Annotated in this window: 102 protein-coding genes, 7 tRNA genes and 1 pseudogene (2 of these 110 cut by a window edge); 86 read left to right on the top strand and 24 right to left on the bottom strand. The window is 70.8% G+C overall.

The genetic code is table 11. The features are described from left to right. The 4 genes from cbiE to ACZ7M2_RS35485 form a co-directional block, all read left to right on the top strand. A protein-coding gene (gene cbiE, locus ACZ7M2_RS35500) for a precorrin-6y C5,15-methyltransferase (decarboxylating) subunit CbiE (RefSeq protein ID WP_099923739.1) crosses the window boundary here: on the top strand, positions 1 to 46 show its 3' portion. The gene continues 1166 nt to the left of window position 1, outside the view; 46 of the gene's 1212 nt are visible here — the last part of the coding sequence; its start codon lies beyond the left edge, outside the window; its stop codon occupies positions 44 to 46. A 345-nt stretch (positions 47 to 391) separates the two neighbouring features. Next, positions 392 to 4195 carry a nicotinate-nucleotide--dimethylbenzimidazole phosphoribosyltransferase gene (gene cobT / locus ACZ7M2_RS35495; protein WP_471598772.1) on the top strand — a complete coding sequence of 1268 codons (3804 nt, stop codon included), beginning with the start codon at positions 392 to 394 and terminating at the stop codon, positions 4193 to 4195. A 210-nt stretch (positions 4196 to 4405) separates the two neighbouring features. After that, positions 4406 to 5650, top strand: a complete 1245-nt coding sequence (gene cobA, locus ACZ7M2_RS35490; RefSeq protein WP_471598771.1) for a uroporphyrinogen-III C-methyltransferase — start codon at positions 4406 to 4408, stop codon at positions 5648 to 5650. Positions 5651 to 5714: 64 nt separating this feature from the next. Next, entirely contained in the window at positions 5715 to 6533 is an 819-nt protein-coding gene (locus ACZ7M2_RS35485) for a TrmH family RNA methyltransferase (protein WP_060902351.1), read from the top strand. A 64-nt stretch (positions 6534 to 6597) separates the two neighbouring features. Here the strand turns inward: ACZ7M2_RS35485 and ACZ7M2_RS35480 are convergent, their stop codons facing one another. Beyond that, entirely contained in the window at positions 6598 to 7917 is a 1320-nt protein-coding gene (locus ACZ7M2_RS35480; protein WP_352048017.1) for a serine/threonine-protein kinase, read from the bottom strand. Between the two features lie 196 nt (positions 7918 to 8113). On the opposite strand from ACZ7M2_RS35480, the gene ACZ7M2_RS35475 reads away from it, so the two are divergent. The 4 genes from ACZ7M2_RS35475 (at position 8114) to ACZ7M2_RS35460 (ending at position 10589) form a co-directional block, all read left to right on the top strand. Further along, positions 8114 to 8389 (top strand): hypothetical protein, encoded by a 276-nt coding sequence (locus ACZ7M2_RS35475; RefSeq protein ID WP_060902353.1) that lies wholly within the window; start codon positions 8114 to 8116, stop codon positions 8387 to 8389. Between the two features lie 199 nt (positions 8390 to 8588). Then, positions 8589 to 8795, top strand: a complete 207-nt coding sequence (locus ACZ7M2_RS35470; protein WP_471598770.1) for a hypothetical protein — start codon at positions 8589 to 8591, stop codon at positions 8793 to 8795. A gap of 481 nt (positions 8796 to 9276) precedes the next feature. Continuing rightward, on the top strand, positions 9277 to 10215 hold the full coding sequence (locus ACZ7M2_RS35465; RefSeq protein WP_471598769.1) for an aminoglycoside phosphotransferase family protein: 939 nt from the start codon (positions 9277 to 9279) through the stop codon (positions 10213 to 10215). A 74-nt stretch (positions 10216 to 10289) separates the two neighbouring features. Continuing rightward, positions 10290 to 10589, top strand: a complete 300-nt coding sequence (locus ACZ7M2_RS35460; RefSeq protein ID WP_352047935.1) for a TFIIB-type zinc ribbon-containing protein — start codon at positions 10290 to 10292, stop codon at positions 10587 to 10589. A gap of 67 nt (positions 10590 to 10656) precedes the next feature. Here ACZ7M2_RS35460 and ACZ7M2_RS35455 read toward each other — a convergent pair. From ACZ7M2_RS35455 to ACZ7M2_RS35435, 5 genes are all read right to left on the bottom strand, one after another. Continuing rightward, positions 10657 to 10731: transfer RNA gene (locus ACZ7M2_RS35455), tRNA-Val, on the bottom strand. A 38-nt stretch (positions 10732 to 10769) separates the two neighbouring features. Further along, positions 10770 to 10841 (bottom strand) — tRNA-Val (locus ACZ7M2_RS35450). A gap of 34 nt (positions 10842 to 10875) precedes the next feature. Beyond that, a tRNA-Val gene (locus ACZ7M2_RS35445) sits at positions 10876 to 10947 on the bottom strand. Position 10948: 1 nt separating this feature from the next. Further along, positions 10949 to 11022: transfer RNA gene (locus tag ACZ7M2_RS35440), tRNA-Cys, on the bottom strand. A 39-nt stretch (positions 11023 to 11061) separates the two neighbouring features. After that, positions 11062 to 11134 (bottom strand) — tRNA-Gly (locus ACZ7M2_RS35435). A gap of 156 nt (positions 11135 to 11290) precedes the next feature. On the opposite strand from ACZ7M2_RS35435, the gene ACZ7M2_RS35430 reads away from it, so the two are divergent. The 3 genes from ACZ7M2_RS35430 (at position 11291) to ACZ7M2_RS35420 (ending at position 14089) form a co-directional block, all read left to right on the top strand. Then, entirely contained in the window at positions 11291 to 12340 is a 1050-nt protein-coding gene (locus ACZ7M2_RS35430; RefSeq protein ID WP_471598768.1) for a chorismate-binding protein, read from the top strand. A 1-nt stretch (position 12341) separates the two neighbouring features. Next, positions 12342 to 13163 carry an aminotransferase class IV gene (locus ACZ7M2_RS35425; RefSeq protein ID WP_471598767.1) on the top strand — a complete coding sequence of 274 codons (822 nt, stop codon included), beginning with the start codon at positions 12342 to 12344 and terminating at the stop codon, positions 13161 to 13163. A gap of 101 nt (positions 13164 to 13264) precedes the next feature. Next, positions 13265 to 14089 carry a GNAT family N-acetyltransferase gene (locus ACZ7M2_RS35420; RefSeq protein WP_471598766.1) on the top strand — a complete coding sequence of 275 codons (825 nt, stop codon included), beginning with the start codon at positions 13265 to 13267 and terminating at the stop codon, positions 14087 to 14089. 47 nt (positions 14090 to 14136) lie between these two features. On the opposite strand, the gene ACZ7M2_RS35415 is transcribed toward ACZ7M2_RS35420, so the two are convergent. Next, on the bottom strand, positions 14137 to 14655 hold the full coding sequence (locus tag ACZ7M2_RS35415; protein WP_471598765.1) for a DsbA family protein: 519 nt from the start codon (positions 14653 to 14655) through the stop codon (positions 14137 to 14139). Between the two features lie 171 nt (positions 14656 to 14826). Between ACZ7M2_RS35415 and ACZ7M2_RS35410 the strand changes: the two genes are divergently transcribed. Together ACZ7M2_RS35410 and ACZ7M2_RS35405 are read left to right on the top strand one after the other, a co-directional pair. Next, complete coding sequence (locus ACZ7M2_RS35410) at positions 14827 to 15273, top strand: hypothetical protein (protein WP_097283920.1); 447 nt, start codon at positions 14827 to 14829, stop codon at positions 15271 to 15273. 144 nt (positions 15274 to 15417) lie between these two features. After that, on the top strand, positions 15418 to 15570 hold the full coding sequence (locus tag ACZ7M2_RS35405) for a hypothetical protein (RefSeq protein WP_168490065.1): 153 nt from the start codon (positions 15418 to 15420) through the stop codon (positions 15568 to 15570). Between the two features lie 67 nt (positions 15571 to 15637). Here ACZ7M2_RS35405 and ACZ7M2_RS35400 read toward each other — a convergent pair whose 3' ends face one another. Both ACZ7M2_RS35400 and ACZ7M2_RS35395 read right to left on the bottom strand, forming a co-directional pair. Beyond that, positions 15638 to 16195 (bottom strand): CGNR zinc finger domain-containing protein, encoded by a 558-nt coding sequence (locus ACZ7M2_RS35400; RefSeq protein WP_352047930.1) that lies wholly within the window; start codon positions 16193 to 16195, stop codon positions 15638 to 15640. Between the two features lie 567 nt (positions 16196 to 16762). Then, positions 16763 to 17176 carry an SsgA family sporulation/cell division regulator gene (locus tag ACZ7M2_RS35395; protein WP_003959770.1) on the bottom strand — a complete coding sequence of 138 codons (414 nt, stop codon included), beginning with the start codon at positions 17174 to 17176 and terminating at the stop codon, positions 16763 to 16765. Between the two features lie 191 nt (positions 17177 to 17367). Here ACZ7M2_RS35395 and ACZ7M2_RS35390 point away from each other — a divergent pair, with 191 nt between their 5' ends. The 7 genes from ACZ7M2_RS35390 (at position 17368) to ACZ7M2_RS35360 (ending at position 25962) form a co-directional block, all read left to right on the top strand. Continuing rightward, complete coding sequence (locus ACZ7M2_RS35390) at positions 17368 to 17802, top strand: TIGR02611 family protein (RefSeq protein ID WP_099923748.1); 435 nt, start codon at positions 17368 to 17370, stop codon at positions 17800 to 17802. Positions 17803 to 17883: 81 nt separating this feature from the next. Continuing rightward, positions 17884 to 17958, top strand: a tRNA-Val gene (locus tag ACZ7M2_RS35385). Between the two features lie 1434 nt (positions 17959 to 19392). Next, positions 19393 to 20682, top strand: coding sequence for an ABC transporter substrate-binding protein (locus ACZ7M2_RS35380; protein WP_471598764.1), 1290 nt, complete (start codon positions 19393 to 19395; stop codon positions 20680 to 20682). 11 nt (positions 20683 to 20693) lie between these two features. Continuing rightward, the gene (locus tag ACZ7M2_RS35375) at positions 20694 to 21650 is read left to right on the top strand and encodes a carbohydrate ABC transporter permease (RefSeq protein WP_470051236.1); all 957 of its coding nucleotides are present in this window, start codon (positions 20694 to 20696) and stop codon (positions 21648 to 21650) included. Then, entirely contained in the window at positions 21647 to 22519 is an 873-nt protein-coding gene (locus ACZ7M2_RS35370) for a carbohydrate ABC transporter permease (RefSeq protein ID WP_075027582.1), read from the top strand. Before ACZ7M2_RS35375 ends, ACZ7M2_RS35370 begins: the two co-directional genes overlap by 4 nt. A 1-nt stretch (position 22520) precedes the next feature. Beyond that, on the top strand, positions 22521 to 23150 hold the full coding sequence (locus ACZ7M2_RS35365; protein WP_471598763.1) for a hypothetical protein: 630 nt from the start codon (positions 22521 to 22523) through the stop codon (positions 23148 to 23150). A gap of 79 nt (positions 23151 to 23229) precedes the next feature. Beyond that, on the top strand, positions 23230 to 25962 hold the full coding sequence (locus ACZ7M2_RS35360; RefSeq protein WP_471598762.1) for an exo-rhamnogalacturonan lyase family protein: 2733 nt from the start codon (positions 23230 to 23232) through the stop codon (positions 25960 to 25962). A 10-nt stretch (positions 25963 to 25972) separates the two neighbouring features. Here ACZ7M2_RS35360 and ACZ7M2_RS35355 read toward each other — a convergent pair whose 3' ends face one another. Further along, positions 25973 to 28363: an SCO7613 C-terminal domain-containing membrane protein gene (locus ACZ7M2_RS35355; protein ID WP_471598761.1), complete on the bottom strand. Its 2391-nt coding sequence runs from the start codon at positions 28361 to 28363 to the stop codon at positions 25973 to 25975. A gap of 90 nt (positions 28364 to 28453) precedes the next feature. Between ACZ7M2_RS35355 and ACZ7M2_RS35350 the strand changes: the two genes are divergently transcribed. Continuing rightward, entirely contained in the window at positions 28454 to 28900 is a 447-nt protein-coding gene (locus ACZ7M2_RS35350; protein ID WP_382176056.1) for an SRPBCC family protein, read from the top strand. Positions 28901 to 28962: 62 nt separating this feature from the next. Continuing rightward, positions 28963 to 29034: transfer RNA gene (locus ACZ7M2_RS35345), tRNA-Val, on the top strand. Between the two features lie 56 nt (positions 29035 to 29090). Here ACZ7M2_RS35345 and ACZ7M2_RS35340 read toward each other — a convergent pair. Then, complete coding sequence (locus ACZ7M2_RS35340) at positions 29091 to 29816, bottom strand: exonuclease domain-containing protein (protein ID WP_471598760.1); 726 nt, start codon at positions 29814 to 29816, stop codon at positions 29091 to 29093. 170 nt (positions 29817 to 29986) lie between these two features. Here ACZ7M2_RS35340 and ACZ7M2_RS35335 point away from each other — a divergent pair, with 170 nt between their 5' ends. From ACZ7M2_RS35335 to thrS, 3 genes are all read left to right on the top strand, one after another. Next, a complete protein-coding gene (locus tag ACZ7M2_RS35335) occupies positions 29987 to 30553 on the top strand; it encodes a DUF4365 domain-containing protein (RefSeq protein WP_054233932.1) in 567 nt (188 codons plus the stop codon). After that, positions 30550 to 31776 carry a hypothetical protein gene (locus ACZ7M2_RS35330; protein ID WP_095855761.1) on the top strand — a complete coding sequence of 409 codons (1227 nt, stop codon included), beginning with the start codon at positions 30550 to 30552 and terminating at the stop codon, positions 31774 to 31776. The genes ACZ7M2_RS35335 and ACZ7M2_RS35330 overlap by 4 nt, the downstream gene beginning before the upstream one ends. A 126-nt stretch (positions 31777 to 31902) precedes the next feature. Next, positions 31903 to 33879, top strand: a complete 1977-nt coding sequence (gene thrS / locus ACZ7M2_RS35325; RefSeq protein WP_471598759.1) for a threonine--tRNA ligase — start codon at positions 31903 to 31905, stop codon at positions 33877 to 33879. Positions 33880 to 33942: 63 nt separating this feature from the next. Here the strand turns inward: thrS and ACZ7M2_RS35320 are convergent, their stop codons facing one another. Next, positions 33943 to 34629 carry a potassium channel family protein gene (locus ACZ7M2_RS35320; RefSeq protein WP_403694839.1) on the bottom strand — a complete coding sequence of 229 codons (687 nt, stop codon included), beginning with the start codon at positions 34627 to 34629 and terminating at the stop codon, positions 33943 to 33945. 67 nt (positions 34630 to 34696) lie between these two features. Between ACZ7M2_RS35320 and ACZ7M2_RS35315 the strand changes: the two genes are divergently transcribed. After that, positions 34697 to 35257 carry an HIT family protein gene (locus ACZ7M2_RS35315; protein ID WP_261686295.1) on the top strand — a complete coding sequence of 187 codons (561 nt, stop codon included), beginning with the start codon at positions 34697 to 34699 and terminating at the stop codon, positions 35255 to 35257. A gap of 131 nt (positions 35258 to 35388) precedes the next feature. On the opposite strand, the gene ACZ7M2_RS35310 is transcribed toward ACZ7M2_RS35315, so the two are convergent. Continuing rightward, positions 35389 to 37062, bottom strand: a complete 1674-nt coding sequence (locus ACZ7M2_RS35310) for a hypothetical protein (protein WP_352047921.1) — start codon at positions 37060 to 37062, stop codon at positions 35389 to 35391. Positions 37063 to 37219: 157 nt separating this feature from the next. Beyond that, complete coding sequence (locus ACZ7M2_RS35305) at positions 37220 to 39415, bottom strand: elongation factor G-like protein EF-G2 (RefSeq protein ID WP_471598758.1); 2196 nt, start codon at positions 39413 to 39415, stop codon at positions 37220 to 37222. Between the two features lie 218 nt (positions 39416 to 39633). Here ACZ7M2_RS35305 and pgsA point away from each other — a divergent pair, with 218 nt between their 5' ends. From pgsA to ACZ7M2_RS35225, 16 genes and pseudogenes are all read left to right on the top strand, one after another. Further along, entirely contained in the window at positions 39634 to 40356 is a 723-nt protein-coding gene (gene pgsA, locus ACZ7M2_RS35300) for a phosphatidylinositol phosphate synthase (protein WP_075027572.1), read from the top strand. Next, positions 40353 to 41342: a phosphatidylinositol mannoside acyltransferase gene (locus tag ACZ7M2_RS35295; protein ID WP_471598757.1), complete on the top strand. Its 990-nt coding sequence runs from the start codon at positions 40353 to 40355 to the stop codon at positions 41340 to 41342. The genes pgsA and ACZ7M2_RS35295 overlap by 4 nt, the downstream gene beginning before the upstream one ends. After that, on the top strand, positions 41339 to 42499 hold the full coding sequence (locus ACZ7M2_RS35290; RefSeq protein ID WP_471598756.1) for a glycosyltransferase family 4 protein: 1161 nt from the start codon (positions 41339 to 41341) through the stop codon (positions 42497 to 42499). The genes ACZ7M2_RS35295 and ACZ7M2_RS35290 overlap by 4 nt, the downstream gene beginning before the upstream one ends. 194 nt (positions 42500 to 42693) lie before the next feature. After that, positions 42694 to 43471, top strand: a pseudogene (locus ACZ7M2_RS35285) (formylglycine-generating enzyme family protein). Positions 43472 to 43496: 25 nt separating this feature from the next. Further along, positions 43497 to 44042 carry a LemA family protein gene (locus ACZ7M2_RS35280; protein WP_054233941.1) on the top strand — a complete coding sequence of 182 codons (546 nt, stop codon included), beginning with the start codon at positions 43497 to 43499 and terminating at the stop codon, positions 44040 to 44042. A 334-nt stretch (positions 44043 to 44376) separates the two neighbouring features. Further along, a complete protein-coding gene (gene pdxS / locus ACZ7M2_RS35275; protein WP_471598755.1) occupies positions 44377 to 45300 on the top strand; it encodes a pyridoxal 5'-phosphate synthase lyase subunit PdxS in 924 nt (307 codons plus the stop codon). A gap of 39 nt (positions 45301 to 45339) precedes the next feature. Beyond that, positions 45340 to 45948: a pyridoxal 5'-phosphate synthase glutaminase subunit PdxT gene (pdxT, locus tag ACZ7M2_RS35270; protein ID WP_471598754.1), complete on the top strand. Its 609-nt coding sequence runs from the start codon at positions 45340 to 45342 to the stop codon at positions 45946 to 45948. 74 nt (positions 45949 to 46022) lie between these two features. Further along, positions 46023 to 46775 (top strand): YebC/PmpR family DNA-binding transcriptional regulator, encoded by a 753-nt coding sequence (locus tag ACZ7M2_RS35265; protein ID WP_471598753.1) that lies wholly within the window; start codon positions 46023 to 46025, stop codon positions 46773 to 46775. Positions 46776 to 46985: 210 nt separating this feature from the next. After that, positions 46986 to 47567, top strand: coding sequence for a crossover junction endodeoxyribonuclease RuvC (ruvC, locus tag ACZ7M2_RS35260; protein WP_471598752.1), 582 nt, complete (start codon positions 46986 to 46988; stop codon positions 47565 to 47567). Next, a complete protein-coding gene (gene ruvA, locus ACZ7M2_RS35255; RefSeq protein WP_351308624.1) occupies positions 47564 to 48172 on the top strand; it encodes a Holliday junction branch migration protein RuvA in 609 nt (202 codons plus the stop codon). Before ruvC ends, ruvA begins: the two co-directional genes overlap by 4 nt. A gap of 120 nt (positions 48173 to 48292) precedes the next feature. Then, a complete protein-coding gene (ruvB, locus tag ACZ7M2_RS35250; protein ID WP_351308621.1) occupies positions 48293 to 49363 on the top strand; it encodes a Holliday junction branch migration DNA helicase RuvB in 1071 nt (356 codons plus the stop codon). A gap of 163 nt (positions 49364 to 49526) precedes the next feature. Then, positions 49527 to 50039, top strand: coding sequence for a preprotein translocase subunit YajC (yajC, locus tag ACZ7M2_RS35245; RefSeq protein WP_471598751.1), 513 nt, complete (start codon positions 49527 to 49529; stop codon positions 50037 to 50039). Between the two features lie 136 nt (positions 50040 to 50175). Further along, on the top strand, positions 50176 to 51957 hold the full coding sequence (gene secD, locus ACZ7M2_RS35240) for a protein translocase subunit SecD (RefSeq protein ID WP_471598750.1): 1782 nt from the start codon (positions 50176 to 50178) through the stop codon (positions 51955 to 51957). A 1-nt stretch (position 51958) separates the two neighbouring features. Then, on the top strand, positions 51959 to 53074 hold the full coding sequence (secF, locus tag ACZ7M2_RS35235) for a protein translocase subunit SecF (protein ID WP_352047914.1): 1116 nt from the start codon (positions 51959 to 51961) through the stop codon (positions 53072 to 53074). After that, positions 53071 to 53619: an adenine phosphoribosyltransferase gene (locus tag ACZ7M2_RS35230; protein WP_352047913.1), complete on the top strand. Its 549-nt coding sequence runs from the start codon at positions 53071 to 53073 to the stop codon at positions 53617 to 53619. The genes secF and ACZ7M2_RS35230 overlap by 4 nt, the downstream gene beginning before the upstream one ends. Before the next feature lie 229 nt (positions 53620 to 53848). Continuing rightward, positions 53849 to 56386, top strand: coding sequence for a RelA/SpoT family protein (locus tag ACZ7M2_RS35225; protein WP_403694859.1), 2538 nt, complete (start codon positions 53849 to 53851; stop codon positions 56384 to 56386). Positions 56387 to 56496: 110 nt separating this feature from the next. Here ACZ7M2_RS35225 and ACZ7M2_RS35220 read toward each other — a convergent pair whose 3' ends face one another. Both ACZ7M2_RS35220 and ACZ7M2_RS35215 read right to left on the bottom strand, forming a co-directional pair. Then, on the bottom strand, positions 56497 to 57726 hold the full coding sequence (locus ACZ7M2_RS35220) for a DUF349 domain-containing protein (RefSeq protein ID WP_471598749.1): 1230 nt from the start codon (positions 57724 to 57726) through the stop codon (positions 56497 to 56499). A 135-nt stretch (positions 57727 to 57861) separates the two neighbouring features. Then, complete coding sequence (locus ACZ7M2_RS35215; protein ID WP_352047910.1) at positions 57862 to 58683, bottom strand: peptidylprolyl isomerase; 822 nt, start codon at positions 58681 to 58683, stop codon at positions 57862 to 57864. Positions 58684 to 58863: 180 nt separating this feature from the next. On the opposite strand from ACZ7M2_RS35215, the gene ACZ7M2_RS35210 reads away from it, so the two are divergent. Further along, positions 58864 to 59589 carry an MBL fold metallo-hydrolase gene (locus tag ACZ7M2_RS35210; protein ID WP_352047909.1) on the top strand — a complete coding sequence of 242 codons (726 nt, stop codon included), beginning with the start codon at positions 58864 to 58866 and terminating at the stop codon, positions 59587 to 59589. Between the two features lie 12 nt (positions 59590 to 59601). Further along, entirely contained in the window at positions 59602 to 60864 is a 1263-nt protein-coding gene (gene hisS, locus ACZ7M2_RS35205) for a histidine--tRNA ligase (protein WP_470051194.1), read from the top strand. A gap of 100 nt (positions 60865 to 60964) precedes the next feature. Here hisS and ACZ7M2_RS35200 read toward each other — a convergent pair whose 3' ends face one another. From ACZ7M2_RS35200 to ACZ7M2_RS35185, 4 genes are read right to left on the bottom strand one after another with little or no spacing between them, the layout of a single operon-like run. After that, positions 60965 to 61588: a response regulator gene (locus ACZ7M2_RS35200; protein ID WP_471598748.1), complete on the bottom strand. Its 624-nt coding sequence runs from the start codon at positions 61586 to 61588 to the stop codon at positions 60965 to 60967. Then, on the bottom strand, positions 61585 to 62790 hold the full coding sequence (locus ACZ7M2_RS35195) for a sensor histidine kinase (protein WP_471598747.1): 1206 nt from the start codon (positions 62788 to 62790) through the stop codon (positions 61585 to 61587). The genes ACZ7M2_RS35200 and ACZ7M2_RS35195 overlap by 4 nt, the downstream gene beginning before the upstream one ends. Further along, positions 62787 to 63632 (bottom strand): ABC transporter permease, encoded by an 846-nt coding sequence (locus ACZ7M2_RS35190; RefSeq protein ID WP_471598746.1) that lies wholly within the window; start codon positions 63630 to 63632, stop codon positions 62787 to 62789. The genes ACZ7M2_RS35195 and ACZ7M2_RS35190 overlap by 4 nt, the downstream gene beginning before the upstream one ends. Beyond that, positions 63629 to 64495 (bottom strand): ABC transporter ATP-binding protein, encoded by an 867-nt coding sequence (locus tag ACZ7M2_RS35185; RefSeq protein WP_471598745.1) that lies wholly within the window; start codon positions 64493 to 64495, stop codon positions 63629 to 63631. The genes ACZ7M2_RS35190 and ACZ7M2_RS35185 overlap by 4 nt, the downstream gene beginning before the upstream one ends. Positions 64496 to 64634: 139 nt before the next feature. Between ACZ7M2_RS35185 and ACZ7M2_RS35180 the strand changes: the two genes are divergently transcribed. The 3 genes from ACZ7M2_RS35180 to rpsD all read left to right on the top strand — a co-directional run bounded on the left by ACZ7M2_RS35180 (position 64635) and on the right by rpsD (position 67600). Then, positions 64635 to 65270 carry a vitamin K epoxide reductase family protein gene (locus tag ACZ7M2_RS35180; protein WP_471598744.1) on the top strand — a complete coding sequence of 212 codons (636 nt, stop codon included), beginning with the start codon at positions 64635 to 64637 and terminating at the stop codon, positions 65268 to 65270. A 44-nt stretch (positions 65271 to 65314) separates the two neighbouring features. Then, entirely contained in the window at positions 65315 to 66670 is a 1356-nt protein-coding gene (locus tag ACZ7M2_RS35175) for a replication-associated recombination protein A (protein ID WP_471598743.1), read from the top strand. 315 nt (positions 66671 to 66985) lie between these two features. Continuing rightward, positions 66986 to 67600, top strand: coding sequence for a 30S ribosomal protein S4 (rpsD, locus tag ACZ7M2_RS35170; RefSeq protein WP_054233962.1), 615 nt, complete (start codon positions 66986 to 66988; stop codon positions 67598 to 67600). A 33-nt stretch (positions 67601 to 67633) separates the two neighbouring features. Here rpsD and ACZ7M2_RS35165 read toward each other — a convergent pair whose 3' ends face one another. Next, positions 67634 to 69793, bottom strand: a complete 2160-nt coding sequence (locus ACZ7M2_RS35165; RefSeq protein ID WP_471598742.1) for an ATP-binding protein — start codon at positions 69791 to 69793, stop codon at positions 67634 to 67636. A 203-nt stretch (positions 69794 to 69996) separates the two neighbouring features. Here ACZ7M2_RS35165 and ACZ7M2_RS35160 point away from each other — a divergent pair, with 203 nt between their 5' ends. The 13 genes from ACZ7M2_RS35160 (at position 69997) to nusB (ending at position 83185) form a co-directional block, all read left to right on the top strand. Then, a complete protein-coding gene (locus ACZ7M2_RS35160) occupies positions 69997 to 70440 on the top strand; it encodes a DUF948 domain-containing protein (protein ID WP_471598741.1) in 444 nt (147 codons plus the stop codon). 7 nt (positions 70441 to 70447) lie between these two features. After that, the gene (locus tag ACZ7M2_RS35155; RefSeq protein WP_352047901.1) at positions 70448 to 70792 is read left to right on the top strand and encodes a DUF6167 family protein; all 345 of its coding nucleotides are present in this window, start codon (positions 70448 to 70450) and stop codon (positions 70790 to 70792) included. Beyond that, a complete protein-coding gene (alaS, locus tag ACZ7M2_RS35150; protein WP_352047900.1) occupies positions 70792 to 73464 on the top strand; it encodes an alanine--tRNA ligase in 2673 nt (890 codons plus the stop codon). The genes ACZ7M2_RS35155 and alaS overlap by 1 nt, the downstream gene beginning before the upstream one ends. 38 nt (positions 73465 to 73502) lie before the next feature. Next, positions 73503 to 73967, top strand: coding sequence for a Holliday junction resolvase RuvX (ruvX, locus tag ACZ7M2_RS35145; protein ID WP_352048015.1), 465 nt, complete (start codon positions 73503 to 73505; stop codon positions 73965 to 73967). Between the two features lie 122 nt (positions 73968 to 74089). Then, positions 74090 to 75886, top strand: coding sequence for an endolytic transglycosylase MltG (gene mltG / locus ACZ7M2_RS35140; protein ID WP_471598740.1), 1797 nt, complete (start codon positions 74090 to 74092; stop codon positions 75884 to 75886). Beyond that, entirely contained in the window at positions 75867 to 76706 is an 840-nt protein-coding gene (locus ACZ7M2_RS35135; RefSeq protein ID WP_471598739.1) for a shikimate dehydrogenase, read from the top strand. Before mltG ends, ACZ7M2_RS35135 begins: the two co-directional genes overlap by 20 nt. Before the next feature lie 178 nt (positions 76707 to 76884). Then, entirely contained in the window at positions 76885 to 78069 is a 1185-nt protein-coding gene (gene aroC, locus ACZ7M2_RS35130) for a chorismate synthase (RefSeq protein WP_352047897.1), read from the top strand. Further along, a complete protein-coding gene (locus ACZ7M2_RS35125) occupies positions 78066 to 78584 on the top strand; it encodes a shikimate kinase (RefSeq protein WP_471598738.1) in 519 nt (172 codons plus the stop codon). Before aroC ends, ACZ7M2_RS35125 begins: the two co-directional genes overlap by 4 nt. Continuing rightward, complete coding sequence (gene aroB, locus ACZ7M2_RS35120; protein ID WP_471598737.1) at positions 78581 to 79672, top strand: 3-dehydroquinate synthase; 1092 nt, start codon at positions 78581 to 78583, stop codon at positions 79670 to 79672. The genes ACZ7M2_RS35125 and aroB overlap by 4 nt, the downstream gene beginning before the upstream one ends. Before the next feature lie 220 nt (positions 79673 to 79892). Further along, complete coding sequence (locus tag ACZ7M2_RS35115; RefSeq protein ID WP_352047894.1) at positions 79893 to 80762, top strand: Pro-rich N-terminal domain-containing protein; 870 nt, start codon at positions 79893 to 79895, stop codon at positions 80760 to 80762. 254 nt (positions 80763 to 81016) lie between these two features. After that, positions 81017 to 82123, top strand: coding sequence for a M24 family metallopeptidase (locus ACZ7M2_RS35110; RefSeq protein ID WP_471598736.1), 1107 nt, complete (start codon positions 81017 to 81019; stop codon positions 82121 to 82123). Between the two features lie 58 nt (positions 82124 to 82181). After that, complete coding sequence (efp, locus tag ACZ7M2_RS35105) at positions 82182 to 82748, top strand: elongation factor P (RefSeq protein ID WP_010988257.1); 567 nt, start codon at positions 82182 to 82184, stop codon at positions 82746 to 82748. 2 nt (positions 82749 to 82750) lie between these two features. Next, complete coding sequence (nusB, locus tag ACZ7M2_RS35100) at positions 82751 to 83185, top strand: transcription antitermination factor NusB (protein ID WP_352047892.1); 435 nt, start codon at positions 82751 to 82753, stop codon at positions 83183 to 83185. Between the two features lie 326 nt (positions 83186 to 83511). On the opposite strand, the gene bldD is transcribed toward nusB, so the two are convergent. After that, positions 83512 to 84012 (bottom strand): transcriptional regulator BldD, encoded by a 501-nt coding sequence (bldD, locus tag ACZ7M2_RS35095; protein ID WP_067366005.1) that lies wholly within the window; start codon positions 84010 to 84012, stop codon positions 83512 to 83514. Positions 84013 to 84265: 253 nt separating this feature from the next. Here bldD and pyrR point away from each other — a divergent pair, with 253 nt between their 5' ends. From pyrR to ACZ7M2_RS35025, 14 genes are all read left to right on the top strand, one after another. Then, on the top strand, positions 84266 to 84856 hold the full coding sequence (gene pyrR, locus ACZ7M2_RS35090; RefSeq protein ID WP_352049288.1) for a bifunctional pyr operon transcriptional regulator/uracil phosphoribosyltransferase PyrR: 591 nt from the start codon (positions 84266 to 84268) through the stop codon (positions 84854 to 84856). Between the two features lie 94 nt (positions 84857 to 84950). Then, the gene (locus ACZ7M2_RS35085) at positions 84951 to 85928 is read left to right on the top strand and encodes an aspartate carbamoyltransferase catalytic subunit (RefSeq protein ID WP_352049287.1); all 978 of its coding nucleotides are present in this window, start codon (positions 84951 to 84953) and stop codon (positions 85926 to 85928) included. A 4-nt stretch (positions 85929 to 85932) separates the two neighbouring features. Further along, positions 85933 to 87219, top strand: a complete 1287-nt coding sequence (locus ACZ7M2_RS35080) for a dihydroorotase (RefSeq protein ID WP_352049286.1) — start codon at positions 85933 to 85935, stop codon at positions 87217 to 87219. A gap of 14 nt (positions 87220 to 87233) precedes the next feature. Further along, positions 87234 to 87797, top strand: coding sequence for a PH-like domain-containing protein (locus ACZ7M2_RS35075; protein WP_471598827.1), 564 nt, complete (start codon positions 87234 to 87236; stop codon positions 87795 to 87797). Next, positions 87794 to 88951, top strand: a complete 1158-nt coding sequence (carA, locus tag ACZ7M2_RS35070) for a glutamine-hydrolyzing carbamoyl-phosphate synthase small subunit (protein WP_382178080.1) — start codon at positions 87794 to 87796, stop codon at positions 88949 to 88951. Before ACZ7M2_RS35075 ends, carA begins: the two co-directional genes overlap by 4 nt. Then, a complete protein-coding gene (carB, locus tag ACZ7M2_RS35065; protein WP_471598735.1) occupies positions 88944 to 92252 on the top strand; it encodes a carbamoyl-phosphate synthase large subunit in 3309 nt (1102 codons plus the stop codon). The genes carA and carB overlap by 8 nt, the downstream gene beginning before the upstream one ends. Before the next feature lie 108 nt (positions 92253 to 92360). Continuing rightward, positions 92361 to 93467, top strand: coding sequence for a quinone-dependent dihydroorotate dehydrogenase (locus ACZ7M2_RS35060; RefSeq protein WP_471598734.1), 1107 nt, complete (start codon positions 92361 to 92363; stop codon positions 93465 to 93467). Next, entirely contained in the window at positions 93464 to 94306 is an 843-nt protein-coding gene (gene pyrF / locus ACZ7M2_RS35055; protein ID WP_352049281.1) for an orotidine-5'-phosphate decarboxylase, read from the top strand. The genes ACZ7M2_RS35060 and pyrF overlap by 4 nt, the downstream gene beginning before the upstream one ends. A 278-nt stretch (positions 94307 to 94584) precedes the next feature. Continuing rightward, positions 94585 to 94908, top strand: coding sequence for an integration host factor (locus ACZ7M2_RS35050; protein ID WP_016638838.1), 324 nt, complete (start codon positions 94585 to 94587; stop codon positions 94906 to 94908). A 37-nt stretch (positions 94909 to 94945) separates the two neighbouring features. Further along, on the top strand, positions 94946 to 95503 hold the full coding sequence (gene gmk / locus ACZ7M2_RS35045; protein WP_054233983.1) for a guanylate kinase: 558 nt from the start codon (positions 94946 to 94948) through the stop codon (positions 95501 to 95503). A gap of 47 nt (positions 95504 to 95550) precedes the next feature. After that, positions 95551 to 95823 carry a DNA-directed RNA polymerase subunit omega gene (gene rpoZ / locus ACZ7M2_RS35040; protein WP_003982715.1) on the top strand — a complete coding sequence of 91 codons (273 nt, stop codon included), beginning with the start codon at positions 95551 to 95553 and terminating at the stop codon, positions 95821 to 95823. A gap of 91 nt (positions 95824 to 95914) precedes the next feature. Next, positions 95915 to 97117, top strand: coding sequence for a bifunctional phosphopantothenoylcysteine decarboxylase/phosphopantothenate--cysteine ligase CoaBC (gene coaBC / locus ACZ7M2_RS35035; RefSeq protein ID WP_471598733.1), 1203 nt, complete (start codon positions 95915 to 95917; stop codon positions 97115 to 97117). Positions 97118 to 97357: 240 nt separating this feature from the next. Then, positions 97358 to 98566 carry a methionine adenosyltransferase gene (gene metK, locus ACZ7M2_RS35030; protein WP_471598732.1) on the top strand — a complete coding sequence of 403 codons (1209 nt, stop codon included), beginning with the start codon at positions 97358 to 97360 and terminating at the stop codon, positions 98564 to 98566. A 434-nt stretch (positions 98567 to 99000) separates the two neighbouring features. Continuing rightward, positions 99001 to 101148 carry a primosomal protein N' gene (locus tag ACZ7M2_RS35025; protein WP_471598731.1) on the top strand — a complete coding sequence of 716 codons (2148 nt, stop codon included), beginning with the start codon at positions 99001 to 99003 and terminating at the stop codon, positions 101146 to 101148. A gap of 85 nt (positions 101149 to 101233) precedes the next feature. Here the strand turns inward: ACZ7M2_RS35025 and ACZ7M2_RS35020 are convergent, their stop codons facing one another. Beyond that, on the bottom strand, positions 101234 to 101776 hold the full coding sequence (locus tag ACZ7M2_RS35020) for a hypothetical protein (protein WP_352049278.1): 543 nt from the start codon (positions 101774 to 101776) through the stop codon (positions 101234 to 101236). Positions 101777 to 102134: 358 nt separating this feature from the next. Here ACZ7M2_RS35020 and fmt point away from each other — a divergent pair, with 358 nt between their 5' ends. From fmt to ACZ7M2_RS34960, 12 genes are all read left to right on the top strand, one after another. Then, a complete protein-coding gene (gene fmt, locus ACZ7M2_RS35015) occupies positions 102135 to 103067 on the top strand; it encodes a methionyl-tRNA formyltransferase (protein WP_352049277.1) in 933 nt (310 codons plus the stop codon). 430 nt (positions 103068 to 103497) lie between these two features. Further along, positions 103498 to 103767, top strand: coding sequence for a hypothetical protein (locus tag ACZ7M2_RS35010; protein WP_471598730.1), 270 nt, complete (start codon positions 103498 to 103500; stop codon positions 103765 to 103767). After that, entirely contained in the window at positions 103761 to 105449 is a 1689-nt protein-coding gene (locus tag ACZ7M2_RS35005) for a transcription antitermination factor NusB (protein WP_471598729.1), read from the top strand. The genes ACZ7M2_RS35010 and ACZ7M2_RS35005 overlap by 7 nt, the downstream gene beginning before the upstream one ends. A 161-nt stretch (positions 105450 to 105610) precedes the next feature. Next, a complete protein-coding gene (locus tag ACZ7M2_RS35000; RefSeq protein WP_471598728.1) occupies positions 105611 to 107116 on the top strand; it encodes a dihydrolipoyl dehydrogenase family protein in 1506 nt (501 codons plus the stop codon). Positions 107117 to 107186: 70 nt separating this feature from the next. Next, entirely contained in the window at positions 107187 to 108014 is an 828-nt protein-coding gene (locus tag ACZ7M2_RS34995; RefSeq protein ID WP_471598727.1) for an alpha/beta fold hydrolase, read from the top strand. Positions 108015 to 108193: 179 nt separating this feature from the next. Beyond that, a complete protein-coding gene (rpe, locus tag ACZ7M2_RS34990) occupies positions 108194 to 108880 on the top strand; it encodes a ribulose-phosphate 3-epimerase (protein WP_471598726.1) in 687 nt (228 codons plus the stop codon). 78 nt (positions 108881 to 108958) lie between these two features. After that, positions 108959 to 110002, top strand: coding sequence for a sugar-binding transcriptional regulator (locus tag ACZ7M2_RS34985; RefSeq protein WP_471598725.1), 1044 nt, complete (start codon positions 108959 to 108961; stop codon positions 110000 to 110002). 69 nt (positions 110003 to 110071) lie between these two features. Continuing rightward, entirely contained in the window at positions 110072 to 110503 is a 432-nt protein-coding gene (locus ACZ7M2_RS34980) for a guanyl-specific ribonuclease (protein WP_471598826.1), read from the top strand. Next, positions 110500 to 110886, top strand: coding sequence for a barstar family protein (locus ACZ7M2_RS34975; protein ID WP_470051142.1), 387 nt, complete (start codon positions 110500 to 110502; stop codon positions 110884 to 110886). Before ACZ7M2_RS34980 ends, ACZ7M2_RS34975 begins: the two co-directional genes overlap by 4 nt. Positions 110887 to 110993: 107 nt before the next feature. Then, entirely contained in the window at positions 110994 to 112436 is a 1443-nt protein-coding gene (locus ACZ7M2_RS34970; RefSeq protein ID WP_471598825.1) for a GuaB1 family IMP dehydrogenase-related protein, read from the top strand. 306 nt (positions 112437 to 112742) lie between these two features. Next, entirely contained in the window at positions 112743 to 114209 is a 1467-nt protein-coding gene (locus ACZ7M2_RS34965; RefSeq protein WP_471598724.1) for an amino acid permease, read from the top strand. Positions 114210 to 114219: 10 nt separating this feature from the next. Beyond that, a complete protein-coding gene (locus ACZ7M2_RS34960) occupies positions 114220 to 114672 on the top strand; it encodes an Lrp/AsnC family transcriptional regulator (RefSeq protein WP_015661832.1) in 453 nt (150 codons plus the stop codon). Positions 114673 to 114780: 108 nt separating this feature from the next. On the opposite strand, the gene ACZ7M2_RS34955 is transcribed toward ACZ7M2_RS34960, so the two are convergent. Further along, on the bottom strand, positions 114781 to 115343 hold the 3' portion of the coding sequence (locus ACZ7M2_RS34955; RefSeq protein ID WP_352049258.1) for a GntR family transcriptional regulator. The gene runs 178 nt beyond the window's last position; the window shows 563 of its 741 coding nt (coding positions 179–741); the start codon falls outside the window, past its right edge; its stop codon occupies positions 114781 to 114783.

The raw sequence follows: 115343 nt of genomic DNA, 5'->3' as shown, positions 1-115343 counted from the left end.
CGTCGCGTTCCTGCTCACAGGCCGTCTGCCCGATCGCAACCCGTGATCCTGTTGTCGTACTGCGCGCGGTAGGCTGGCCGATCGTTGTACCGCTCCAGGGCGATCGGCCTTTCGTAGGCCAATGTCCGGAAAACGCGCCCGTTTTGAGGCGTGTGTGGTACGGCAGAACCTGAGGACGCGCAACGTGGCGCAGTCCACAGCGGGCCGTCGCGGATCAAGCTGTCGCGAGGGTCGGACGACCGGGACAATGCCTGCTAATGGCTTTGTCGTCTTTGTTGGCCGGTCGTTCGTGCCGCTGGGCACGCACGCTCGTTCTTCACTGCGGGGCGGTCGGTGCGCCGTTCCGGGCGAGCAGGACTTGGAAGCACTAACCGATGGGCGAGGGGTACGCATGACCGACACCGGCCAGGTCCCGGGCGAGGGACTGCCGGAGAACGCAGGCATGGTGGAGCAGCCGGGCGTCCTCGCCCCGGGCGCGTACACCTTCCTCGACCCCTCCGAGAACCCCGCCGAGGACGACGACCTGCTTCTCATGCCGGGCGCACAGGGAGCGTGGGGCAACGAGGTGGCCCCGCCGCCCCCGCAGCCCCTCGTCGAGGAGCAGCCTCTCGTCCATGAGCCGGGGCCGCACGAGACGGCCGGCCGGGACAGCGGTTCGCTCGACCTCAGTGGCGTCCGCGTACCCGGCTCCGCGCCCGCCCCGCAGCCGACGGCGCCGCGCCGTCCGCTGCACCTCGGGCCGCCGACTCCGGACGGCTCCGCGAGCCCGGTGCGTTCGCTCGCCGACCGCGGCCCCGCCGCCGCGCCCATGGCCACCCCGATGAATCCCATGACTCCCCCAACTCCGGTACGGCACGCGGGTCCCCCGACGACCGGTCCCGAGTACCTCGACGTATCGCAGCTCTCCGAGATCCCGCCGCAGGGCGCGGTGCCGTGGGGAGCGCCGCCGGTGGGTCCCGAGGGGGCGGCTGCAGAAACGGTCGTCCCGTCGGCCGTCCAGGGCCCCGCGGCCGGAGTGGTCGCCGAGGCGCTGACGGTGCCGGAGGCGGCGCCGGCCGCTGAGGCCGCCGAGCCCGCGGAATTCGCCCCGGTTCCGCAGACCGCGGAAGCGGTCGAGGCGGTCGAGGCTGAGGGATTCGCGCAGGTGCCCCAGGCTCCGGAGGCCGCCCACACGCCCGAGGTGGCGGAGGGTCACTTCGTCCAGCAGGCCGTGGAGGCCGCGCCGAGCCCCGAGACCGGGCCGAGCCTTGAGGCCGAGCAGACCTTCGAGATGGCGCCGAGCCCCGAGAGCGGGCCGAGCTTCGAGGCCGAGCAGAGCTTCGAGATGGCGGCGGGCCCTGAGGCCGCGCCCGCGCCGGACGGCTTCCCGGCCCCCGAGGTCCCGGAGGCGGCTCCCGCTGCGACGCCCTTCCCGGTGGCCCAGGACCTCCCGCACCTGGCCCCGACCGCGGACGACACCGCCGGTCACCTTGCCGACACCCCGGCACAGGTTTCCGAGGCGGGAGAGCCCTTGGTGACCGAGCAGGTGCTCCAGCCCGCGCCGGACCCGCAGTCGACGCCCGCGGACGACCCGAGGCCCACCGAACAGGCCACCCACCTCGCCGAGCCCGTGGCTCAGGCGGTGGACCAAGAGCCCCGGTTCCCGGCTCAGGACGCCCGGTTCCCGGAAGCAGGTGTCCACACCCCGGAACCCGTGGTCCAGTCGGCGGACAACGGCGTGGAGCCCGCGTCCCACGCGGAGGCCGCGCAGCCCGAGTTCGCCCCGGAGCCCCTCGTGGTGTCCGCCGCCCACGCCGCCGCCGAGGCCCAGGCGCAGGTGGCGCACGCCGCGGACGACTCGTACGGACACGCACTCCCCGGCGTCGAGGCCTTCCCGGTCCAGGCCGCGCAGTTCGCGGTCCCCGCCGCGGCCCACGCCGCGTTCGCCGAGGCCGGTGCCGGTGTACCGGTCGGCGTGGCCGCCCACGCTCAGGCGCCGCACGCGGCCACGAACCAGTCGCACGGCGAGCACCGCCCCGGCGACACGGCAGGCGCACCCGGATTCCAGGGCGCCCCCCTGGACTCCGCCGCGGACCAGTCCCTCGGCCGGTTCGTGCCCGTCGAGGGCACGGTGCCGACGACCCCGCACCTGGCCCCGACTCCGCCGCACGCCATGACCGTGCCGCCGCTGCCCACGGAGGAGCGGCCCCCGGTCGAAGAGCCCCCGGCGATGGCGGAAGCGGTGGAGAGCCAGGAGGCTCCCCTCGCCCCTCTCGCCGAGGCGGAGCCCGCCATCGAGGCGGAGCCCGTCGTTCCGGTTCCCGCGCCCCGCGCGGCCGAAGCCGAGACGCCCCCCGTACCGGAGCCGTTCGAGGCGGACCCGGAGCCCGTAGTAGTCGCACAGCAAGCGGACGACCTGGACACCCAGGTCGCCGACCAGGAAGAGAGCACGGCCGCAGTGGAAGACGCACGAGAGTCCACCGGCCCCGCGGCCCCCGGCTACGACGACGCCGAGCGCGAGGCCGTGCTGCGCGTGATGCGCGAGCGCCGCGACATCCGCAACGGCTTCCGCAGTGACCCGATCCCGCACGACGTGCTGCTGCGGGTCCTTGAGGCCGCGCACACCGCGCCGTCCGTCGGCCACTCCCAGCCCTGGGACTTCGTCGTCATCCGCTCCGCCGAGACCCGGCGCACGATGCACGAACTGGCCGCCCGTCAGCGCGAGGCGTACGCCAAGTCGCTGCCCAAGGGGCGCGCGAAGCAGTTCAAGGAACTGAAGATCGAGGCCATCCTCGACACCCCGGTGAACATCGTCGTCACCGCCGACCCGACCCGCGGCGGCCGTCACACCCTGGGCCGTCACACCCAGCCCCAGATGGCCCCGTACTCCTCCGCGCTCGCGGTCCAGAACCTGTGGCTCGCGGCCCGCGCCGAGGGCCTCGGCGTCGGCTGGGTCAGCTTCTTCGACGAGCGTGAGATGGTCCGCGCCCTCGGCCTGCCCGAGCACCTGGACGTGGTGGCCTACCTCTGCGTCGGCTACGTCGACGAGTTCCCCGAGGAGCCCGAGCTGATGCAGGCCGGCTGGTCCAAGCGCCGCCCGCTGTCCTGGGTCGTGCACGAGGAGACGTACGGCCGCCGCGCGCTGCCCGGTGAGGAGCCGCACGACCTGCTCGCCGAGACGGTCTCCAACATCCGCCCGCTGGACGCCAAGGCGCTCGGTGAGGCGTGGGAGCGCCAGAAGCGGATGACCAAGCCCGCGGGCGCGCTCGGCATGCTGGAGATCATCTCCGCGCAGCTGTCCGGCCTGTCCCGGATGTGCCCGCCGCCGATCCCGGAGCCCGCCGCCGTCGCGATCTTCGCGGGCGACCACGGCGTGCACGCCCAGGGCGTCACTCCCTGGCCGCAGGAGGTCACCGGCCAGATGGTGGCCAACTTCCTGGGCGGCGGCGCGGTCTGCAACGCCTTCGCCAACCAGGTGGGTGCCGAGGTCTGCGTCATCGACGTGGGCGTCGCCTCCGACCTCCCCGCGACCCCGGGTCTCCTCCCGCGCAAGGTCCGCGCGGGCACCGCCGACATGACGACCGGCCCCGCGATGACCCGCGAAGAGGTCACGGCCGCCATCGAAGTGGGCATCGAGACGGCCCGCGACCTCGTGGCGGCCGGCAACAAGGCCCTGCTGACCGGCGAGATGGGCATCGCCAACACCACCGCGTCGGCGGCCCTGATCTCCGTCTTCACGGACACCGACCCGTCCGAGGTGACGGGCCGGGGCACCGGCATCAACGACGAGACCCTCGCCCGCAAGACCGAGGTCGTGCGCCGCGCCATCGAACTCCACCAGCCGGACCCGGCCGACCCCATCGGTGTCCTCGCCGCGATCGGCGGCCTCGAACACGCCGCCATGGTCGGCCTGCTCCTCGGTGGCGCCTCCCTGCGTACGCCGGTGATCCTGGACGGGGTCAGCGCCGGCGCCGCCGCCCTCGTGGCCCGCGCCATCGCCCCCGAGGTCCTCGCGGCCTGCATCGCGGGTCACCGCAGCGCCGAGCCCGGCCACGTCGCCGCCCTGAACAAGCTGGGCCTGCGCCCCCTGGTCGACCTGGATCTGCGCCTCGGCGAGGGCACGGGCGCCCTGCTGGCGCTGCCGGTGGTCCAGAGCGCGGCGCGGGCGATGCACGAGGTGGCGACGTTCGACTCCGCAGGGGTCACCGAGAAGTAGACCGACGACGCACCCGCTCGTGCGGGGGGTCGGGGGCGCAGCCCCCACGCGGCGGAGCCGCACAGTGTCACTGCCGGGACGGGGCGGGACGGGGCGGGCTCAGGGAAGGAGCCCCTCCCGCCCCCGCCGTATCGTGGACCCGCATCCAAAACAGCACGTCAAGGCCGCTCCAGCCGAGCGCAGCGGCCCCGTACGAGGAGCCGCACCGCCATGGCCGAAAACCCCGCCTACCCCGTAGGCCTCCGCCTCACCGGTCGCCGCGTAGTCGTCCTCGGCGGTGGCCAGGTCGCCCAGCGCCGCCTCCCGGCGCTCATCGCGGCGGGCGCGGACATTCACCTCGTGTCGCCCGAGGCCACCCCCTCCGTCGAGGCGATGGCGGACGCGGGCGAGATCACCTGGACGAGGCGCCCGTACGAGGACGGCGATCTCGCCGACGCCTGGTACGCCCTGATCGCGACCAGTGACCGGCAGGCGAACACGGACGCCTCCGCCGAGGCGGAGCGCCACCGCGTCTGGTGCGTCCGCTCCGACGACGCCGACGCGGCGACCGCCTGGACCCCGGCCACCGGTCACAGCGAAGGCGTCACGGTCGCCGTCCTCACCACGAACGCCAAGGGCCGCGACCCCCGCCACACCGCCGCGATCCGCGACGCGGTGGTCGAGGGGCTGCGCGACGGGACCCTCGTGGCGCCCCACCACCGCACCCGCACCCCGGGTGTCGCCCTGGTCGGCGGCGGCCCCGGCGACCCCGACCTGATCACGGTCCGCGGCCGGCGACTGCTCGCCGAGGCCGACGTGGTCATCGCCGACCGCCTGGGCCCGCGCGACCTGCTCGCCGAACTCCCGCCGCACGTCGAGGTGATCGACGCGGCGAAGATCCCCTACGGCCGGTACATGGCCCAGGAGGCCATCAACAACGCGCTCATCGAGCACGCGAAGCAGGGCAAGTCGGTCGTCCGGCTCAAGGGCGGCGATCCGTTCGTCTTCGGCCGCGGCATGGAGGAGGCCCAGGCGCTCGCCGAGGCGGGCATCGCCTGCACGGTCGTCCCCGGCATCTCCAGTTCGATCTCGGTGCCGGGTGCGGCCGGTATCCCGGTCACCCACCGGGGTGTCGCACATGAGTTCACCGTGGTCAGCGGCCATGTCGCCCCGGACGACGAGCGATCCCTCGTCGACTGGCCGGCCCTCGCCCGGCTGCGCGGCACGCTCGTCGTCCTCATGGGCGTCGACAAGATCGGCAGGATCGCCGAGACCCTGATCGCGCACGGCAAGCCGGCCGACACCCCGGTCGCCCTCGTCCAGGAGGGCACGACCGCCGCCCAGCGCCGCGTCGACGCGACCCTGGCCACGGTCGCCGGGACCGTACGCGCCGAGGACGTGAAGCCCCCGGCGGTGATCGTCATCGGCGAGGTCGTGAACGTGGGTGTGCTCAGCCCGCTGAACGCCTCCGAGTAACCACCGGTAACCCAACCCGTGCCCAGCCGTTGGCACCGCACCCAGGACAAGGCAGTATCACCCTGTGGCCGATCTCATCACCGTTGAGAACCCTGACGACCCGCGTCTGCGTGACTACACGGGCCTGACCGACGTGGAGCTGCGCCGTAAGCGCGAACCCGTCGAGGGCCTGTTCATCGCCGAGGGCGAGAAGGTCATCAGACGCGCCAAGGACGCCGGGTACGAGATGCGCTCGATGCTCCTGTCCGCCAAGTGGGTCGACGTCATGCGCGATGTCATCGACGAGCTCCCGGCCCCGGTGTACGCGGTCAGCCCGGAGCTCGCCGAGCAGGTGACCGGCTACCACGTGCACCGGGGCGCGCTCGCGTCCATGCAGCGCAAGCCGCTGCCGACGGCCGAGGAACTCCTGCGGTCCGCGCGCCGGGTGGTGGTGATGGAGGCGGTCAACGACCACACCAACATCGGTGCGATCTTCCGCTCCGCGGCCGCCCTCGGCATGGACGCGGTCCTGCTCTCCCCGGACTGTGCGGACCCGCTCTACCGCCGCTCCGTGAAGGTCTCGATGGGCGCGGTCTTCTCGGTCCCGTACGCCCGTCTCGAGACCTGGCCCAAGGGCCTGGAGACGGTCCGCGACGCGGGCTTCAACCTGCTCGCCCTCACCCCGGACGAGAAGGCGAGGTCCCTGGACGAGGCGGCCCCGCACCGGATGGACCGGGTCGCGCTGATGCTGGGCGCGGAGGGCGACGGCCTGTCCACGAAGGCCCTGATGGCGGCGGACGAATGGGTCCGCATCCCGATGGCCCACGGCGTCGACTCACTCAACGTCGGCGCGGCGGCCGCGGTCGCCTTCTACGCGGTCGCGACGGGCCGCCCCCAGCTCTAGGTGCATTGATCACGAGTGTCAACAACGCTCGTGATCAATACACCCAGACCCAGTCGTCAAGAACCTAGGGCCTGTCCAGTCGGCTCCGGTACTGCTTGGCCATCAGATCGCCGGGCGGTGGCGCGTACGACGACTGTCCCTGTCGTACGTCCTTGCGCGTGCCTCCGTCGTCCAGCCCGCGTGCCGGCCCCTGGCAGCCCTGCGCCGCCGCGATGCCCAGCGCGACGAGCAGCGTCACCACGACGAATACGAAGAGCCGCTGACGCAGCAGTCGCGGATTGGCCGGCCGCCGCCCGGTCCCCGTGGTCCGGGGCGCGGGACGTCCGGCGCCGCTGCGAGGCACGGGCCTGCTGCCGGAGCGTCCGGTACCCCGGGCGGGCGCGGGTCGCGCACCCGACTGCGGCGGCCGTGAGCCCCCGTTGGTGCCGCCCGTGCGCGGCGGCGGTGTGCCCTGCGGGCGGCGCTGGGTGGGCTGCTCGGCGTACTGCTCGGCCAGGCGCCCCGTCGGCCGGTCGGGATCACTGCGCTGCGCGGGCGGGCGAACGTCCGCCATGCCCTGCGCCTCGCGGGCCGCGATCTCCTTGAGTCGCAGGGAGAGTTGGAGCGTGCTGGGACGCTCCTCGGGGTCCTTGGCCAGACACGCGCGGACGAGCGGAGCCAGCGCGTCCGGAACACCGTGCAGCTGCGGTTGCTCGTGCACCACTCGGTACAGCATCACCTCGGAACTGCCGTGTCCGAAGGGCGAGTCGTTGGTCGCCGCGTACGCCAGCGTGGCGCCGAGCGCGAACACGTCGGTGGCCGGGGTGACGGCGGCGCCGCGCACCTGCTCGGGCGCGAGGAACCCGGGCGAGCCGACCGCCGTACCGACGTGCGTCAGCGTGCTCGCGCCCGTGGCCCAGGCGATGCCGAAGTCGATGATCCGCGGCCCCTTCGGGGACAGCAGGATGTTGGACGGCTTGAGGTCCCGGTGCACGACACCGGCCTCGTGCACGGCGACGAGCCCCTCGGAGAGCGCGGCCCCGACGGCGGCCACGTCGGCGGCCGACATCGGGCCCTCCTCGGCGACCTTGTCGTGCAGCGAGGGCCCCGGCACGTACTGCGTGGCGAACCACGGCCGGTCCGCCTCGAGATCGGCGGCCACGAGCCGCGCCGTGCAGCCGCCCCTGATCCGCCGGGCCGCCGAGACCTCGCGGGCGAACCGTGACCGGAACTCCTGATCCTCCGCCAGATCCGGTCGGATCACCTTCAGCGCGACCCGCTGGCCACGGCGGTCGGAGCCCAGGTAGACCACGCCCATTCCACCCGCGCCGAGCCGCCTGTGAAGCCTGAACGAGCCGACGACACGCGGGTCCTCGCGCCTCAGGCGCATCATCGCCATGTCCATCCCCGCTGCCCGGTCCGTTTGACGAGCCACAGCTTACGTTTCCGCGGCCGGGTGCGCGCAGAGGCCGCGCCCTCACGGCCCGATCGATTGTCAGTGCCGGGTGGGAAACTTGAAAGACGGTCAGGGGATGCGAGATCACGGCTGCTTTGGGCTGCCCGTGATCCCAACCGTCCATCGCAGAAGGGGGATTGAACCTGTGAAGGGTGATCGCGTGGAGATAGTCGTGGACGCCGGGGACACGACGCGTACGTACGAAGTGGTGGCGAGCAGAGCGGGTCGCAGAGTGGAGACCGCGGTGCGTCGGGGGGTGGTGGAAGTGAGCGAAGTCACCCGAAGCGGATCAGTGGTGCGCACCGCCCGCTTCATGGCGACTCGAGTGCTGGCGCTGGTCGAGCAGCCGGTGCCGAGGGAGGACAGCTCGGAACAGTCCGGGCACACCGGACGCCCCCTCCGGGAAGACCCTGAGACCTAGGTCCTCATCTCCACCCAGGGGAGTACACCGCAGGTCATCGCTCATCCTCCGGGAGGCCCGGCAATCGGTACGAGGGCATGACGACCGATCGCCGCCGCACCCATAGATTTGAGGTCAAGCGGCGGGTGCAGCACTCGTCCCCCGAGGTCAGACACCCGCCGCTGCCAAACCACATAGATGCTCGGTCAGGAGAGGGACCATGGCCCACACGGCACCGCGGACGGCGATCCGCACAGGACGCAAGGCGTACAGCGCCGCGTTCCGCCCGCGTAGTCAGGGTCAGCGCCACCCTTTGGTGGCGACAGCGATGGTCCTTCCTCTGGCGGCCCTGCTCGTAGTCGTCTTCGGCGGCTGGGACGCGGTGGTCACACAAGCGTCGTCCGTGGGCGTGATGCTGGGGCGCTGAGCGGCGCCCCAGGCCCGGAAGAGCGGTCCGGGCGGGGACATCCGGCCATGAAACCCCGTGGGGACGGGGGTGCGGCGGACGGCACAAATGCCCGCGCAGCTGGGGAGCTGCGCGGGCATTGTTTTGCCCTGACGCGGGGGCGGGCCACACAGATCCCCGCGCCCTTGAAGGGGCGCCGCGCGCGTCTTTCGGCCGGTCCGGCGTTCACGGGTGAGCCGGGAGGCCGTTGCCCCACCCACCCCGGCCCGCATCTTCAACCTGTCCGGCGTTTGAGGACGAGGCCGTCCCCGGCCGACGGGGGCCGGGGACGCAGCCCCACGGCCCAGGGGCGCGGGGAACTGCGCGACCGGCCCCCGCCCACCCGCACCCGACGAACCCACCCGGGGTCTGGGGCGGAGCCCCCAGGGATGGGACGGCTAGGGGCCCCGGGGACGGAGAACGTACGCTCGCGAGGTACCGACCGCACACCCCAGGGGGCCCCGTGACCGCAGACGTGCTTCCCGCCCTGACCGCCGGGGCGCGCACCGCGGCCCACCCCGCCGGCACCCCCTGCACACACCACGACTCCGTCCTCGCCGACCGCCACGACGGCACCGTCGTCCGCCACGGCGACACCGTGGCCAAGGCCCACACCCCCGGCACGGACCACGCCGAACTCTCCCGCCGTCTCGAGCTCGCCGCGCACCCCGCCCTCACCGGCATCCTCCTTGCCCCGCTCCGCCCGAAGCCCGTCGACCTCCACGGCCGCCCGGTCACCTTCTGGCCGTACGGCACCCCGGTCGACCCGCAGACCCCCGAGGCCGCTCCCTGGGAGGCCGCCGCGATCCTGCTGGCCCGCCTCCACCGGACCTCCGCGCCGGACGGCCTGCCGCCCATGCGGGGCCCCGCCAAGGCGGCCCGGGCGATCGCCCGGCTGCGGACGGCGGGCCCGCACCCGGCCGCCGCCCCGGTGCTGCGCGCCTGGGTGGCCCTGCCCGCGTGGGCCCGCGCCGAGGCCCCCATGCCGCCCGCGGGGATCCTCTGCCACGGAGATCTGCACCTCGGCCAGCTCGTCCGCCACCCCGCGCCGGCCGGCCCCTGGCTCCTCATCGATGTGGACGACCTCGGCGTGGGCGTGCCGACCTGGGACCTGGCCCGCCCGGCCGCCTGGTACGCCTGCGGTCTGCTCCCGCCCGACGAGTGGACCCGCTTCCTGACCGCCTACCGACGGGCCGGCGGCCCGGCCGTACCCGCCGACGGCGATCCCTGGCCCGCCCTGGACGTGGCGGCCCGCGCCCTCACCGTGCAGACCGCGGCCCTGGCGATCGCCAAGTCCGTGGGGGAGGAGCGCCCCTTGGACGAGGTGCAGCAGGCCGTGATCGACGCCTGTGACCGAATGGGAGCCGTCCCGCCCGAGTTGGCGCAGGCCCCGACCGCGTAGGGTGCAACCGTTCGAGGCCGGACAGTGTCTGTCCTGGTGGAAGCGGTACCGAACGGCGAGGAGTTGAGCCGAGCATGCAGTGTCCGAAGTGCCATGCGCCGATGCACACGTACAACCGCAATGGCGTCCAGATCGAGCAGTGCAGCGGCTGCCGCGGGATATTTCTCGACTACGGCGAGCTGGAGGCGCTGACGCGCGTGGAGGCCCAGTGGTCGCAGCCCGCGCCGCCCCCGCCCGCCCCGCAGGCCTACCCCTCGGCGCCCGCGCCCGCGTGGGGTGCCCCGCAGCACGGCGGACACGGAGGCCACGGCGGCGGTCACTACGGCGGGCACCAGCGCCACAAGAGCTTCGGCCACATGCTCTTCTCCTCCTGAGCACGACCGGAGGAACGACCTGACACGACGAAGCCCCCGACCGTACGAGACGGTCGGGGGCTTCGGCTGGTGCGCGATACTGGGATTGAACCAGTGACCTCTTCCGTGTCAGGGAAGCGCTCTCCCGCTGAGCTAATCGCGCAGGTGACCCTGCAGAGGGTGCGGGTGGTGCGTACTGCGTGCGCGATACTGGGATTGAACCAGTGACCTCTTCCGTGTCAGGGAAGCGCTCTCCCGCTGAGCTAATCGCGCGGGGATCCAGATGGATCGGGTCCTTGCGGACCAGTGGACGATACTGGGATTGAACCAGTGACCTCTTCCGTGTCAGGGAAGCGCTCTCCCGCTGAGCTAATCGTCCTTGGAGGTGGAGACGGGATTTGAACCCGTGTAGACGGCTTTGCAGGCCGTTGCCTCGCCTCTCGGCCACTCCACCAGGAGTGTGGGGGTTCGGGATGATCCCCCTCTTCCTGCGAGCGGACGACCAGGTTCGAACTGGCGACCTCAACCTTGGCAAGGTTGCGCTCTACCAACTGAGCTACGTCCGCGCGTCGTTTCCGTTCGGCTTGCGCGTCCCGGCGACGTGTTGAACTCTAGCGGATTCCCGGGCCAGCACAAAAACGCGTTTGCGCAGCGTGCTGCGGTCTGTCCGGCAAAGGACACGGTCAGGGCACCCGCAGGTCACCCGACCTAGACTCGACTGCGTGCTCGACCTCCCTCCTCTCGCCCGTTTCGGTGGCCTCGTCGCGACCGGTCTCCTCGACGTCACCAGCGACCCCGCGGCCCTGGACTCGGCCGGTTTCTGGGCCGTCGCGGCCGACTTCGAGGGCGGCCTGGTCTGCGCCCGCTTCTCCGACGTACGCACCGAACCCGTGCCCGCCCCCGTCCCCGGGCAGTGGCAGGGACCCACCTCCGGTGACTGGACGTCCTCCCTCGACCACGCCACGTACACCGCCGGCGTACGCCGCATCCGCGCCCACATAGCCGCCGGCGAGGTCTACCAGGCCAACCTCTGCCGCGTCCTGTCCGCACCCCTCGCCCCCGACGCCGACATCGAGGCCCTCACCGCGCTGCTGGCCCGCGGCAACCCGGCCCCCTACGCGGGAACGATCCGCCTGCCCCGCCACGGCGTAGAGATCGCCACCGCCTCCCCCGAACTCTTCCTGCGCCGCACCGGCCCCGTCATCGAATCCGGCCCCATCAAGGGCACCGGACGCACCGAGGCCGACCTCCTCGACAAGGACCACGCCGAGAACGTCATGATCGTGGACCTCGTGCGCAACGACCTCGGCCGCGTCTGTGCCACCGGCACCGTCACCGTCCCCGATCTGTGCGTCGTCGAAAAACACCCAGGACTGGTCCACCTCGTCTCCACCGTCCGCGGCCTCCTGCGCGCCGGCACCGGCTGGCCCGAACTGCTGGCCGCCGTGTTCCCGCCCGGCTCCGTCACCGGAGCCCCCAAAACCAGCGCCCTGACCATCATCGAGGCCCTGGAGACCGCACCCCGCGGCCCCTACTGCGGCGGCATCGGCTGGGTCGACGCCGACCGCGCCACCGCACAGCTCGCCGTCGGCATCCGCACCTTCTGGACCGACCGCGCCGAAGGCGTCCTGCGTTTCGGCACCGGCGCCGGCATCACCTGGGGCTCCGACCCCGAAAGGGAATGGCAGGAGACCGAGCTGAAGGCCGCGAGACTGCTCGCGGTAGCGTCGGGACAGTACGGAGACGCGTACGAAAGTGGAAGGACTCTCTGACGTGAAGATCTGGCTCGACGGCGGTCTGCAGGACATGGAGTCCGCCCGCGTCTCCGCCTTCGATCACGGGCTGACCGTGGGTGACGGCATCTTCGAGACCGTGAAGGCGGTGGAGGGGCGGCCGTTCGCGCTGACCCGCCACCTCGACCGCCTGGTCCGCTCGGCGCGCGGCCTGGGGCTGCCCGCACCCGACCTCGACGAGGTGCGCCGCGCCTGCGCCGCCGTTCTGGACGCCAACCCGATGCCGCTCGGCCGACTGCGGATCACCTACACCGGTGGCTACGGCCCGCTCGGCTCCGACCGCGGCGAACACGGTCCGACCCTGCTCGTCGCCCTCGGCGAGTCCACCCGCCGCCCCGACTCCACCGCCGTGATCACGGTGCCCTGGACCCGTAACGAGCGCGGTGCCCTCACCGGCCTCAAGACCACCTCGTACGCCGAGAACGTCGTCGCCCTGGCCCGCGCGCGCGAACAGGGCGCGAGCGAGGCGCTGTTCGCCAACACGGTCGGGCAGCTGTGCGAGGGCACGGGGTCGAACGTCTTCGTCGTCCTCGACGGCGAGATCCACACCCCGCCCGTCGCCTCCGGCTGTCTCGCCGGCATCACGCGTGCGCTCGCCGTCGAGTGGGCCGGCGCCAGGGAGACCGATCTTCCGCTGGATGTCCTGGAGCGTGCGGACGAGGTCTTCCTGACGTCCACGCTGCGGGACGTGCAGGGTGTGCACCGGGTCGACGGGCGCCAACTCCCGGGCGCGCCGGGCCCGGTGACCGCCAAGGCCATGCGCGTCTTCGAGGAGCGGGCCGGAAGTGACCTCGACCCGTAGGGGTCGGGCGTGGCACGTCAGCGCGCAAGTAGGACGACGGCAAAACAGGATGACGGCAAAACAGGATGACGACGGGGCACGGGACGGGTAGAACACCCCTGATGACCACCACCCTGCGGCCGACCGAGCCGCTTCAGCGCGGAGGTGACGGGGCGCTGTCCCGCCGCTACAAGGTGTGCGTGAACAGTCGTCCCGTGGGCGGGATCCACCTCTCCACGCATCCGGAGTACGGCCCCACCGTGGCCCGAGTCGCAGAGCTGTACGTCGAGGAACCCGACCGTGGGCGGGGCCGGGGCACGGTGGCCGTGCTCGCGGCCGAGGAGGTGGCCCGCGGCTGGGGCTGCAAACGCGTCGAGACGTCGGTGCCCGGGGACGCGGACGGTGTGCTCCGGCTCGCCACGACGCTCGGGTACGTCCTGAGCAACCGCGTCATGACCAAGCCCTTGGACGGCCCCGGCCCCGCACTGCCGGTCGGCAGTGTCGCCCGGCCCATGACCGAGGCCGAGTACGTGCCCTGGCTGGCGAAGGAGCGCGAGGAGTTCGCCCGCTCGCAGATGGAGCGGGGCGTGGCCCAGGCCGAGGCGTACCGCAAGACGGACCAGGGGCTCGCCCGGTTCCTGCCGGACGGACTGGCCAGCGAGAACACGGTGCTCAGCGTCCTGGAACACGAGGGGACCCCGGTCGGCACGCTGTGGCTGGGCCTGTGGCCCGACGCGGCGTTCGTGCTCGGCGTCGAGACCGACCCGGAGCACCGGGGCCGCGGCCATGGGCGCACCCTGATGCTGCTGGCCGAGGCCCGGGCGGTGGTCGGCGGGCGGGACCGCATCGGCCTCAACGTGTTCGCGGGGAACACCCCGGCGGAGAAGCTGTACGAGTCACTCGGCTATACGACGAGCGAGTACTACCTCTACAAGAACCTGCTCTGAACCACTGCTACAAGAACCTGCTCTGCATCACTGCGCGAGAACGAGGACTACGCGTCCTCGGCCAGCAGGCGGTCGGCGATCTCCTCGATGCGCTCGCGCAGGCCCTCCTGACTCTTGCCGCCGTCGAGCCGCTCGCCGCCGATGACGTACGTCGGGGTGCCGGTCACGCCGATGGCCTTGCCCTCGGCCTGGTCGGCGTCGACGATCAGGATGTGCCGGCCGTCGATCAGGGCGGTGTCGAACTCCTCGGCGTCCAGACCGAGTTCGCGGGCCACCTCGATCAGGAAGGGCTCGCCCTTGCGGTCCAGTTCCTCGACACGGTCGAGGACCGCCTCGACGTACGGCCAGGACCGGCCCTGCTCCGCGGCCTCCTCGGCGGCCTGCGCGGCGGCGAAGGCGTGCCTGTGCTTCTCCAGCGGGAAGTGCCGCAGCCGCAGCTCCAGACGGTCGCCGTAGCGGGCGCGCAGCGCGCGCAGGTCGGCGAGGGCGCTGCGGCAGTCGGGGCACTGGAGTTCGCACCAGACGTCCAGGACGGTGGTGGCGCGGGCTGCGGAGGAGTCGTTCATGGCACCCAGTCTCCCAGCCCTGCCGACGGCGCCCCAACCGGGACCTGGGGAGGACCCCGACCCGGAGATGTCCCTGAGGTCCGCCCGGAGCATGGCATATCGGGCGCCGGGCGGTGCAGGATGGAAGGGACGAACCGACCCGCTCTGCCGAGCCCTGCCCTGGAGGACCGGATGATTGCCGAGACTGTCTGTTCCGCCGTCTCCGCGGCCGGCCTCGGCATCGCCGCGGTCACGGCCTACCGCAAGCGGTTCCTCTCCGCCGCCCGCATCGCCGCCTACTCGCTGGTGCCGGTCGGCCTGGTGATGACCGGAGTCGTCGGCTGGCTGGCCGACACCGCCTTCAGCCCCACCGCGTGGGCGGGCTTCGGTGTGCTGGGCGTGGCCTGGCTGCTGTTCATGACCACGCGGGCGGTGGAGCGGCGTGGCGGCGGGACCCGTAAGGAACGCAAGGCGGCCGCCCGGGCCGCCCAGCGGGAGGCGGTGGCCCCCGCGGCCTCGGCGCCCTCGCTGAGCCAGGGCTCCCGTCCGGCCGCCCGGCCCGCGACGACGCCCCGGGCCACGGGTTCCGACGACGACTTCAGCGACATCGAGGCCATCTTGAAGAAGCGCGGCATATGACGGACTGAAACGACACAGAGGATCATGGGAGAGCGCGGAAACGATCACGTTCGTGCCTGCTCATCGCGGATATTGGCGAACTCCCGGTCATTCCGGGCGTGTTGATCGCGGAGCGGGTGGTGGCTGCGTCATCATCGCCGCGAGATGCTGGACACAACACAGAGCGACACCGCCGCCCCTCCCGAGGAGCCGCGGGGTTGTCTCTACGCGCTTTCCCAGCCACCGCTGATGATCTTCCTTGCGGTGATCGGCTGTCTGCTGCTCATGGCTTCGCTGCACGACCTGCTGCTGCTCTGAGCCGTACACGGAGCCCCTGGCGTCACCCGCCGAGGGCTCCGTCAGCCCGCCGCGCGTCCAGCGTCCGTCAGCCCGCCGCTTCCTTGCGGCGCGCCCGGTACGCCGCCACGTGGAGCCGGTTTCCGCAGGTCCGGCTGTCGCAGTAGCGGCGCGAGCGGTTCCGGGAGAGATCCACGAAGGCGTGCCGGCAGTCCGGGGCCTCGCAGCGCCGCAGCCGGTCCTGCTCTCCGGCGACCACGAAGAACGCCAGCGCCATCCCGCAGTCGGCCGCGAGGTGGTCGGCGACGGAGGCACCCGGCGCGAAGTAGTGCACGTGCCAGTCGTAGCCGTCGTGGTCGGTGAGCCGGGGCGTGGTGCCCGCGACGGCGACCAGCTCGTTGATGAGGCCCGCGGCGGTACGGGGGTCGTCGGCGGCGAAGACTCCGGCGAACCGGCCGCGGACCGCGCGTACGGCCGCGAGGTCCTGCTCCGACAGCACGCCGACATCACTGATCCCGTGCTTTCGTACGAAATTGTCGAGGGACGCGACGTCCGCGAGCCCGTCCGGCGTGTCATTCTCCGCCGCGGTGTTCACCAGGTCCACCACGGCGTCGAGAGAGCGCCGGGTGTCGTGGGTGATCAGCACGTTTCGCTCCCTGGCCTGGGGGTCGGGCGGGCGCCCTCCGATGCTGGCCGATCGTAGTGGCTTCCTGGGGTGGGGGAGCGGGGGCGGTCGATCTGCACACGGTCCGCCACGACTCCGGGCCGGATCACGGGCCGGTCATGGGCCGGTTCACGGGCCGCGAACGGCACCTTGAACCCGCCCGAGAACAGCCTCAGCCCCGTGCGGGCCGGCGCTGAGCCTGGTGGGCCGCGTGAGTCCGCCGGGCGTGCACCGCCCGGCCTTGTCGGCCCGAGCCGGCCCGGCGCCTGCCCCGTGCCCCGGGCAGCGCCCGCGTCGGCTCTCAGCGGCTCTTGGCGGCCCACGTCGGCCTCCCCGCCCCGGCAGGGCAGGAAGGCCCGCCCCGGCCCCGCGCACCGGCGCTGGGGCCGTCGAGGCCTGCCGGCGGCCACGCGCACCGGCGCCGCCCCCGCGGGAGTCCGCGGCGACGGCGCCGGTGTTCGTGCCCTTTGCGGTGGTGCCCATTGCAGATGTTTAGGCCCGAGCCGTCTCCCCGAGTGGACGGCGCCGGGCGGCTCTATGGGGGTCTCGTCAGCTCTCGGCCAGGATGTGTGAGAGCTCCGTGTCGAGATCGAAATGCCGGTGTTCCGTGCCGGGGGGCACGGCGGCGTCTGTCCGCTTCAGGAACGATTCCAGGGCCCGCGCCGGGGCTTCCAGGAGGGCTTCGCCCTCCGGGGAGCTCAGGGCGATGCATACGACGCCCTGGCCATGGCTCCGGGACGGCCAGACTCGGACGTCGCCGGTACCGGTGGGCCGATGCAGGCCCTCGGCGAGGAGGTCGCGGGCGAACACCCACTCGACGGTTTCCTCGGCTCCGGTGTGGAAGGTGGCGTGCACGGCGTAGGGATCGGCCGTGTCATACCGCAGTCCTGCGGGTACAGGCAGTGAGGACTCGCTCGACACAACGAGGCGCAGGTGCAGCTCGCAGCTGACCGTGGTGTTCATAAGCGCCAGGGCCTTTCGCTCAGTGTGCGCTCGGGGATTCGCACGTCGGCGAAATCGACATGCCACCTACGGTGCCGTTGTAAACCCCTCTGAGTGTTTTGCGTGTCTTTACGTAACTCTTCCGGCCGAGAGCAGGTTCGCCGGATAGGGCCATTCCGGTGACTGGTTTCTCTCCGGTAGGGTTTGGCCGTATGAATACGGGGAGTGACGAGCCGGGCGAGGTCGCCACGGCCGATGGTGAGACGAAGATCGAGGGGCCCCTCGGATCGCGGGCGCCGGAATTCATCAAGGCCCGCCGTGCGCTGCATCTGAGCTGGCAGGTGGGTGTTTTCGTCGTGGGGCTCGCGGTGGTCGGCGCGGGCGTGATCATGCTTCCGCTGCCGGGCCCCGGCTGGCTGGTGATCTTCGGCGGCATGGCGATCTGGGCGACCGAGTTCGTCTGGGCGCAGCTGGTGCTCCGCTGGACGAAGCGCAAAGTCACCGAGGCGACACAGCGGGCACTCGACCCGAAGGTGCGGCGCCGCAACATCATTCTCACGAGTGTCGGTGTCGTCATCGTCGCGGCGCTCGGTGGCGTCTACCTCTGGAAGTTCGGCGTCCAGATGCCGTGGAACATCCAGGAATGACCGACGGGGGAAGGTCCCTCCTGGAGGCTCCTTGGCTGGTCGGAGCCACCCCTGGCATGGGGTAATGTTCTCCCTGCGCCCGGGCGATTAGCTCAGCGGGAGAGCGCTTCGTTCACACCGAAGAGGTCACTGGTTCGATCCCAGTATCGCCCACCAGCACGACAGGCGACCCAGTTCCACGCATCATGTGGGCAGGGTCGCCTTCGTCATTTCCGCACCACCCCGCAGGGGCGGGAGGGTGCGCCGACGGCACCGACGGACCCTACTCCGCGGCGGTGTCAGAACCGGTGGCGGTCCCCGCGCGGGCGCCGGATTCAGGGCCGGAGTCACGGTCGCAGCCGCCATCGGAATCGGCGCCCCGCTCGGACCCAGCCCCGCCCACGCTCCCGACCACCCTCCGCACACGGACGCCGCGGGAGCGGTAAACCTCTCTCAAGCCGCTGACCTCAGTAGATGCCCGTCCCTCCAGGGGGCGCCCGGCCGGACCTCCGCCCTACACCGGTGGTGTCCCGTCATGTGGTCCAGCCACGCGGCTCCGCTCGCCCATCCGGCACCGGGCGTCGGCCGGACCGCCGCGCAGCTGTCCACGCTGCTCGCGGGCATCGCCGCCGGGATGCGGTGCGACGTCGGGCGCGTTGCGGGGAGTGACCTGGGGAGCCTTGAGCCACGCGTAGCTACTCCGCACAGCTCCTCCGCATCGCGGCCGGCGCCCCCGCACCGACCCGCCGACCAGGGCGAACGCCGGACCGACGCGAGCAGGCCGCCGTCGGGGCGCGCATCGAGCGGTCCGCGTCGCGGGGCGCCCCACGCAGACCCGCCGACCAGGGCGTCGGCCGGACCGACGCGAGCGAGCCGCCGTTCGCGCCAGCTGTCCCGCATCGCGGCCCGCGCCTCCTGTACCGACCCGCCGACCAGGGCGAACGCCGGACCGACGCGAGCGAGCCGCCGTTCGCGCCAGCTGTCCCGCATCGCGGCCCGCGCCCCGGCACCGACCCGCCGACCAGGGCGAACACCCGACCAACCCGAGCAAGCCGCCGTCGGGACGCCCGCCAACCGCCCCCGTCGGCGCGACCCGCCCAGGCCTGTGTCCAGACACCTACCAGGGCCCCGTCCAGACCCACCAGGGCCCCATCCGGGCCCCCCGAGCCCCCGAAGCCCACCCCCTGCCCACCTCTCCGCCCTCTCCGCCCTCTCCGTCCCCATCAACCCCATCCACACGTACGTCAGTTCGAACATCACCCCCTCGCGAAGACCCACCCCCAACCCCCTCACTCTCGGTCCGCCCACCCCTCCTCCGCCCCCGCCCCGCCCCGCATCCCCACCCGCACGGCACTTGTTTTCGGCCCGGCCCCTCGCTCGCCCGACCCACCGTTTCCCGTTCGAAACTCCGACCGCACGCCCCGGACCTGCGCATTCAGGCGCCCCCGCGGGAGCGGCACCCCCAACACTCGTCGCCACGCGGCCGAACCGCGTCACATCAATTCCTGTCCGAATCATTGACGCGCCTGGAAGCCCTCCGTACCTTGTGCCAGCAAGCGCTTACTTGAAACGATTCATGCAGGTGGCAACGACGTCGCGGGAGGCCCGACTGTGGGTAACAACGGGAGTGTTGAGAGGCGTACGGTCCTCAAGGCGGCCGGAGCTTCACTGGCCACGCTGGGGCTGGCCGCGACGACGGGCTGCGGCGGGGACAGCGGCAGTTCCGGGGACGGGACGGTCACGATCCGGTACGCCTGGTGGGGTGCCGACGAGCGGGCGAAGAGGATCAACCAGTCCATCGCGCTCTTCGAGAAGAAGTACCCGAAGATCAAGGTGAAGACCGACTTCCAGGATTACGTGGCCTTTTGGGAGAAGTTCCAGACCCAGGCCGCCGGTGGAAATCCCCCGGACGTATTCCAGAACGCGGTCGGATTCCTGCGGAAGTACGACAAGAGAGGCATCCTGCTCGACCTCAAGCCTCAGATAGACGCGGGAAATCTGAGCCTCGACAACTTCCGCGCCGGAGTCGAGAAGGTCGGTCAGGTCGACGGAAAGCAGCTCGGTATTCCGGTCGGATCCAACACCATGTCACTTGTCATCGACGAGAAGGTGTTTGAGAAGGCGGGCGTCAAGCCGAAGCAGGGATGGACCTGGGACGAGTACTTCGCTGCCCTGAAGAAGATCCACGACACCCAGAAGCTGCCCGGCGACACCGGCTACTTCAGCATCATGTACCTGTACGACCTCTACCTCCGCCAGAACGGCAAGGCGTTCTTCACCAAGGACGGACTCGGCTTCGACGAGGCCGACCTGACGGAGTGGTGGACGGACGGCTACAACCGCGTCAAGGCGGGCATCGTCACCGACCCCAAGCGGGTCGAGCAGGACAAGCCCAAGTCCTCGCTCTCGGCGGCCCATGGCGCCTCCGAGTTCACCTGGGACAACTTCACGGTCCGCTACACCGCCGAGGGCACCAGCACCTACGGCCTCGCGCCGATCCCGACCACCGACGGCAAGCAGACCGGTCAGTACCTCGCCTCCCTGATGCTGAGCGCCTCCGCCCGCACCAAGCACCCCAAGGAGGTCGCCCAGTTCATCAACTTCATGGTCCACGACCCCGAGGTCGGCAAGATCATGGGCTACGACCGGGGCATCCTCGCCACCACCGAGCAGTTCGACGCGTACAAGCCGTCTGACGCGCCCAACCAGGCGATCGCGAAGTACGAGACGGATGTCGCCGCGGCCGGAGTGCTCGGCACCATCACCCCGCACCCGGCGGGCGCCGACACCTGCGAGTCCGCCTTCCTGCGCATCGGCGGTGACATGTCGCAGGGCACGACGAAGGTCGCCGACGCGGTCAAGCAGTTCTTCTCCGAGGCGAAGACCGCCCTCGCCGCCTGATGGGAACCGCCGTGACGCTCGTCAAGGACTCTCCGCCCGACGCCCCGGAGATACGCCCCGAGGCCCCCGCCGCCAAAAAGCGGCGGGGGCGCCGGGAAAACCTCGCCGGCTATCTCTTCATGTCCCCGTGGATCGCGGGCTTCCTGCTGCTGACCGCGGGCCCGATGGCCGCCTCCCTCTACTTCGCGTTCACCGACTACAACCTCTTCAATTCGCCGAAGTGGATCGGCTTCGACAACTTCACCAAGATGTTCCACGATCCGCGGTGGCAGAAGTCGGTCGAGGTGACGGCCAAGTACGTCGTCATCGGCACCCCGCTCAAGCTGCTGCTCGCGCTCGGAGTGGCCCTGCTGCTCGCGCAGAGCCGACGGGGGCAGGCCTTCTACCGGGCCGCCTTCTACGCGCCTTCGCTCATCGGCGCGAGCGTCTCCGTCGGATTCGTGTGGCGCGCGCTCTTCTCCGACGACGCCATCGTGGACCGCACGCAGACGTTCCTCGGCTTCCACACGGGAGGCTGGGTCGGCGACCCGAACTGGGTGCTCTACAGCCTGGTCGCGCTCACCGTCTGGCAGTTCGGCGCCCCCATGGTGATCTTCCTCGCCGGACTCAAGCAGGTGCCGAGGGAACTGTACGAGGCCGCGGAGGTGGACGGCGCCGGACCGTTCCGCAGGTTCTGGAACATCACCCTGCCGATGATCTCGCCGGTGCTCTTCTTCAACGTGCTCCTGGAGACCATCCACTCCTTCCAGATCTTCGGCTCCGCCTACGTGGTCTCCAACACCCAGTGCGGACCGGCGGACGCCACGCTCGTCTACACCTGCTACCTGTACCAGAAGGGATTCAAGGAGTCCCAGATGGGCTTCGCGTCCGCCATGGCCTGGATGCTGCTGCTCGCCGTTGCGCTGGTGACGGCCGTCCTCTTCTGGTCCCAGAAGCGGTGGGTGCACTACGAGGAGGACGCCCGATGAGCACCACCCTGCGCAAGCCACTGGAGGTCGGTGGCCGCAAGCGTGCCGGCTCGCTGGTCTGGCACATCGGCGCGCTGCTGATCCTCGCGGTCGTCCTCTATCCCGTCATCTGGGTCATCGGCGCCTCGTTCAAGCCCAGCCGGGACATCATCGGCAGCCTGAACCTGTTCCCGACCAGCCCCGTCCTCGGCAACTTCAAGGGCCTGGCCGACGGCATCGCGGACATCTCGATCGCGACCTTCTTCCAGAACTCCCTCTTCTACGCGCTCGGTTCCGTCGTCGGCATCCTCATCTCCTGCTCGCTGACGGCCTACGCCTTCGCCAAGATCCGGTTCGCCGGGCGGAACCTGCTGTTCTCGCTCATGATCGGCACGCTCCTGCTTCCGTATCACGTGCTGCTCATCCCGCAGTACGTGATGTTCCAGAAGATGGAACTGGTCAACACCTACGTTCCGCTGCTGATCGGCAAGTACCTGGCCACCGAGGCGTTCTTCGTCTTCCTCATGGTCCAGTTCATGCGGAACCTGCCGCGCGAACTGGACGAGGCGGCCCGGCTCGACGGCTGTGGCCATCTGCGGATCTACTGGTCGATCGTGCTGCCGCTGTGCCGCCCCGCCCTCATCACGAGCGCGATCTTCACCTTCATCAATGCCTGGAACGACTTCATGGGCCCGCTGATCTACCTCAACGAGCCCAGCAAGTACACGGTCTCGCTCGGCATGATGATGTTCCGCGACCAGGAGGGCGTCGCCAACTACGGCGGCATGATCGCGATGTCCCTGGTCGCCCTGCTGCCCGTGCTCCTCTTCTTCCTCGCCTTCCAGCGCTACCTGATCGACGGTATGGCGACCTCCGGATTGAAGGGCTGAGATGGCTACCAGCCAGCTACGGGCGCGGGCGGAGCGGAAAAGGCGTGCGAAGGCGCGCAAGGCACCCCGCGAATCCGTCCTCGCCGAGCACTTCGCGGTGTTCGCGGAGTGTCTGCTCACCGGGGTGTGGATCGCGGTGGCCTCGCTGCCGCTGGTCACCTACCCCGCCGCGTTCGCGGCCGGTGCACGGCATCTTCGGCGGCGCACCTCCCACGAGGCGGGCGGTCTGCGGGAGTTCGTCGCCGACTTCCGGGCCGCCGTCCGGGGCGGCTGGATCGCCGGGGCCGCCGGCTGGGCCGCGGCCGCCGCGGTCTGGGTGGACGTCCAGGCCGTGCGCGCCGGTATCCCCGGCGGCCCGCTCGTCGGGGCCGTCGGTCTCTTCGCCCTGATCGGCCTCGCCGTGGCCGGGCTGCGCGCGGCGGCCGTCTGGGAGCCCGGCGCCTCCTGGCGGGCGCTGCTCGCGGAGGCAGGACGCCGTACGGTCCTCGATCCGGCCGGCTCGTTCCTGCTGGTGGGCGGACTGGCCGTCGTGGCCGCTTCCGCCCTGTTCATCGCGCCGCTTGCGGTCCCCGTCCTGGGGGCCGTCGCGGCGGCGGCCGTCGCCGTCGAGGCGCGCCACCGCCGCCGCTGAGCTCCTCGCAGGTCGGCGCCCCTGGCGCCGTACCTCGCTCTGTCATGCCCCTGACTTCCCCGCACGGAAAGGAAAGGCCATGTCTCCCATCCCCCGCAGGTCCCTGCTGAAGGCGGCCGCAGTCGCTGGAGCCGCCGCACAGTTCAGCTGGGCCCTGGGAAGCACGAACGCGCAGGCCGCCGCCAGATCCGAGGCCGCCGACACCGACCCCGTGACCCTGGACTGGCTGGAGGACGGCGCCCTCGGTGCCGCCCCCGGTTCCACCGTCGGCGTGCCCTGGCCCAAGGGCGCGTACCAGCAGGACCAGACCTTCGCGCTCACCGACGCCTCGGGCAAGGACGTGCCGGTGCAGTCCTGGCCGATCGCGTACTGGCCGGACGGCTCTCTCAAGTGGACGGCGCACGCCGTCAGTTCCGGCTCCGGGAAGCTCACGCTCGCCGCCGGTGCGCCCGCCGCCCCCGACAAGAAGGTGACCGTCGACAAGAGCGGCGGCACCATCGACATCTCGACCGGCGTCATCACCGCGAAGATCGGCAAGAGCGGCTCCACCCTCGTCAAATCGGTGAAGCGCGGCTCCACCGAGATCGCCAAGGACGGCCGACTGGTGCTGATCCGCCAGCCCGAGATCGAGGACGACGACCAGGGCGCCGAGAAGTACGAGCGGTTCGAGAGCGTCATCGCCGAGGTCACGGTCGAGCAGGAGGGCCCGGTCCGTGCCGTCGTCCGCATCGACGGCAAGCACCGCAAGGGCAGCCGCAGCTGGTTGCCGTTCTCGATCCGGCTGTACTTCTACGCCGGCGCCGACTCCTTCCGGATGGTGCACACCATCACCTTCGACGGGAAGCAGGAGCCGGGGAAGACGAGCGGCGACTTCATCCGCGGCCTCGGCGTCCGCTTCAACGTGCCGATGCGCGACGCGGCGTACGACCGGCACATCCGCATCGGCGGCGACGGCTCCGGTCTTCTGCGGGAGGCCGTGCAGGGCATCACCGGGCTGCGCCGCGACCCGGGCGCGGCCGTGCAGGCGGCTCAGTTCGCGGGCGAGAAGCTGCCCGACCCGTCCACCTGGGACCAGCGGGTGACGACCCGCCTCCAGTACATCCCCGAGTGGGGGGACTACACCCTCTCCCAGCTCTCCGCCGACGGCTTCACCCTGCGCAAGCGCACCAAGAAGGGCCACGGCTGGATCGGCGCGGGCGGTGGACACCGGGCGAGCGGGTTCGGCTACGTCGGCGGGGCGAGCGGCGGTCTCTCCTTCGGCCTCAGGGACTTCTGGGAGAAGTACCCGGCGCAGCTCGACATCCGCGACGCGGCGACCGACGAGGCCGAGGTCACCCTCTGGCTCTGGTCGCCCGAGGCGCAGCCCATGGACCTGCGCTTCTACCACGACGGCATGGGCCAGGACACCTACGCCGAGCAGCTCGAAGGCCTCAACATCACCTACGAGGACTACGAACCCGAGTTCGGCACCCCCTACGGCATCGCCCGTACCTCCGAACTCCTCTTCTGGGCCAACGAGTCGACTCCCACGCCCGAGACGCTCGCCGAACAGGTCGCGGCCGTACGTGTGTTGCCGCAGCTCGCCGCCCCGCCCAAGCAGCTCATCAAGTCCAAGGTCTTCGGCGGCCTCTTCTCCGAGCCGGACCGCTCCACCGCCGCCAAGGCGAAGATCGAGGACCACCTCGACTTCCTCTTCACCTATTACAAGGACCAGGTGGAGATGCGCCGTTGGTACGGCTTCTGGGACTACGGCGACTTCATGCACTCGTACGACACCGTGCGCCACCAGTGGCGCTACGACGTCGGCGGCTACGCCTGGGACAACTCCGAGCTGTCGCCCGACATCTGGCTCTGGATGGCCTATCTCCGCTCGGGCCGCTCGGACATCTTCCGTTTCGCCGAGGCGCTCACCCGGCACACCGGCGAGGTCGACGTCTACCACCTCGGCCAGTGGGCGGGCCTCGGCACCCGGCACGGTGTGCAGCACTACGCCGACAGCGCCAAACAGCAGCGCATCGCCAACACCACATACCGCCGCTATTACTACTACCTCACCGCCGACGAGCGCGTCGGCGACCTCATGCACGCCAACGTCGACTCCGACGAGACGTTCCTCGTCCTCGACCCGATCCGCAAGATCCGCACCGAGCCCTACACCCCCGACCGGCACGCCCTGTCCATCGGCTTCGGCACCGACTGGAGCGGTCTGGTCTCGGCCTGGCTCACGGAGTGGGAGCGCAAGGGCCCGAAGTGGGAAAAGGCCAAGGCGCGCGTGCTGTCGACGATGGAGACGATCGCCGCCCAGCCCAACGGCTTCGTCCAGGGCAGCGGGCTGTACGACCTCGACACCGGCAGGTTCGCCATCGCCTCCGCGCCGGTCGTCTCGGTCTCGCACCTCTCCGCCGTCTTCGGCCTCAACGAACTGTGCGCCGAGCTGATCGACCTGGTCGACGTGCCCAAGTTCAAGGAGGTCTACCTCGACTACTGCCGCTACTTCAACGCCACCAAGACCGAACAGGCGGCGCGCTACGGCTCCAACTTCGGCTCCCTGCTGCTGTTCCAGGGCCACTCGCGGCTCGACGCGTACGCCGCCGTCCAGACCGGCGACGCGACGCTCGCCAAGCGCGCGTGGACGAAGTTCTACAGCTCCGACGGCTACATGGAGTCCTCGCCCTGGAAGACCGAGCCGCTGAGCGGCCCGGTCACGCTGGTTCCCGGCAGCGAGGCCAGCTGGGTCAGCTCGAACGACAGCGCCCTGTACGGCCTCGCCGCCATCGAGAACCTGGCACTGCTCGGCGACAAGATGCCGTAGCCCCAGTCGGCTAGCGCATCCTCCCCAGTACCTCCCGCACGCGTCGCGCGTCCCGGATCCGCTGCTCGTACGTCGCACCGAGTGCGAGCAGCACCAGACCGGCGAGTGCGGGAGGCACCCAACGCGGCAGCGCCCCCGCCATCTGCACGAGGTACGGGGCGAGTTCGTGCAGGGCGTCCAGCGCGAGCACGCCAGCCCCGAGGACGAGCGGGGCCCGCAGCCGGTGCCGGGCACCGACGAGGGTGACCGCGAGGGCCGCGACTCCGAGCAGCAGGGGGCGCGGCCAGTCCGGGTCGATCCACGCCGTCAGGAGACTCGGCACGAGCGTGACGGACAGCCCCGCTCCGTACGCCGTCCAGGACGAGGTCAGCGGATCCTTGCGGCGCCCGAGCGCCCCCACCAGCAGCGCCGGGACGGTCACCGGCAGGGTGTACGCCTCGACGGAGCCGACGCCCCAGCACGCCAGCCGGACCCAGGCGGCCAGCACGAACAGGGCGGTGGCCGCGTAACCGACGGGCCGCCGGTCCTCGCGTACGGCGGTGCCCGCGGCGATCACCGCGCACAGGGCCAGGACCAGGGCGAGCAACGGCGGGTCGGACACCGCGAGCCCGACGGCGAGCAGCCCGGCGACGGCGCCCGTCACCTCGACGGGCACACGCGCGGGGGAGCCGGCGAGGCGTGCCGCGAGCAGGGCCGCGACGACCGGGACGAGGAGGACCAGCAGCGCGATGTACTGCGGCTGCCAGCCGAGGGACGCGCCTACGGCACAGGCCAGGGCGCTGGCGTACGTGAGGGCGGCGACCGGGGCGAGGCGCGAGCGCCCGGACACGGCGGCGAACAGCACGGTCAGCGCGGCGAGGACGCCGAGGGTCGTGCCCTCGGCGGCGAGGGAGAGGCACGCGAGGCTCCCCGAGCCGACAAGGGCCAGGAGGAAGAGGACCGGGCGCGGCTGCGCGGAGCGGGCGACGGACGCCAGTGCCGCCACGATCGTGAGTCCTTGTGCCGACATCCCTGCCCAGTAGGGGATGTCGAGGGCCGCGGGAAGGACGAGCACGGCCGCCCAGACGAGGGCCGACGCGCCGATCGTCGCGCTGGGGCGCCATCGCGTACCGCGGACGGCCAGGGCGAGGACGGCGGCGACGACCACGAGGACGAGCGGGGCCGTGGCCGCGTACGGAGGCCAGGGGAGGCCGTCGCTCGCGACCGCCTCGCGCGCGGTCGAGGGGGCCCCGGTCCAGACACGTCCCACCCAGGCCAACGGGCCCAGCAGGGCGACGGCGACCGGCGGCAGCGCCCACACCACCGTGACCGCCTGCACGGAGGCGGCCGCCAGGGCGAGGCCACGCCTCATCGGCTCGGGCAGCCGGGTGCGTACGGCCGCCAACAGGGCCACAGCGCAGACCAGGTACCCCGGAACCGTCCACTCGCCCGGCAGCGACGAGCGCGGGACGCCACCGAGCGCGGCGACCGTGAGCAGGCCGCCGGCCGAGGCGACCCAGGTGGCGACATTCGTGTCCGGCAGCCGCCAAGCCGCCGCCAGAGCGATCGCCGCGGCGAAGAGGAGGAGCGCCGCTGCACGGGCGACGGCGCTCGGACCGGTGGCCGTCCAGGACAGCCAGCCGGCCGCGAAGGAGCCCCAGCCGCCCAGGCCGTACGCGCCCACGGCGGCGACGAGACGTACGGACGGCACGGGCACCCGGAGCGCGAGGGCCGTGTCGAGCGCCGCCGTGACCAGCAGCGCGGCCGTCATGGCGGGGGCGCCCGCGTCGGCCGCGGCCGCCCAGAGGATCAGCGGGAGTTGCACGGCGGCCATCGCGGTGGGCAGGGGCAGGCGCAGCGTGAGCCGCGCGGGGGTGGCCGGTGCACCGGTCGGCCGGCGCGGCCCGCCGAGTGCGAGTCCGTACGTCGTCCACAGGGCCGCCAGCAGGGCCGACGCGATGGCCGCGTAGCCCCGGCCGTTCGTGTCGGGGAACGCGACCTCGTGCAGCGCGTACACGTCCAGGACCGTCAGTGCGAGTCCCAGCCCCGCCACGGCCTCCGCCGTCGAGCGCAGCCTGTGCCGGAGCAGGAGCACGGGTGAGCCGAGCGCGGCCAGCGTCACCGCGCCCAGCACCAGCGCCCGCCCGGCGATCCCCATCCGGCCCCAGCTGACCAGCGTGAACGCGATCGCTGCGATGGTCAGGAGGGTGCCGCCGAGGACGAGCAGCACGTTCTGGACGCGCGGCGCCGTGGTCTCGGGCCGGTGCAGGGGCGGGCGCGGGAGCGGCGGAGCCACGGGCGGCCGGAGCGCGGTGATCAGCCAGGCGCGGCGCGTCAGCAACAGGGCCCGGCGCGCGTCGAGTTGCCGCAGCTCGGTGTCCAGGAGCCGCAACTCCTCGGCCGGGGGCGGAAGGTGGGTCATATTCCAGGGAGTGTGGTCCCGGTCACCTTCTCCGGCATGAGTGCGCGTACTCATGCCGTACTCAGATGCCCGCTCGGGCAGACTCCGTCCATGGACTGGAGCCATTACCGCTTCCGCAGTGTGTGGGCCCTGCCCGCGCCGCCCGCCGAGGTCTACCCCGTTCTCGAACAGGCCGAGGACTACCCGCGCTGGTGGCCCCAGGTCCGTGAGGTGACCCGGATCGACGAGCGCAGCGGCACCATGCGCATCCGCTCGTTCCTGCCGTACGACCTGGTGTTCACGGCGCGCGAGCTGCGCCGTGACCCGGCGGCCGGGGTCCTGGAGATCGCGATGGCGGGCGACATCGACGGCTGGGCGCGCTGGACGCTCACCACCGCCGGGTCCGGCACCCGCGCCCAGTACGACCAGGAGGTCGACGTGAGCAAGCCGCTGCTGCGGCGGTTCGCGGTGCCGGGAAGGCCGGTGTTCCGCGCCAACCACGCCCTGATGATGCGCGCGGGACAGCGCGGACTGGCGGCCCGGCTCACGGGTGACTGACGGCTTACCTCGAAGCGGTTTGAACCACACCCGCAGGGACCTGTATTGTTCAGTGCGTTCCCGGGCGATTAGCTCAGTGGGAGAGCGCTTCGTTCACACCGAAGAGGTCACTGGTTCGAACCCAGTATCGCCCACCCGGAGAAGACCGGTCCGTCACAGGCGGACCGGTCTTTCGTTGTCCCGCGCGGGCTCAGGCCGCCGCCGGCAGTTCCGGACGCAGCGGCCACGCCGGATCCACCGCCTCCGGTGTACCGCTGCGCGCGAACCACGCCTGAAGGCCGCGCGCCTGTGCCGCGTGCCACACCGCCTGCAGGGTGTGCAGCTCGGCGGGGGAGAGCCGCTCCAGCCTGGTGGCGAAACGACGCCCCACCGCTCGTACGACCTCCATCGAGGCCAGTGCGTCCGCCGCCGCGTCGTGCGCGCCCTCCAGTACCACGTCGTAGTGCGCGCACAGGTCGGTCAGGGTGCGGCGGCCCTTGCGATAGCGGTCCAGATGTTTGTCCAGAACCCGCGGATCGAGCACACGCAGCGGCGCCGGATCGAACCACCGGTCGAGACTGGTGGCGCGATGACGGCGCAACTCCCGGTCCAGGAGCGTCAGATCGAACGGCGCGTTCATCACGACGAGCGGGCGGCCCGCCGCGGCCTGTTCGCCCAGCACCCTTGCTATCTCGTCCATCACCGGCGACGGCCAGCGGCCGTTGCGCTGAAGGTGTTCGTCTGTCAGCCCGTGCACCGCCGTCGCACCCGCGGGCACCGGCACTCCCGGGTTCACCAGCCAGCGGGTCACCCGGGGCCGGGAACCCGCGGCGTCCTGGACGACGACGGCGGCCGACACGATCCGGTCGGTCTCGACGTCCACGCCCGTGGTCTCCGTGTCGAACGCGGCCAAAGGGCCTTCGTACCAGCACGTCATACGTACACAACTCCTCGTTCACCCACGGCAGCTGACGCACCGTCTTCTGCCTGTTTGGTGATACCCGGGCTGTTTGCGCCGTACGCCGGAAGGAGACAACACAGGTACGGGTCTTTGCAGTTCAGCGGCCCGTCGCGGGGAATCACTTGGCTTGGAAGGCTGTTGGACTCATGGCACTCGCGCAGCCCGAGCGGGGCGGGCTGCTGCCCCAGCGGACGGCACCCCATCGCGGCACACTCGCCACCACCGCCTGCATGGAGACCTTGCAGGTGGGCTACTTGCACGCCGTCGCGGCCGCGGCGGGCTGTTCGCTGTCCCAGCCCTTTCCCGACAACGGCATCGACTGGCACGTCAGCCACAGTGCCCCCGGGCACACGGTCGACGACGAAGTCACCATCAAGGTGCAGCTCAAGTGCACGTATCAGATCCCGCCGAACCCACCCGGGCCCGCCTTCTCCTTCACGCTCGACAACGAGCACCTGGCGAAGCTCGCCCGCACCCCGGTCTCGGTGCACAAGATCCTGGTCGTGATGCTCGTGCCCAGGTCCCAGGACGACTGGCTGCGCGCCAGCCACGACCGCCTCGACCTGCGGCACTGCTGCTACTGGATCAACCTCGCCGGCCACGCGATCACCGGCCGGCGCCGGACCACCGTGCGTATACCGACCTCGCGCATCTTCGACGACAGGGCGCTCTGCGAGATCATGACGAGGGTCGGGACGGGAGGGAAACCTTGACACACCGCCCCATCGACTCCATCGGCGAACCGCTCCGGCCGGTCAGGCCGCACCCCGTCGAGTCCCACTGGACCGAGCCGCCCGAGCCGGGCCAGGTCGACCCCGCCGTCCTCAGCGCGCTGCTGCACCGCCACGGCTGGCAGCGCCGCGGCGGAGCGGCCGGACGGTACGGCCGGTGGACCCCACCCGGGCCCGGTGGCGGCGGCACGAGCCTGCTCGTGCCGGAGAACCGGGCCTTCCCCGACAGCGACGACCTCCTCGGCGAGGCGCTCCTCGCGCTCTCCCGCAGCGGTGCGCCGTCCGCGCGCGACGTGCTGGTCGCCCTCGCCGTGCCCAGCGACGAGATCCGCTGGTGGCGCGATGTGCCGACCGGACCCGTGGGCGCCACGTCCTGGAGCGTGGAGGAGCGGCTGCGCTCGGCCGCCCGCTCGATGCTGCTCGCCGCGGCGCTCGCCACACGCGCGCGTGCGGGCTATTACGGCGCCCGCCACCGCAGGCCCGCCGCCGCTTCCCTGGAGAACGTCCTTGTCGGCGCCGACCCCGGCGGGCGCCGGCTCACCGCCTTCGTACCCGTCGACACCGGCCGGCCGCTGTCCGTACGCCTGCACCAGGCGCTGTACGCCGCCCGCGAGGCCATCGACTACCAGCGGGCCACCGGCGGCATGGACGCCTTCGACGCGGCTGTCGAGGCGGGCGTCAGTCATGAACTCACCGAGGCCGTCGTCGCCCTCGTGCGCGGCACGGAGGGCGCCCGGATCGCCGTCGAGTGGGCGCCCGCGGCCGGGGTCCCCGAAGGCTGTGCGGCGCCCGACGAGGCCGTCGAGTTCTCGCCCGGCGACCTGCCCGTCCTGCGCGAGGCCGGGGCCCGCTATCTGCGCGCCGAGCCGTCCGTACCGGTGCGCCTCACCGGTGCCGTGGTGCGCATGCGCAGGTCCCAGCCGCGCGGCGAGGGCACCGTACGGCTGCGGGTGATCGCGGGAGCGGAGGTCCAGCACGTGCGCATGACGCTCGACGAGGAGGCGTACCGGATAGCGGGCCACGCCCATCTGGTGGGGCTGCCGGTGCGGGTGCTGGGGCGGCTGGAGAGCCGCGGCGGCTTCCGTAGGCTCACCGACGCCTCCGGGGTCGTACCGGTGCAGGTGGACGAGGCCGAGCGGGACCGGCTGATGAAGTCGCTCCAGGAGAACCTGGACTTCTTCGAGGAGGCGTGCAGCGGGGACTGAGGGCTTTGTGGAGCTTTGCCGGTAACCGTTTCGCGGAGGGTGCCCCGGGCTCGGTAGGATCGCCGGGCAGGCATTGCACTGCCATGCCCACTGGGTGACCTTGCCCCCTTCAGTCAGGAGAGACCGGTGTCAGACGTCCGTGTGATCATCCAACGCGATTCCGAGCGGGAAGAGCGCGTGGTGACGACGGGCACTACGGCCGCCGACCTCTTCACCGGCGAGCGCACCATCGTCGCGGCCCGTGTGGCCGGCGAGCTGAAGGACCTCGCGTACGAGGTGCGGGACGGCGAGGAGGTCGAGCCCGTCGAGATCTCCTCGCAGGACGGCCTCAACATCCTGCGCCACTCCACCGCGCACGTCATGGCGCAGGCCGTGCAGGAACTCTTCCCCGAGGCCAAGCTGGGCATCGGCCCGCCGGTCAAGGACGGCTTCTACTACGACTTCGACGTCGAGAAGCCGTTCACGCCCGAGGATCTCAAGGCCATCGAGAAGAAGATGCAGGAGATCCAGAAGCGCGGTCAGCGCTTCTCCCGCCGTGTCGTCACCGACGAGGACGCCCGCGAGGAACTCGCCGCCGAGCCGTACAAGCTGGAGCTCATCGGGATCAAGGGCTCCGCGTCCTCGGACGACGGCGCGGACGTCGAGGTCGGCGGCGGCGAGCTGACGATCTACGACAACCTCGACGCCAAGACCGGTGAGCTGTGCTGGAAGGACCTCTGCCGCGGTCCCCACCTGCCCACCACCCGCAACATCCCGGCGTTCAAGCTGATGCGCAACGCGGCCGCGTACTGGCGCGGCAGCGAGAAGAACCCGATGCTCCAGCGCATCTACGGCACCGCCTGGCCCTCCAAGGAGGAGCTGAAGGCGCACCTCGACTTCCTCGTGGAGGCCGAGAAGCGCGACCACCGCAAGCTGGGCAACGAGCTGGACCTCTTCTCCATCCCGGACCAGATCGGCTCGGGCCTCGCCGTCTTCCACCCCAAGGGCGGCATCATCCGCCGGGTCATGGAGGACTACTCGCGGCGCCGCCACGAGGAAGAGGGCTACGAGTTCGTCTACACCCCGCACGCGACGAAGGGGAAGCTCTTCGAGACCTCGGGCCACCTGGACTGGTACGCCGACGGCATGTACCCGCCCATGCAGCTCGACGAGGGCGTGGACTACTACCTCAAGCCCATGAACTGCCCGATGCACAACCTGATCTTCGACGCGCGCGGCCGCTCGTACCGTGAACTACCGCTGCGCCTCTTCGAGTTCGGGACCGTGTACCGGTACGAGAAGTCGGGCGTCGTGCACGGCCTGACCCGCGCCCGTGGCTTCACGCAGGACGACGCGCACATCTACTGCACCAAGGAGCAGATGGCGGACGAGCTCGACAAGACGCTCACCTTCGTCCTGAACCTGCTGCGCGACTACGGCCTGACCGACTTCTACCTGGAGCTCTCCACCAAGGACCCGGAGAAGTTCGTCGGCTCCGACGAGGTCTGGGAGGAGGCCACCGAGACGCTGCGGCAGGTGGCCGAGAAGCAGGGCCTCCCGCTCGTCCCGGACCCGGGCGGCGCCGCCTTCTACGGTCCGAAGATCTCGGTCCAGACCAAGGACGCGATCGGCCGGACCTGGCAGATGTCGACCGTGCAGCTGGACTTCAACCTGCCGGAGCGCTTCGACCTGGAGTACACCGGCCCCGACGGCTCCAAGCAGCGTCCGGTGATGATCCACCGCGCGCTGTTCGGTTCCATCGAGCGCTTCTTCGCGGTGCTCCTCGAGCACTACGCGGGCGCGTTCCCGGCCTGGCTGGCGCCCGTGCAGGCGGTCGGCATCCCGATCGGCGACGCGCACGTGGAGTACCTGCAGAAGTTCGCCACCGAGGCGAAGAAGAAGGGTCTGCGGGTCGAGGTCGACGGCTCCTCCGACCGTATGCAGAAGAAGATCCGCAACGCCCAGAAGCAGAAGGTGCCCTTCATGGTCATCGCGGGCGACGAGGACATGGCGGCCGGCGCGGTCTCGTTCCGCTACCGCGACGGTTCGCAGGAGAACGGCATCCCGGTCGACGAGGCGATCGCCAAGATCATGAAGGTCGTCGAGGAGCGCGCACAGGTCTGACGCGCAGGCCCGACGCGTACGGCGCTTTTTTGACGCGCACGTGACGGAAGGCCCCCGGAGAGCTCAGCTCCCCGGGGGCCTTTTCCTCCCCCTGTTCCCGTCGCCCCCGGCGTTCTCGTCCTCACGCGCGAACACCTGGAGCAGCCAGGACGAGAACGAGCCGGTCACCGCGCCGAGCAGCGCCAGACCGCACACCATCAGCACCGACGCGATCGTGCGCCCCATCGGGGTCACCGGCACCACGTCCCCGTACCCCACCGTCGTGAGCGTGGTGCAGGTCCACCACACCGAGTCCCCGAACGTCCGGATCGAGGCGCCCGGTGCCCCGCGCTCCTGCTGGTAGACGGCGAGGGAGCCCGCGAAGCCGAGCAGCGCGGCCGACAACCCCGCGTAGAAGACCACGCGCGCGTGCAGGGAGAGACGGGGCTCTCCACGATGACGCTGTACGGCCTCGTAGACCTTGACGACGCGCAGCGGACGCAGCAGCGGCAGCAGGAGCGCCAGGGTGTCCACCGGGTGCGCGCGGACGAAGCCGAGGCGCTGTCCGCTCAGGCCCCAGCGCACGGCGTAGTCGACGCCGAACAGCGCCCACGCGGCCAGCATCACCGCCACGCAGGCCTGCCGCCAGACGACGGGCAGCGTGTGCCCGAGGACCAGGACGGCGTAAGCGGCGAGAAACAACGCCGAGGCCAGGCTGAGCGGGACTTCGGTGCGCCTTTCCCACCGGGCCTGTCGGCTGTCGTCGTCCATCGGCCCAGCTTGGCCCGGCGAGCATTCGGGAGAGCCCCGCCGACACGCCGCGAACGGGCGAAGCAATATGCTGCACCACATGACGAGTGAGCCGGAGCAGCAGATCGGAGTGGGAACGCAGGACGCGTTCCAGCGCTTGTGGACGCCCCACCGGATGGCTTACATCCAGGGCGAGAACAAGCCCACCGGCCCGGGGGCCGACGACGGCTGTCCGTTCTGCTCGATCCCCGCCAAGTCCGACGAGGACGGGCTCATCGTGAGGCGCGGTGAGCAGGTGTACGCGGTGCTGAACCTGTACCCGTACAACGGCGGCCACCTCATGGTCGTGCCCTACCGCCATGTCGCGGACTACACCGACCTGACCGACCCGGAGACCGCCGAGCTCGGCGAGCTGACCAAGCAGGCGATGACCGCGCTGCGCACCGCCTCGGGCGCGCACGGGTTCAACATCGGCATGAACCAGGGCACGGTGGCGGGCGCGGGCATCGCCGCCCATCTTCACCAGCACATCGTCCCCCGCTGGGGCGGCGACACCAACTTCATGCCGGTCGTCGGCCACACCAAGGTGCTCCCGCAGCTCCTGGCGGACACCCGCAAGATGCTGGCGGAGGCCTGGCCGAGCCAGTAGCCCGGTCAGGGGTGCGCCCCGTAGGGGCGCGGGGCTGTAACAGCATGCGGCTCCGCCGCGTGGGCGATCAGCCCGAGACGACCCGCACCCGGCGGACGGCTTTCTCCCGCCCGTCCGCCGGAGGCTTGGGCTCACGCGTCGTAGAGGTCGGCCTTCCGGGGCGACGGGTCCTGCACCGCCGTGCTGAGGAACGCCGACCGGTTGCCGAACTTCTCCGTGTCGACCCCGTTCTCGTCCAGCACCTTGATCGCCGCCGCGTGTACGACACGCAGCACCGGCGTGGCCGCCCGCAGCGCGTCGTCGGCCATGAAGCGGTGCCGCCAGGGCTGGTCGGCCCACGCGTGCCGCAGGCCGAACGGCTCGGGCAGCGTCAGCTTGCCGCCGAGCCAGTTCAGCAGCGGCGGGTACCCGGTGAGCGGGGCGCGCGCGGTGAGACGTACGACCTCGTCCGTGGTGACCAGCGGCAGCTTCACCTTGCGGGTCTCCCAGAACTTGACCGCCTTCGCGACCTCCTTCGTCGGGGCCTCGGGCTTGCTGGTGAACAGGGAGTGCACGGGACCCAGGGCGTGCCCGGTGACCTCGATGCGCAGCGTCTCGTGCAGCACGGTCACGGTGATCAGCATGGTGATGATCAACTGGCCGTCCCACAGCGTCCACTGCACGCCGAGGTAGTGCCGCTGGCCGCTGCCGAACTGCTGCTTGTTGCAGATGTCCTGTATGGCGTGGCTCTTGATCGTGTACGCCTCGACGTCCGTGCCGCCCGGCCGGGACACCTCCTTGGCGTTCTCCCCGATCGGCGAGACGATCCAGTGCTTGATCGAAGGGGTGGGGAAACCACCGGTGTTGAGCGGGCCGCGCTCCAGCATGCGGAGCTTGTCGTGGATGTTGCGGACGACGTCCCAGCTGCGGAAGGGGTGGATCTCCTTGTCCGGGTCCTTGGGGACGAGGTCCTCGGCCAGCTGCCAGCTGCCCCAGCGGGTGCCCATGCCGAGTATGCCCTTGGGCCCGGCGTAGAACACCGAGTTGGACTGCTGCTCGGCGCTGAGCGCGGCCAGGGCCTGGCGCAGCCGCTCGGCCGCCGTCTCGCCCGGGCTGCCGGGCACCGCCTCCGGGATCTTGGCGCCGAGGCCGCCGCCGGACAGCAGGCTGTCCCAGCGCTCGCGCAGGTCCTTGGCGGTCCGCTCGCAGATCTGCTTGGCCCAGAGCCAGCCGATCACCGGGAGGACCACCGACGCACGCGCGTACCAGGCCCAGAAGCCGGTGAAAGGCATACGGACGAGGAAGACCACGGCGAGGGCGCCGAAGGCGACCAGGAGCGTGGTGCCGAGGGCGCCGGCGCGCTTGTTCGTCTGCTTGGCGATCATGGACCGGAGCTGGAAGACCAGCAGCCACGCCAGCAGCCCGGGCAGGAACAGCACACCGCACAGCACCATGACGGCCGACAGCCAGTTGTCCCGCTCCCGGCGGATGCGGTTCGCCGCGAGGCAGTGCTCGACGACGACCTGCGGCTCGGTGCCGAAGGACTGGATGAGGGGCTTGCGGCCGGCGCCCAGCATGCGGTCCACCACCGCCCGCCCGAAGGCCTCGCCGAGGTTGGGCCTGAAGATCGTGGCCCACTTGCGGCCTGAGCTCACGGTGGACTCGTGCCACTGGTTGTTCGCTTTGAGGATCTCGCCGACATCGCTGTCCCGGTACGCCGCCGAGGCCAGTGCGAAGGTCGCCGCCGTCTGTCCCGCGGAACCCGAGAGCGGCACTTGCGCCCCGGGAGTGAAATCGAAACCGTCGAACGCCACTTCCGCCCCCATCGCCGCCGCACCCGCTCCTGCGGCTTTCCCGACTTCCCTGCCCCGCACACCTGTTGATCAGGTCATCGTCTTGATCAGTTCCCAGAGTATCGGCCGCGACCGACATTCGTCGGCGGACGGCCGAAGCCGCCCGCCGAGGGTGAGAGAAGCCGAACCGTCAGGCGCTCTGGGCCTGTTCGCGCATCCTTTCGGCGATCTGCGACGGCATCGGCTCGTGCCGTGCGTAGGTGCGGTTGAAGCGTGCGGTGCCGTGCGAGAGGGAGCGCAGATCCACGGCGTACCGTCCGATCTCGATCTCCGGGACCTCGGCCCTGACGAGCGTGCGTCCGCCGCCCGTCTGCTCGGTGCCGACCACCCGGCCGCGCCGCCCCGACAGGTCGCTCATCACGGCGCCCACGTACTCGTCGCCGACCAGGACCGTCACCTCGGCCACCGGCTCCAGCAGATGGATCCTGGTGTCGGCGGCCGCCTCACGCAGGGCGAGCGCGCCCGCGGTCTGGAACGCCGCGTCGGAGGAGTCCACGGAGTGCGCCTTGCCGTCGCGCAGGGTGATCCGTACGTCGATGAGGGGATAGCCCGCGACCACGCCCTTGGCGGCCTGGGCCCGCACCCCCTTCTCGACGGAGGGGATGAACTGCCGGGGCACGGCCCCGCCGACGACCTTGTCCACGAACTCGATTCCCGAGCCGTTCGGGAGGGGTTCGACCTCGATCTCGCAGATCGCGTACTGCCCGTGCCCGCCGGACTGCTTCACATGGCGGCCGCGCCCCGCGGCCCTGTCCGCGAACGTCTCCCGCAGGGAGACCTTGTGCGGGACCACGTCGACCTGGACGCCGTACCGGTTGCGCAACCGCTCCAGGGCGACGTCGGCGTGGGCCTCGCCCAGGCACCACAGAACGACCTGGTGGGTGTTCTGGTTCTGTTCCAGGCGCATGGTGGGGTCCTCGGCGACCAGTCGGCCCAGGCCCTGCGAGAGCTTGTCCTCGTCGGCCTTGCTGTGTGCCTGGATGGCGAGCGGCAGCAGCGGGTCCGGCATCTGCCAGGGCTCCATCAGCAGCGGGTCGTCCTTGGCCGAGAGCGTGTCACCGGTCTCGGCCCGGTTGAGCTTGGCCACGCAGGCCAGGTCGCCCGCGATGCAGTGCGTCAGGGAGCGCTGCTGTTTGCCGAACGGCGCGGACAGGGCGCCGACGCGCTCGTCGACGTCGTGGTCCTCGTGCCCGCGGTCGCCGAGCCCGTGCCCGGAGACGTGCACCGTCTCGTCGGGGCGCAGGGTGCCCGAGAAGACGCGGACGAGGGAGACCCGGCCCACATAGGGGTCGCTGGCCGTCTTCACGACCTCCGCGACCAGCGGTCCGTTCGGATCGCAGGACTTGACCTCGCGTTCCAGCCCTTCCGGTGTCGTCACGGTGGGTGCCGGGCGCTCCAGCGGAGTCGGGAAGCCGCCCGTGACGAGTTCCAGGAGCTCGACGGTGCCGAGCCCCTGGCGGGCGCCCTCGGCGGCGGGCGCGGCCGCCAGGACCGGGAAGAAGGCCCCGCGCGCCACGCCCCGCTCCAGGTCCTGCACGAGCGTCTTGACGTCGATCTGCTCGCCGCCCAGGTAGCGGTCCATGAGGGTCTCGTCCTCGCTCTCGGCGATGATCCCCTCGATCAGCCGGTTGCGCGCCTCTTCGATCAGCGGCAGCTGCTCCGGTCCCGGCTCGGCCTCCTTGCGCTCCCCGGAGGAGTAGTCGAACAGCCGCTGGGTGAGGAGCCCGATCAGCCCGGTGACAGGGGCGTGCCCGTCGGGCCCCTCCGCGCCGTGCAGCGGCAGGTACAGCGGCAGTACGGCGTCGGGGTCGTCCGCGCCGAAGGCCTCGGCGCAGATCCGCGTCATGTCGTCGAAGTCGGCGCGCGCGGACTCGAGGTGGGTGATCACGATGGCGCGCGGCATGCCGACCGCCGCGCACTCCTCCCACACCATCCGGGTCGAGCCGTCCACCCCGTCCGAGGCCGAGACGACGAAAAGGGCCGCGTCCGCGGCGCGCAGACCGGCCCTGAGTTCCCCGACGAAGTCGGCGTATCCGGGGGTGTCGATGATGTTGATCTTGTATCCGTCCCAGTCGACGGGTACCAGGGACAGCTGCACCGAGCGCTGCTGCCGGTGCTCGATCTCGTCGTAGTCGGAGACGGCGGTGCCGTCCTCCACCCTGCCCGCCCGGTTCACCGCTCCCGCCGTCAGTGCGAGAGCTTCCACCAATGTCGTCTTGCCGGATCCGCTGTGGCCGACCAGCACCACATTCCGTACGGACGCGGGGTGGTCGGCCGCTGTAGCCCTGCCGGCGGCTCCGGGGTGTGCGTTCGCCTTGTCGCCCATGGTCTTGCCTCCCGTGCACGGTGAGGTCTCTTTGGGCGCGGGCATAACCGGATCCGCGTGCGGTGCGGCTCCGATGACGCCCGCGGTGTATTCGAGCTTTGCACTCGTGTCACGGTGCGTCCATACGGGGGACGCGATCCCGCCGTGACATCGATGGCATCCCACCGTGACACGGGGTGCGGGTGCCCGGCCGTCGCACAAGCGCGCGCGTGGCTACGATGGGCCAGCCGGTGGCCAGCAGGGGCCGCGCGGCGACACCGACCCTCGGGAAGGCCATGCTGAACAAGTACGCGCGTGCATTCTTCACGCGTGTCCTCACACCGTTCGCCGCGTTTCTCATCCGTCGGGGGGTAAGCCCCGACACGGTCACCCTTCTGGGTACGGCCGGAGTCATGGCGGGCGCGCTGGTCTTCTACCCCCGGGGGGAGTTCTTCTGGGGCACGATCGTCATCACGCTCTTCGTCTTCTCCGACCTGGTCGACGGAAACATGGCGCGCCAGCTCGGCCGCTCCAGCCGCTGGGGCGCCTTCCTGGACTCCACGCTCGACCGGGTCGCCGACGGCGCGATCTTCGGCGGCTTCGCGCTCTGGTACGCGGGCAGCGGCGACAACAACGCCCTGTGCGCCGTTTCGATCTTCTGTCTGGCCAGCGGCCAGGTGGTCTCGTACACCAAGGCCCGTGGCGAGTCGATCGGCCTGCCCGTCGCTGTGAACGGCCTGGTCGAGCGTGCCGAGCGCCTGGTGATCTCCCTGGTCGCGGCGGGCCTCGCGGGGCTGCACAAGTTCGGGGTGCCCGGCATTCAGTGGCTGCTGCCCGTCGCGCTGTGGATCGTCGCCGTCGGCAGCCTGGTCACGCTGATCCAGCGCGTTGTCACGGTGCGCCGGGAGTCCGCGGAGGCGGACGCCGCGGCCGCGGCGCAGAACAGCGGGGCCACGTCGTGACCCGTCTCCAGGAGAGGCTGGTGGACGGGGCGTACGCGCTCGGCTGGAGCACCGTCAAGAAGCTTCCGGAGCCGGTCGCGGTGCGCCTGGGCCGCACGATCGCGGACATCGCCTGGAAACGGCGCGGCAAGGGCGTACAACGGCTGGAGAGCAACTACGCGCGTGTGCTGCCCGACGCGACCCCTGAGCGGCTCGCCGAGCTCTCCCGGGCGGGCATGCGCTCGTACCTGCGCTACTGGATGGAGTCCTTCCGCCTCCCCGCCTGGAGCAAGGAGCGCGTGCGGACGGGCTTCGACTGCAAGGACGTGCACCACCTGACGGACGGGCTCGCCTCCGACCAGGGCGTCATCCTGGCCCTGCCGCACATGGGCAACTGGGACCTCGCCGGCGCCTGGGTCACCACCAAGCTGGAGACCCCGTTCACGACCGTCGCCGAGCGCCTCAAGCCGGAGTCGCTGTACGACCGTTTCGTCGCCTATCGCGAGGGCCTCGGCATGGAGGTCCTGCCGCACAGCGGCGGCACCGCGTTCGGCACGCTGGCCCGGCGGCTGCGGGACGGCGGACTGATCTGCCTGGTCGCCGAGCGTGATCTGTCGGCCTCGGGCGTCGAGGTGGAGTTCTTCGGCGAGACGACCCGGATGCCCGCGGGCCCGGCGCTGCTCGCCCAGCAGACCGGAGCCGTCCTGTTGCCGGTCACGCTCTGGTACGACGACTCACCCGTGATGCAGGGCCGTGTGCATCCCCCCGTCGAGGTCCCCGAGACAGGCACCCGGGCCGAGAAGACGTCTGTCATGACACAGGCGCTGGCCGACGCCTTCGCCACGGGTATCGCCGAACATCCGGAGGACTGGCACATGCTGCAGCGCTTGTGGCTCAAGGACCTCGATCCCGGGAAGGATCCTGGCAACAGGGATTCTGACAGCGGAAATCCTGACAGCAAGGATCCTGACCGTGCCCAGCAGGATTCCGAGAAGAGGACTCCGTGAGGATCGGCATCGTCTGCCCCTACTCCTGGGACGTGCCGGGCGGCGTCCAGTTCCACATCCGTGACCTGGCCGAACACCTCATCCGCCGCGGGCACGAGGTCTCCGTGCTCGCCCCCGCGGACGACGAGACACCGCTGCCGCCGTACGTCGTCTCGGCGGGCCGCGCGGTCCCGGTGCCCTACAACGGCTCCGTGGCGCGCCTGAACTTCGGCTTCCTGTCGGCGGCCCGGGTGCGGCGCTGGCTGCACGACGGCACCTTCGACGTGATCCACATCCACGAGCCGGCCTCGCCCTCGCTCGGCCTGCTCGCGTGCTGGGCCGCGCAGGGCCCCATCGTCGCCACCTTCCACACCTCCAACCCGCGCTCCCGGGCCATGGTCGCCGCGTACTCGATCCTCCAGGCGGCCCTGGAGAAGATCAGCGCGCGGATCGCGGTGAGCGAGTACGCCCGCCGCACCCTCGTCGAGCACCTGGGCGGCGACGCGGTCGTCATCCCGAACGGCGTCGACGTCGACTTCTTCGCCCGCGCCAAGCCCAAGCCCGAGTGGCAGGGCGACACCCTCGGCTTCATCGGCCGCATCGACGAGCCCCGCAAGGGCCTGCCCGTCCTCATGAAGGCCCTGCCCAAGATCCTCGCCGAGCGTCCGGGGACGCGGCTCCTGGTCGCCGGACGCGGTGACGAGGAGGAGGCAGTCGAGTCCCTGCCCGCCGAGATGCGCTCGCGCGTCGAGTTCCTCGGCATGGTCAGCGACGAGGACAAGGCCCGCCTCCTGCGCAGCGTCGACGTGTACGTGGCGCCCAACACCGGCGGCGAGAGCTTCGGCATCATCCTCGTGGAGGCGATGTCGGCGGGCGCGCCGGTGCTGGCCTCCGACATCGACGCCTTCGCGCAGGTCCTTGACCAGGGCGCGGCCGGTGAACTCTTCGCCAACGAGGACGCGGACGACCTGGCCGCCGCGGCCCTGCGCCTGCTCGGCGACCCCGAGCGCCGGGCCGAACTCCGCGCGCGGGGCAGCGCCCACGTACGGCGCTTCGACTGGTCGACCGTCGGCGCGGACATCCTGTCCGTCTACGAGACGGTGACGGACGGTGCGGCGGCGGTCGCCGCGGACGAACGGACGGGGCTGCGGGCGAGGTTCGGACTGGCCCGGGACTGAGCGTGCGGGACACGTCGACGCCGGGCGGGGAAGGGGCGTGCTGCGCACCCGCGCGCGGGGAGGCCGGTTCACTTTTCCCACTGTCCGTACCGGTACCGCTCCCCGGTGGGCGCACGGGCGATCCTCCTCGGCCTCCTCGTCCCCGGCCCGCGCCCGACGGTGCCGCCGTCACACTGCCGGGCGGCGAGTTCCGCATGGGCGACGCCTTCGACGAGGGCTACCCGGACGACGGCGAAGGACCGGTCCGTACGGTGCGCGTCGAGCCGTTCCGGATCGACGCGACGGCCGTCACCAACGCCCGGTTCGCGGACTTCGTGCGGGCGAGTGGACATGTGACGGAGGCGGAGCGGTACGGCAGTTCGTTCGTCTTCCACCTGCTGTTGCATCCCCGCGCGCGGGAGGCCGTTTTCGGGGCGGTCGCCGTGGCGCCCTGGTGGCTGGGCGTCGAGGGGGCCCACTGGAGCGCGCCCGAGCCCCGTGGTGCACGTCTCCCACCACGACGCCCTCGCGTACTGCGCCTGGGCGGGCGCCGGGCTGCCCACCGAGGCGGAGTGGGAGTACGCGGCGCGGGGTGGCTCGGCAGGCCGCTGCTATCCCTGGGGCGACGAGTTCGCCCCCGCCGGCCAGGAGCGCATGAACACCTGGCAGGGCGACTTCCCCCGGGTCAGCACCCGCCCCGGCGGCCGTACCGGAACCGTCCCGGTGGACTCCTACGAGGCCAACGGCTTCGGCCTGTACAACACTTCGGGCAACGTGTGGGAGTGGTGCGCGGGCACCTTCACCGCGCCCTGCGGGACCTCGGCCGAGACCTCGGCGACGGACCCCGGCCGGCGGGTCATCCGCGGGGGCTCGTACCTGTGCCACGCCTCGTACTGCAACCGCTACCGGGTGGCCGCCCGGTCGAAGAACACCCCCGACTCCTCCACCGGGCACGGCGGTTTCCGTTGCGCCTGGGACATGGGGGCGGGGTGAGCACACCCGGGTAGCCTTGCCGCCCGTGACCGCAACCCTCATCTGGATCCTCGTCGGCCTCGTCGCGATCGGCCTCTACCTGAGCTGGACCGCGGGGCGTCTCGACCGGCTGCACGCCCGGATCGACGCAGCCCGTGCCGCGCTCGACGCGCAGTTGTTGCGCCGTGCCTCGGTCGCCCAGGAATTGGCGACCTCCGGGGTGCTCGATCCCGCCGCCTCGATCGTGCTCTACGAGGCCGCGCACGCCGCGCGGCAGGCGGAGGAGGAGCAGCGCGAGGTGGCCGAGAGCGACCTCAGCCAGGCCCTGCGGGCCGTCTTCGGAGAAGTGCAGCAGGTGGAGGCGGTGCGCGAGGCGCCTGGTGGGGACGCGGCGGCGACCGAGCTGGCGCAGGCGGTGCGGCGGGTGCCGATGGCCCGGCGGTTCCACAACGACGCGGTACGTGCCGCCCGCGCCCTTCGTCGCCACCGCAAGGTCCGCTGGTTCCGCCTCGCCGGCCATGCGCCCTTCCCCATGGCCTTCGAAATGGACGACGAGCCTCCCACCGCGCTGGCGGACCGCCCCACGACCTGAGGACGGGGGTGGCTTTCGGCCGCGGGCGGGTGTTGCTCCGGGGCTGCGGGCCGGTGGGGCGGGCCGCGCGGTTCCCCGCGCCCCTCGGGCGGGGCTGCGCCCCGAATCCCCGCCCGCCCGTTGTCTTTTCGCCGACGGCCGGGGGGCTGGTCGCGCGGTTCCCCGCGCCCCCCAAGGCGCTGCGGGGGTCTGGGGCGGAGCCCCCAGGGACGGGTCGGGTAGGGGCGGCGGGGCGAAAAGGATCCACCGGCTCCCCATTGGCCCTTGCTGTGGACTGGTCCACTCACGTTTCCTCGGTGCTGCAGAAACCCTCTTTCACCGAGTGAGGTCACCCGTGTCCAGCACGCTCTCCAACACCGCCCAGCCCGCCGAGAACCCCGCAACCGGCACCGCCCGCGTCAAGCGCGGAATGGCCGAGCAGCTCAAGGGCGGTGTGATCATGGACGTGGTCGACGCCGAGCAGGCGAAGATCGCCGAGGACGCCGGCGCCGTGGCCGTCATGGCCCTGGAGCGGGTGCCCGCCGACATCCGCAAGGACGGCGGCGTGGCCCGCATGTCGGACCCGAACATGATCGAGGAGATCATCGACGCGGTCTCCATCCCCGTCATGGCCAAGTCCCGCATCGGCCACTTCGTCGAGGCCCAGGTCCTCCAGTCCCTCGGTGTCGACTACATCGACGAGTCCGAGGTCCTCACCCCGGCCGACGAGGTCAACCACTCCGACAAGTGGGCCTTCACGACCCCCTTCGTCTGCGGTGCGACCAACCTGGGCGAGGCCCTGCGCCGCATCGCCGAGGGCGCCGCCATGATCCGCTCCAAGGGCGAGGCAGGCACCGGCAACGTCGTCGAGGCCGTCCGTCACCTGCGCCAGATCAAGAACGAGATCGCCCGTCTGCGCGGCTTCGACAACCACGAGCTGTACGCCGCCGCCAAGGACCTGCGCGCCCCGTACGAGCTGGTCAAGGAGGTCGCCGAGCTCGGCAAGCTCCCGGTCGTGCTGTTCTCCGCCGGTGGTGTGGCCACCCCCGCCGACGCCGCGCTCATGCGCCAGCTCGGCGCCGAGGGCGTCTTCGTGGGCTCCGGCATCTTCAAGTCCGGCGACCCGGCCAAGCGCGCCGCCGCCATCGTGAAGGCGACCACCTTCTACGACGACCCGAAGATCATCGCGGACGCTTCCCGCAACCTGGGCGAGGCCATGGTCGGCATCAACTGCGACACCCTCCCCGAGACCGAGCGCTACGCCAACCGCGGCTGGTAAGAGACCGGACCGACGAGACCGGACAAAGGCATCACGTACATGACTGACGCACCTGTCATAGGCGTCCTGGCACTCCAGGGCGACGTACGGGAGCACCTCATCGCCCTGGCCGCGGCCGACGCCGTGGCCAGGCCGGTGCGGCGTCCCGAGGAGCTCGCCGAGGTGGACGGCCTGGTCATCCCCGGCGGCGAGTCCACCACCATCTCAAAGCTGGCCGTCCTGTTCGGATTGATGGAGCCCCTCCGCGCGCGCGTGCGCTCAGGCATGCCCGTCTACGGCACCTGCGCGGGCATGATCATGCTCGCCGACAAGATCCTCGACCCGCGCTCGGGCCAGGAGACGATCGGCGGCATCGACATGATCGTGCGCCGCAACGCCTTCGGACGTCAGAACGAGTCCTTCGAAGCGGCGGTCGACGTCCGGGGCGTCGAGGGCGATCCTGTAGAGGGCGTCTTCATCCGCGCCCCCTGGGTCGAGTCCGTGGGAGCCGCGGCCGAAGTGCTCGCCGAGCACGAGGGTCACATCGTCGCCGTACGTCAGGGCACCGCGCTCGCCACGTCGTTCCACCCGGAACTGACCGGCGACCACCGCGTGCACGGCCTGTTCGTCGAGATGGTGCGCGCGAACCGGATACCGGAGTCCTTGTAGGATCTGGGGGTCCCCCAGATCCTCAAGGTCTGGGGGAGTTCGTACAGGATGGGTTACGCGAAGGAGACAGGCAGATGTCCGGCCACTCTAAATGGGCTACGACGAAGCACAAGAAGGCCGTGATCGACGCCAAGCGCGGCAAGCTCTTCGCGAAGATGATCAAGAACATCGAGGTCGCTGCCCGCACCGGTGGCGCCGACCCGGGCGGCAACCCGACGCTGTTCGACGCCATTCAGAAGGCCAAGAAGAGCTCGGTCCCGAACAAGAACATCGACTCCGCGGTCAAGCGCGGCGCCGGTCTCGAGGCCGGTGGCGCCGACTACGAGACGATCATGTACGAGGGTTACGGGCCGAACGGTGTCGCGGTGCTCATCGAGTGCCTCACCGACAACCGCAACCGCGCCGCCTCGGACGTCCGCGTCGCCATGACGCGCAACGGCGGCAACATGGCCGACCCGGGTTCCGTCTCGTACCTCTTCAACCGCAAGGGCGTCGTCATCGTCCCCAAGGGTGAGCTGAGCGAGGACGACGTCCTGGGTGCCGTGCTCGACGCGGGTGCCGAAGAGGTCAACGACCTGGGCGAGTCCTTCGAAGTCATCTCCGAGGCCACCGACCTGGTCGCGGTCCGCACGGCCCTCCAGGACGCCGGCGTCGACTACGACTCCGCCGAGGCCAACTTCGTCCCGACCATGCAGGTCGAGCTCGACGAAGACGGCGCCCGGAAGATCTTCAAGCTGATCGACGCCCTGGAGGACAGCGACGACGTGCAGAACGTCTTCGCCAACTTCGACGTGAGCGACGACGTGATGGCCAAGGTCGACGCCTGAGCTGCCAAGCATTCATTTCGGCGGGCCCGCGGGACACGTCCTGCAGGCCCGCCGTCGTTGTCAGTGGCAGCGGTTAGCCTGTCGAGGACGGATGATGATCGCAGTCCCGCAGTCCATCGGACCGCAACCATCACTTGAGGGACCACGACGGCGATCAGCCACTTCCGCGAGAGCGGCGGCGGCTCAGCCGCAAAAAAAGGGGGGTTTGGGGTGCGGGTGCTGGGCGTTGACCCGGGACTGACCCGATGCGGTGTCGGGGTGGTCGAAGGAGTCGCGGGCCGACCCCTGACCATGCGCGGCGTCGGGGTCGTACGCACTCCGGCGGACGCCGAGTTGGGCCTGCGCCTCGTCGCCATCGAGCAGGGCATCGAGCAGTGGCTCGACGAGTACGATCCCGAAGTCGTCGCCGTGGAGCGGGTGTTCAGCCAGCACAACGTGCGGACGGTGATGGGCACGGCCCAGGCCAGCGCCGTCGCCATGCTCTGCGCCGCCCGCCGCGGCCTGACGGTCGCTCTGCACACCCCGAGCGAGGTCAAGGCCGCCGTCACCGGCAGCGGACGCGCGGACAAGGCCCAGGTGGGTGCCATGGTCACCAGGCTGCTCAGGCTCGACGCGCCGCCCAAGCCCGCCGACGCGGCGGACGCCCTCGCCCTCGCCATCTGTCACATCTGGCGCGCCCCCGCGCAGAACCGGCTCCAGCAGGCCGTCGCGCAGAACCGGCTCCAGCAAGCCGCGGCCCTGCACGCGTCGAAACCCGCATCGCACCACGCTTCGAAAGGCCGTACCGCATGATCGCCTTCGTCAGCGGCCCGGTCGCCGCCCTCGCCCCGGACTCCGCGGTCGTCGAGGTCGGCGGCATCGGCATCGCCGTCCAGTGCTCGCCCAATACGCTCTCCGGGCTCCGGATGGGACAGCAGACCAAGCTCGCCACCTCCCTCGTCGTGCGCGAGGACTCCCTGACGCTGTACGGCTTCGCCGACGACGACGAGCGCGGAACCTTCGAGCTGCTCCAGACCGCCAGCGGTGTCGGCCCCCGTCTCGCGCAGGCCATGCTCGCCACGCACTCGCCCGACGCCCTGCGCCGCGCGATCGCCACCGGTGACGAGAAGACGCTCACGGCCGTACCCGGCATCGGCAAGCGGGGAGCCCAGAAGCTCCTGCTGGAGCTCAAGGACCGGCTCGGCGAGCCCCTCGGCACGAGCACCGGCATCGGCGCCCCGGTCAGCACCGGCTGGCGCGACCAGCTGCACGCCGCGCTGATCGGCCTCGGGTACGCCACGCGCGAGGCCGACGAGGCCGTCTCCGCCGTCGCCCCGCAGGCCGAGGCCGCCGAGGGCACACCCCAGGTGGGCCGGCTGCTCAAGGCCGCCCTCCAGACCCTCAACCGCGCCCGCTGAGCCAGCGGCCCCCCGACCACCAGACCGCGAGGCACCCATGCACGCTGTGTCTTCCCGGGGAGCGCCCCCGGACCCCCGGCCGGATGACACAGCCGGCATGCCACGGCTAGGAGAACTTCAGTGAACTGGGACCACACGACCGACGAGAGCGACGCCGAGCGGCTCGTCGGCGCGTCCGCCGACCGTGAGGACCAGGCGGTCGAGGCGGCCCTGCGCCCCAAGGACCTGGACGAGTTCATCGGCCAGGAGAAGGTCCGCGAGCAGCTCGATCTCGTCCTGCGCGCCGCCCGCGCGCGCGGGGCCACCGCCGATCACGTGCTGCTCTCCGGCGCCCCCGGCCTCGGCAAGACCACCCTCTCGATGATCATCGCCGCCGAGATGGGCGCACCCATCCGCATCACCAGCGGCCCCGCCATCCAGCATGCCGGTGACCTGGCGGCGATCCTCTCCTCGCTCCAGGAGGGCGAGGTGCTGTTCCTCGACGAGATCCACCGCATGTCCCGGCCCGCCGAGGAGATGCTCTACATGGCGATGGAGGACTTCCGCGTCGACGTGATCGTCGGCAAGGGCCCCGGCGCCACCGCGATCCCACTGGAGCTGCCGCCGTTCACGCTGGTCGGCGCCACCACGCGCGCGGGTCTGCTGCCGCCCCCGCTGCGCGACCGCTTCGGCTTCACCGCGCACATGGAGTTCTACGAGCCCGCGGAGCTCCAGCGCGTCATCCACCGTTCCGCGCATCTCCTCGACGTGGAGATCGGCTCGGAAGGCGCCGCTGAGATCGCGGGGCGCTCCCGCGGCACGCCTCGTATCGCCAACCGTCTGCTGCGCCGTGTCCGGGACTACGCGCAGGTCAAGGCGGACGGGATCATCACGCGCGAGATCGCCGCGGCCGCGCTCAAGGTCTACGAGGTCGACGCCCGTGGTCTCGACCGGCTCGACCGCGGTGTTCTGGAGGCCCTGCTCAAGCTGTTCGGCGGCGGCCCGGTGGGTCTGTCCACGCTCGCGGTCGCGGTGGGGGAGGAGCGTGAGACCGTCGAGGAGGTCGCCGAGCCCTTCCTCGTACGGGAGGGACTGCTCGCCCGTACACCGCGCGGCCGGGTGGCGACCCCGGCCGCATGGGCCCATCTCGGTCTGACGCCGCCGCGCCAGTCCACGGGGGGAAACGGACAAGGGGACCTGTTCGGGGCGTGACGGCGTGCGCACTCGCGGGGTCAGGAACCCCGGTGCCATGCTGAGCGTTGTTCCCTGAGTGCGGACTCGCTTAGACTCCGCCGATGCCGCCCTTGTCGACGGCATACATACCCCCATCCAGCAGGCCGCTCACCATCGCGGTCGAAGAAGGAAGTTCCGACCCGTGAGTCTCGTGACCCTCCTCCCGTTCATCGTGCTCATCGGGGCCATGTTCCTGATGACCCGGTCGGCCAAGAAGAAGCAGCAGCAGGCCGCTTCCATGCGCAATGAGCTGCAGCCCGGCTCCGGCGTGCGCACGATCGGTGGCATGTACGCCACTGTCAAGGAGGTCAACGAGGACTCGGTCCTCCTTGACGCCGGCCCGGGCGTCGACCTGCTGTTTGCGAAGAACGCGATCGGTGCCGTGCTCTCCGACGACGAGTACAACCGCATCGTCCACGGCGCCGAGCACGACCTGGATGCGGACGGGTCGGTCGTCCCCGACGACGCCTCCTCCCTCACCGAGACCGACGAGCCCGCCGCCGACGCCTCTTCCGACGCCTCCGACGACAAGCCCCTCGACCTCGGCAAGAAGGACGTGGCCGCCGAGCCGTCCGACAAGCCCGCCGAGGCGAAGGCCGACGAGGCCGACGAAGCAGAGCCGAAGAAGACCGACGGCGAGTCCGACGCGAAGTAGTCACGCCCCGGGGACGCGGCGCGATCCGCTTGCGCTCCGCACCTCGGGACCTGCGTTCGCACGGAATCCCGACACCATGTCATGGCCGCCCCCGCGCTGACCCCGCGCACGGCGGCCCGAGAGGGAGAACGAGAAGGTGGCAGCACCGAAGAAGGGCCGGAGCGCGAGCGCCCAGAGCAGGCCGGGGCGCTCGTTGGCCTTCATCCTGATCGCCATCGCGGCGCTCACGGGGGGGATGTTCCTCTCCGGGCATCCCACCCCGCGTCTCGGCATCGACCTCGCCGGCGGCACGAGCATCACGCTCACGGCGAAGAACGAGCCGGGCCAGCCGAACGCGATCAACAAGACCAACATGAACACCGCGGTCGACATCATGAACCGCCGTGTCAACGGTCTCGGCGTTTCTGAGGCCGAGGTGCAGACCCAGGGATCCGACAACATCATTGTCAACATCCCCAAGGGCACGAACTCCAAGGAAGCCCGGGACCAGGTCGGCACCACCGCGAAGCTCTACTTCCGTCCGGTCCTGGCCACCGAGATCTCCGGTGCGGCCGCGACGGCCAGCCCGTCGCCCAGCGCCTCGAGCAGCTCCTCCTCGAAGGCCACGGACAAGGCCACCGACAAGGCGACCTCGTCGAGCTCCGCGAGCCCGACGTCCTCCGCCACCTCTCAGGGCCGTGCCGTCACCGACGCCCTGAAGGCGGACTCCACGACGTCCCCGAGCAGCTCCGCGAGCTCCTCGGCCAGCCCCTCGGCCTCCTCCAGCGCCTCGCCGTCGGCGACCAGCAGCGCGAGCGCCAGTGCCGCGGCCACCAAGCTCCAGGCTCAGTACACGGCGCTCAACTGCGCGGACAAGGAGCAGCGCGCCAAGGCCGGCGAAGGCTCCAAGGCCACCGACCCCACCGTGGCCTGCGGCAAGAACTCCTCGGGCCAGTGGCAGAAGTACGTCCTCGGTCCCGCCGAGGTCTCTGGCACGGACATCAAGAGCGCCTCGGCCGTCTTCGACACCCAGAGCGCGGCGGGCTGGAAGGTCACCATGGAGTTCACCTCCGGTGGCTCCAAGAAGTTCGCCGACATCACCGGCAAGCTCGCGAAGAACCAGTCCCCGCAGAACCAGTTCGCGATCGTCCTCGACGGTGACGTCGTCTCCGACCCGTTCGTCCAGCAGGCGCTGACCGGCGGCAACGCGGAGATCTCCGGCAGCTTCGACCAGACCGAGGCGCAGAGCCTGGCGAACATGCTGAAGTACGGCGCGCTGCCGCTCACCTTCAAGGAGTCGAGCGTCACCACGGTGACGGCCGCACTCGGCGGCGAGCAGCTGCACGCCGGTCTGATCGCGGGCGCCATCGGCCTCGGCCTGGTCGTGATCTACCTGGTGGTCTACTACCGGGGCCTGTCGATCATCGCCATCCCCTCCCTGCTGGTCTCAGGTGCCCTCACGTACGTGATCATGGCGCTCCTCGGCCCCACCATCGGCTTCGCGCTGAACCTGCCTGCGGTCTGTGGTGCGATCGTCGCGATCGGAATCACAGCGGACTCGTTCATCGTGTTCTTCGAACGCATCCGGGACGAGATCCGCGAGGGCCGCTCCCTGCGCCCGGCTGTCGAGCGTGCCTGGCCGCGCGCCCGGCGCACCATCCTGGTCTCCGACTTCGTGTCGTTCCTTGCCGCCGCGGTGCTCTTCATCGTCACCGTCGGCAAGGTCCAGGGCTTCGCGTTCACGCTCGGTCTGACCACGGTGCTCGACGTGGTCGTCGTGTTCTTCTTCACCAAGCCGCTGATGACGCTCCTCGCCCGCCGGAAGTTCTACGCGAGCGGCAACAAGTGGTCCGGCCTCGACCCCAAGGCCCTGGGCGCCAAACCACCGCTGCGCCGTACGCGCCGTCCCTCCGCCCCCGTCGACCCGAAGGAGGCGTGAGATGTCGAAACTCGGCACCCTCGGCGCCCGGCTCCACCGCGGCGAGATCGGCTACGACTTCGTCGGCAAGCGCAAGATCTGGTACGGCATCTCGATCCTGATCACCATCACGGCCATCCTCGGCCTGACGGTGCGCGGCCTGAACATGGGCATCGAGTTCCAGGGCGGGGCCGTCTTCACCACCGGGAAGACCAGCGTCTCGGTGGCGCAGGCCGAGACGTACGCGCAGGACTCGTCCGGCCACGACGCGGTCGTCCAGAAGCTCGGCAACGGCGGACTGCGCATCCAGGTCGCCGGCATCGACACGGACAAGTCCGACAAGATCAAGGACGACCTCGCCAAGGACCTGAACGTCAACGCGGAGTCGATCAACGCGGACCTGGTCGGCCCCAGCTGGGGTGACCAGATCGCCAACAAGGCCTGGGAGGGCCTGGCGATCTTCATGGTCCTCGTCGTGATCTACCTGGCGATCGCGTTCGAGTGGCGTATGGCCGTGGCCGCGCTCGTGGCCCTGATCCACGACATCACGATCACGGTCGGCATCTACGCCCTGGTCGGCTTCGAGGTCACCCCGGGCACCGTGATCGGTCTGCTCACCATCCTCGGTTACTCGCTCTACGACACGGTCGTCGTCTTCGACAGCCTCAAGGAACAGACGAAGGACATCACCAAGCAGACCCGCTACACGTACAGCGAGATCGCCGACCGCTCGATCAACGGCACCCTGGTCCGTTCGATCAACACCACGGTCGTCGCGCTGCTGCCGGTCGCCGGCCTGCTGTTCATCGGTGGCGGTGTCCTCGGCGCGGGCATGCTCAACGACATCTCGCTGTCGCTGTTCGTCGGCCTCGCGGCCGGTGCGTACTCCTCGATCTTCATCGCCACGCCGCTCGTCGCCGACCTCAAGGAGCGCGAGCCGCAGATGAAGGCCCTCAGGAAGCGCGTCCTCGCCAAGCGGGCCCAGGCCGCCGCCAAGGGCGAGCCCCTGGAGACCGAGGTCTCCGACGTGATGCTGGACGACGAGCCGGAGGACGACGGGCCCATGGTCGTCGGCCCGCGCAACCAGCCCGCGTCCCGCAACCGCGGTCGCGGCCGACCCTCGGGGAAGCGCCGATGACCGAGCTCACGGACATCACGACGCTGCTGCACAGCCGTATCCGCGACGTGGCCGACTACCCGGAGCCGGGTGTGATGTTCAAGGACATCACCCCGCTCCTGGCGGACCCGGCGGCCTTCACGGCGCTCACCGACGCTCTGGCGGAGATCGCCGTGCGCGCCGAGGCCACGAAGATCGTCGGTCTGGAGGCCCGTGGGTTCATCCTCGGCGCCCCGGTCGCCGTCCGCGCCGGGATCGGCTTCATCCCCGTGCGCAAGGCGGGCAAGCTCCCCGGAGCGACCCTGTCGCAGGCGTACGACCTGGAGTACGGCTCGGCCGAGATCGAGGTGCACGCCGAGGACCTGAGCGCGGCCGACCGCGTCCTGGTCGTCGACGACGTCCTCGCCACCGGCGGCACCGCCGAGGCCTCGCTCCAGCTCATCCGCCGGGCGGGCGCAGAGGTCGCGGGCGTCGCCGTGCTGATGGAGCTCGGGTTCCTCGGCGGCCGCGTCCGTCTGGAGCCGGCTCTCGCGGGCGCTCCGCTGGAGGCGCTCCTCAAGGTCTGAGGGCCGCGTTCGCGACACCTGGGGGAAACCCCCGGGCAAGGCCTGGGAAGGCCCTGAGAAACTCGTAGGACACCGTGGAGGCGGGCCCGGAGGAATCCGGAGCCCGCCTCTCGCGTTCCTCCTGTACGAGGCCGCCCCAGCGGCCGAAAGCGATCCCGGCGCCCAGGATCGCTACCATGGGGTTTCCGGAGCCTGACCGGGGGACCCGGAACGCGCACGAGGAGCCCTCTTGCCAGACGAGGCCCAGCCACTCACCGCCGCCAAGCCCGAGCCTGCCTCGGCCCCCGCGGCGACGCCCGCCAAGAACGCCACGAGCGGGCCGGTCGAGCACGCCCAGGCGGCGCCCGACGGCAAGGCGGCAGAGCAGCCACGCCCCAAGCCGGCCCCTTCCGAGCGCCCCGCGAAGACTCCGGCGGTCCGTTCCGCGGCCGCCCCGTCCGGCCGCCCCAGCTCCTCATCCAACCGCGTCCGCGCCCGCCTGGCCCGGCTCGGCGTGCAGCGCTCGAACCCGTACAACCCGGTGCTGGAGCCGCTGCTGCGGATAGTGCGCAGCAACGACCCGAAGATCGAGACGTCGACGCTGCGGCAGATCGAGAAGGCCTACCAGGTCGCCGAGCGCTGGCACCGCGGTCAGAAGCGCAAGAGCGGCGACCCGTACATCACGCACCCGCTCGCCGTCACGACGATCCTCGCTGAACTGGGCATGGACCCCGCCACGCTGATGGCCGGTCTCCTGCACGACACCGTCGAGGACACCGAGTACGGCCTGGACACGCTCAAGCGCGACTTCGGCGACCAGGTGGCCCTGCTCGTCGACGGCGTCACCAAGCTCGACAAGGTCAAGTTCGGTGAGGCCGCGCAGGCCGAGACCGTCCGCAAGATGGTCGTCGCCATGGCCAAGGACCCCCGCGTCCTGGTCATCAAGCTCGCCGACCGCCTGCACAACATGCGCACCATGCGCTACCTCAAGCGCGAGAAGCAGGAGAAGAAGGCGCGCGAGACCCTGGAGATCTACGCGCCGCTCGCCCACCGCCTGGGCATGAACACCATCAAGTGGGAGCTGGAGGACCTCGCGTTCGCGATCCTCTACCCCAAGATGTACGACGAGATCGTGCGCCTGGTCGCCGAGCGCGCCCCCAAGCGCGACGAATACCTCGCCATAGTGACCGACGAGGTCCAGGCCGACCTGCGCGCCGCCCGCATCAAGGCGACGGTCACCGGCCGCCCGAAGCACTACTACTCCGTCTACCAGAAGATGATCGTGCGAGGCCGTGACTTCGCGGAGATCTACGACCTGGTGGGCATCCGCGTCCTCGTGGACACCGTCCGCGACTGCTACGCGGCCCTCGGCACCGTGCACGCGCGATGGAACCCGGTCCCCGGCCGGTTCAAGGACTACATCGCGATGCCCAAGTTCAACATGTACCAGTCGCTGCACACGACGGTCATCGGGCCCAACGGCAAGCCGGTCGAACTCCAGATCCGCACGTTCGACATGCACCGCCGTGCCGAGTACGGCATCGCCGCGCACTGGAAGTACAAGCAGGAGACCGTCGCCGGTTCCTCCAAGATCCGTACGGACGTCCCCCGGGCGGCCAAGGGCAGCGCGGGGCAGGACACCGTCAACGACATGGCGTGGCTGCGCCAGTTGCTCGACTGGCAGAAGGAGACCGAGGACCCGAGCGAGTTCCTGGAGTCCCTGCGCTTCGACCTGTCCCGCAACGAGGTCTTCGTCTTCACGCCCAAGGGTGACGTCATAGCGCTCCCGGCCGGCGCGACACCGGTGGACTTCGCGTACGCGGTCCATACGGAGGTCGGCCACCGGACGATAGGCGCACGGGTCAACGGACGCCTCGTCCCGCTCGAATCCACCCTGGACAACGGCGACTTGGTGGAGGTCTTCACCTCCAAGGCGGCCGGTGCGGGCCCCTCCCGCGACTGGCTGGGCTTCGTGAAGTCCCCGCGTGCCCGCAACAAGATCCGCGCCTGGTTCTCCAAGGAGCGCCGCGACGAGGCGATCGAGCAGGGCAAGGACGCCATCGCCCGGGCGATGCGCAAGCAGAACCTGCCGATCCAGCGCATCCTCACCGGCGACTCCCTGGTAACCCTCGCGCACGAGATGCGCTACCCCGACATCTCCTCGCTGTACGCGGCGATCGGCGAGGGCCATGTCACCGCGCAGAGCGTCGTGCAGAAGCTGGTGCAGGCCCTCGGCGGCGAGGAGGCGGCCACCGAGGAGATCGACGAGAGCGTTCCGCCCGCGCGCGGGCGTGGCCGCAAGCGCCGCTCCAACGCCGACCCGGGTGTCGTCGTCAAGGGCGTCGACGACGTGTGGGTCAAGCTCGCCCGCTGTTGTACGCCCGTCCCCGGCGACCCGATCATCGGCTTCGTGACCCGCGGCAGCGGCGTGTCGGTGCACCGCAGCGACTGCGTCAACGTCGACTCGCTTTCCCGCGAGCCGGAGCGCATCCTCGAGGTCGAGTGGGCGCCCACCCAGTCCTCGGTCTTCCTGGTGGCCATCCAGGTCGAGGCACTGGACCGCTCCCGGCTCCTGTCGGACGTCACCCGCGTCCTGTCCGACCAGCACGTCAACATCCTGTCCGCGGCCGTCCAGACCTCCCGCGACCGCGTCGCCACTTCTCGCTTCACCTTCGAGATGGGCGACCCCAAGCACCTGGGACACGTCCTGAAGGCGGTCAGGGGCGTGGAGGGCGTGTACGACGTGTACCGGGTCACCTCGGCGCGCAGGCCCTCCGACGGGTCCTGACGTCCGAGGCCCGGACGCCGTCGACGGGCCACTACGCAGAGGGGCTCCCGTACGGTGCGTACGGGAGCCCCTCTACGTAGCGGCGGGAAAACCCAGCCGCCTCGGCAGCCTCAGCCGCCGAACTCCTGGAGACCCTTCAACGCCTGGTCCAGCAGCGCCTGACGGCCCTCGAGCTCCTTCTGGAGCTTGTCGGCCCGCGAAGCGTTGCCCGCGGCGCGCGCCGTCTCGATCTGGCCCTGGAGCTTGTCCACGGCGGCCTGCAGCTGACCGGTCAGACCCTCGGCACGCGCGCGTGCCTCCGGGTTGGTCCGGCGCCACTCGACCTCCTCGGACTCCTGCAGAGCCCGCTCCACCGCGTGCATCCGGCCCTCGACCTTCGGGCGGGCGTCGCGGGGCACGTGGCCGATGGCCTCCCAGCGCTCGTTGATGGAACGGAAGGCGGCGCGGGCGGCCTTCAGGTCCTGCACCGGGACGAGCTTCTCGGCCTCCTCGGCCAGCTCCTCCTTGAGCTTCAGGTTCTCCGACTGCTCGGCGTCCCGCTCGGCGAAGACCGAGCTGCGCGCCGCGAAGAACACGTCCTGGGCGCCGCGGAAGCGGTTCCACAGGTCGTCCTCGTGCTCACGCTGCGCGCGGCCCGCGGCCTTCCAGTCCGCCATCAGCTCGCGGTAACGCGCCGCCGTCGGACCCCAGTCCGTGGAGGCGGACAGTGATTCGGCCTCCGCGACCAGCTTCTCCTTGAGCTTGCGGGCGTCCTCGCGCTGCGCGTCCAGCGAGGCGAAGTGCGCCTTGCGGCGCTTGGAGAACGCCGAGCGCGCGTGCGAGAAGCGGTGCCACAGCTCGTCGTCCGACTTGCGGTCGAGTCGTGGCAGCCCCTTCCAGGTGTCCACCAGGGAGCGCAGCCGCTCACCGGCCGCCCGCCACTGGTCGCTCTGCGCCAGCTCCTCCGCCTCGACGACCAGCGCTTCCTTGGCGTGCCGCGCCTCGTCGGACTGCTTCGCACGCTGGACCTTGCGCTCCTCACGGCGCGCGTCGACCGTCTCGACGAGCTTGTCCAGCCGCTTCTTCAGCGCCTCCAGATCGCCGACCGCGTGGTGGGCGACCACCTGTTCGCGAATATGGTCGATCGCGATCTGGGCGTCCTTCGCCGACAGGTCGGTGGTTTTCACTCGTCGCTCGAGGAGGCCGATCTCGACAACCAGGCCTTCGTACTTGCGCTCGAAGTAGGCCAGCGCCTCATCAGGGGAGCCGGCCTGCCAGGAACCGACGACCTGCTCGCCGTCGGCCGTACGCACGTACACGGTCCCCGTCTCGTCGACGCGGCCCCACGGGTCGCTGCTCACAGCGCCTCCTCCACATGATGCCTGCGAGGGGCTTCAGCGCCCCTGGGCATCGTCCACAGTTTCGTCACGGCCAACATAGGCGACCAGCCCGGCGGCTGTCCGCATCCAGCGCGACCGAAATTTCGCAGTTGACGGTCAGGATTTCGTCACGGTCAGTTTGTTGATCACGACCGTCGCGTTGGGCGCCCCGTCGCCCTGGCCTGTGCTCTCTCCGGCCGCGGCGATCTTCTTGAGGACCGTGAGGCCGGACTTGGAAATAGTTCCGAACGGTGTGTAGCTGGCCGGTAGCTGACTGTCCTGGTACACCAGGAAGAACTGGCTGCCACCGGTGTGCTTCTGGCCCGTGTTGGCCATCGCGATCGTGCCCGCCGGGTAGATGCCGCCCTTGAGGCTGGTGTCCTTCAGGTTCTCGTCCGGGATCGTGTACCCGGGACCGCCGCTGCCGGTGCCCTTCGGGTCACCGCACTGCAGCACGTAGATGCCGTTCGTGGTGAGCCGGTGGCACTTGGTGTGGTCGAAGAACCCCTTGCCCGCGAGGAAGTCGAACGAGTTCACCGTGTGCGGGGCCGCGGCCGTCTTCAGCGCGACGTCTATGTCGCCGCAGGTCGTCGCCAGCTTCATCGTGTAGCCCGCCGACTTGTCGATGGCCATCGCCGGCTCCGTCTTCCAGCTCAGCGACTTCACCGCGCCTTCGGCGGGCTTGGCGCACGGGTCCGGCGCCTTGCTGGTCGGGGAGGCGCTCGGCGTGACCTCCGCGCCCGCGTTGGCCTTCTTGTCGTCGTTCTTGAAGAGCCCGGTCGCGTACGACACCACACCGCCGACGACGACCACGCCGAGGACCGACGCGACCACCGTATTGCGCATGTGTGACTTGCGCCGCGCGGCCGTACGCCGCTGCTGCTGCCGCAAGAACTTCTCCCGGGCGAGCTGACGCCGCCGCTGTTCCTGGGTGACCACCGGGTTATCTCCTCATGCGTCTCGTACGTCAAGTGGGACGCGTGCGTCTTGTGAGCCGACCGCCTGCGTGTGCCCCGTACCGTATATGGGTTAGCTGAGGAATCGGCAGCGCCGGTAGGCTCTGATCCACAGCCACCCACCCCGTACGGCATCACGCGTACGCCACCACGAAGGACGATCGTGCTCATTGCCGGGTTCCCCGCCGGGGCCTGGGGCACCAACTGTTACCTGGTCGCCCCCGCCGCCGGTGAGGAGTGCGTGATCATCGACCCGGGCCACCAGGCCGCCCAGGGAGTCGAGGACGCACTCAAGAAGCATCGGCTCAAGCCCGTCGCCGTCGTCCTCACCCACGGCCACATCGACCATGTGGCCTCGGTCGTGCCCGTCTGCGGCGCCCACGACGTACCGGCCTGGATCCACCCCGACGACCGGTACATGATGAGCGACCCGGAGCGGGCGCTCGGCCGGTCCATCGGCATGCCGCTGATGGGGGAGCTGACCGTGGGGGAGCCGGACGACGTGCGGACGCTCACCGACGGCACGCGGCTGGAGCTGGCCGGTCTGGAGCTGTCCGTCGCGCACGCGCCCGGCCATACGAAGGGGTCGGTGACCTTCCAGATGCCCGAAGCCCGTGACGGAACGGACATTCCGTCGGTCTTCTTCTCGGGCGATCTGCTCTTCGCCGGCTCCATCGGACGCACCGACCTGCCCGGCGGTGACATGGACGAGATGCTCGGCTCGCTGGCCCGTGTGTGCCTGCCGCTCGACGACTCGACCGTGGTGCTGTCCGGCCACGGCCCCCAGACGACCATCGGCCAGGAGCGCGCCACCAACCCGTATCTGCGGCAGGTGGCGGCGGACCGCCAAGGGCGCGGCGCCGAACCCGCTCCCCGACGAGGAATGTGACGAGAGACTTTCGTGAGCACCTTCAAGGCCCCCAAGGGCACGTACGACCTGATCCCGCCGGAGAGCGCCAAGTACCTCGCCGTGCGCGAGGCGATCGCCGCGCCGCTGCGCAACTCCGGCTACGGCTACATCGAGACGCCCGGCTTCGAGAACGTCGAGCTCTTCGCGCGCGGTGTCGGTGAGTCCACCGACATCGTGACCAAGGAGATGTACGCCTTCGAGACCAAGGGTGGCGACCAGCTCGCCCTGCGCCCCGAGGGCACGGCCTCCGTACTGCGCGCCGCGCTGGAGGCCAACCTGCACAAGGCCGGCAACCTCCCCGTCAAGCTCTGGTACTCGGGCTCCTACTACCGCTACGAGCGTCCCCAGAAGGGCCGTTACCGCCACTTCTCGCAGGTCGGCGCCGAGGCGATCGGTGCGGAGGATCCGGCGCTCGACGCCGAGCTGATCATCCTGGCGGACCAGGCGTACCGGTCCCTTGGGCTGCGGGACTTCCGCATCCTGCTGAACTCGCTGGGCGACCAGGAGTGCCGTCCGGTGTACCGGGCGGCACTGCAGGACTTCCTGCGCGGCCTTGACCTGGACGAGGACACGCTGCGCCGCGCCGAGATCAACCCCCTCCGGGTCCTCGACGACAAGCGCGACGACGTGCAGAAGCAGCTGGTGGGCGCGCCGTTGCTCCGTGACTACCTCTGCGACGCGTGCAAGGCGTACCACGAGGAGGTGCGCGAACTGATCACGGAGGCGGGGGTCGCCTTCGAGGACGACCCCAAGCTGGTGCGCGGCCTGGACTACTACACGCGGACCACCTTCGAGTTCATCCACGACGGTCTGGGCTCCCAGTCCGCGGTGGGCGGCGGCGGGCGCTACGACGGGCTGTCGGAGATGATCGGCGGTCCCGCACTGCCTTCGGTGGGCTGGGCGCTCGGTGTCGACCGCACGGTGCTCGCCCTGGAGGCGGAGGGTGTCTCGCTCGAACTCCCCGCGGCCACGAGCGTGTTCGCCGTTCCGCTCGGTGAGGAGGCCCGTCGGGTGCTCTTCGCCAAGACGACCGAGCTGCGCAAGCTCGGTATCGCCGCCGACTTCTCCTACGGGTCCAAGGGGCTCAAGGGGGCGATGAAGAACGCGAACCGGTCGGGGGCGCGGTACACGATCGTCGCCGGTGAGCGGGATCTTGCCGAGGGTGTGGTGCAGCTCAAGGACATGGAGTCCGGTGAGCAGGTGGCGGTCGGGGTGAACGAGATCGTGGCGGAGCTCGAGACGCGCCTGGGCTGAGGACCGGGTCCTCGACCGCGGGCTGCGGGGGCCGGGCGCGCCCACGCGGTGGAGCCGCATATGTCACAGCCCCCCGCCCCCGAGACCCTGGAGGCGGGGGTCAGTCCAGGAGGCCGAAGCGCATCGCGCTCGTCACCGCCGCGGTTCGGTCGTCCACCCCCAGTTTGGTGAAGGCCCGCAGCAGGTGGGTCTTCACGGTGGACTCGCTGATGAACAGGCGGCGCCCGATCTCGGCGTTGGTGCAGCCCTCCGCCACCAGCCGCAGCACCGCCGTCTCACGCTCGGACAACCTCGGCCTCTCCGGCTTCGTACGGAGCTGGTCGACGAGCCGGGCGGCGACGGACGGGGCCAGCACGGTCTCGCCGCGCGCGGCGGAGCGGACGGCGTCGGCGAGTTCGGCGCGAGGGAGGTCCTTGAGGAGATAGCCCGCGGCTCCGGCCTCGACCGCCCGCAGAATGTCCCGGTCCGTCTCGTACGTCGTCAGCACGATGACCCGGCAGTCCAACCCCGCCTCGGTCATCCGCACGATCGAGTCGACACCCCCGCCCCCCGGCATCCGCAGGTCCATCAGGACGATGTCCGGCCGGAGTTCGGCCGCCAGCGCCTCCGCCTGCGGCCCGTTCGACGCGTCGGCGATCACATCGAGGTCGGGCTCGGCACTGAGCATCGCGCGCAGCCCTTCCCGTACGACGGGATGGTCGTCGGCCAGGACGATGCGGATCACGGGTCACTCCTTGGAACGGGCAGACAGACGGTGATGGTCGTGCCCTCGCCGGGCGCGCTGCGCACCCGGGCTCTGCCGCCCACTTCCGCGGCCCGGGCGCGCAACCCGGTCAGACCGTAACCGCCGACCGGCGCGGTGGGGTCGAAGCCGGGGCCGTCGTCCCGTACGGAGAGCGTCAGCGAATCGTGGGCGTACGTCAGGGCGACCGCGATCGTCGGCGAACTCCCCGCGTGCTTACGGGCGTTGGCGAGCGCCTCCTGGCAGGAACGCAGGACCACGACCTCGGGCCCGGCGGGCAGCGCGCGCACCGGGCCGGTGACGCTGACCGTCGCCTCGTGGCGCGCGGCCAGCCGGATCAGCGCGTCGGGCAGCGAGGACCCGTCGAGGTCGGCGGGCGCACCCCCGGCGACCAGGGCCCGCGCCTCGGCGAGGTTCTGCCGGGCCGTCTCCGCCATCAGGGACAGATGGCGGCGAGCCTGCGGGACGTCGTGGTCGAGTTCGGCCTCGACCGCCTGCACCAGCATCAGCAGGCTCGTGAAGCCCTGTGCGAGCGTGTCGTGGATCTCCCGGGAGAGCCGTTCCCGCTCGGCCAGCGCGCCGTGCGCCGAGGAGAGCCGGGAGAGCTCGTGGCGGCTGGCGTCCAGTTCGGCGATCAGTTCGGCCCGTTCCTGGCTCTGCTCGATGATGCGGATGGTCCAGCTGCCGACGGCCGCCGAGAAGACGAGGGTGACCACGGCGAAGAGCGAGTTGAAGAAGACGTCCTGGTCGCTCGGCCACCACAGCAGTGCCCAGCCCGCCACCGGCGCGATGTTGATGACCGTCACGGCCGCGAGCGCCCAGCGCAGCCGCAGCGCCATGAAGCACTGGGGGACGAGCGCGAAGGTCATCAGCCGGGTCTCACCGACGAGGATCCCCGACGGCAGGAACAGCACGATCGCCCCCGCGAGATAGGCGAGGGCCCGGCGTTCGTCGGGCGGGTCGGCGCCGAGGACGGGCCGCCCCACCATCACGTACCAGGGAATCAGTGCCACCAGCAGCGCCGCCGAGACGAGGCGCAGGGGCCACCCCGGATGCCCCGTGCCGAGCACGAACACCAGGGTGGCCACGCACACGACCGCGAAGTACGAGTCCCAGAGCCGGAAGGAGCGGTCCCAGGTGTACGAGCTCTTCGCGCCGCCGGGTCCGGCGATCCGTTCGGTCATCCGTCGCGGCGGTTCTTCCAGCGGAAGGTCAGCAGACACAGCAGCAATCCTCCGACGCACCAGGCCCCCAGCACCAGGGCGATCCGCCCGAACTCCCAGCCGCCCGCCTGCTCCAGGACCTTCGCCGACTCGGGCAGGAACACCCCGCGCAGCCCCTGGCACATCCACTTCAGCGGGAACAGGGCGCCGATGTTCAGCATCCAGTCGGGGATCGTGTCGATGGCGATGTAGACCCCGGAGATGAACTGCAGTACGAGGAAGGGGAGTACGACGACGGACGTGGCACTCTTGCCGGTCTTCGGCACCGAGCTGATCGCGATGCCGAGCAGGGCGCAGGCCGTCAGGCCCAGGACGAAGATCCAGGCGAAATCGGCCCACTTGGCGGGATCCGAGGGCAGCTTCACGTCGTACAGCGACGTGCCGACGACGAGCAGGATCGCCGTCTCCAGGAGGCCGGTGACCAGGACCAGCCAGATCTTGCCCAGGAAGTACGCGGCCGGCGGCATCGGAGTGCCGCGCAGCCGCCGCAGCACCTTCTCGTCCCGCTCGATGGCGATGGAGATGCCGAGGGACTGGAAGCTGGTGGACATGATGCCCGCGGCCATCATCGCGGGGACGTACAGCTGGGAGGCGGTGATGCCCGCGCCCCGCACGTCGTCCTTGAAGATCGACGCGAAGAGGAACAGGAAGACGACGGGGAAGGCGAAGGTGAACACCACCTGGTCGCGCTGACGGAAGAACTGCTTGATCTCCAGGGCGCCCCGCCGCAGACCGAGGCCCCAGGCTCCGGGCAGCGGCACGGAGGAGGCCTCACCGCGTACGCGTACGGTCGTCAGGGTCATCGCGCGTTCTCCTGTCCGGTCAGGCGGAGATAGACGTCCTCCAGGGTCGGACGGGTCACGCTCAGCCCGGGTATCTCGCCGTCGAAGCGGCGGGTGAGCTCGGCGACCGTGCGGGTGGGGGTGTCCGTGCGCTCACGGCGCTCGGTGCCGTCGGCCTCCGTCCACTCGACGGTCGCCTCGGTGCCGAAGCGTTCGCGCAGTGCGGCGGGTTCGCCTTCCGCGACGACCCGGCCCCGCGCGACGACCGCGAGCCGGTCCGCCAGCGCTTCCGCCTCCTCCAGGTAGTGCGTGGTGAGCAGGATGGTCGTGCCCTCGTCGGCCAGTTTCCGGATCAGGTCCCAGAACTGGCGGCGGGCGGCCGGGTCGAAGCCGGTCGTCGGTTCGTCCAGGAGCAGCAGCTCGGGGCCGCCGATCACCCCGAGCGCCACGTCCAGACGCCTGCGCTGGCCGCCCGAGAGCGTCTTGATGCGGCTGCCCGCCTTCGCCTCCAGACCGACGAGCCCGATGACCTCCTGCGGGTCGCGGGGCCGCGGGTAGTAGCGGGCGAAGTGCCGTACGGTCTCGTCGACCGTCAACTCCGCGGGTGCCGATTCGTCCTGCCAGACGATGCCGACCCGAGAGCGCCACGCGCGTGTGCCCGTCGCCGGGTCCGAGCCGAGCACGGACACCTCGCCCGCGTCCCGTCCGCGGTTGCCCTGGAGGATCTCCACCGTGGTGCTCTTGCCCGCGCCATTGGGTCCGAGCAGGCCGAACACCTCGCCGCGGCGGATGCCGAGATCGATGCCGTCGACGGCGGTCACGTCCCCGTACTGCTTGCGCAGCCCCCGTACGTCCACCGCGAGTTCGTTCGCGTGTGTTGTCATGCCGACGAGCATGCCGCCGGAACGAACGCTCCGGGACGACCGTGCGTACCTCCTTATGTCCATCGAACGGTGGACACACATGTGGGTGCGGCACAATGTCGCTTGCCCGCAGGCCCTTCGAGACTACGGAAACGGCGTGATGAGCAAGACGACAGTCAAGGACGTCTCCATCGACCAGGAACGCTCCGACGGTCCCCGGACGGTCGGCGGCAGCCGTGCGCTCGCCGTGCTGCTCGTGATCACCGGTGCGGCCGGTCTGCTCGCCGCGTGGGTCATCACGATCGACAAGTTCAAGCTGCTGGAGAACCCGAACTTCGTGCCGGGATGCAGCCTGAACCCGGTCGTCTCCTGCGGCAACATCATGAAGAGCAAGCAGGCCGCGGCCTTCGGGTTCCCCAACCCGATGCTCGGTCTCGTCGCGTACGGCATCGTGATCTGCGTCGGTATGAGCCTGCTCGCACGGGTCACCTACCCGCGCTGGTACTGGCTGACCTTCAACGCCGGCACCCTCTTCGGCGTCGGATTCTGCACCTGGCTGCAGTTCCAGTCGCTGTACCGGATCAACTCGCTGTGCCTGTGGTGCTCGCTGGCCTGGGTCGCCACGATCATCATGTTCTGGTACGTGACCTCGTCGAACATCCGCAACGACTTCCTGCCCGCCCCGCGCTGGCTGAAGAGTTTCTTCGGCGAGTTCACCTGGGTCCTGCCCGTCGTGCACATCGGGATCATCGGGATGCTGATCCTGACCCGCTGGTGGGACTTCTGGACCAGCTGACGGCCCCGCGGGGATTGTCAGTGGCGTGACATAGGGTTTTGGACGTGGAGCCCGACCTGTTCACCGCCGCAGCAGAAGAACGCCAGGAGAAGGACCCGTCCAGCAGCCCCCTGGCCGTACGGATGCGCCCGCGTACCCTCGACGAGGTCGTGGGCCAGCAGCATCTGCTGAAGCCGGGCTCACCTCTGCGCAGACTCGTCGGCGAGGGGAACGGCGGACCGGCCGGACCCTCCTCGGTGATCCTCTGGGGCCCGCCCGGCACCGGCAAGACGACCCTCGCGTACGTCGTCTCCAAGGCCACCAACAAGCGCTTCGTGGAGCTCTCCGCGATCACCGCGGGCGTCAAGGAAGTCCGCGCGGTCATCGATGGCGCCCGCCGCGCCACCGGCGGCTTCGGCAAGGAGACCGTCCTCTTCCTGGACGAGATCCACCGCTTCAGCAAGGCCCAGCAGGACTCCCTGCTCCCGGCCGTCGAGAACCGCTGGGTGACGCTGATCGCCGCCACGACCGAGAACCCGTACTTCTCGGTGATCTCCCCGCTCCTGTCCCGCTCCCTCCTCCTCACCCTCGAACCGCTCACCGACGACGACCTGCGCGGCCTGCTGCGCCGGGCCCTCACCGACGAGCGCGGCCTCAAGGAGGCCGTCACCCTCCCCGAGGACACCGAGCGGCACCTGCTGCGCATCGCCGGGGGAGACGCCCGGCGCGCCCTGACCGCTCTGGAGGCCGCCGCCGGCGCGGCGCTCGACAAGGGCGAGCCGGAGATCACCCTCCAGACCCTGGAGGAGACCGTCGACCGCGCCGCCGTGACGTACGACCGCGACGGCGACCAGCACTACGACGTGGCGAGCGCCCTCATCAAGTCCATCCGCGGCTCCGACGTGGACGCCGCACTGCACTACCTGGCCCGGATGATCGAGGCGGGCGAGGACCCCCGCTTCATCGCCCGCCGTCTGATGATCTCCGCCAGCGAGGACATCGGCCTCGCCGACCCGAACGCGCTGCCCACAGCCGTGGCCGCCGCCCAGGCCGTCGCCATGATCGGCTTCCCCGAGGCCGCGCTGACCCTCAGCCACGCCACCATCGCCCTCGCCCTGGCCCCGAAGTCCAACGCCGCGACCATGGCCATCGGCGCCGCGATGGAGGACGTACGCAAGGGGCACGCGGGCCCGGTGCCGATGCACCTGCGCGACGGGCACTACAAGGGCGCGGCCAAGCTCGGGCACGCCCAGGGGTATGTGTATCCGCACGACCTGCCCGAGGGCATCGCCGCCCAGCAGTACGCCCCGGAAGAGCTCAAGGACCGGGAGTACTACACGCCGACCCGGCACGGCGCCGAGGCGCGCTACGCGGACGCGGTGGAGTGGACCAGGAAGCACCTCGGTAGAGGGCGGTCCTGACCACCCTGTAACATGACGCGAAGCGCTGCGTCCCGTGTCCGGCTCCGGTCGGCACCACCAGAACGGGACATCCAGCCGGAGCCCCTGCCGTTGCGGAGGGATTCCAGGAGCGTCGCGCACCGTCGAAGGTGTCGCGGGCAGCCCACCACCACCCGGTCTCCGGGAACGGTCGGTGGGCCACTCGCGTGCTGCACGTATGTGCCCAGACCCAGGAGCGGCTGCCCAGCAGGTCCCTCGAGGACCCGCGGGGTTTCCCGGGCTGCGGATTGCGACCTCCCTTAACTCTGGTGAGCCGAAATCACGGAAAGAGAAAAAGTGGCGAATCAGTCCCGCCCCAAGGTCAAGAAGTCGCGTGCCCTCGGCATCGCGCTGACCCCGAAGGCCGTCAAGTACTTCGAGGCCCGCCCCTACCCGCCGGGCGAGCACGGCCGCGGCCGCAAGCAGAACTCGGACTACAAGGTCCGTCTGCTCGAGAAGCAGCGTCTGCGCGCGCAGTACGACGTGTCCGAGCGTCAGCTCGTCCGCGCCTACGAGCGTGCCTCCAAGGTCCAGGGCAAGACCGGTGAGGCCCTGATCATCGAGCTCGAGCGCCGTCTCGACGCGCTGGTCCTGCGTTCGGGCATCGCCCGCACGATCTACCAGGCCCGCCAGATGGTCGTTCACGGCCACATCGAGGTCAACGGCCAGAAGGTCGACAAGCCGTCCTTCCGCGTCCGTCCCGACGACGTCGTGATGGTCCGCGAGCGCAGCCGCAGCAAGACGCTGTTCGAGGTCTCCCGCGCCGGTGGCTTCGCCCCCGACGGCGAGACCCCGCGCTACCTCCAGGTGAACCTCCCGGCCCTGGCGTTCCGCCTGGACCGCGAGCCGAACCGCAAGGAGATCCCGGTGATCTGCGACGAGCAGCTCGTCGTCGAGTACTACGCCCGCTGATCGTCTTTCAGCGGACGTAGCACCACCTGCGCGTCAGCCCGTCGTCTCCCCGCCCTTCGAGGTGGGCGAGACGGCGGGCTTCCGCATGTCCGGGGGCAGCCCGCGCGGCGCGGGCACCGCACCCAGCGGCCGGGGACCGGGCCTCCGCAGTGCCCGCGCGACCGCCGCCTCCCGCCCGAGCCGAGACCCGGCCCGTACGCACTCCTCGTACCGCTCGTCGCCCAGCCGCCGCCGGGCCCCGGCCTCGCACCGCTCGTGCGGCACGTTGTAGTACGCCGAGCCGAACAGCGGCAGGCCCACCGAGGGCCACAGCCGGGCCGCCGCCCCCTGCAGCAGCGCGGCCTCGGCCGGATCGCCCTCCGCCTCCGTGACCAGCGCCAGCAGCTCGATCGCGAGGACCGTGCCGAGCAGGTCGTGGAAGGCGTGCCCGATGTCCAGGCTCTGTTCCAGGAGCTCCCGGGCGTGCCCCGGATCGCCCGCGGTCTGGGCCTCGTACGCCAGCACATACAGCGCGTAGGCGAGCGCCCAGCGCTCCCCGTGGTCCTCGCAGACCCGGCGGACGTCCTCGCAGAGCCGCACCGCGCCCGGCAGATCGCCCCGGAACGCCAGCGCCATCGCCAGCTCCACCTGGGCCATCAGCACGTTGCTGTTGAGCTCGCCGATCGCGTGGTAGCGGTCGAGCGCCGAGCGCAGCAGGGTTTCCGCGCGTGCCATGTCGTCACCGATCAGCGCCAGACAGCCGGTGCGGTGCTCGGCGTAGGCGATCGCGGTGGGGTTGTCGGTGCGTTCTGCCTCCTCGCGGCACTCCTGGAGCGCGGTGAGCGCGGGCACCATGTCGCCCTGGAGGATCGCCACATAGCCGAGCACCCACAAGGCTTTCAGCCGCGACTGCTCGCGGTCGCTGTCGAGCTCCACCCCGCGCTCCAGCCAGTGCCGCCCCTCCGCCAGCCGGCCGCAGCCGACCCAGTAGAACCACAGGCTGCCCGCCAGGTACTGGCCCAGATGCGTCTCGCCCGGCTCAGTCAGGCTGTACTCCAGGGCGCAGCGCAGATTCGGCAGCTCCGTCTCGATGCGCGCGGCCACCTCACCCTGCCGCGGCGAGAACCAGTCCAGCTCGCACCAGGTGGCCAGGCCCATGTACCAGTCGCGGTGGCGGCGGCGCAGCCGGCTCGCGTCGCCCGCCGCCACCAGCCAGTCCGCGCCGTACGCCCGCACCGTGTCCAGCATCCGGTAGCGCAGGCCGGCCGCCGTCTCCTCGCGCGCCAGCACCGACTGGGCGAGCAGCTCGCCCAGCACGTCGAGGACGTCGTCGGCGTGCAGTCCGTCACCGCTGCACACGTACTCGACGGCCTCCAGGTCGAACGGTCCGGCGAACACCGAGAGCCGCGACCACAGCAGCCGCTCCTCGGGCGTGCACAGCTCATGGCTCCAGCCGATCGCCGTCCGCAGCGTCTGGTGGCGTGGCAGGGCGTCACGCCCACCGCCGGTGAGCAGCCGGAAGCGGTCGTCGAGCCGGGACAGCAGCTGCCCGGGGGAGAGGGCGCTCAGCCGGCCGGCGGCCAGTTCGACGGCGAGCGGGATCCCGTCCAGGCATCGGCAAAGCTCCAGGACGTCCGCCCGGTTGCCGTCGTCCAGCGCGAACCCGGGCACCCGGGCCGCCGCTCGGTCCGTGAACAGCTCCGCGGCCTCCCGCTCGGACAGTGGGGCCAGCGGGAACAGCACCTCGCCCTCGACCTCCAGCGGCCTGCGGCCCACGGCGAGCACCCGCAGGCCCGGCGCATGCCGCAGCAGTTCGCCCACCAGCGCGGCGCACGCGTCCACCAGATGCTCGAACCCGTCCACGACCAGCAGGAGTTGACGCTCGGCGAGATGGTCGAGGAGCAGCGTGTGGGGCGGCCTCGACGTCTGGTCCGCCAGAACGAGGGCCTCCACGAGCGCGTACGCGACGAGATCCGGATCGCGCACGGAGGCCAGCTCCACCCGCCATGATCCGTCGCGCGGCCGGGTGTGTGCGGCGGCCCGTGCCGCGAGGCGTGACTTGCCCACGCCGCCCATGCCCGTCACCGTCACCAACCGGGCCTGCCCCAGCGCCTCCGCCAGCCGTGCGAGTTCGGCCGTGCGCCCCACGAACGCGTTGAGTTCCAGGGGCAGATTGCCGGGTGCGGACCGGTCGGAGCACTCAGAAGCTCGCATGGGACACGGAGCGTACTGACCCGTAAGCGGTCCGTACAATCACTTCGCGCAAGTCCGGGCCCGGCAGCCGGTAATGCGGTACGGAGCGGCGGCCCCGGCGCGATAGGCTCGGGGGACGACTTTTTGATGTTCAGGCACGATGTCCAGGCAGGTATCAGACACGGTGTCCGGGCAGGTACTGGCAGGCACGTACTAGGGAGCGGGTGCGAACAGTGTCCGGTGGAGAGGTGGCCGGGATCCTGGTGGCCGTCTTCTGGGCGATCCTGGTCTCCTTCCTCGCCGTCGCACTGGCGAGGCTGGCCCAGACGCTCAAGGCGACCACCAAGCTCGTGGCGGACGTGACCGACCAGGCTGTCCCGCTGCTGGCCGACGCCTCCGCGGCGGTGCGCTCCGCGCAGACCCAGATCGACCGGGTCGACGCCATCGCGTCGGACGTCCAGGAGGTCACCTCGAACGCGTCGGCGCTCTCCACGACCGTCGCGTCCACCTTCGGCGGCCCGCTGGTGAAGGTCGCGGCGTTCGGTTACGGCGTCCGCCGGGCCATCGGCGGCCGCAAGGACAATGTGCCCCCCAAGGCCTCCCGTCGTACCGTGATCGTGGGCCGCACCGTCCCGTCCGCGCGACGGGGAAAGCGGAAGAAGGACTGACGCAGCGATGTTCCGCCGTACGTTCTGGTTCACCGCCGGCGCAGCCGCGGGTGTGTGGGCCACCACCAAGGTCAACCGCAAAATCAAGCAGCTGACCCCCGAGAGCCTCGCGGCCCAGGCCGCGAACAAGGCGATCGAGGCCGGGCACCGGCTCAAGGACTTCGCGCTCGACGTCCGCGACGGCATGGCCGAGCGGGAGGCCGAACTCGACGAGGCACTCGGGCTCGATCGCCACCCCGAGCTGCCCGCGCCCCGGCGTATCGCCGCGATCGAGAACAGTCCGAACCACAGCAAGAACCCGACGTACGTCGAGAGGTCGACGTACTCGTACAACCGGAATGAGGACCACTGATGGAGTCGGCCGAGATTCGCCGCCGCTGGTTGAGCTTCTACGAGGAGCGCGGTCACACTGTCGTTCCCTCGGCGTCGCTCATCGCGGACGACCCGACTCTGCTCCTGGTCCCCGCGGGCATGGTGCCCTTCAAGCCGTACTTCCTCGGTGAGGTCAAGCCGCCGTGGTCGCGCGCCACCAGCGTGCAGAAGTGCGTGCGCACACCCGACATCGAAGAGGTCGGCAAGACCACCCGGCACGGCACGTTCTTCCAGATGTGCGGCAACTTCTCCTTCGGTGACTACTTCAAGGAAGGCGCGATCACCTACGCCTGGGAGCTGCTCACCTCGCCCCAGGACAAGGGTGGTTACGGGCTCGACCCCGAGCGCCTGTGGATCACCGTCTACCTCGACGACGACGAGGCCGAGTCCATCTGGCGCGACAAGATCGGTGTCCCGGCCGAGCGCATCCAGCGCCTGGGCAAGAAGGACAACTACTGGTCCATGGGCGTCCCGGGTCCCTGCGGCCCCTGTTCCGAGATCAACTACGACCGCGGCCCCGAGTTCGGCGTCGAGGGCGGCCCGGCCGTCAACGACGAGCGCTACGTGGAGATCTGGAACCTGGTCTTCATGCAGTACGAGCGCGGTGAGGGCATCTCGAAGGAGGACTTCGAGATCCTCGGCGAGCTGCCCAGCAAGAACATCGACACCGGCCTCGGCATGGAACGCCTCGCCATGATTCTGCAGGGCGTGCAGAACATGTACGAGATCGACACCTCCATGGCCGTCATCAAGAAGGCCACCGAGCTCACGGGCGTCGAGTACGGCGCCGCCCACGAGTCCGACGTCTCGCTGCGCGTGGTCACCGACCACATGCGCACCTCCGTGATGCTCATCGGCGACGGCGTGAGCCCCGGCAACGAGGGCCGCGGTTACGTGCTGCGCCGCATCATGCGCCGCGCCATCCGCAACATGCGGCTGCTCGGCGCCACCGGTCCGGTCGTCAAGGACCTCATCGACGTCGTGATCGAGATGATGGGCCAGCAGTACCCGGAGCTCGTCACCGACCGGCAGCGCATCGAGACCGTGGCCCTCGCCGAGGAGGCCGCCTTCCTCAAGACGCTGAAGGCCGGCACGAACATCCTCGACACGGCCATCACCGACACCAAGGAGTCCGGCGGCACGGTGCTCGCCGGCGACAAGGCCTTCCTGCTCCACGACACCTGGGGCTTCCCGATCGACCTCACCCTCGAAATGGCCGCCGAGCAGGGCCTTTCGGTGGACGAGGACGGCTTCCGGCGTCTGATGAAGGAGCAGCGGGACAAGGCCAAGGCCGACGCCCAGGCCAAGAAGACGGGCCACGCCGACCTCGGCGCCTACCGTCAGATCGCCGACGCCGCCGGTGAGACCGAGTTCATCGGCTACGACCGGACCGACGGCGAGTCGCGCATCGTCGGCATCCTGGTCGACGGTGTCTCCTCGCCCGCCGCCACCGAGGGCGACGAGGTCGAGATCGTCCTCGACCGCACCCCGTTCTACGCCGAGGGCGGCGGCCAGATCGGTGACACCGGCCGTATCAAGGTCGACACCGGTGCCGTCATCGAGATCCGCGACTGCCAGAAGCCCGTCCCGGGTGTGTACGTCCACAAGGGCGTCGTCCAGGTCGGCGAGGTCACCGTCGGTGCCCAGGCCCAGGCCACCATCGACTCCCGTCGCCGGACGGCCATCGCCCGCGCCCACTCGGCCACGCACCTCACCCACCAGGCCCTGCGCGACGCCCTCGGCCCGACGGCCGCCCAGGCCGGTTCCGAGAACCAGCCCGGCCGCTTCCGCTTCGACTTCGGTTCTCCCTCGGCCGTTCCGACGGCCGTCATGACCGACGTCGAGCAGAAGATCAACGAGGTGCTCACCCGCGACCTGGACGTGCACGCCGAGATCCTGAGCCTCGACGAGGCCAAGAAGCAGGGCGCCATCGCCGAGTTCGGCGAGAAGTACGGCGAGCGCGTCCGCGTCGTGACCATCGGCGACTTCTCCAAGGAGCTGTGCGGCGGCACGCATGTGCACAACACCTCGCAGCTCGGCCTGGTCAAGCTGCTCGGCGAGTCCTCGATCGGCTCCGGCGTACGGCGTATCGAGGCCCTGGTGGGCGTCGACGCCTACAACTTCCTGGCCCGCGAGCACACGGTCGTCGCTCAGCTCCAGGAGCTGATCAAGGGCCGTCCCGAGGAGCTCCCGGAGAAGGTCTCCGCCATGCTCGGCAAGCTGAAGGACGCCGAGAAGGAGATCGAGAAGTTCCGCGCGGAGAAGGTCCTGCAGGCCGCCGCCGGTCTCGTGGAGTCCGCCAAGGACGTCCGCGGTGTGGCTCTCGTCACAGGTCAGGTCCCAGACGGCACGAGCGCCGACGACCTGCGGAAGCTGGTCCTCGACGTACGCGGCCGCATCCAGGGCGGACGGGCCGCCGTCGTGGCCCTGTTCACCACCGCGGGCGGTAAGCCGCTCACGGTCATCGCCACCAACGAGGCCGCCCGCGAGCGTGGCCTCAAGGCCGGTGACCTGGTCCGTACGGCCGCCAAGACCCTCGGCGGCGGCGGTGGCGGCAAGCCGGACGTCGCCCAGGGCGGCGGCCAGAACCCGGCCGCCATCGGCGAGGCCGTCGACGCGGTCGAGCGGCTCGTCGCCGAGACGGCCAAGTGAGCACGGACGATCAGCAGCGGAGCGGGGACGGCCGGGGCATGCGCCGCGGCCGCCGGCTCGCGATCGACGTCGGGGACGCCCGGATCGGGGTCGCCTCGTGCGACCCCGACGGGATCCTCGCGACTCCGGTCGAGACCGTGCCGGGGCGCGATGTCCCGGCCGCTCAGCGCCGGTTGAAGCAACTCGTCGAGGAGTACGAGCCGATCGAGGTCGTCGTCGGGCTCCCTCGCTCCCTCAAGGGGGGCGAGGGTCCCGCCGCCGTGAAGGTGCGCGCCTTCGCCCAGGAGCTGGCCCGGGCGATCGTGCCCGTCGGCGTGAGGCTCCTCGACGAGAGGATGACCACAGTGACGGCCAGTCAGGGTCTACGCGCGTCGGGCGTGAAGTCCAAAAAGGGCAGGTCCGTCATCGATCAGGCGGCCGCCGTCGTCATCCTGCAGCAGGCTCTGGAGTCCGAACGGGCGTCAGGCAACCCACCGGGTGAGGGCGTCGAAGTGGTCATCTGATCGCGATACGGTAACGTTCCGCGCGATGTGGTGGTGTTCGAACAGCCACCGCACAGCGAAGAGGCGGACGGGAGCCGAGCCACCAGCGACAGCAGCCACCGCCTCGCGGCTCTAGGGGATCGATGACTGAGTATGGCCGGGGCGCAGGCTCCGAACCGTGGAATCCGGAGGACCCGTTGTACGGGGACGGCGGATGGGGAGGACAGGCCGCCGACGGCCAGTCCCCCTACGGCGGCCAGCCGCAGCACTACCCGCAGCAGCCGCAACAGCAGCACCAGCAGTCCCAGTACGGCGAGTGGAGCCCCGACCAGCAGGGCGGCTACGGCCAGGAGCAGCAGTACGGCGCCCAGAACCAGCAGCGGTACGAGGGCCAGGGCGGGCAGCAGTATCAGGACCAGGGCCGGCAGCACTTCCACGGTCAGGGGCAGCAGCAGTACCCGCAGCAGTACCCCGGCCAAGGGCAGCAGCAGTACGTCGATCAGGGCCAGCAGCAGTACAACGGACAGAACCAGCAGCAGTACCACGACGGCGGCTGGGACAACGGGACGCAGCACCAGGTCGGCTACGCCGCCGACCCGAACGACCCGTACGGGAACCAGGCCGCCGGGTACACCGGTGAGCAGCCCGACTTCTACAACACCCCCGACGCGTATCCGCCGCCGGAGCCGCCCGCCCGTCGCCGCGCCGAGCCCGAACCGGAGACCGACTGGGATCCGGGACCCGACCAGGGCGAACACGCCTTCTTCGCGGGCGGCGACGACGATGACGACCTCGACGACGACGATCCGAAGGCAGGCCGAGGCGACCGGAAGGGCCGCGGCGGCAAGGGCGACAAGGGCAAGAAGCGCCGCAGCGGCTGCGCCTGCCTGATGGTCGTGCTGGTCTTTGGCGGCGGTATCGGCGGAATCGGATATTACGGGTACCACACCTATCAAAATCGCTTCGGCCCGGCTCCGGACTACGCGGGTGGCGGCACGGGCGAGGTGACGGTCGAGATCCCCAAGGGTGCGTTGGGCTCCGCGATCGGGCGGGTGCTGAAGGAGGCCGGAGTCGTCAAGAGTGTCGACGCCTTCGTGTCCGCCCAGCAGCAGACCCCCGATGGGGACAAGATCCAGGCGGGCGCGTATGTGCTGAAGAAGGGCATGTCGGCCGCCAGCGCGGTCAAGCTGATGCTCGATCCCAAGAGCCAGAACAACGTGATCGTCGCCCCTGGGCAGCGCAACGTCGTCGTCTATCAGGCGATCGACAAGAGGCTCGATCTCGCGGACGGCACCACCGGGAAGATCGCCAAGAAGGAGTACAAGACCTTCGGACTTCCCAGCTGGGCGAACGACAACAAGGACATAAAGGATCCGCTGGAAGGATTCCTCTACCCGGCGACCTATCCCGCCGCCAAGGGCATGAAGCCCGAGGCGATCCTGAAGCAGATGGTGACGCAGGCCAAGGAGAAGTACGCGGCGTACAACCTCGTGGCCAAGGCCAAGGAACTGAACCTGCAGAACCCGCTCCAGGTCGTCACGGTCGCGAGCCTCGTCCAGGCCGAGGGCAAGACGCACGACGACTTCCGCAAGATGGCCGAGGTGGTCTACAACCGCCTCAAGGTCACGAACACGGAGACCAACAGGCTGCTCCAGTTCGACTCGACCTTCAATTACCTGAAGGGCCAGAGCAACATCCACATCAGCGAGTCCGAGATCAACAGCAACAAGGACCCGTACAACACCTATACGCGCAAGGGTCTGCCGCCCGGGCCGATCGGCAACCCCGGTGACGACGCGATCACGGCGACGTTGAACCCGACCAGCGACGGCTGGATCTATTTCGTGGCGACCGACGGTCAGAGCAACACCGAATTCGCCAAGAACCTTGCGGAATTCCAGAAGCTCAAGGACAAGTTCAATGCCAACTCGGGCAACTGACGCCCGGCGGGCTGCTGTACTCGGCTCCCCGATCGCCCATTCCCTCTCCCCGGTGCTGCACCGCACCGCGTACCGGGAGCTGGGACTCGGCGACTGGTCCTACGACCGTTTCGAGATCGACGAGGAGGCGCTGCCGGGGTTCTTCGGGGACCTCGGTCCCGAGTGGGCGGGTCTGTCGCTGACCATGCCGCTCAAGCGGGCCGTCATCCCGCTGCTCGACGAGGTCACCGAGACGGCGGCCTCGGTCGAGGCCGTCAACACGGTCGTGTTCACCGAGGACGGCCGTCGCGTCGGCGACAACACCGACATCCCCGGGATGGTCGCCGCGCTGCGCGAGCGCGGGATCGAGCAGGTGGACTCCGCCGCGATCCTCGGCGCGGGCGCCACCGCCTCCTCCGCGCTGGCCGCGCTCGCCCGGATCTGCAGCGGCGAGGTCGTCGCCTACGTCCGCAGCGCGGAGCGGGCCGCCGAGATGCGGCAGTGGGGCGAGCGGCTCGACCTGGAGGTCCGTACGGCGGACTGGGCGCACGCCGCGCAGGCCCTGCGCGCCCCGCTCGTGATTGCCACCACCCCCGCGGGCGCGACGGACGCCCTGTCCGCCGCGGTCCCGGAACGGCCCGCGACGCTCTTCGACGTGCTGTACGACCCGTGGCCCACCGACCTCGCGGCCCGCTGGTCCGGCTACGGCGGCGCCGTGGTCAGCGGACTCGACCTGCTCGTGCACCAGGCGGTGCTCCAGGTCGAGCGGATGACCGGACGCGCCCCGGCGCCCCTCGACGCCATGCGGAAGGCGGGCGAGCAGGCCCTCGCGAGCCGCTGAGCACCGCCGCGGCGGGCCGGGCGCCGTCCCGCCTGATGGACCTGCGGCGGGGCACCGCGCCCGGACGTGGGAGGATCGGGGGTGGCGGACCCGGGCCGCGCACCCGGTCGCGCCGTCGCCGTACACGAGGACGCGTGTACGCAGCAGCAGTACCAGGGCGCGAGCATGAGGAGCACCGTTGAGCAGGTTGCGCTGGCTGACCGCGGGGGAGTCCCACGGTCCCGCACTTGTCGCGACGCTGGAGGGCCTTCCCGCCGGCGTGCCGATCACCACGGAGATGGTGGCGGACCACCTCGCCCGGCGGCGCCTGGGCTATGGACGCGGTGCCCGGATGAAGTTCGAGCGCGACGAGGTCACCTTCCTGGGCGGTGTCCGGCACGGTCTCACCCTCGGCTCGCCGGTGGCCGTCATGGTCGGCAACACCGAGTGGCCCAAGTGGGAGCAGGTCATGGCGGCCGACCCGGTCGCCCCGGAGATCCTCGCCGAGCTGGCCCGCAACGCCCCGCTGACCCGGCCCCGGCCCGGCCACGCCGACCTCGCGGGCATGCAGAAGTACGGCTTCGAGGAGGCCCGGCCGATCCTGGAGCGCGCCTCCGCCCGGGAGACCGCGGCCCGCGTCGCGCTGGGCGCCGTGGCCCGTTCGTATCTGAAGGAGACGGCCGGGATCGAGATCGTCTCGCACGTCGTCGAGCTGGCCGCGGCGAAGGCCCCGTACGGCGTCTACCCCAAGCCCTCGGACGTCGAGAGGCTCGACGCCGACCCGGTGCGCTGCCTCGACGCCGACACGTCGAAGGCGATGGTCGCGGAGATCGACCAGGCCCACAAGGACGGCGACACGCTCGGCGGCGTCGTCGAGGTGCTCGCGTACGGCGTGCCGGTGGGCCTCGGCTCGCACGTGCACTGGGACCGGCGCCTCGACGCCCGGCTCGCGGCCGCGCTCATGGGCATCCAGGCGATCAAGGGTGTCGAGGTCGGCGACGGCTTCGAACTGGCCCGTGTGCCCGGCTCCAAGGCCCACGACGAGATCGTCCACACCGAGGACGGCATCCGCCGCACCTCCGGCCGCTCCGGTGGCACCGAGGGCGGTCTGACCACCGGCGAGCTGTTGCGCGTACGCGCCGCGATGAAGCCGATCGCGACCGTGCCGCGCGCGCTGGCCACGATCGACGTGGCGACCGGCGAAGCCGCCAAGGCCCACCACCAGCGCTCCGACGTCTGCGCGGTCCCGGCCGCCGGAATCGTCGCCGAGGCGATGGTTGCCCTCGTCCTCGCGGACGCGGTGGCCGAGAAGTTCGGCGGCGACAGCGTGCCCGAGACGCGGCGCAACGTCGAGTCCTACCTCGAGAACCTGGTCGTGCGGTGACCGCTGGACCGCTGGTCGTCCTCGTCGGGCCGATGGGTGTCGGCAAGTCCACCGTCGGCGCGCTGGTCGCGGCCCGGCTCGGCCGCGCCTACCGCGACACGGACGACGACATCGTGGCCGAGCAGGGCCGCACCATCGCCGACATCTTCGTCGACGAGGGCGAGCCGGCCTTCCGTGCCATCGAGAAGAGCGCCGTGCACAAGGCGCTGGCCGAGCACGACGGGGTACTGGCGCTGGGCGGCGGCTCGATCCTCGACGCCGACACCCGCGCGCTGCTCGCCGGGCACCAGGTCGTCTACCTCTCCATGGACGTCGAGGAGGCGGTCCAGCGCACCGGCCTGAACGCGGCCCGTCCGCTGCTCGCCGTCAACCCGCGCCGGCAGTGGCGCGAGCTGATGGAGGCCCGCCGCCACCTGTACACCGAAGTCGCCCGCGCGGTCGTGCCCACCGACGGCCGCACCCCCGAAGAGGTCGCCCAAGCCGTCCTCGACGCACTGGAGTTGAAGGAAGCATGAGCGAGGCAGTGACGCGTATCCAGGTCGGCGGCACCGCGGGCACCGACCCGTACGAGGTCCTGGTGGGCCGTCAACTCCTCGGTGAACTGGGCACGTTGATCGGCGACAGAGCCCAGCGCGTCGCGATCATCCACCCCGAGGCGCTCGCCGAGACCGGGGACGCGCTCCGCGCCGACCTGGCCGGACAGGGCTTCGAGGCCGTTGCCATCCAGGTGCCCAACGCGGAGGAGGCCAAGACCGCGGAGGTCGCCGCCTACTGCTGGAAGGCGCTCGGCCAGTCCGGCTTCACCCGCACCGACGTCATCGTCGGCGTGGGCGGCGGCGCCACCACCGACCTCGCCGGGTTCGTCGCGGCGACCTGGCTGCGCGGGGTGCGGTGGATCGCCGTTCCCACCACCGTGCTCGGCATGGTGGACGCGGCGGTCGGCGGCAAGACCGGCATCAACACCGCCGAGGGCAAGAACCTCGTCGGCTCCTTCCACCCGCCCGCGGGCGTGCTCTGCGACCTGGCCGCGCTCGACTCGCTGCCGGTCAACGACTTCGTCTCCGGGCTCGCGGAGATCATCAAGGCCGGCTTCATCGCCGACCCGGTGATCCTCGAGCTCATCGAGTCCGGCCCCGAGGCGGCACGGACGCCCGCGGGCCCGCACACCGCCGAGCTCATCGAGCGCTCCATCAAGGTGAAGGCCGAGGTGGTCTCGGGCGACCTCAAGGAGTCGGGGCTCCGCGAGATCCTCAACTACGGCCACACCCTCGCGCACGCCATCGAGAAGAACGAGCGCTACAAGTGGCGGCACGGCGCGGCCGTCTCCGTCGGCATGCACTTCGCCGCCGAACTGGGCCGACTGGCGGGCCGGCTGGACGACGCGACCGCCGACCGCCACCGCACGATCCTGGAGTCCGTCGGCCTCCCGCTCAGCTACCGCTACGACCAGTGGCCCAAGCTGCTGGAGAACATGAAGGTCGACAAGAAGTCCCGCGGCAACCTGCTGCGCTTCATCGTCCTCGACGGGCTGGCCAAGCCCACCGTCCTGGAGGGCCCCGACCCGGCGGTGCTCCTCGCCGCCTACGGCGAAGTGGGCGAGTAGCTCCCAACGGGCCCCTACTTGGGCCTGTTTGCCCTCCGTTCATGGGCACTCCCCAGCTTCCCCGGCCGTTCACACAACGACGGCCGGGGAAGGTACCGTTCGGTAGGGGTCGCTCCCGCGCCCTTCAGGCTGTGGGGGAGAGCGGGAGGCTCCGCTCGTCGGCGTCAATCGCCCGCCGCGAGCGAACGGGCGAAAAGATCACGAGACGGAGTGGCACCGGATGCAGCACGCAGTGGGGGCTCCGCTGCCGCCGCCCCACCAGCCGGGGCAAGGACCCGCCGCCGGCTGGTCGCCGGCCGCACAGCACCCGGGACACCCGGGCGGACCCGCCGGTCCGGCGCCCACGAGCCCACCCGCCCCCGGCTTCACCGGTCCGCCGCCGGGACATCCCGCGCCGCCCGCGCACCTGCCCCATCCCGCGCCCCCGCAGCACGCCCCCGCGGCGCCGATCCCCGACACGACGGGCCATGTGCAGCTGCCCCCGGGCGGCCCGGTCGCCATGCCCAGCGCCCCGGGCGCCCCCGACCCCGCGGCGACCACCCTCGCCGTGCTGCTCATCGGGCCCGCGGGTGCGGGCAAGACGAGCGTCGCCAAGTACTGGGCGGACCACCGCCGGGTGCCGACCGCCCACATCAGCCTCGACGACGTGCGGGAATGGGTGCGCTCGGGCTTCGCCGATCCGCAGTCGGGGTGGAACGACCATTCGGAGGCGCAGTACCGCCTGGCCCGCCGCACCTGCGGCTTCGCCGCGCGGAACTTCCTGGCGAACGGCATCTCCTGCATCCTCGACGACGCGGTCTTCCCGGACCGCCCGGTCGTCGGCCTCGGCGGCTGGAAGCGACACGTCGGGCCGGGGTTGCTGCCCGTGGTGTTGTTGCCGGGCCTGGAGATAGTCCTGGAGCGCAACGCCGAGCGCTCCGGAAACCGCCGCCTGACCGACGAGGAAGTCGCCCGTATCCACGGCCGGATGGCCGGCTGGTACGGCTCCGGGCTCCCCATCATCGACAACTCCCAGCTCGACGTCCCGTCCACGGCCCGCGTGCTGGACGAGGTCCTGGCCCGCTCCATCGCGAGCCCACCGCAGTGGTAGCCCCGCGGTACGGCGTCGTCGGCGACCCCGTCGGGGGTGCCGCGTCCATCCTGTCGCCCCCCGCCGTTGTCCGGACGGTCAGGGCGCGGCGCCCCGCGAGTCAGGTCGCGCCACCTGTCGGGCCCCGCTGATCGCAGTCGCGGAACCACCCCCCGGCCCCCGCCCGTGGCGCCTCCGTCTCACCGTCGACCGCCTACAGCCCATCCGGCCCCGCTGGAACGGCGACATCGCGTCGACGCTCGTAGGCTCGATTTATGTCAGAGGTGTACGCGGCGCGACGCGAGCGGCTTCGGGAGCGCTGCGCGGCGGGCGGCAGCGCGACGGCGCTCGTCACCCGCCCGGCCAACGTGAGGTACCTCGCCGGCGCGGCCCCGCGCGGTGCGGTCCTCCTGCTGGGCAGCAGTGAGGACCTGCTGCTCTGCGGCGCTCCGCCGAGCGGCGAGGCCGCCGAGGGGCGTCCCGACGAGGCGCTGCGCGTGCAGGTGCTGCCGCGCGCCGGGGGCGACGCGGCCGTGGCCGCCGCCGACGCCGCCATCGCCCAGGGCGCCGACTCCCTGGCGGTCGAGGAGCACCACCTCACCGTGACCCGGCACCGGGCCATCGGCTCGGTGGCACCCGGGCTGCGCCTCGCCGACCTGGGCGGTGCGGTGGAGCAGCTGCGGGTGATCAAGGACGAGGAGGAGATCTCCTGTCTGCGGATCGGCGCCGAGATCGCCGACCAGGCGCTCGGGGAGCTCCTCGAATCGATCCTCGTCGGCCGCACCGAGCGGCATCTCGCGCTGGAGCTGGAGCGTCGGCTCGTCGACCACGGTGCCGACGGCCCCGCCTTCGCGACCTCCGTGGGCACCGGCCCGAACTCCGGGCGGCGCGGGCACCGGCCCACCGACCGGCGCGTCGAGGAGGGAGATTTCCTCTCCGTCTGCCTCGGCGCGACCTACCGCGGCTACCGTTGCGAAATCGGCCGTACCTTTGTGATCGGCACCTCGCCCGCGGACTGGCAGATCGAGTTGTACGACCTCGTCTTCGCCGCCCAGCGGGCCGGACGCGAGGCCCTGGTACCCGGCGCCGCCTACCGTGACGTGGACCGGGCCGCACGCCAGGTGCTCGACTCCGCGGGCCACACGGAAGGCCTTCCCGCACTGACCGGGCACGGTGTGGGGCTCGAAATCGACGAGGACCCGCAGCTGGCCCCCGCGGCCATGGGTAAACTGGACACTTGCGTGCCGGTCACCGTCGAACCGGGGGTCCACCTCCCGGGCCGGGGCGGTGTCAGGATCGATGACACGCTCGTCGTACGCCCCGAGGCGGACGGCGGACCCGAGCTACTCACCATCACGACCAAGGAACTGCTCGCGCTGTAGCCAATCGCTACGTGCGTGCCCCGGGGTCGTCCACGTCAGTCCAGGAGATTCCGCAACCGTGGCTTCCACGAACGACCTCAAGAACGGCCTGGTGCTCAAGCTCGACGGAGGCCAGCTCTGGTCCGTCGTCGAGTTCCAGCACGTCAAGCCCGGCAAGGGCCCGGCCTTCGTGCGCACCAAGCTGAAGAACGTGCTCTCCGGCAAGGTCGTCGACAAGACGTTCAACGCCGGCGTCAAGGTCGAGACGGCCACGATCGACAAGCGCGACATGCAGTTCTCGTACATGGACGGCGAGTACTTCGTCTTCATGGACATGGACACGTACGACCAGCTGATGGTCGACCGCAAGTCCGTCGGCGACGCCGCCAACTTCCTGATCGAGGGCTTCACCGCCACCGTGGCGCAGCACGAGGGCGAGGTGCTCTTCGTCGAGCTGCCGGCCGCCGTCGAGCTCGTCATCCAGGAGACCGAGCCGGGTGTCCAGGGCGACCGCTCCACCGGCGGCACCAAGCCCGCCACCCTGGAGACCGGTCACCAGATCCAGGTCCCGCTCTTCATCACCACCGGTGAGAAGATCAAGGTCGACACCCGCACGAGCGACTACCTCGGCCGGGTGAACAGCTAACCGTGGCTGCCCGCAACACGGCCCGCAAGCGCGCCTTCCAGATCCTCTTCGAGGGCGACCAGCGCGGCGTGGACGTCCTGACGGTCCTCGCGGACTGGGTCCGGCACTCCCGGACCGACACCCGGCAGCCGCCGGTCAGCGAGTACACGATGGAGCTGGTCGAGGGCTACGCCACGAAGGCGAAGCGGATCGACGAGCTCATCGCGACGTATGCCGTCGACTGGACGCTGGACAGGATGCCGGTCGTCGACCGCAACATCCTGCGCCTCGGCGCCTACGAGCTGATCTGGGTCGACGGGACCCCCGACGCGGTGGTCCTCGACGAGGCGGTGCAGCTGGCGAAGGAGTTCTCCACGGACGAGTCGCCCTCGTTCGTGAACGGCCTGCTGGGCCGCCTGAAGGACTTGAAGCCGTCGCTGCGCCGCGACGAGGCCTGAGCGCTCCGCTGGAAAGTGCCGGGATGTGCCGTCGGTCGTCTGCGGCGCCATCGAGGCCGGCCGCGCAGTTCCCCGCGCCCCTTCAGGGCGCTGGGGAACCGCAGCGGACTTCGCCCGGTCCGCTCAGCGCGCACGGCGCCAGTGGAACGTACGCGCCCGTAGACGACGTACGAGAACGCCGGAGGGCCCGCAGCACGTCCGCTGCGGGCCCTCCGGCGTTCCCGTACCCAGCTGGCTCCCGAGGCCCGCACAAAGCCGCCGGGGTGGCCGGAACACATGGTTCCGGCCACCCCGGCGGCACGTTTCTGCTGAACTCCCCGAAGGGGTCAGCCCTCGTCGTGGGAGACGGCGCGGCGCGCGTCCGCGTCCAGCACGCCCCAGCTGATCAGCTGCTCGGTGAGGACCGAGGGCGACTGGTCGTAGATGACGGCGAGGGTGCGCAGGTCGTCCTGGCGGATCGACAGCACCTTGCCGTTGTAGTCACCGCGCTGGGACTGGATCGTCGCGGCGTAACGCTGCAGCGGACCCGCCTTCTCGGCCGGCACGTGGGCCAGCCGCTCCAGGTCGAGGACGAGCTTCGGCGGCGGCTCGGCGGCTCCGCCAGGAGTGGTGCCGGGCAGCAGCTCCTGCACGGGAACCCCGTAGAAATCCGCCAGTTCGGCGAGGCGCTGCACGGTGACGGCGCGGTCGCCGCGCTCGTACGACCCGACCACGACCGCCTTCCAGCGTCCCTGTGACTTCTCCTCGACTCCGTGGAGGGAAAGGCCCTGCTGGGTGCGGATGGCCCGGAGCTTGGCCCCGAGCTGTTTGGCGTATTCGCTGGACATATAGCTCCCCGGACGCTGTATCAACGTGCGGCTCCGCCGCGCGGCTGGTGACTCTGGTGACTCACTGTGAGGTTACGCAGCGTTACTCTCCCCCGTCAAGCCGAATGGTCCGGACCGACCTTCGCGCGGGAGTCACCGGCGGTGGCCCACAGGGTGGTGATCAGGCGCGTTGCCGGGCTGGTACCGTGGATGGCGCAAATCCGACGTCCTTTAATGATCCGTCCCGTGAGGCGGAGAAGGAGGTCCGTTTCGTATGGACACCGAGCAGGACAAACAGCAGTACGAAGCCGATGCGCGGCCCGTTCTGGAAGCCCCCGACATCGCGCGGGTGCTGACCCGCATCGCCCACGAGATCGTCGAACGCGCCAAGGGTGCCGACGACGTGGTGCTCCTCGGCATTCCGACCCGGGGTGTCTTCCTGGCCCGCAGACTGGCCGACAAGCTCGAAGAGATCACCGCTCGCAAGATCCCGGTCGGCTCGCTCGACATCACCATGTACCGCGACGACCTGCGCATGCACCCGCCGCGTGCGCTGGCCCGCACCGAGATCCCCGGTGACGGCATCGACGGCCGCCTGGTCGTCCTCGTCGACGACGTGCTCTTCTCCGGCCGCACCATCCGCGCCGCGCTCGACGCGCTGAACGACATCGGCCGGCCGCGCGCCGTGCAGCTCGCGGTCCTCGTCGACCGCGGCCACCGCGAACTGCCCATCCGCGCCGACTACGTCGGCAAGAACCTCCCCACGTCGTTGCGGGAGACGGTCAAGGTCCAGCTCGCCGAGGAGGACGGTCGCGACACCGTGCTGCTCGGTGCGAAGCGGACCTCCCCGGACGCACAGCAGTAGCACTCCGGAGTACGTCACCGCCGTACGCCCCGAGTGCGCTCCGCGCGCGCCCGCTTGTCCGAATTCTCCTGAACTGCCTTACGGAGCCTGACAGATGCAGCGTCATCTCATCTCGGCCGCCGACCTCACCCGCGACGACGCCGTCCTGATCCTCGACACCGCCGAGGAGATGGCCCGGGTCGCCGACCGGCCGATCAAAAAGCTGCCGACCCTGCGCGGCCGCACCGTCGTCAACCTCTTCTTCGAGGACTCGACCCGTACCCGGATCTCCTTCGAGGCCGCCGAGAAGCGCCTCTCCGCGGACGTCATCAACTTCACCGCCAAGGGTTCCTCGGTGTCCAAGGGGGAGTCCCTGAAGGACACCGCCCAGACCCTCGAAGCCATGGGCGTCGACGCCGTCGTCATCCGGCACGGCGCCTCCGGAGCCCCGTACCGGCTCGCCACCTCCGGCTGGATCGACGCCGCCGTCATCAACGCGGGTGACGGCACCCACCAGCACCCCACGCAGGCCCTGCTCGACGCCTTCACCATGCGCCGCCGCCTGGTCGGCCGCGACGCCGGGATAGGGCAGGACCTGGCCGGCAAGCGCATCACGATCGTCGGCGACATCCTGCACAGCCGGGTCGCCCGCTCCAACGTCGACCTGCTGCACACCCTCGGCGCCGAGGTCACCCTCGTCGCCCCGCCCACCCTGGTGCCGGTCGGCGTGGGGTCCTGGCCCTGCGAGATCTCCTACGACCTCGACAGCACCCTCTCCAAGTCCGACGCGGTGATGATGCTGCGCGTCCAGCGCGAGCGGATGAACGCGGCGTTCTTCCCGACTGAGCGCGAGTACTCGCGGCGCTACGGCCTCGACGGCGACCGCATGGCGAAGATGCCCGAGCACGCCATCGTGATGCACCCCGGCCCAATGGTCCGCGGCATGGAGATCACCGCCGAGGTCGCCGACTCCGACCGCTGCACCGTCGTCGAGCAGGTCGCGAACGGCGTCTCGATCCGCATGGCCGTGCTCTACCTGCTGCTGGGCGGCAACGAGCCCGCCGTCACCCACACCCGTACCGAGGAGAAGTAAGAACATGAGCAAGATCCTGATCCGTGGTGCGAAGGTGCTCGGGGGCGAGCCGCAGGACGTACTGATCGACGGCGCCGTGATCGAGGCGGTCGGTACCGGTCTCCCGGACGAGGGCGCCGAGGTCGTCGAGGCCGACGGCAAGGTCCTCCTGCCGGGCCTCGTCGACCTGCACACCCATCTGCGGGAGCCCGGTCGTGAGGACTCCGAGACCGTCCTGACCGGTACGCGAGCGGCGGCGAGCGGCGGCTACACCGCCGTCTTCGCCATGGCCAACACCTTCCCCGTCGCCGACACCGCCGGTGTGGTCGAACAGGTCTACCGGCTCGGCCAGGAGCACGGCTACTGCGACGTGCAGCCCATCGGCGCCGTCACGGTCGGCCTGGAGGGCAAGAAGCTCGCCGAGCTGGGCGCGATGCACGAGTCCGCGGCCGGCGTCACGGTCTTCTCGGACGACGGCAAGTGCGTGGACGACGCGGTGATCATGCGCCGGGCCCTGGAGTATGTGAAGGCCTTCGGAGGCGTGGTCGCGCAGCACGCGCAGGAGCCCCGCCTCACCGAGGGCGCCCAGATGAACGAGGGCGTCGTCTCCGCCGAGCTGGGACTCGGGGGCTGGCCCGCGGTGGCCGAAGAATCGATCATCGCCCGGGATGTCCTGCTCGCCGAGCACGTCGGCTCGCGCGTCCACATCTGCCACCTGTCGACCGCCGGCAGCGTCGAGATCGTGCGCTGGGCCAAGTCCCGCGGCATCGACGTCACCGCCGAGGTCACCCCGCACCACCTCCTCCTCACCGACGAGCTGGTCCGCACGTACAACCCGGTCTACAAGGTCAACCCGCCGCTGCGCACCGAGCGCGACGTGACGGCGCTGCGCGAGGCGCTCGCCGACGGCACCATCGACATCGTCGCCACCGACCACGCGCCGCACCCGCACGAGGACAAGGACTGCGAGTGGGCCGCCGCCGCCATGGGCATGGTGGGCCTCGAGACCGCGCTCTCCGTCGTCCAGCAGACGATGGTGGAGACCGGGCTGCTCGACTGGGCCGGCGTCGCCGACCGCATGTCCTTCAAGCCCGCCCGGATCGGGCAGGCCGCGGGCCACGGCCGTCCCGTCTCGGCAGGTGAGCCCGCCAACCTCACGCTCGTCGACACGGCATACCGTGGGTCCGTGGACCCCGCGGGCTTCGCCTCGCGCAGCCGCAACACCCCCTACGAGGGCCGTGAGCTGCCGGGCCGGGTCACGCACACCTGGCTGCGGGGCAAGGCCACCCTCGTCGACGGGAAGCTCGCGTGACATCTCTCATCCCGATGGCCGCCTCCTTGGCTGCCGAACAGAAGTCGGCCGAAGTGACCGACTGGGCCGCCCGGATCGGCTGGCTCGTCGGCCTCGTCCTGTTCGTCGCCCTCGTCTACTGGCTGATGCGCGAGGGCTGGAGGTGGCGCGGCACCCTTCAGAGTGACTTGCCGGAGCTGCCCACCGCGCCGGAAGACCCCGGCCCGGTGAAACTGAGCATGAGCGGCCGCTACCACGGCTCCACCACCGCCGGGCAGTGGCTGGACCGCATCGTGGCACACGGCCTGGGCACCCGAAGCCGGGTCGAGCTCACGCTGACGGACGCGGGACTGGACGTCGTACGCCCCGGCGCCAGCGACTTCTTCATCCCGGCCGAGGCGCTGCGCGAGGCACTGCTCGGCAAGGGCATCGCCGGGAAGGTCCTCAGTGAGGGCGGTCTGCTCGTCGTCACCTGGGCGCACGGCGACAAGCTGATCGACTCCGGTTTCCGCTCGGACCGCGCGGCCGAGCACACGGAGTGGGTCGACGCCCTGAACAACATGATCAACGAGAGCACCAAGACGGAAGGCGCACGATGACGACCTCCAACCAGGGAGCCGCCTCGCAGAGGCACAAGGCAGCTCCCGCCGTACTCGTCCTGGAGGACGGCCGGACCTTCCGTGGCCGCGCCTACGGGGCCGCGGGGGTGACCTTCGGCGAGGCCGTGTTCTCCACCGGGATGACCGGCTACCAGGAGACCCTCACCGACCCGTCGTACCACCGCCAGGTCGTCGTCATGACCGCCCCGCACGTCGGCAACACCGGCGTCAACGACGAGGACCCCGAGTCGAAGCGGATCTGGGTCGCCGGCTACGTCGTCCGCGACCCCGCGCGCGTGCCCTCCAACTGGCGCGCCCGGCGCTCGCTGGACGAGGAACTGCGCAGCCAGGGCGTCGTCGGCATCAGCGGTATCGACACCCGCGCCCTCACCCGTCACCTGCGTGAGCGCGGCGCCATGCGCGTCGGCATCTTCTCCGGCAACGCGCTGCCCGACGAGGGCACGATGCTCGCCGAGGTGCGCCAGGCGCCCGAGATGAAGGGCGCGAACCTCGCCGCCGAGGTCGCCACCAAGGAGACGTACGTCGTCCCCGCCATCGGCGAGAAGAAGTTCACCGTCGCCGCCGTCGACCTGGGCATCAAGGGCATGACCCCGCACCGCATGGCCGAGCGCGGCATCGAGGTGCACGTGCTGCCCGCCACGGCCACGGCCGAGGACGTGTACGCCGTGAACCCCGACGGGGTCTTCTTCTCCAACGGCCCCGGTGACCCGGCCACCGCCGACGGTCCCGTCGCCGTCATGCGAGAGGTCCTCGCCCGCAGGACGCCGCTGTTCGGCATCTGCTTCGGCAACCAGATCCTCGGCCGCGCCCTCGGCTTCGGGACGTACAAGCTGAAGTACGGCCACCGTGGCATCAACCAGCCGGTCCAGGACCGTACGACCGGCAAGGTCGAGGTCACCGCGCACAACCACGGCTTCGCCGTCGACGCGCCGCTCGACAAGGTCTCCGAGACCCCCTACGGCCGCGCCGAGGTCTCTCACGTCTGCCTGAACGACCAGGTCGTCGAGGGGCTCCACCTCCTCGACCAGCCGGCCTTCAGCGTCCAGTACCACCCCGAAGCGGCAGCCGGCCCGCACGACGCCGCCTACCTGTTCGACCGCTTCGTTTCCCTGATGGAGGGCCAGCGTGCCTAAGCGCACCGATATCCAGTCCGTCCTGGTCATCGGCTCCGGCCCGATCGTCATCGGCCAGGCCGCCGAGTTCGACTACTCCGGCACCCAGGCGTGCCGCATCCTGCGCGCCGAGGGCCTGAGGGTCATCCTGGTCAACTCCAACCCGGCGACGATCATGACGGACCCGGAGATCGCCGACGCCACCTACGTCGAGCCGATCACCCCCGAGTTCGTCGAGAAGATCATCGCCAAGGAGCGCCCCGACGTCCTGCTGCCGACCCTCGGCGGCCAGACGGCCCTCAACACCGCGATCTCCATGCACGAGCAGGGTGTGCTGGAGAAGTACGGTGTCGAGCTCATCGGCGCCAACGTCGAGGCGATCAACAAGGGTGAGGACCGCGACCTCTTCAAGGGCGTCGTCGAGGCCGTACGCGAGAAGATCGGCCACGGCGAGTCCGCCCGGTCGGTGATCTGCCACTCCATGGAGGACGTCCTCAAGGGCGTCGACACGCTCGGGGGCTACCCCGTCGTCGTGCGTCCCTCCTTCACCATGGGCGGCGCCGGCTCCGGCTTCGCGCACGACGAGGAGGAGCTGCGCCGCATCGCCGGCCAGGGCCTCACGCTGTCCCCGACCACCGAGGTGCTCCTGGAGGAGTCCATCCTCGGCTGGAAGGAGTACGAGCTGGAGCTGATGCGCGACAAGAACGACAACGTCGTGGTCGTCTGCTCCATCGAGAACTTCGACCCCATGGGCGTCCACACCGGCGACTCCATCACCGTCGCCCCGGCCATGACGCTGACCGACCGCGAATATCAGCGGCTGCGCGACGTCGGCATCGCGATCATCCGCGAGGTCGGCGTCGACACCGGCGGCTGCAACATCCAGTTCGCGGTCAACCCCGACGACGGCCGCATCATCGTCATCGAGATGAACCCGCGCGTGTCGCGCTCCTCGGCCCTCGCCTCCAAGGCGACCGGCTTCCCGATCGCCAAGATCGCCGCGAAGCTCGCCGTCGGCTACACGCTCGACGAGATCCCGAACGACATCACGGAGAAGACCCCGGCCTCCTTCGAGCCGACGCTCGACTACGTGGTCGTGAAGGCCCCTCGCTTCGCCTTCGAGAAGTTCCCGTCCGCCGACTCCACCCTGACGACCACCATGAAGTCGGTCGGCGAGGCCATGGCGATCGGCCGCAACTTCACCGAGGCGCTGCAGAAGGCGCTGCGGTCGCTGGAGAAGAAGGGCAGCCAGTTCACGTTCGTCGGCGAGCCCGGTGACAAGGCGCTTCTCCTGGAAGAGGCCGTGCGGCCCACCGACGGCCGGATCAACTCCGTCATGCAGGCGATCCGCGCGGGCGCCACGCCCGAGGAGGTCTACGAGTCGACGAAGATCGACCCGTGGTTCGTCGACCAGCTCTTCCTGATCAAGGAGATCGCGGACGAGCTGGCCGCCGCCGACAAGCTCGACCCCGAGCTGCTCGCCGAGGCCAAGCGGCACGGCTTCTCCGACGCCCAGATCGCCGAGATCCGCGGGCTGCGCGAGGACGTGGTGCGCGAGGTGCGGCACGCGCTGGGCGTGCGCCCGGTGTACAAGACGGTCGACACCTGCGCCGCCGAGTTCGCGGCGAAGACGCCGTACTTCTACTCCTCCTACGACGAGGAGACCGAGGTCGCGCCGCGCGAGAAGCCCGCGGTGATCATCCTGGGCTCCGGTCCGAACCGCATCGGCCAGGGCATCGAGTTCGACTACTCCTGCGTCCACGCCTCCTTCGCGCTCAGCGACGCGGGCTACGAGACCGTGATGGTCAACTGCAACCCCGAGACCGTATCCACGGACTACGACACCTCCGACCGTCTGTACTTCGAGCCGCTGACGCTCGAGGACGTGCTGGAGATCGTCCACGCGGAGTCGCTGGCCGGCCCGATCGCCGGTGTGATCGTCCAGCTCGGCGGGCAGACCCCGCTGGGCCTGGCCCAGGCACTCAAGGACAACGGAGTGCCGGTCGTCGGTACGTCCCCCGAGGCGATCCACGCCGCCGAGGACCGCGGCGCCTTCGGACGCGTCCTCGCGGAGGCCGGTCTCCCGGCCCCCAAGCACGGAACCGCCACCACCTTCGCCGAGGCCAAGGCCATCGCGGACGAGATCGGCTATCCGGTCCTCGTACGGCCGTCGTACGTCCTCGGCGGGCGCGGTATGGAGATCGTGTACGACGAGACCCGGCTGTCGTCCTACATCGCCGAGTCGACCGAGATCAGCCCCTCCCGGCCGGTCCTCGTCGACCGCTTCCTCGACGACGCGATCGAGATCGACGTGGACGCGCTGTACGACGGCGAGGAGCTGTACCTCGGCGGCGTGATGGAGCACATCGAGGAGGCCGGCATCCACTCCGGCGACTCGGCGTGCGCGCTGCCCCCGATCACGCTGGGCGGCTTCGACATCAAGCGGCTGCGGGCCTCCACCGAGGCCATCGCGAAGGGTGTCGGCGTCCGTGGCCTGATCAACATCCAGTTCGCGATGGCGGGCGACATCCTCTACGTCCTCGAAGCCAACCCGCGAGCCTCCCGCACGGTCCCCTTCACCTCGAAGGCGACCGCGGTGCCGCTGGCGAAGGCCGCCGCCCGGATCTCGCTGGGCGCGACCGTCGCCGAGCTGCGGGCGGAGGGGCTGCTCCCCGCGCACGGTGACGGCGGCGAGCTGCCGTTCGACGCGCCGATCTCCGTCAAGGAGGCCGTCATGCCGTGGTCGCGCTTCCGCGACATCCACGGACGCGGCGTCGACACCGTCCTCGGCCCGGAGATGCGCTCCACCGGTGAGGTCATGGGCATCGACTCCGTCTTCGGCACGGCGTACGCCAAGTCGCAGGCGGGTGCCTACGGTCCGCTGCCGACCAAGGGGCGCGCCTTCATCTCGGTCGCCAACCGCGACAAGCGCTCGATGATCTTCCCGGCGCGCGAGCTGGTCGCGCACGGCTTCGAGCTGCTGGCCACCTCCGGCACGGCCGAGGTGCTCAAGCGCAACGGCATCAACGCGACGGTCGTGCGCAAGCAGTCCGAGGGCACAGGACCGAACGGCGAGCGGACCATCGTCCAGCTGATCCACGACGGCGAGGTCGACCTCATCGTCAACACGCCGTACGGCACCGGTGGCCGCCTCGACGGCTACGAGATCCGTACGGCCGCGGTGGCACGCTCCGTGCCGTGCCTGACGACCGTCCAGGCACTCGCCGCCGCCGTCCAGGGCATCGACGCGCTCAACCACGGTGACGTGGGCGTGCGCTCGCTCCAGGAACACGCCGAGCATCTGACAGCGGCCCGCGACTAGCAGCCCCGAGGGGGACACCGGAAACGGTGTCCCCCTCTTCATGAGGCTCATGAGGCTTCACGAAGACGCTTCACGAAGACACTGAGAGCTTCAAGAGGACACCGAGACATGTACAAGCTTTTCTTCCGGCTGGTCTTCAAGCGGATGGACCCCGAGCGGGCCCACCATCTCGCCTTCCGCTGGATCCGGCTCGCCGCTCGTATCCCCGTGCTGCGTACGTTCGTCGCCGCCGCGCTCGCGCCCCGCCACAAGGAGCTGCGGACCGAGGCGTTCGGCCTGCGGATGCACGGTCCCTTCGGGCTCGCGGCGGGCTTCGACAAGAACGCCGTCGCGATCGACGGGATGTCGATGCTCGGCTTCGACCACATCGAGATCGGCACGGTCACGGGGGAGCCGCAGCCGGGCAACCCCAAGAAGCGGCTGTTCCGCCTTGTGCCGGACCGGGCGCTGATCAACCGCATGGGGTTCAACAACGAGGGCTCCGCGGCCGTCAGCGAGCGCCTGGGGGCCCGTACGCCCGTCTTCAGCACCGTCGTGGGCGTCAACATCGGCAAGACCAAGGTCGTCCCCGAGGAGGAGGCCGTCGGCGACTACGTGAAGTCGACCGAGCGGCTCGCCCGGCACGCGGACTACCTCGTGGTGAACGTGAGTTCGCCGAACACGCCCGGCCTGCGCAACCTCCAGGCCACCGAGGCACTGCGGCCGCTGCTGAGCGCCGTCCGCGAGGCCGCCGACCGCGCGGTCCCCGACCGGCGCGTGCCGCTGCTCGTCAAGATCGCGCCCGACCTCGCGGACGAGGACGTCGACGCGGTCGCCGACCTCGCCGTCGAGCTCGGACTGGACGGGATCATCGCCACGAACACCACCATCGCGCGCGAAGGACTCGGTCTGAAGTCCGAACCCTCACTCGTCGAGGAGACCGGCGGACTCTCGGGCGCGCCGCTGAAGGCACGATCCCTGGAGGTGCTGCGTCGCCTCTACACGCGCGTGGGCGACCGGATCACCCTGGTGGGCGTCGGTGGCATCGAGAACGCCGAGGACGCCTGGCAGCGCATCCTGGCCGGCGCCACGCTGGTCCAGGGCTACAGCGCGTTCATCTACGAGGGCCCCTTCTGGGGCCGGGCGATCCACAAGGGGCTCGCCGCCCGCCTCCGTACCAGCCCGTACGCCACCCTCGCCGACGCGGTCGGCGCCGACGTGAGGAAGTCCGCATGAGCCTGGAACCCTTTGGCGCACGTCTTCGCCGTGCCATGGACGAGCGCGGCCCGCTGTGCGTCGGCATCGACCCGCACGCCTCGCTGCTCACCGGCTGGGGCCTGAACGACGACATCGCGGGCCTGGAGCGGTTCAGCCGCACCGTCGTCGAGGCGCTGGCCGAGCGGGTCGCGGTCCTCAAGCCGCAGAGCGCGTTCTTCGAGCGGTTCGGGTCGCGGGGCATCGCCGTCCTGGAGAAGTCGGTCGAGGAGGCGCGGGCGGCCGGGGCGCTGGTCGTGATGGACGCCAAGCGCGGCGACATCGGCTCCACCATGGCCGCGTACGCGGAGACCTTCCTGCGCAAGGACGCGCCGCTCTTCTCGGACGCGCTGACCGTGTCGCCGTACCTGGGCTACGGCTCGCTGAAGCCCGCGGTGGACCTGGCACGCGAGAACGGGGCCGGGCTCTTCGTCCTCGCGCTCACCTCGAACCCGGAGGGTGGCGAGGTGCAGCACGCGGTCCGCGGGGACGGCCGTGACGTCGGAGCGACCATGCTGGCCCACCTCGCCGCCGAGAACGCGGGAGAGACACCCCTGGGGTCCTTCGGCGCGGTCGTCGGCGCCACGCTGGGCGATCTCTCCTCCTACGACCTGGCCATCAACGGACCGCTCCTGGCACCCGGCATCGGTGCTCAGGGAGCCACGGCGGCCGATCTGGCGGGCGTCTTCGGGGCGGCGGTGCGCAATGTCGTGCCGAACGTGAGCCGGGGTGTTCTTCGTCACGGTCCCGACGTGGTCGCGCTGCGTACGTCCGCCGAGCGCTTCGCGGAGGAGATCAGAGCCGCTGTGGCGGCCGCCTGAGTCCTCCGACAGCCGTTCGGAAGTCCTCCGATGAGTGCCTTCGGAGCGTCGCGAGTCTGAATACATCCTCAAATCCGGGGCAGTATGTCGTAAATGTCCGGCTCCAGGGAGGCTGACCAGGACTTTTCCGCTGTTCTCGCTGACTCCGGCGCACTTGCCCGCTAGTCTCCGTCGAGAGCGAATGGGCAAGCGTGTTGCTCGTAGCTCCCCAGGTGTGGGGTCGACTAGGTTCCTCACCGGTCCGTATCCGACAGTTCGACATCCGAGGTGACGTAGGCGTGGCTCTTCCGCCCCTTACCCCTGAACAGCGCGCAGCCGCGCTCGAAAAGGCCGCCGCGGCTCGCCGGGAGCGGGCCGAGGTCAAGAATCGACTCAAGCACTCCGGCGCCTCCCTTCACGAGGTCATCAAGCAGGGCCAGGAGAACGACGTCATCGGCAAGATGAAGGTCTCCGCTCTCCTGGAGTCCCTGCCGGGCGTGGGCAAGGTCCGCGCCAAGCAGATCATGGAGCGACTCGGTATCTCCGAGAGCCGCCGCGTACGCGGCCTCGGCTCGAACCAGATCGCTTCTCTGGAGCGTGAGTTCGGCGGCTCCGGCGCCTGAGTCCTGGGCATACCGGGATTGCTGGAATAATCGCTGCATGAGTGAACGTCCGCGGCTGACCGTGCTCTCCGGCCCCTCTGGGGTCGGTAAGAGCACGGTCGTCGCCCATATGCGCAAGGAACACCCCGAGGTCTGGCTCTCGGTGTCGGCGACGACCCGCAAGCCGCGCCCCGGTGAGAAGCATGGAGTCCACTACTTCTTCGTCTCCGACGAAGAGATGGACAAGCTGATCGCCAACGGCGAGCTGCTGGAGTGGGCCGAATTCGCCGGCAACCGCTACGGGACGCCGCGTGCCGCCGTCCTGGAGCACCTGGAGTCGGGTGTGCCCGTCCTCCTGGAGATCGACCTCCAGGGTGCACGGCAGGTCCGCGAGTCCATGTCGGAGGCCCTGCTCGTGTTCCTGGCTCCGCCCTCCTGGGACGAGCTGGTGCGCAGGCTCACCGGACGGGGCACCGAACCGCCCGAGGTGATCGAGCGCCGCCTGGAGGCGGCCAAGATCGAACTGGCGGCCGAGCCGGAGTTCGATGTCACCCTGGTCAACACCTCCGTCGAGGACGTGGCGCGTGAGCTGCTAGCCTTGGTGGAAGTTGTTTGATCTTTCAGGTCACTTTTAGGTCATTTCCACCTTTCGGAAGGCAGAGCGTGTCCTCTTCCATTACCGCTCCCGAGGGCATCATCAACCCTCCGATCGACGAGCTCCTCGAGGCCACCGACTCGAAGTACAGCCTCGTGATCTACGCGGCCAAGCGCGCCCGTCAGATCAACGCGTACTACTCGCAGCTCGGCGAGGGCCTCCTTGAGTACGTCGGTCCGCTCGTCGACACCCACGTCCACGAGAAGCCGCTGTCGATCGCCCTGCGCGAGATCAACGCGGGTCTGCTGACGTCCGAGGCTGTCGAGGGCCCCGCGCAGTAGTCGTTCAATCGCTCATCCCAGGCCCGGCGGCGCGACCGCCGGGCCTGTGGTGTGTCATGGAGTCGTACGTTTCCGAGCTCGGGGAGAGACGGTGGACAAGCCCAAGGTCGTCCTGGGAGTCAGCGGTGGCATCGCCGCGTACAAGGCCTGTGAGCTGCTGCGCAGGCTGACGGAGTCGGGCCACGACGTGCGCGTCGTCCCCACCGCCTCCGCGCTGCACTTCGTCGGCGCCGCCACCTGGTCCGCGCTCTCCGGCCACCCCGTCTCCACCGAGGTCTGGTCGGACGTCCACGAGGTCCCGCACGTCCGCATCGGACAGCACGCGGACCTGGTGGTGGTGGCTCCGGCGACAGCCGACATGCTGGCCAAGGCCGCCCACGGCCTGGCCGACGACCTCCTCACCAACACCCTGCTCACGGCCCGCTGCCCGGTCGTCTTCGCGCCCGCCATGCACACCGAGATGTGGGAGCACCCCGCCACCCAGGAGAACGTGGCGACGCTGCGCCGCCGCGGCGCCGTCGTCATCGAGCCCGCGGTGGGGCGCCTGACCGGTGTCGACACCGGCAAGGGGCGGCTGCCCGACCCCACGGAGATCTTCGAGGTCTGCCGCCGGGTGCTCGCCCGCGGCGTGACCGAGCCCGATCTGGCCGGCCGTCACGTCGTCGTCAGCGCCGGCGGTACCCGAGAGCCCCTCGACCCCGTCCGCTTCCTCGGCAACCGCTCCTCCGGCAAGCAGGGGTACGCCCTGGCGCGCACGGCGGCGGCGCGGGGCGCCCGGGTCACGCTGATCGCCGCGAACACGGGACTGCCGGACCCGGCGGGTGTGGACGTGGTGCAGGTCGGGACGGCCGTGCAGCTGCGCGAGGCGGTCCTCAAGGCGACCTCGGACGCCGACGCCGTGGTGATGGCGGCCGCGGTGGCGGACTTCCGCCCCGCCGCCTACGCGGCCGGGAAGATCAAGAAGAAGGACGACCAGGAACCGGAGCCGATCGTTCTGGTCCGTAATCCGGACATCCTCGCGGAGATCTCGGCGGACCGTCCCCGCCCCGGCCAGGTGGTCGTCGGTTTCGCCGCCGAGACGGACGACGTCCTCGCCAACGGTCGTAAGAAGCTGGCGCGCAAGGGGTGCGATCTTCTCGTCGTGAACGAGGTGGGGGAGCGCAAGACCTTCGGTGCCGAGGAGAACGAGGCCGTGGTGCTGGGGGCCGACGGCAGTGAGACCCCGGTGCCGTACGGACCCAAGGAGGCGCTGGCCGAGATGGTGTGGGACCTGGTGACACGCCGACTGGTGTGAATGTCTCATTAACCCCACCAGTCGCGTCCATCAGCGCGAAATCGCCCGTGGTGACCCTGGTGGAGACCGATCGTCATGGCGCAGAATGCCCGTGCCGCAGGTCACAGCGCTTCCGAGAAGCGAGACAGGGGGGCCTGTGGGCGAGTGTGACCGATAAACTGTTCTCGGACGACGCCGAGCGCAGCTCTCGTCCCGTCCACCAATGATCAGCCAGCAGCCGCTGCAACCACAGGGAGCGTTGTGTCCCGTCGCCTGTTCACCTCGGAGTCCGTGACCGAGGGTCACCCCGACAAGATCGCTGACCAGATCAGCGACACCATTCTCGATGCGCTTCTGCGCGAGGACCCGACGTCCCGGGTCGCCGTGGAGACGCTGATCACGACCGGCCTGGTGCACGTGGCCGGCGAGGTCACGACCAAGGCGTACGCGCCGATCGCCCAGCTGGTCCGCGACAAGATCCTGGAGATCGGTTACGACTCGTCGAAGAAGGGCTTCGACGGAGCTTCCTGTGGTGTCTCGGTGTCGATCGGCTCGCAGTCGCCCGACATCGCGCAGGGTGTCGACACGGCGTACGAGAACCGGGTCGAGGGCGACGAGGACGAGCTCGACAAGCAGGGCGCGGGCGACCAGGGTCTGATGTTCGGGTACGCGACGGACGAGACGCCGGAGCTGATGCCGCTCCCGATCCACCTCGCGCACCGCCTGTCGCGCCGCCTCTCCGAGGTCCGCAAGAACGGGACGATCCCCTACCTCCGTCCCGACGGCAAGACCCAGGTCACCATCGAGTACGACGGCGACAAGGCGGTCCGCCTGGACACGGTCGTCGTCTCCTCGCAGCACGCGTCGGACATCGATCTCGACTCCCTCCTCGCCCCCGACATTCGCGAGTTCGTGGTCGAGCCCGAGCTCAAGGCCCTCCTCGACGACGGCATCAAGCTGGAGACCGAGGGCTACCGCCTCCTGGTGAACCCGACCGGCCGCTTCGAGATCGGCGGCCCGATGGGCGACGCGGGCCTCACCGGCCGCAAGATCATCATCGACACGTACGGCGGCATGGCCCGCCACGGCGGCGGCGCCTTCTCCGGCAAGGACCCGTCCAAGGTCGACCGCTCCGCCGCCTACGCCATGCGCTGGGTCGCCAAGAACGTCGTCGCCGCGGGCCTCGCCTCCCGCTGCGAGGTCCAGGTCGCCTACGCCATCGGCAAGGCCGAGCCGGTCGGCCTCTTCGTCGAGACCTTCGGCACCGCCAAGGTCGACGCCGAGAAGATCGAGACCGCCATCGCCGAGGTCTTCGACCTCCGCCCGGCGGCCATCATCCGCGACCTCGACCTGCTGCGCCCGATCTACTCCCAGACGGCCGCCTACGGCCACTTCGGCCGCGCGCTGCCCGACTTCACGTGGGAGCGCACGGACCGCGTGGAGGCCCTGCGCAAGGCCGTCGGCCTGTAAGCAACGTCTGCACGGTGAGGCCCGGTACCCCTTCGGGGGCGCCGGGCCTCACCGTTTCCCGGCGGTCAGCGAGGGGCCGGGCGCGGCATGCGGGTAAATCGGTGGTGCGGGTGGGGTCGGGGTTCCTAGGGTCGGGGTCTCCCGGTGCGATGGCCGCGGTTACTTCGGTGGAGTGCGCCCAGGGCGCGCGGTGATTCTGGATCATGGTCCGCTGCCGCTTGGAACTCGGGAGAACTGACGTCGTGGCGTCCGGTGCGATGGTCACGGGTACTTCCGGGGTGTGATCCCCTCGCAGGTTCGAATCCTGCTGCCGGTCCTTGGACCGGTCTGGCCGAGTGGTCCATGGCAGAAGCGCCCTCGGGGCGTTCGTGATCCGTGGCCGGCCTGATCTCGGGCGCGCGGCGGTGTCAGTGGGGTCTGGTAGGAATGTTGCTGTGAGCAGCGCGAACGGGTGGGGTGAGGGCGGCGCGGAGGGTGCGCCGCCCGAGCAGCTTGCGTTGATTCGGGAAGGGGTGCGGCAGGCCAGGGCGCCCAAGGCGAAGCCGCGCACGTGGCGGGGGGCGAAGCTCGCCGAGGAGCTGCCTGTCGCACGGGTCCTCGTCGACAAGGGTGTGCTGCACCTCGACCGGTATTTCGACTACGCCGTGCCCGCGGAGCTGGACGCCGAGGCACAGCCGGGCGTGCGGGTCCGGGTACGGTTCGGGGCCGGGCGGCACCGGGTGCGGGAGGGCCGCCGCGAGGGCGGAGGGCTGATCGACGGGTTCCTCGTCGAGCGGCTCGCCGAATCCGACTACTCCGGGCCGCTCGCCGCGCTCGCCCAGGTCGTGTCGCCCGAGCCCGTGCTCGGGCCCGAGCTGCTGGGACTCGCGCGCGCCGTCGCCGACCGGTACGCGGGGAGCCTCGCCGACGTGCTGCAGCTCGCGGTCCCGCCGCGCAACGCGCGGGCCGAGCAGAAGCCCTCCCCCGCGCCGCTTCCTCCGCCCGGCATACCCGAGACCGGCTCCTGGACGCGATACGGGCGGGGGGCCGCCCTCCTCGAGTCGCTCGCCGCGGGTGGGGCACCGCGGGCCGTGTGGAACGCGTTGCCCGGGCCCGGCTGGGCCGAGGAGATCGCCAGAGCCGTGGGCGCGACGCTCGCCTCGGGGCGGGGCGCGCTCGTCGTCGTGCCGGACGGCCGGGCCGTCACACGGGTGGACGCCGCGCTGTCCGCCGTGCTGGGAGAGGGGCAGCACGCGGTGCTCACGGCCGAGGCCGGCCCCGAGAAGCGCTACCGCGAGTGGCTGGCCGTGCGGCGTGGGTCCGTACGGGCCGTCGTGGGGACCCGGGCCGCCATGTTCGCGCCCGTACGGGATCTGGGACTCGTCGTCATCTGGGACGACGGCGACGACAGCCACAGCGAGCAGCACGCGCCGCAGCCGCATGCCCGGGAAGTGCTGCTGCTGCGGGCCGCCCATGACAAGTGCGCCTTCCTGCTGGGGAGTTGGGGCTGCACGGTGGAGGCGGCACAGCTGGTCGAGAGCGGGTGGGCGCTGCCGCTGGTCGCCGAGCGGGAGCAGGTGCGGGCGAGCGCGCCGCTCGTGCGGACCGTGGGGGACGGGGACCTCGCGCGGGACGAGGCGGCGCGGGCCGCCCGGCTGCCGACCCTCGCCTGGCAGGTGGTGAGGGACGGCCTGCGGCACGGGCCCGTACTGGTGCAGGTCCCGCGGCGTGGGTACGTACCACGGATGGCCTGTGCGCAGTGCCGGGCTCCGGCTCGCTGCCGGCACTGCGCGGGACCGCTGGAGGCGCGGGACGCCGGGGCACTGCTGTGCACCTGGTGCGGGCGGGACGAGGCGGCCTGGCACTGTCCCGAGTGCGGTGGGTTCCGGCTGCGGGCCCAGGTCGTGGGCGCGCGGCGGACCGCGGAGGAGCTGGGGCGGGCGTTTCCGGCCGTGCCCGTGCGGACGTCGGGACGCGAGCAGGTGCTCGACACGGTCCCGGGTGCGCCCGCGCTCGTCGTGAGCACGCCGGGGGCCGAGCCCGTCGCCGAGGGCGGGTACGCGGCCGCGTTGCTGCTCGACGGCTGGACGATGCTGTCGCGGCCCGATCTGCGGGCCGGCGAGGACGCGCTGCGACGGTGGATCGGTGCGGCGGCGCTGGTCCGCGGGCAGGGGGCGGGGGGCACGGTCGTGGTCGTCGCGGAGCCGACCCTGCGGCCCGTGCAGGCACTCGTACGGTGGGATCCCGTCGGGCACGCGGTGCGGGAGCTCGCCGAGCGGGCCGAGCTCGGGTTCCCGCCGGTGTCCCGGATGGCGGCGGTGTCGGGGACGGCGGAGGCGCTCGCCGGGTTCCTGGCCGTGGTCGAGCTTCCGGGCGATGCGGAGGTGCTGGGGCCGGTGCCGCTGCCCGTCACACAGGCCGGGGGACCGCGGCGGGTGGGGGCGCCGCCGCCGGGGGAGCAGTGGGAGCGGGCGCTCGTTCGGGTGCCGCCGGGGAGCGGGGCGGCGCTGGCGGCCGCGCTGAAGGCCGCCCAGGCGGCGCGGATGGCGCGGGGCGGAAGCGAGCCCGTACGGATTCGGATCGATCCGCCGGACATCGGGTGACGAGCGTCGGTCCGCCCGTCCGGGCTGCCCCGACCTGGGCCGCCTCCCGGCTTCGACGGTGCCGGGAGGCAGGCGAGAGGTGGGGTCAGCCGTTGCGGGGGCCCGGGAACGCCGTGGACCTGACCTCGTCGCGGAGGGTGGGGCTGCCCGCGGTCGGCTGGGTCGGCATGGAGCGGGCGGCGGGGACCGTCGGCACCGTGGGGATGCCCGTGTTGACGGCGACCGTGCGGGTGCCCGAGGTCTCCGTGGAGCGCTCGGCCTCGGCGGCGGCCTGCGCGGCGGCGCGGCGGGCGCCGTAACGGCGGTGCACCGCCTGCTTGGTGACCCCGAGGGCGGAGCCCACCGCGTCCCAGGAGAAGCCCAGGGAGCGGTCGAAGTCCACGGCGGCCGTGACCAGGGTCTCGACGCTGTCCCGCAGCTCCTGGGCGAGGCGGACGGTCGGGGCGGGGGCGCGTCCGTAGACGACGAAGCCCGCGGAGGGGCCGGAGCGGCGCGGGCGGTAGACGTTGCCCAGTTGTGCGGTGAGTGTGCGCAGTGCGTCCACCTGCCGGCGGACCCGCTCGATGTCCCGCACCAGCAAGTGCAGGCTGGCCCGAGCCTGGGCGTCGTGGGTTGCATGGTCGGCCATGAACAAGCCTCTCGAACCGGCGTTGAAAAGGATCGGGCCGCGATCGCGGCCCGTTGTGGTCAACTCTCTCTTGACCAACGCGTTTGCGGGTGAGTGGTCACGCTGCGGGGGCGTAAGGGCATATGCACAGGGCGCGTCCGGGGGCGTACGCCCCCGGTGCGCCGTTGTCTCGCCTCGGCCTTCGGCTGTCTCGCCTCGGCCTTCGGCGCTTGTTCGTATGTTCGACGCGCCGCCCGTCGAACCCCAGGGCCGCCGAGCCGTCGCGCCGCATAGACTGGTGCGCTGCCCCGTACCCCGTCCGGACCGTCGGGTGTGCAGGGCCCTGAAGCGTTCCCGCCCGAGAGGCCAGCCGCCACCCATGAAGCTCGTCTTCGCAGGTACCCCCGAGGTCGCCGTTCCCGCACTCGACGCCTTGATCTCCTCCGGGCGGCACGAGGTCGCCGCCGTGGTCACGCGGCCCGACGCGCCCGCCGGCCGGGGACGGCGGCTTGTCGCGAGTCCGGTCGCCGAGCGGGCGGAGGAGGCCGGCATCGAGGTGCTGAAGCCGGTCAAGCCGCGGGACGAGGACTTTCTGGCCCGGCTGAGGGAGATCGGGCCCGACGCCTGCCCCGTGGTGGCGTACGGGGCGCTGCTGCCCCGGGTCGCCCTGGACGTGCCGGCCCACGGATGGGTCAATCTGCACTTCTCCCTGCTGCCCGCCTGGCGCGGCGCCGCCCCCGTGCAGCACGCGGTCATGGCGGGGGACGAGATCACCGGTGCCTCCACCTTCCTCATCGAGGAGGGGCTCGACTCGGGGCCGGTGTACGGGACCGTCACCGAGGAGATCCGGCGCACCGACACCAGCGGGGACCTGCTCACCCGGCTCGCCTTCGCCGGTGCCGGCCTGCTCGTCGCGACCATGGACGGCATCGAGGACGGCACCCTGAAGGCCGTACCGCAGCCTGCCGACGGCATCACCCTGGCGCCGAAGATCACCGTCGAGAACGCCCACGTCGACTGGTCGGCACCGGCGCTGCGCGTCGACCGGATGGTGCGCGGGTGCACGCCCGCGCCCGGCGCCTGGACCGCCTTCCGCGGCGAGCGGCTCAAGCTCATCCACGCCACACCCGTGCCCGAGCGCACCGACCTCGCCCCGGGCGAGCTGTCCGTGGGCAAGAACAACGTGTACGTCGGGACCGGCTCGTACGCCGTGGAACTGCTCTGGGTCCAGGCCCAGGGCAAGAAGCCGATGCGCGCGGCCGACTGGGCCCGTGGGGTGCGCATCGCCTCCGGGGAGCGGCTCGGGGCCTGACGCGCGATCGTACGTCCACCGTGAGGGTGATCCCGTAGTACTGGTTGGCCGGCCGCTGGAAGTCCGCGGCCGCCGCCTGGGACTTGGTGCCGAAGACCCCGTCGGTGGTGCCGGGGCTGAGGCCCGCCAGGTCGAGCAGGCACTGTGCCTCGATGCCCGCGGACGACACCCCGGTGTTCGAAGGCTGCACGGTGGTCCCCGGGTCATGCGGGCTCCTTCAGGTCCTGGGCGGGGTCCCCGGCCGGGAACCCCGGACAGCCCACGGGCCGTGTGGCTCCGCTCGATCGGCGGTGCCGCTGTGCCTGACGGTGGGAGCGGTGTCACGGCCGGGGCGTCCCGCGGCGGGTGGAACTCCCGCTGAGCTTGGACAACTCCCGTGGTGACACATGAAGTTGACGCACCGTCCGAGAACCGGAGCCAGGCTGCGGCGATGTGCCTTCTGGGGCAGGCGCCGCTGTACTGCTCGGTGCTGGTCCGGTTCGGCACCCTGGCCCGGCGCTCCGCCGAACTCGCCCGCACACGGCGCAAGGAGCAGACCGAGCGGGCCCGGCGCGCGGTCGACGGCGGCGACGCCCTGTTCGCGCCCAGCATCACCCGTCGCCCGATCGAGGCCTTCGCCCGGCAGCACGGGCCCGCGCGGGACGCCGCGCCGCCTGACCTGGACGTGCTGACCTCGCGCGACGCGAGGTCGAGGTGCTGAAGCCGACCCCCCGGGGCCTGTCCAACCTGGAGATCGCCCACCGCTTCGGCATCAGCGAGGCCACCGTCAAGACCCACCTCGACCGCACCATGACCAAGCCCGGCCTGGACAGCCGGGCCCAGGCGGTCATACCGAGGGGCGGGCCCGGCGACCAGGAGACGTGGGCCGTCCGGCCGACGACGTCCGTCCGGAAGTACGCTGGAGGGGTCGAACCATCCAGGATCCGGAGCACCTTTTTCGTGACTGAGCAGTCCCGCGGGCAGCGCAAGCCCGGCAAGCCCTACCGCCGCCCCCAGAAGGACCCGGTCCGCATGCTCGCCTTCGAGGCGCTGCGGGCCGTGGACGAGCGCGACGCGTACGCGAACCTCGTGCTGCCGCCGCTGCTGCGGAAGGCGCGCGAGAAGGAGGGACCGGAGAAGTTCGACGCGCGGGACGCGGCGCTGGCCACCGAGCTGGTGTACGGGACGCTGCGCCGGCAGGGGACGTACGACGCCGTCATCGCGGCCTGTGTGGACCGGCCGCTGCGAGAAGTCGATCCGCCCGTGCTCGATGTGCTCAGCCTCGGCGTGCACCAACTGCTCGGGACGCGCATCCCGACGCACGCCGCCGTGTCCGCCTCCGTCGAACTCGCCCGCGTCGTACTCGGCGACGGGCGCGCCAAGTTCGTCAACGCCGTGCTGCGCAAGGTCGCCCGGCAGGACCTCGACGCCTGGCTGGAGCAGGTCGCGCCGCCCTACGACGAGGACCCCGAGGACCACCTCGCCGTCGTGCACTCGCACCCGCGCTGGATCGTCTCGGCGCTGTGGGACGCGCTGGGCGGCGGCCGTGCCGGGATCGAGGACCTGCTGGAGGCCGACAACGAGCGGCCCGAGGTGACGCTCGTGGCACGGCCCGGGCGTTCCACCGCCGACGAACTCCTCGGCGTACTCGGGGAGGAGTCCGCGCTGCCGGGACGCTGGTCGCCGTACGCCGTGCGGCTCAGCGAGGGCGGCGAGCCCGGTGCCATCGACGCCGTACGGGAAGGGCGTGCGGGCGTCCAGGACGAGGGCAGCCAGCTGGTGGCGCTCGCTCTCGCGAACGCGCCGCTCGACGGTCCCGACAAGACGTGGCTGGACGGCTGCGCGGGCCCCGGCGGCAAGGCCGCCATGCTCGCCGGACTGGCCGCCGAGCGCGGCGCCGCGCTGCTCGCCGCGGAGAAGCAGCCGCACCGGGCGGGTCTGGTGGCGAAGGCGCTCGCGGGCAATCCCGGCCCCTACCAGGTCATCGCCGCCGACGGCACCCGTCCGCCGTGGCTGCCCGGCACCTTCGACCGGGTGCTCATGGACGTGCCCTGCACCGGTCTTGGCGCCCTGCGCCGCCGCCCCGAGGCCCGCTGGCGGCGCCGTCCCGAGGACCTGGACGGCTTCGCGCCCCTCCAGCGCGGGCTGTTGCGGACGGCGCTGGACTCCGTACGGGTCGGTGGCGTCGTCGGGTACGCGACCTGCTCGCCGCACCTCGCCGAGACCCGCGCGGTCGTGGACGACGTCCTCAAGCACTACGACACGGGCTCCGCCGAACTCCTCGACGCCCGCCCGCTCCTGCCCGGCGTACCGGCGCTGGGCGACGGCCCCGACGTACAGCTGTGGCCGCATCTGCACGGTACGGACGCCATGTATCTGGCGCTGATTCGACGGACGGCGTGACCTCTCCCAGCGCCGACAACAGCCCGAAGGCGTACCCTTTCTCGTATTCGGAGAAAAGGCAGGAGCGGAGTAGGACGAGGCGTGCTGACCCCCGTCCGAGCGCAATATGAGAACCATCGCCTGATCCTCCGAGTTCACCATTCTCGTATTTGAGGGCGTGAATGATGGCAGCGCGTGTGGATCCCGATCGTTCCGAGTGGGACGTCATCGTCCTGGGCGGCGCCGCGGCCGGGGAGAACGCGGCCCAGTACGCCACACAGTTCTCCGGTCTGGACGCGGTGCTGGTCGAAGCGGAGTTGCTGGGCGGCGAGTGCTCGTACTGGGCCTGCATGCCCAGCAAGGCCCTGTTGCGCCCGGCCGAGGTGCTGGACGGCGGACGGCATGTGCCGGGTGTGTCCTCGCTGTTGACCGGGCGCGAGCTGGACGTGCGGGCGGTACTGGCCCGCCGGGACACCGTCGTGAACGGCCTCGACGACTCCTCGCAGATCGGCTGGGCGCTCGGCGCCGGCATCGATGTCGTGCGCGGGTACGGGCGGCTCGCCGGGGAGCGCGCGGTGGCGGTGGAGACGGCGGCCGACGGCACCCGGGTGCTGACCGCACGGCACGCGGTGGTGATCGACACGGGTTCCTGCACCACCGTGCCGACGACCCCCGGCATGAGTGAGGCACGCCCCTGGACGTCTCGCGACGTCACCAATCTGCACGAGGTGCCACGCCGGGTCGTGGTGCTGGGCGGTGGAGTGGTCGCGTGCGAGGCGGCGACCTGGCTGAAGCCGCTGGGCGTCGAGGAGTTGAGCGTCGTGTACCGGCGCCCCGGCCTGCTGGCCCGGGCGGAGCCCTTCGCCGGGAACATGGTGGGTGACCGCTTGACGGCCGCGGGGGTGCGGCTGCTTCCCGGCAGGTCGATCACCGAGGTGCGGCGCGACGATCCCCGCGACACGGGAGTCGGGCTGCCGCACGGCGGCGAGGTCACCGTCCTGCTGGACGACGGGAGCAGGCTCGTCGCCGACGAACTGGTGCTCGCCACCGGCCGTACGCCGAACACCCAGGACATCGGCCTGTCGTCGGTGGGATGCCCCGACGGCGGCTTTCTGGAGGTCGACGACGAGCAGGCCGTACGGGCGGTGGACGGGCACTGGCTGTACGCGGTCGGTGATGTCTGCGGACGCGCGCTGCTGACCCACATGGGCAAGTACCAGGCGCGGATCGCCGGTGAGGTGATCGCCGCCCGTGCCACGCAAGGGCGGTTGGACGGAGCGGGGAGCGGAGTGCCGGGCTCCGCCGACGGACATCGGGGCAACCCGCAGGTGACCTTCACCGACCCGGAGGTCGGATCGGCCGGCATGACCGAGCGGGAGGCGCGCGCGGCAGGACTCGACGTGGCGACGGTCGAGTACGACATGGCCGCGCTGGCCGGCACCTATGTGCGGCGCGAGGACTACCTCGGGCGCGCCAAACTGGTCGTCGACCGGGGTACCGACACGGTGGTGGGCGCGACGTTCGTCGGTTCGGGCGTCGCGGAACTCGTCCACTCCGCCACGACGGCCATCGTCGCGCGCGTGCCGCTTCCCGTGCTGTGGCATGTCGTGCCCAGCTACCCCACCGCGAGTGAGGTGTGGCTCCGCCTGCTGGAGGCGTACCGCGCGGACAAGCGGCGTGTCGGGTAGCGTGAAATTCCCGTCATGCATTTCAGCCGATCAGGGATCCCGCACGTAACTCGATCGAAAGAAATATGCCATGCCTTTCATTTCCACGAAGGATGACACGGAAATCTATTACAAGGACTGGGGTACGGGGCAGCCGGTCGTGTTCAGCCATGGCTGGCCGCTGAACGCCGATGCCTGGGACCCCCAGGTCCGCATGATGGCCGAAAACGGCTTCCGTGCGATCGCGCACGACCGCCGCGGCCACGGACGCTCGGGTCAACCGTGGGACGGAAACGACCTGGACACGTACGCGGACGACCTCGCGGAGTTGATCGAGGCCCTCGATCTGCGCGAGGTGATCCTGGTCGGCCACTCCACCGGTGGCGGCGAGGTGACGCGCTACATCGGCCGCCACGGCACGGGACGGGTCGCCAAGGCCGTCCTCCTCGGCGCGATCCCGCCGCTGATGCTCAAGACGGAAGCCAACCCCGAGGGGCTGCCGCTGGAGGTCTTCGACGAGATCCGCCAGGGCGTCGCGACCGACCGCTCGCAGTTCTACAAGGACCTCAGCGCGCCCTTCTACGGTGCCAACCGGCCCGGTTCGCAGGTGTCCCAGGGCACGCGGGACGCGTTCTGGCTGTGGTCCCTGCAAGTGGGGATCAAGGGCTCGTACGACTGCGTCAAGGCGTTCTCCGAGACCGACCTCACCGAGGACCTGAAGCGGTTCGACGTCCCCACCCTGATCGCGCACGGCGACGACGACCAGATCGTGCCCATCGTCGCGGCCGCGGAGAAGTCCTCGAAAATCGTCAAGGACGCCACGCTGAAGGTGTACCCGGGTGCCCCGCACGGCCTGTCGATGGTCGCCCCGTTCAAGGACGTCTTCGACGCCGACCTGCTGGCCTTCGCCCGCGGCTGAAGCACCGGCGGCGCCCCGACCGTGCGGGGCGCGACACCCGCGTGGCGGTCGCGTTGTCGCCCCGGTGCGGCTCGGGCACGGCGCGTGTATGACACAGGTAGCGCGCCGGTATGTCTCAGGTACGGTCCAGGAGCCGGACCGAGGAGAGTAACCGGCCCGGGGCATGGCAGGCTTGGGGCATGGCCGTGCAGATCAACCCCAGCATTCTGTCCGCGGACTTCGCTCGTCTTGCCCAGGAGGCACAGGCGGTGGAGGGCGCGGACTGGCTCCATGTCGACGTCATGGACAACCATTTCGTCCCGAACCTCACGCTCGGTGTGCCGGTCGTGGAGTCCCTGGCCCGTGCGACGGACACGCCGCTGGACTGCCATCTGATGATCGCGGACCCCGATCGGTGGGCACCCCAGTACGTCGAAGCGGGTGCCGGTTCCGTCACCTTCCATGTCGAGGCCGCCGCCGCGCCGGTGCGGCTCGCCCGCGAGATCCGGGCCAAGGGCGCCCGCGCCTCCATGGCGCTCAAGCCCGCGACCCCCATCGAGCCGTACGAGGACCTGCTTCCCGAGCTCGACATGCTGCTGATCATGACGGTCGAGCCCGGTTTCGGCGGCCAGGCGTTCCTGGACATCATGCTGCCGAAGATCCGCCGCACCCGAGAGTTGATCAGCAAGCACGGCCTCGAGCTCTGGCTTCAGGTCGACGGCGGTGTGTCGGCGTCCACCATCGAGCAGTGCGCGGAGGCGGGCGCGGACGTCTTCGTCGCCGGTTCGGCCGTGTACGGGGCCGCGGATCCGGCCCAGGCGGTACATGCATTGCGCACCCAGGCTCAGGCCGCGACGGCCCAGGCGGCGTGGGCGTGCGACCACTGACCAAAGGGAACGTGAACGCCGCCCATCAGGGCTGATCAAGTACGCCGGATCTGCAAGGATGAACGGCGAATCCAGAGTGTGAACAGCAGTGAGGAGAGCGCCGTGTCGGGTATGTCGGCGGGCCGGTCAGCCATGCGGATGGGACCCGCTGAGCTGGTGCAGGCGGCGGCCATGGCCCGCCGCTTCTACCTCGAGGGCAAATCCAAGATCCAGATCGCCGAGGAGTTCGGCGTCAGCCGCTTCAAGGTGGCCCGGGTCCTGGAGACCGCGCTCGAACGGGATCTCGTGCGGATCGAGATCCGGGTGCCCGCCGAGCTGGACGCGGAGCGCTCCGACGCGCTGCGCGCCCGCTACGGCCTGCGGCACGCCGTCGTGGTCGAGTCCCCGGCGGACGCCGAGGAGTCGCCCGACCCCGAGAACCTCGGTGAAGTCGCCGCCGACCTGCTCGGTGAGCTGGTCAACGAGGGCGATGTGCTGGGCCTGGCCTGGGGCCGCTCCACCATCCACATGGCGGCGGCGCTCGACCGGCTCCCGCCGTGCACGGTGGTGCAGCTGACGGGCGTGTACGACGCCGGGACCGCGGAGCGCGGGTCGGTGGAGGCGGTACGCCGCGCCGCGCAGGTGTCGGGCGGCGACGCCCACCCCATCTACGCGCCGATGCTGCTGCCCGACGCGGCCACCGCGGTCGCGCTGCGCAGCCAGACCGGGATCGCTCGTGCCTTCGAGTACTTCGACAAGGTCACGGTCGCCTGCGTGTCGATCGGCTCCTGGGAGCCCGGCATCTCGACGGTGCACGACATGCTCACCGAGGAGGAGCGCGCCCACTACGCCACTCTCGGTGTCGCCGCCGAGATGTCCGCGCACCTCTTCGACGCCGAGGGGCGGCGGGTCGGCCGTGACCTGGGCGAGCGGTGCATCACCGTCGAGGCCGACCGGCTGCGGCGCATCCCCGAGGTCGTGGCGATCGCGGGCGGACAGCGCAAGGCCGCCGCCATCGACGCGGTGCTGCGGTCCGGGCTCGTCACCAGCCTGGTGACGGACACGTCCGCAGCGGACTACCTCATGACGGCGGGCACGACTCCCCGCCCCGCCCTGAACCGGGCGGACCCGGACGGTCCGTGACCCGATAGGAGGCGCTTGGGGGTATCGGCGCGCCGCGTGGAGGGGGGGCGTGGCAGCATCGGCGTCATGGTGGTGGTGCGGTGGGTGCCCCGGGCGCTCGTGGGCCTGTTTCTGTGTTTCGGCGTGCTCCTGACGGGCTGCTCGTCGACGGAGTCGGCCGGTACGGGCGCGGTGACGGGAGCCCCGTCGGCGGCCCGTTCGACGGTTCCGTCCTGGGCCCACGGGATGGGGACGGTCGACGCGGCCAGGCTTCCCGCCGAGGCCCGCACGACGCTCGCCCTCATCGACAAGGGCGGCCCCTTCCCGTACGCCAGGGACGGCATCGTCTTCGGGAACTTCGAGGGCATGCTGCCCAAGCACCAGCGTGGCTACTACCACGAGTACACGGTCAAAACCCCCGGCGCACAGGATCGGGGAGCCCGTCGCATTGTCACCGGGCAGGGCGGTGAGATCTACTACACCGATGATCACTACAAGTCGTTCAGGGCGGTGCTGAGATGACGGACGGCCCGTTGGCGGAGGTGTTCCGCGCGGCGCGCGCGGTCGGATGGCAGGTCAGCGTCCTCGACCTCACCGGAGTCTCGGACAAGGCGGCCTTCATGGAACGCTGCGTCCGCGCCCTGGACCTGCCCGAATGGTTCGGCCGGAACTGGGACGCCCTCGCGGACTGCCTGGGCGACCCCGACTGGGGGCCCGCCAGCCCGGGCCGCGTCATCCTGGTGAGCGGCTGGCGGTACTACGCCAAGGCCCGCCCCGACGAGTGGGAGATCGCCCAGGAGGTGCTGGAATCGGCCACCGGGCATTACCAGGAGCACGACGCCACGCTGTCGGTCGTCCTCTCCCTTGGAGGATCCGACCAACTGCCCCCTGACCAGCCTGGATGATCTGTCCGGGCATCGCATACAGGTCTCCATGGGACAATGAAGTACGTGCTCTTCCCCCTGGCTGACCTGTCCGGGGGCCACCTCTGATCGACTGGGATGTGCAGCACGTGCGTTTCCTCAACGACATCCAGCCTCCGTACGACCTGACGTACGACGACGTCTTCATGGTCCCCAGCCGCTCCGCGGTGGGCTCCCGGCAGGGCGTGGACCTCAGTGCCCCGGACGGCACGGGCACCACGATCCCCCTGGTCGTCGCCAACATGACCGCGATCGCGGGCCGCCGGATGGCCGAGACCGTCGCCCGCCGTGGTGGTCTCGTGGTCATCCCGCAGGACATTCCGATCGAGGTCGTCACCGAGGTCGTCTCCTGGGTCAAGGGACGCCACCTGGTGCTCGACACCCCCATCGTCCTGGCCCCCCACCAGACCGTCGCCGACGCGCTGGCGCTGCTGCCCAAGCGCGCCCACAACGCGGGCGTCGTCGTCGACGAGGACGGCCGTCCGATCGGCGTGGTCACCGACGCCGACCTCACCGGCGTGGACCGGTTCACACAGCTGGCCGAGGTCATGTCCCGGGACCTGCTGCTCCTCGACGCCGGCATCGAGCCGCGCGAGGCGTTCAACAAGCTGGACGGCGCCAACCGCCGCTACGCCCCGGCCGTGGACGCCGAGGGCAAGCTCGCCGGCATCCTCACCCGCAAGGGCGCCCTGCGCGCCACGCTCTACACCCCGGCCACCGACGCCGACGGCAAGCTGCGCATCGCGGCCGCCGTGGGCATCAACGGCGATGTCGCGGGCAAGGCCAAGCAGCTCCTCGACGCGGGCGTCGACACGCTCGTCATCGACACCGCGCACGGCCACCAGGAGTCGATGATCAGCGCGATCAGGACCGTGCGCGCGCTCGACCCGCAGGTCCCGATCGTCGCGGGCAACATCGTCGCCGCCGAGGGCGTCAAGGACCTCATCGACGCGGGCGCTGACATCATCAAGGTCGGCGTCGGCCCTGGCGCCATGTGCACCACCCGCATGATGACCGGCGTCGGCCGACCGCAGTTCTCGGCCGTCCTCGAGTGCGCCGCCGAGGCGAAGAAGTACGGCAAGCACGTGTGGGCCGACGGCGGCGTCCGCCACCCGCGCGACGTGGCCATGGCGCTGGCCGCGGGCGCGTCCAACGTGATGGTCGGTTCCTGGTTCGCGGGGACGTACGAGTCCCCGGGCGACCTCCAGCAGGACGCCGACGGGCGCCTGTACAAGGAGTCGTTCGGCATGGCGTCCGCGCGCGCGGTCCGCAACCGCACGAGCGAGGAGTCGGCGTACGACCGCGCCCGCAAGGCCCTCTTCGAGGAGGGCATCTCCACCTCGCGGATGTTCCTCGACCCGGGCCGCCCGGGCGTCGAGGACCTGATCGACTCGATCATCGCGGGCGTCCGTTCCTCCTGCACGTACGCGGGCGCGGGCTCCCTGGAGGAGTTCGCCGAGAACGCGATCGTCGGCATCCAGAGCGCTGCCGGCTACGCGGAGGGCAAGCCCCTGCACGCCAGCTGGGGCTGACCCCTTCCACCGTCGTACGGCCCCCGTGGTGCGCCCACGGGGGCCGTCGGCGTACCTGCCGCGGATCGCCGTGCGAGGGCGTGCGCAACCATCGAAAGGCCCCGCGCAACGAACACGCGCCGAGGTGCGATGAACGCAACGATCTTGCGGAGATGCGCAAGGTTGCCGCATTACGCCCGTGAAGCCCGGGCTCATAGGGTCAAGCGCTGTACACGGCGTGGCGGGGACTCCGCTCGGTGGGTCCCCGCTGCCAGGGGTGCCGCCGGTTCCCGCCGTATCGACCGGCAGCGATGAAGGAGCCACCGCGTGCTCGATCAAGGCGCACCCCCGCAGTCCCGCACAGAGTCCGCCGCACCGTCCCCGGGTGTCGGCGCGCGCCTCATGCGCCGCAAGCCCGTGGAACGCCTGGTGGCCGAGGGCGGCCAGGGCGAGGGAGGCTCGCTCAGGCGCTCCCTCGGGCTGTGGCAGCTCACCATGATCAGCATCGGCGCCACCCTCGGCACCGGCATCTTCGTGGTCCTCGGCGAGGCCGTCCCCAAGGCCGGACCCGCGGTCACCCTCTCCTTCGTGATCGCCGGCCTCACGGCGCTCTTCTCGGCCCTCTCGTACGCCGAGCTGGCCGGCACCATCCCGGTCGCCGGCTCCTCGTACTCGTATGCGTACGCAACGATGGGTGAGCTGATCGCCTGGATCTGCGGCTGGTGTCTGGTCCTGGAGTACGGCGTGTCGGTGGCCGCCGTCGCGGTCGGCTGGGGCGAGTACCTCAACGAACTGCTCGACGGCACGATCGGCGTCACCATCCCGAACGCGCTCTCCGCACCCCCCGGCGACGGCGGCATCTTCAACCTGCCCGCCCTGATCGTCGTGATGCTCGCCATGGCCTTCCTGCTCGGAGGCGCCAAGGAGTCCGCACGCGCCAACACGATCATGGTGGCCGTGAAGATCGTCGCGCTGCTGCTGTTCTGTGCGATCGGCATCCAGGGCTTCAAGTCCGGCAACTACGAGCACTTCATGCCGCTCGGCATGGCGGGCGTCAGCGCCGCCGGTGCCACGCTGTTCTTCTCGTACATCGGCTTCGACGCCGCCTCCACCGCGGGTGAGGAGGCCAAGAACCCGCAGCGTGACCTGCCGCGCGCGATCATGCTCTCGCTGGTCATCGTGACGGCGCTGTACGTCGTCGTCGCGGCCGTCGCCGTCGGCGCCAAGCCCTGGCGGAAGTTCAACGACTCGGAGGCCGCGCTCGCCGAGATCATGAAGAACGTCACCGGGCAGACCTTCTGGGGCACGCTGCTCGCCGCCGGTGCCGTCATCGCCATCGCCAGCGTCGTCCTGACCGTGCTCTACGGCCAGACCCGCATCCTGTTCGCGATGTCCCGCGACGGGCTCGTGCCCAAGGTGTTCTCGCGCGTCCACCCGAAGACCGGCGCGCCCCGCGCCAACACCGTGATCGTCTCGCTGTTCTGCGGTGTCCTCGCCGCCGCGATCCCGCTCGGCCAGCTCGCCGACGCCACCAGCATCGGCACCCTCTTCGCCTTCGCGCTGGTCAATGTGGCCGTCGTGGTGCTGCGCCGGACGCGCCCGGAGATGCGGCGCACCTTCCGGGTGCCGTTGTCGCCGGTGCTGCCCGCGATCGGCTTCGCCCTGTGCGTGTGGATGATGGGCAGCCTCTCGGCCGTCACCTGGGTGGTCTTCGGAGTCTGGATGGCCGCCGGGCTCGTGTTCTACTTCAGTTACGGCTACCGCCGCTCCCGTCTCGCGCCATCAGAAAAGTGAAACACCCGCAGTGCTGAACGATCTCGACGAACGCATCGTGCACGCCCTCGCCGAGGACGCCCGCCGCTCCTACGCCGACATCGGGCAACTGGTCGGCCTGTCCGCGCCCGCCGTGAAGCGCCGGGTGGACCGGCTGCGGGCCACGGGTGCCATCACCGGGTTCACCGTGCGGGTGGATCCGGCGGCGCTGGGGTGGGAGACGGAGGGGTTCGTCGAGATCTACTGCCGCCGGAACACCTCGCCGGAGACCATTCAGCGGGGGCTGGAGCGGTACCAGGAGGTGGTGGCCGCGTCCACCGTCACGGGGGAGGCGGATGCGGTGGTGCAGGTCTTCGCTTCCGACATGCGGCACTTCGAGCGGGTGTTGGAACGGATCGCCGGGGAGCCGTTCGTGGAGCGTACGAAGTCGGTGCTGGTGTTGTCTCCGTTGCTTCGGCGGTTTTCGTCGGGGTCGCCCACGTAGGCGCTCCGCTGGGGTGCGTTGTTCGGGTGCGGGTTCGTTGTGGCTGGGCGCGCAGTTCCCCGCGCCCCCTTCGGGGCGCTGTACCCGGCGCCCCGTGAAGGGGAACCCCTACTCAGCCGTTTTCCTCGCCAGCGCGTTGTTGCCGATGGAGTTGTGGACGCTGAAGCTCACCGCGTCCGAGCGGTAGCGGTCGTCGGACCATTCCACCGGGCGGCCTTCGCGGGTGGTGGTGACGCGGCGGACCCTCAGGAGGGGACTGGTGCGGCGGACGCCGAGGAGGTCGGCGTCCTGGGCGCCCGCCGCCACCGCGTCGATGACGTGCTCGCCGTAGGCGAAGACCAGGCCGGTGTCCTCGTAGAGCCGCTGGGTGACCGAGGGGCAGTCGGGCTCGATGGCCTCGACGGCGGGGGAGATCCAGTCCGCGTACACGGTCCGCTCCAGGAGGACCGGCTCGCCGTCCAGTCCGCGGACCCGCAGGACGTGCAACACCGGTGTCTGCTCGGGGAGTTGGAGGCGTACGGCGTCCTCCGTGGTCGCCGGTCGGTGCTCCTGCTCGACGACGTGTCCCGTCGCCTCCCGGCCCATCGCGCGGGCCCACTGGGCGAAGCTGCGCAGTTCGGCGAAGCTCTGGCTGCGGCGGCTGGCGAGGACCACCCGGCGGGCGCCCTGGC

It is taken from the genome of Streptomyces sp. NPDC111507, from assembly GCF_055638955.1.
This window is presented reverse-complemented; position numbering and strand designations above follow the sequence as displayed.

Bases quoted from the DNA above. Each gene is read 5' to 3' on its own strand.
- cobT (WP_471598772.1), top strand. From the start codon at position 392: ATGACCGACACCGGCCAGGTCCCGGGCGAGGGACTGCCGGAGAACGCA.
- cobA (WP_471598771.1), top strand. From the start codon at position 4,406: ATGGCCGAAAACCCCGCCTACCCCGTAGGCCTCCGCCTCACCGGTCGC.
- ACZ7M2_RS35480 (WP_352048017.1), bottom strand. From the start codon at position 7,917: ATGGACATGGCGATGATGCGCCTGAGGCGCGAGGACCCGCGTGTCGTC.
- ACZ7M2_RS35470 (WP_471598770.1), top strand. From the start codon at position 8,589: ATGGCCCACACGGCACCGCGGACGGCGATCCGCACAGGACGCAAGGCG.
- ACZ7M2_RS35460 (WP_352047935.1), top strand. From the start codon at position 10,290: ATGCAGTGTCCGAAGTGCCATGCGCCGATGCACACGTACAACCGCAAT.
- ACZ7M2_RS35420 (WP_471598766.1), top strand. From the start codon at position 13,265: ATGACCACCACCCTGCGGCCGACCGAGCCGCTTCAGCGCGGAGGTGAC.
- ACZ7M2_RS35415 (WP_471598765.1), bottom strand. From the start codon at position 14,655: ATGAACGACTCCTCCGCAGCCCGCGCCACCACCGTCCTGGACGTCTGG.
- ACZ7M2_RS35410 (WP_097283920.1), top strand. From the start codon at position 14,827: ATGATTGCCGAGACTGTCTGTTCCGCCGTCTCCGCGGCCGGCCTCGGC.
- ACZ7M2_RS35405 (WP_168490065.1), top strand. From the start codon at position 15,418: ATGCTGGACACAACACAGAGCGACACCGCCGCCCCTCCCGAGGAGCCG.
- ACZ7M2_RS35395 (WP_003959770.1), bottom strand. From the start codon at position 17,176: ATGAACACCACGGTCAGCTGCGAGCTGCACCTGCGCCTCGTTGTGTCG.
- ACZ7M2_RS35390 (WP_099923748.1), top strand. From the start codon at position 17,368: ATGAATACGGGGAGTGACGAGCCGGGCGAGGTCGCCACGGCCGATGGT.
- ACZ7M2_RS35370 (WP_075027582.1), top strand. From the start codon at position 21,647: ATGAGCACCACCCTGCGCAAGCCACTGGAGGTCGGTGGCCGCAAGCGT.
- ACZ7M2_RS35365 (WP_471598763.1), top strand. From the start codon at position 22,521: ATGGCTACCAGCCAGCTACGGGCGCGGGCGGAGCGGAAAAGGCGTGCG.
- ACZ7M2_RS35360 (WP_471598762.1), top strand. From the start codon at position 23,230: ATGTCTCCCATCCCCCGCAGGTCCCTGCTGAAGGCGGCCGCAGTCGCT.
- ACZ7M2_RS35355 (WP_471598761.1), bottom strand. From the start codon at position 28,363: ATGACCCACCTTCCGCCCCCGGCCGAGGAGTTGCGGCTCCTGGACACC.
- ACZ7M2_RS35350 (WP_382176056.1), top strand. From the start codon at position 28,454: ATGGACTGGAGCCATTACCGCTTCCGCAGTGTGTGGGCCCTGCCCGCG.
- ACZ7M2_RS35340 (WP_471598760.1), bottom strand. From the start codon at position 29,816: ATGACGTGCTGGTACGAAGGCCCTTTGGCCGCGTTCGACACGGAGACC.
- ACZ7M2_RS35335 (WP_054233932.1), top strand. From the start codon at position 29,987: ATGGCACTCGCGCAGCCCGAGCGGGGCGGGCTGCTGCCCCAGCGGACG.
- ACZ7M2_RS35320 (WP_403694839.1), bottom strand. From the start codon at position 34,629: ATGGACGACGACAGCCGACAGGCCCGGTGGGAAAGGCGCACCGAAGTC.
- ACZ7M2_RS35315 (WP_261686295.1), top strand. From the start codon at position 34,697: ATGCTGCACCACATGACGAGTGAGCCGGAGCAGCAGATCGGAGTGGGA.
- ACZ7M2_RS35310 (WP_352047921.1), bottom strand. From the start codon at position 37,062: ATGGGGGCGGAAGTGGCGTTCGACGGTTTCGATTTCACTCCCGGGGCG.
- ACZ7M2_RS35305 (WP_471598758.1), bottom strand. From the start codon at position 39,415: ATGGGCGACAAGGCGAACGCACACCCCGGAGCCGCCGGCAGGGCTACA.
- pgsA (WP_075027572.1), top strand. From the start codon at position 39,634: ATGGGCCAGCCGGTGGCCAGCAGGGGCCGCGCGGCGACACCGACCCTC.
- pdxT (WP_471598754.1), top strand. From the start codon at position 45,340: ATGACTGACGCACCTGTCATAGGCGTCCTGGCACTCCAGGGCGACGTA.
- ACZ7M2_RS35265 (WP_471598753.1), top strand. From the start codon at position 46,023: ATGTCCGGCCACTCTAAATGGGCTACGACGAAGCACAAGAAGGCCGTG.
- ruvA (WP_351308624.1), top strand. From the start codon at position 47,564: ATGATCGCCTTCGTCAGCGGCCCGGTCGCCGCCCTCGCCCCGGACTCC.
- secF (WP_352047914.1), top strand. From the start codon at position 51,959: ATGTCGAAACTCGGCACCCTCGGCGCCCGGCTCCACCGCGGCGAGATC.
- ACZ7M2_RS35230 (WP_352047913.1), top strand. From the start codon at position 53,071: ATGACCGAGCTCACGGACATCACGACGCTGCTGCACAGCCGTATCCGC.
- ACZ7M2_RS35195 (WP_471598747.1), bottom strand. From the start codon at position 62,790: ATGACCGAACGGATCGCCGGACCCGGCGGCGCGAAGAGCTCGTACACC.
- ACZ7M2_RS35190 (WP_471598746.1), bottom strand. From the start codon at position 63,632: ATGACCCTGACGACCGTACGCGTACGCGGTGAGGCCTCCTCCGTGCCG.
- ACZ7M2_RS35185 (WP_471598745.1), bottom strand. From the start codon at position 64,495: ATGACAACACACGCGAACGAACTCGCGGTGGACGTACGGGGGCTGCGC.
- ACZ7M2_RS35180 (WP_471598744.1), top strand. From the start codon at position 64,635: ATGAGCAAGACGACAGTCAAGGACGTCTCCATCGACCAGGAACGCTCC.
- ACZ7M2_RS35165 (WP_471598742.1), bottom strand. From the start codon at position 69,793: ATGCGAGCTTCTGAGTGCTCCGACCGGTCCGCACCCGGCAATCTGCCC.
- ACZ7M2_RS35155 (WP_352047901.1), top strand. From the start codon at position 70,448: ATGTTCCGCCGTACGTTCTGGTTCACCGCCGGCGCAGCCGCGGGTGTG.
- alaS (WP_352047900.1), top strand. From the start codon at position 70,792: ATGGAGTCGGCCGAGATTCGCCGCCGCTGGTTGAGCTTCTACGAGGAG.
- ruvX (WP_352048015.1), top strand. From the start codon at position 73,503: ATGCGCCGCGGCCGCCGGCTCGCGATCGACGTCGGGGACGCCCGGATC.
- mltG (WP_471598740.1), top strand. From the start codon at position 74,090: ATGACTGAGTATGGCCGGGGCGCAGGCTCCGAACCGTGGAATCCGGAG.
- ACZ7M2_RS35135 (WP_471598739.1), top strand. From the start codon at position 75,867: ATGCCAACTCGGGCAACTGACGCCCGGCGGGCTGCTGTACTCGGCTCC.
- aroB (WP_471598737.1), top strand. From the start codon at position 78,581: ATGAGCGAGGCAGTGACGCGTATCCAGGTCGGCGGCACCGCGGGCACC.
- ACZ7M2_RS35115 (WP_352047894.1), top strand. From the start codon at position 79,893: ATGCAGCACGCAGTGGGGGCTCCGCTGCCGCCGCCCCACCAGCCGGGG.
- ACZ7M2_RS35110 (WP_471598736.1), top strand. From the start codon at position 81,017: ATGTCAGAGGTGTACGCGGCGCGACGCGAGCGGCTTCGGGAGCGCTGC.
- bldD (WP_067366005.1), bottom strand. From the start codon at position 84,012: ATGTCCAGCGAATACGCCAAACAGCTCGGGGCCAAGCTCCGGGCCATC.
- pyrR (WP_352049288.1), top strand. From the start codon at position 84,266: ATGGACACCGAGCAGGACAAACAGCAGTACGAAGCCGATGCGCGGCCC.
- ACZ7M2_RS35085 (WP_352049287.1), top strand. From the start codon at position 84,951: ATGCAGCGTCATCTCATCTCGGCCGCCGACCTCACCCGCGACGACGCC.
- ACZ7M2_RS35080 (WP_352049286.1), top strand. From the start codon at position 85,933: ATGAGCAAGATCCTGATCCGTGGTGCGAAGGTGCTCGGGGGCGAGCCG.
- ACZ7M2_RS35075 (WP_471598827.1), top strand. From the start codon at position 87,234: ATGGCCGCCTCCTTGGCTGCCGAACAGAAGTCGGCCGAAGTGACCGAC.
- carA (WP_382178080.1), top strand. From the start codon at position 87,794: ATGACGACCTCCAACCAGGGAGCCGCCTCGCAGAGGCACAAGGCAGCT.
- ACZ7M2_RS35060 (WP_471598734.1), top strand. From the start codon at position 92,361: ATGTACAAGCTTTTCTTCCGGCTGGTCTTCAAGCGGATGGACCCCGAG.
- pyrF (WP_352049281.1), top strand. From the start codon at position 93,464: ATGAGCCTGGAACCCTTTGGCGCACGTCTTCGCCGTGCCATGGACGAG.
- gmk (WP_054233983.1), top strand. From the start codon at position 94,946: ATGAGTGAACGTCCGCGGCTGACCGTGCTCTCCGGCCCCTCTGGGGTC.
- ACZ7M2_RS35020 (WP_352049278.1), bottom strand. From the start codon at position 101,776: ATGGCCGACCATGCAACCCACGACGCCCAGGCTCGGGCCAGCCTGCAC.
- fmt (WP_352049277.1), top strand. From the start codon at position 102,135: ATGAAGCTCGTCTTCGCAGGTACCCCCGAGGTCGCCGTTCCCGCACTC.
- ACZ7M2_RS35010 (WP_471598730.1), top strand. From the start codon at position 103,498: ATGTGCCTTCTGGGGCAGGCGCCGCTGTACTGCTCGGTGCTGGTCCGG.
- ACZ7M2_RS35000 (WP_471598728.1), top strand. From the start codon at position 105,611: ATGATGGCAGCGCGTGTGGATCCCGATCGTTCCGAGTGGGACGTCATC.
- ACZ7M2_RS34995 (WP_471598727.1), top strand. From the start codon at position 107,187: ATGCCTTTCATTTCCACGAAGGATGACACGGAAATCTATTACAAGGAC.
- rpe (WP_471598726.1), top strand. From the start codon at position 108,194: ATGGCCGTGCAGATCAACCCCAGCATTCTGTCCGCGGACTTCGCTCGT.
- ACZ7M2_RS34975 (WP_470051142.1), top strand. From the start codon at position 110,500: ATGACGGACGGCCCGTTGGCGGAGGTGTTCCGCGCGGCGCGCGCGGTC.